This window comes from Cytobacillus kochii, from assembly GCF_044790165.1.
Classification (GTDB): Bacteria; Bacillota; Bacilli; order Bacillales; family Cytobacillaceae; genus Cytobacillus; species Cytobacillus kochii.
The window spans coordinates 4093411-4208753 of the sequence record NZ_CP085254.1 but is presented as its reverse complement, the minus strand read 5'-3'; the positions used below and the strand labels follow the sequence as shown (position 1 = coordinate 4208753).

119 protein-coding genes and 3 pseudogenes (2 of these 122 only partly in view) are annotated in these 115343 nt (G+C 37.2%); 81 read left to right on the top strand and 41 right to left on the bottom strand.

Annotation, left to right across the window (positions count from 1 at the left end; all coding sequences use genetic code 11):
• The 5 genes from LG276_RS21490 to LG276_RS21470 all read left to right on the top strand — a co-directional run.
• Window positions 1-939 carry the 3' portion of an ATP-binding protein gene (locus LG276_RS21490; protein WP_404292818.1) on the top strand. It extends 444 nt beyond the left edge of the window, so the window shows 939 of its 1383 coding nt (coding positions 445-1383); its start codon lies beyond the left edge, outside the window; it ends in the stop codon at window positions 937-939.
• A 77-nt stretch (window positions 940-1016) separates the two neighbouring features.
• On the top strand, window positions 1017-1757 hold the full coding sequence (locus LG276_RS21485) for a PepSY domain-containing protein (protein WP_224936699.1): 741 nt from the start codon (window positions 1017-1019) through the stop codon (window positions 1755-1757).
• A gap of 97 nt (window positions 1758-1854) precedes the next feature.
• Window positions 1855-2394, top strand: coding sequence for a PepSY domain-containing protein (locus LG276_RS21480; protein WP_404292816.1), 540 nt, complete (start codon window positions 1855-1857; stop codon window positions 2392-2394).
• 232 nt (window positions 2395-2626) lie between these two features.
• Complete coding sequence (locus LG276_RS21475; RefSeq protein WP_341057994.1) at window positions 2627-3805, top strand: glycerate kinase; 1179 nt, start codon at window positions 2627-2629, stop codon at window positions 3803-3805.
• Window positions 3802-5244 (top strand): SLC13 family permease, encoded by a 1443-nt coding sequence (locus LG276_RS21470; protein WP_404292814.1) that lies wholly within the window; start codon window positions 3802-3804, stop codon window positions 5242-5244. Before LG276_RS21475 ends, LG276_RS21470 begins: the two co-directional genes overlap by 4 nt.
• An 89-nt stretch (window positions 5245-5333) precedes the next feature.
• Here the strand turns inward: LG276_RS21470 and LG276_RS21465 are convergent, their stop codons facing one another.
• Window positions 5334-6101 (bottom strand): SGNH/GDSL hydrolase family protein, encoded by a 768-nt coding sequence (locus LG276_RS21465; protein ID WP_404292812.1) that lies wholly within the window; start codon window positions 6099-6101, stop codon window positions 5334-5336.
• Between the two features lie 222 nt (window positions 6102-6323).
• Here LG276_RS21465 and LG276_RS21460 point away from each other — a divergent pair, with 222 nt between their 5' ends.
• The 15 genes from LG276_RS21460 (at window position 6324) to LG276_RS21390 (ending at window position 22598) form a co-directional block, all read left to right on the top strand.
• Window positions 6324-7076, top strand: a complete 753-nt coding sequence (locus LG276_RS21460) for a YveK family protein (protein ID WP_224936694.1) — start codon at window positions 6324-6326, stop codon at window positions 7074-7076.
• A complete protein-coding gene (locus LG276_RS21455) occupies window positions 7051-7743 on the top strand; it encodes a CpsD/CapB family tyrosine-protein kinase (protein WP_404292810.1) in 693 nt (230 codons plus the stop codon). The genes LG276_RS21460 and LG276_RS21455 overlap by 26 nt, the downstream gene beginning before the upstream one ends.
• A gap of 98 nt (window positions 7744-7841) precedes the next feature.
• On the top strand, window positions 7842-8603 hold the full coding sequence (locus LG276_RS21450; protein ID WP_404292808.1) for a tyrosine-protein phosphatase: 762 nt from the start codon (window positions 7842-7844) through the stop codon (window positions 8601-8603).
• Window positions 8604-8798: 195 nt separating this feature from the next.
• Window positions 8799-10619, top strand: a complete 1821-nt coding sequence (locus LG276_RS21445) for a polysaccharide biosynthesis protein (RefSeq protein WP_404292806.1) — start codon at window positions 8799-8801, stop codon at window positions 10617-10619.
• A gap of 16 nt (window positions 10620-10635) precedes the next feature.
• Complete coding sequence (galU, locus tag LG276_RS21440; protein WP_404292804.1) at window positions 10636-11520, top strand: UTP--glucose-1-phosphate uridylyltransferase GalU; 885 nt, start codon at window positions 10636-10638, stop codon at window positions 11518-11520.
• Window positions 11521-11866: 346 nt separating this feature from the next.
• Window positions 11867-12979: a DegT/DnrJ/EryC1/StrS family aminotransferase gene (locus LG276_RS21435; RefSeq protein ID WP_404294469.1), complete on the top strand. Its 1113-nt coding sequence runs from the start codon at window positions 11867-11869 to the stop codon at window positions 12977-12979.
• A gap of 3 nt (window positions 12980-12982) precedes the next feature.
• Window positions 12983-13618: a sugar transferase gene (locus LG276_RS21430; protein ID WP_404292802.1), complete on the top strand. Its 636-nt coding sequence runs from the start codon at window positions 12983-12985 to the stop codon at window positions 13616-13618.
• 18 nt (window positions 13619-13636) lie between these two features.
• Entirely contained in the window at window positions 13637-14173 is a 537-nt protein-coding gene (locus tag LG276_RS21425; protein ID WP_404292800.1) for a GNAT family N-acetyltransferase, read from the top strand.
• Window positions 14160-15107, top strand: a complete 948-nt coding sequence (locus LG276_RS21420; RefSeq protein WP_404292798.1) for a 1-aminocyclopropane-1-carboxylate deaminase/D-cysteine desulfhydrase — start codon at window positions 14160-14162, stop codon at window positions 15105-15107. Before LG276_RS21425 ends, LG276_RS21420 begins: the two co-directional genes overlap by 14 nt.
• A complete protein-coding gene (locus tag LG276_RS21415; RefSeq protein WP_404292796.1) occupies window positions 15097-16065 on the top strand; it encodes an ATP-grasp domain-containing protein in 969 nt (322 codons plus the stop codon). Before LG276_RS21420 ends, LG276_RS21415 begins: the two co-directional genes overlap by 11 nt.
• A gap of 28 nt (window positions 16066-16093) precedes the next feature.
• Window positions 16094-17386 carry a glycosyltransferase family 4 protein gene (locus tag LG276_RS21410; RefSeq protein ID WP_404292794.1) on the top strand — a complete coding sequence of 431 codons (1293 nt, stop codon included), beginning with the start codon at window positions 16094-16096 and terminating at the stop codon, window positions 17384-17386.
• Window positions 17361-18680, top strand: coding sequence for a nucleotide sugar dehydrogenase (locus LG276_RS21405; RefSeq protein WP_404292792.1), 1320 nt, complete (start codon window positions 17361-17363; stop codon window positions 18678-18680). Before LG276_RS21410 ends, LG276_RS21405 begins: the two co-directional genes overlap by 26 nt.
• A gap of 23 nt (window positions 18681-18703) precedes the next feature.
• Window positions 18704-19816, top strand: coding sequence for a glycosyltransferase family 4 protein (locus LG276_RS21400; RefSeq protein ID WP_404292790.1), 1113 nt, complete (start codon window positions 18704-18706; stop codon window positions 19814-19816).
• Between the two features lie 169 nt (window positions 19817-19985).
• The gene (locus tag LG276_RS21395; RefSeq protein ID WP_404292788.1) at window positions 19986-21281 is read left to right on the top strand and encodes an O-antigen polymerase; all 1296 of its coding nucleotides are present in this window, start codon (window positions 19986-19988) and stop codon (window positions 21279-21281) included.
• A gap of 105 nt (window positions 21282-21386) precedes the next feature.
• Window positions 21387-22598, top strand: a complete 1212-nt coding sequence (locus LG276_RS21390; protein ID WP_404292786.1) for a hypothetical protein — start codon at window positions 21387-21389, stop codon at window positions 22596-22598.
• Between the two features lie 348 nt (window positions 22599-22946).
• Here the strand turns inward: LG276_RS21390 and LG276_RS21385 are convergent, their stop codons facing one another.
• The 3 genes from LG276_RS21385 to LG276_RS21375 form a co-directional block, all read right to left on the bottom strand.
• A complete protein-coding gene (locus tag LG276_RS21385) occupies window positions 22947-23267 on the bottom strand; it encodes a DUF4387 domain-containing protein (RefSeq protein ID WP_224936681.1) in 321 nt (106 codons plus the stop codon).
• 17 nt (window positions 23268-23284) lie between these two features.
• The gene (locus tag LG276_RS21380) at window positions 23285-24667 is read right to left on the bottom strand and encodes an acyclic terpene utilization AtuA family protein (RefSeq protein WP_224936680.1); all 1383 of its coding nucleotides are present in this window, start codon (window positions 24665-24667) and stop codon (window positions 23285-23287) included.
• Between the two features lie 129 nt (window positions 24668-24796).
• On the bottom strand, window positions 24797-25540 hold the full coding sequence (locus tag LG276_RS21375; protein WP_251162263.1) for a GntR family transcriptional regulator: 744 nt from the start codon (window positions 25538-25540) through the stop codon (window positions 24797-24799).
• A 181-nt stretch (window positions 25541-25721) separates the two neighbouring features.
• Between LG276_RS21375 and LG276_RS21370 the strand changes: the two genes are divergently transcribed.
• Both LG276_RS21370 and LG276_RS21365 read left to right on the top strand, forming a co-directional pair.
• Complete coding sequence (locus tag LG276_RS21370) at window positions 25722-27083, top strand: TRAP transporter large permease subunit (RefSeq protein WP_404292783.1); 1362 nt, start codon at window positions 25722-25724, stop codon at window positions 27081-27083.
• Window positions 27084-27093: 10 nt separating this feature from the next.
• On the top strand, window positions 27094-27363 hold the full coding sequence (locus LG276_RS21365) for a hypothetical protein (protein WP_224936677.1): 270 nt from the start codon (window positions 27094-27096) through the stop codon (window positions 27361-27363).
• Between the two features lie 373 nt (window positions 27364-27736).
• Here LG276_RS21365 and LG276_RS21360 read toward each other — a convergent pair whose 3' ends face one another.
• On the bottom strand, window positions 27737-28423 hold the full coding sequence (locus LG276_RS21360; RefSeq protein WP_224936676.1) for a helix-turn-helix transcriptional regulator: 687 nt from the start codon (window positions 28421-28423) through the stop codon (window positions 27737-27739).
• Window positions 28424-28541: 118 nt separating this feature from the next.
• On the opposite strand from LG276_RS21360, the gene LG276_RS21355 reads away from it, so the two are divergent.
• Complete coding sequence (locus LG276_RS21355) at window positions 28542-29447, top strand: DMT family transporter (protein ID WP_341105527.1); 906 nt, start codon at window positions 28542-28544, stop codon at window positions 29445-29447.
• Between the two features lie 44 nt (window positions 29448-29491).
• Here the strand turns inward: LG276_RS21355 and LG276_RS21350 are convergent, their stop codons facing one another.
• Both LG276_RS21350 and LG276_RS21345 read right to left on the bottom strand, forming a co-directional pair.
• Entirely contained in the window at window positions 29492-30313 is an 822-nt protein-coding gene (locus LG276_RS21350) for a hypothetical protein (RefSeq protein ID WP_341105529.1), read from the bottom strand.
• 335 nt (window positions 30314-30648) lie between these two features.
• A complete protein-coding gene (locus LG276_RS21345; protein WP_341098047.1) occupies window positions 30649-31095 on the bottom strand; it encodes a hypothetical protein in 447 nt (148 codons plus the stop codon).
• Between the two features lie 172 nt (window positions 31096-31267).
• Between LG276_RS21345 and LG276_RS21340 the strand changes: the two genes are divergently transcribed.
• From LG276_RS21340 to LG276_RS21280, 13 genes are all read left to right on the top strand, one after another.
• A complete protein-coding gene (locus LG276_RS21340; protein WP_224936672.1) occupies window positions 31268-31990 on the top strand; it encodes a GntR family transcriptional regulator in 723 nt (240 codons plus the stop codon).
• Between the two features lie 171 nt (window positions 31991-32161).
• Window positions 32162-33226, top strand: coding sequence for an ABC transporter substrate-binding protein (locus tag LG276_RS21335; RefSeq protein ID WP_251162487.1), 1065 nt, complete (start codon window positions 32162-32164; stop codon window positions 33224-33226).
• 15 nt (window positions 33227-33241) lie between these two features.
• Complete coding sequence (locus tag LG276_RS21330) at window positions 33242-34309, top strand: ABC transporter ATP-binding protein (protein ID WP_224936671.1); 1068 nt, start codon at window positions 33242-33244, stop codon at window positions 34307-34309.
• 4 nt (window positions 34310-34313) lie between these two features.
• Entirely contained in the window at window positions 34314-35228 is a 915-nt protein-coding gene (locus LG276_RS21325) for an ABC transporter permease (RefSeq protein ID WP_341105533.1), read from the top strand.
• A complete protein-coding gene (locus LG276_RS21320; protein WP_224936669.1) occupies window positions 35225-36025 on the top strand; it encodes an ABC transporter permease in 801 nt (266 codons plus the stop codon). Before LG276_RS21325 ends, LG276_RS21320 begins: the two co-directional genes overlap by 4 nt.
• Window positions 36026-36038: 13 nt before the next feature.
• Entirely contained in the window at window positions 36039-36362 is a 324-nt protein-coding gene (locus LG276_RS21315) for a (2Fe-2S)-binding protein (protein WP_224936668.1), read from the top strand.
• Window positions 36352-37410: an FAD-dependent oxidoreductase gene (locus LG276_RS21310; protein ID WP_341105535.1), complete on the top strand. Its 1059-nt coding sequence runs from the start codon at window positions 36352-36354 to the stop codon at window positions 37408-37410. The genes LG276_RS21315 and LG276_RS21310 overlap by 11 nt, the downstream gene beginning before the upstream one ends.
• A gap of 32 nt (window positions 37411-37442) precedes the next feature.
• Window positions 37443-37772 (top strand): (2Fe-2S)-binding protein, encoded by a 330-nt coding sequence (locus tag LG276_RS21305; RefSeq protein WP_251162254.1) that lies wholly within the window; start codon window positions 37443-37445, stop codon window positions 37770-37772.
• Window positions 37772-38845 (top strand): FAD-dependent oxidoreductase, encoded by a 1074-nt coding sequence (locus tag LG276_RS21300; protein ID WP_341105538.1) that lies wholly within the window; start codon window positions 37772-37774, stop codon window positions 38843-38845. The genes LG276_RS21305 and LG276_RS21300 overlap by 1 nt, the downstream gene beginning before the upstream one ends.
• A gap of 958 nt (window positions 38846-39803) precedes the next feature.
• Window positions 39804-40820 (top strand): LytTR family transcriptional regulator DNA-binding domain-containing protein, encoded by a 1017-nt coding sequence (locus LG276_RS21295; protein WP_404292779.1) that lies wholly within the window; start codon window positions 39804-39806, stop codon window positions 40818-40820.
• Between the two features lie 14 nt (window positions 40821-40834).
• The gene (locus LG276_RS21290) at window positions 40835-41560 is read left to right on the top strand and encodes a hypothetical protein (protein WP_404292777.1); all 726 of its coding nucleotides are present in this window, start codon (window positions 40835-40837) and stop codon (window positions 41558-41560) included.
• 106 nt (window positions 41561-41666) lie between these two features.
• The gene (locus LG276_RS21285; protein ID WP_224936662.1) at window positions 41667-42155 is read left to right on the top strand and encodes a small multi-drug export protein; all 489 of its coding nucleotides are present in this window, start codon (window positions 41667-41669) and stop codon (window positions 42153-42155) included.
• A 110-nt stretch (window positions 42156-42265) separates the two neighbouring features.
• A complete protein-coding gene (locus tag LG276_RS21280) occupies window positions 42266-42454 on the top strand; it encodes a DUF6440 family protein (RefSeq protein ID WP_095371690.1) in 189 nt (62 codons plus the stop codon).
• A 49-nt stretch (window positions 42455-42503) separates the two neighbouring features.
• Here the strand turns inward: LG276_RS21280 and LG276_RS21275 are convergent, their stop codons facing one another.
• The 4 genes and pseudogenes from LG276_RS21275 to LG276_RS21260 form a co-directional block, all read right to left on the bottom strand.
• Window positions 42504-42818, bottom strand: a complete 315-nt coding sequence (locus LG276_RS21275) for a hypothetical protein (protein WP_095371691.1) — start codon at window positions 42816-42818, stop codon at window positions 42504-42506.
• 4 nt (window positions 42819-42822) lie between these two features.
• On the bottom strand, window positions 42823-44139 hold the full coding sequence (locus LG276_RS21270; protein WP_404292776.1) for an acyclic terpene utilization AtuA family protein: 1317 nt from the start codon (window positions 44137-44139) through the stop codon (window positions 42823-42825).
• Window positions 44140-44155: 16 nt separating this feature from the next.
• Window positions 44156-45447 (bottom strand): annotated as a pseudogene (locus LG276_RS21265) (CitMHS family transporter).
• 220 nt (window positions 45448-45667) lie between these two features.
• Window positions 45668-47023 (bottom strand): sigma-54 interaction domain-containing protein, encoded by a 1356-nt coding sequence (locus LG276_RS21260; RefSeq protein ID WP_404292774.1) that lies wholly within the window; start codon window positions 47021-47023, stop codon window positions 45668-45670.
• A gap of 326 nt (window positions 47024-47349) precedes the next feature.
• Here LG276_RS21260 and LG276_RS21255 point away from each other — a divergent pair, with 326 nt between their 5' ends.
• The 3 genes from LG276_RS21255 (at window position 47350) to LG276_RS21245 (ending at window position 49132) form a co-directional block, all read left to right on the top strand.
• Window positions 47350-47808 carry a GNAT family N-acetyltransferase gene (locus tag LG276_RS21255; protein WP_251162246.1) on the top strand — a complete coding sequence of 153 codons (459 nt, stop codon included), beginning with the start codon at window positions 47350-47352 and terminating at the stop codon, window positions 47806-47808.
• A 146-nt stretch (window positions 47809-47954) separates the two neighbouring features.
• Complete coding sequence (locus LG276_RS21250) at window positions 47955-48284, top strand: transposase (RefSeq protein ID WP_251161713.1); 330 nt, start codon at window positions 47955-47957, stop codon at window positions 48282-48284.
• Entirely contained in the window at window positions 48281-49132 is an 852-nt protein-coding gene (locus tag LG276_RS21245; RefSeq protein ID WP_373370910.1) for an IS3 family transposase, read from the top strand. The genes LG276_RS21250 and LG276_RS21245 overlap by 4 nt, the downstream gene beginning before the upstream one ends.
• A gap of 110 nt (window positions 49133-49242) precedes the next feature.
• On the opposite strand, the gene LG276_RS21240 is transcribed toward LG276_RS21245, so the two are convergent.
• Genes LG276_RS21240 through LG276_RS21230 form a run of 3 tightly spaced genes read right to left on the bottom strand, consistent with a single transcriptional unit; the run spans window position 49243 to window position 51189 of the window.
• Window positions 49243-49638, bottom strand: a complete 396-nt coding sequence (locus tag LG276_RS21240; RefSeq protein WP_251162245.1) for a 5-carboxymethyl-2-hydroxymuconate Delta-isomerase — start codon at window positions 49636-49638, stop codon at window positions 49243-49245.
• Between the two features lie 13 nt (window positions 49639-49651).
• The gene (locus tag LG276_RS21235) at window positions 49652-50404 is read right to left on the bottom strand and encodes a fumarylacetoacetate hydrolase family protein (RefSeq protein ID WP_251162244.1); all 753 of its coding nucleotides are present in this window, start codon (window positions 50402-50404) and stop codon (window positions 49652-49654) included.
• A complete protein-coding gene (locus LG276_RS21230) occupies window positions 50401-51189 on the bottom strand; it encodes a fumarylacetoacetate hydrolase family protein (RefSeq protein ID WP_306470042.1) in 789 nt (262 codons plus the stop codon). The genes LG276_RS21235 and LG276_RS21230 overlap by 4 nt, the downstream gene beginning before the upstream one ends.
• 307 nt (window positions 51190-51496) lie before the next feature.
• Here LG276_RS21230 and LG276_RS21225 point away from each other — a divergent pair, with 307 nt between their 5' ends.
• Window positions 51497-51823 carry a DUF485 domain-containing protein gene (locus LG276_RS21225; RefSeq protein ID WP_251162242.1) on the top strand — a complete coding sequence of 109 codons (327 nt, stop codon included), beginning with the start codon at window positions 51497-51499 and terminating at the stop codon, window positions 51821-51823.
• Between the two features lies 1 nt (window position 51824).
• Window positions 51825-53381 (top strand): cation acetate symporter, encoded by a 1557-nt coding sequence (locus LG276_RS21220; RefSeq protein WP_251162241.1) that lies wholly within the window; start codon window positions 51825-51827, stop codon window positions 53379-53381.
• 232 nt (window positions 53382-53613) lie between these two features.
• Here LG276_RS21220 and LG276_RS21215 read toward each other — a convergent pair whose 3' ends face one another.
• Window positions 53614-54501, bottom strand: a complete 888-nt coding sequence (locus tag LG276_RS21215; protein WP_224937288.1) for a LysR family transcriptional regulator — start codon at window positions 54499-54501, stop codon at window positions 53614-53616.
• 156 nt (window positions 54502-54657) lie between these two features.
• Between LG276_RS21215 and hpaI the strand changes: the two genes are divergently transcribed.
• From hpaI to LG276_RS21185, 6 genes are all read left to right on the top strand, one after another.
• Complete coding sequence (hpaI, locus tag LG276_RS21210; protein ID WP_251162240.1) at window positions 54658-55587, top strand: 2,4-dihydroxyhept-2-ene-1,7-dioic acid aldolase; 930 nt, start codon at window positions 54658-54660, stop codon at window positions 55585-55587.
• Window positions 55588-55614: 27 nt separating this feature from the next.
• Window positions 55615-57135 (top strand): 5-carboxymethyl-2-hydroxymuconate semialdehyde dehydrogenase, encoded by a 1521-nt coding sequence (gene hpaE / locus LG276_RS21205; protein WP_224937287.1) that lies wholly within the window; start codon window positions 55615-55617, stop codon window positions 57133-57135.
• Window positions 57136-57147: 12 nt separating this feature from the next.
• The gene (hpaB, locus tag LG276_RS21200) at window positions 57148-58620 is read left to right on the top strand and encodes a 4-hydroxyphenylacetate 3-monooxygenase, oxygenase component (RefSeq protein WP_224937286.1); all 1473 of its coding nucleotides are present in this window, start codon (window positions 57148-57150) and stop codon (window positions 58618-58620) included.
• A 13-nt stretch (window positions 58621-58633) separates the two neighbouring features.
• Window positions 58634-59623 (top strand): 3,4-dihydroxyphenylacetate 2,3-dioxygenase, encoded by a 990-nt coding sequence (hpaD, locus tag LG276_RS21195; protein ID WP_224937285.1) that lies wholly within the window; start codon window positions 58634-58636, stop codon window positions 59621-59623.
• A gap of 127 nt (window positions 59624-59750) precedes the next feature.
• Entirely contained in the window at window positions 59751-60068 is a 318-nt protein-coding gene (locus LG276_RS21190) for a hypothetical protein (RefSeq protein WP_224937284.1), read from the top strand.
• Between the two features lie 35 nt (window positions 60069-60103).
• Window positions 60104-60844 carry a hypothetical protein gene (locus LG276_RS21185; RefSeq protein WP_404292770.1) on the top strand — a complete coding sequence of 247 codons (741 nt, stop codon included), beginning with the start codon at window positions 60104-60106 and terminating at the stop codon, window positions 60842-60844.
• Between the two features lie 12 nt (window positions 60845-60856).
• Here LG276_RS21185 and LG276_RS21180 read toward each other — a convergent pair whose 3' ends face one another.
• The gene (locus LG276_RS21180) at window positions 60857-61774 is read right to left on the bottom strand and encodes a nuclease-related domain-containing protein (protein ID WP_251162486.1); all 918 of its coding nucleotides are present in this window, start codon (window positions 61772-61774) and stop codon (window positions 60857-60859) included.
• A gap of 277 nt (window positions 61775-62051) precedes the next feature.
• On the opposite strand from LG276_RS21180, the gene LG276_RS21175 reads away from it, so the two are divergent.
• Window positions 62052-63362: a short-chain fatty acid transporter gene (locus LG276_RS21175; protein WP_251162237.1), complete on the top strand. Its 1311-nt coding sequence runs from the start codon at window positions 62052-62054 to the stop codon at window positions 63360-63362.
• A gap of 45 nt (window positions 63363-63407) precedes the next feature.
• Here LG276_RS21175 and LG276_RS21170 read toward each other — a convergent pair whose 3' ends face one another.
• Window positions 63408-65165 (bottom strand): ABC transporter ATP-binding protein, encoded by a 1758-nt coding sequence (locus LG276_RS21170; RefSeq protein WP_281202734.1) that lies wholly within the window; start codon window positions 65163-65165, stop codon window positions 63408-63410.
• 120 nt (window positions 65166-65285) lie between these two features.
• On the opposite strand from LG276_RS21170, the gene LG276_RS21165 reads away from it, so the two are divergent.
• From LG276_RS21165 to LG276_RS21155, 3 genes are read left to right on the top strand one after another with little or no spacing between them, the layout of a single operon-like run.
• Window positions 65286-66746, top strand: a complete 1461-nt coding sequence (locus tag LG276_RS21165) for an ABC transporter permease subunit (RefSeq protein WP_251162236.1) — start codon at window positions 65286-65288, stop codon at window positions 66744-66746.
• Window positions 66747-66759: 13 nt separating this feature from the next.
• Entirely contained in the window at window positions 66760-68259 is a 1500-nt protein-coding gene (locus LG276_RS21160; protein ID WP_251162235.1) for an ABC transporter permease, read from the top strand.
• 30 nt (window positions 68260-68289) lie between these two features.
• On the top strand, window positions 68290-70089 hold the full coding sequence (locus LG276_RS21155; RefSeq protein ID WP_095371709.1) for an ABC transporter substrate-binding protein: 1800 nt from the start codon (window positions 68290-68292) through the stop codon (window positions 70087-70089).
• Window positions 70090-70337: 248 nt separating this feature from the next.
• Here the strand turns inward: LG276_RS21155 and LG276_RS21150 are convergent, their stop codons facing one another.
• From LG276_RS21150 to LG276_RS21135, 4 genes are all read right to left on the bottom strand, one after another.
• A complete protein-coding gene (locus LG276_RS21150; protein ID WP_251162234.1) occupies window positions 70338-71006 on the bottom strand; it encodes a DNA alkylation repair protein in 669 nt (222 codons plus the stop codon).
• A gap of 683 nt (window positions 71007-71689) precedes the next feature.
• On the bottom strand, window positions 71690-72220 hold the full coding sequence (locus LG276_RS21145; protein WP_251162233.1) for a ClbS/DfsB family four-helix bundle protein: 531 nt from the start codon (window positions 72218-72220) through the stop codon (window positions 71690-71692).
• Between the two features lie 27 nt (window positions 72221-72247).
• Complete coding sequence (locus LG276_RS21140; RefSeq protein WP_251162232.1) at window positions 72248-72403, bottom strand: hypothetical protein; 156 nt, start codon at window positions 72401-72403, stop codon at window positions 72248-72250.
• A complete protein-coding gene (locus LG276_RS21135; protein WP_251162231.1) occupies window positions 72394-72642 on the bottom strand; it encodes a hypothetical protein in 249 nt (82 codons plus the stop codon). The genes LG276_RS21140 and LG276_RS21135 overlap by 10 nt, the downstream gene beginning before the upstream one ends.
• Before the next feature lie 216 nt (window positions 72643-72858).
• On the opposite strand from LG276_RS21135, the gene LG276_RS21130 reads away from it, so the two are divergent.
• The 7 genes from LG276_RS21130 to LG276_RS21100 all read left to right on the top strand — a co-directional run bounded on the left by LG276_RS21130 (window position 72859) and on the right by LG276_RS21100 (window position 75973).
• Window positions 72859-73221 (top strand): PadR family transcriptional regulator, encoded by a 363-nt coding sequence (locus tag LG276_RS21130; RefSeq protein ID WP_224937277.1) that lies wholly within the window; start codon window positions 72859-72861, stop codon window positions 73219-73221.
• Window positions 73182-73958: a VanZ family protein gene (locus tag LG276_RS21125; RefSeq protein ID WP_251162230.1), complete on the top strand. Its 777-nt coding sequence runs from the start codon at window positions 73182-73184 to the stop codon at window positions 73956-73958. The genes LG276_RS21130 and LG276_RS21125 overlap by 40 nt, the downstream gene beginning before the upstream one ends.
• A 138-nt stretch (window positions 73959-74096) precedes the next feature.
• Window positions 74097-74384 carry a hypothetical protein gene (locus tag LG276_RS21120; protein WP_251162229.1) on the top strand — a complete coding sequence of 96 codons (288 nt, stop codon included), beginning with the start codon at window positions 74097-74099 and terminating at the stop codon, window positions 74382-74384.
• A 38-nt stretch (window positions 74385-74422) separates the two neighbouring features.
• Complete coding sequence (gene yiaA / locus LG276_RS21115; protein ID WP_373370931.1) at window positions 74423-74872, top strand: inner membrane protein YiaA; 450 nt, start codon at window positions 74423-74425, stop codon at window positions 74870-74872.
• Window positions 74873-74950: 78 nt separating this feature from the next.
• The gene (locus LG276_RS21110; protein ID WP_251162228.1) at window positions 74951-75127 is read left to right on the top strand and encodes a DUF6366 family protein; all 177 of its coding nucleotides are present in this window, start codon (window positions 74951-74953) and stop codon (window positions 75125-75127) included.
• 137 nt (window positions 75128-75264) lie between these two features.
• Window positions 75265-75567, top strand: a complete 303-nt coding sequence (locus tag LG276_RS21105; protein WP_251162227.1) for a YxiJ-like family protein — start codon at window positions 75265-75267, stop codon at window positions 75565-75567.
• Between the two features lie 172 nt (window positions 75568-75739).
• Window positions 75740-75973, top strand: a complete 234-nt coding sequence (locus LG276_RS21100; protein ID WP_251162226.1) for a hypothetical protein — start codon at window positions 75740-75742, stop codon at window positions 75971-75973.
• A 37-nt stretch (window positions 75974-76010) separates the two neighbouring features.
• Here the strand turns inward: LG276_RS21100 and chrA are convergent, their stop codons facing one another.
• The 6 genes from chrA to LG276_RS21070 all read right to left on the bottom strand — a co-directional run bounded on the left by chrA (window position 76011) and on the right by LG276_RS21070 (window position 80049).
• Entirely contained in the window at window positions 76011-77186 is a 1176-nt protein-coding gene (chrA, locus tag LG276_RS21095; protein ID WP_251162225.1) for a chromate efflux transporter, read from the bottom strand.
• An 11-nt stretch (window positions 77187-77197) separates the two neighbouring features.
• Window positions 77198-77509 carry a PadR family transcriptional regulator gene (locus LG276_RS21090; RefSeq protein ID WP_251162224.1) on the bottom strand — a complete coding sequence of 104 codons (312 nt, stop codon included), beginning with the start codon at window positions 77507-77509 and terminating at the stop codon, window positions 77198-77200.
• A 176-nt stretch (window positions 77510-77685) separates the two neighbouring features.
• On the bottom strand, window positions 77686-78372 hold the full coding sequence (locus LG276_RS21085) for an N-acetylmuramoyl-L-alanine amidase (RefSeq protein ID WP_251162223.1): 687 nt from the start codon (window positions 78370-78372) through the stop codon (window positions 77686-77688).
• Between the two features lie 272 nt (window positions 78373-78644).
• Window positions 78645-79508 carry a GAF domain-containing protein gene (locus LG276_RS21080; protein WP_251162222.1) on the bottom strand — a complete coding sequence of 288 codons (864 nt, stop codon included), beginning with the start codon at window positions 79506-79508 and terminating at the stop codon, window positions 78645-78647.
• Window positions 79509-79583: 75 nt separating this feature from the next.
• Window positions 79584-79760: a hypothetical protein gene (locus LG276_RS21075; protein WP_224937267.1), complete on the bottom strand. Its 177-nt coding sequence runs from the start codon at window positions 79758-79760 to the stop codon at window positions 79584-79586.
• A gap of 88 nt (window positions 79761-79848) precedes the next feature.
• On the bottom strand, window positions 79849-80049 hold the full coding sequence (locus tag LG276_RS21070; RefSeq protein ID WP_095371726.1) for a cold-shock protein: 201 nt from the start codon (window positions 80047-80049) through the stop codon (window positions 79849-79851).
• A 395-nt stretch (window positions 80050-80444) separates the two neighbouring features.
• Between LG276_RS21070 and LG276_RS21065 the strand changes: the two genes are divergently transcribed.
• The 3 genes and pseudogenes from LG276_RS21065 to LG276_RS21055 all read left to right on the top strand — a co-directional run bounded on the left by LG276_RS21065 (window position 80445) and on the right by LG276_RS21055 (window position 82445).
• Complete coding sequence (locus LG276_RS21065; protein WP_251162221.1) at window positions 80445-80888, top strand: SRPBCC family protein; 444 nt, start codon at window positions 80445-80447, stop codon at window positions 80886-80888.
• A gap of 436 nt (window positions 80889-81324) precedes the next feature.
• A pseudogene (locus tag LG276_RS21060) lies at window positions 81325-81606 on the top strand (DUF6262 family protein); the annotation flags it as partial.
• A gap of 149 nt (window positions 81607-81755) precedes the next feature.
• Entirely contained in the window at window positions 81756-82445 is a 690-nt protein-coding gene (locus tag LG276_RS21055; RefSeq protein ID WP_251162220.1) for an alpha/beta fold hydrolase, read from the top strand.
• A 304-nt stretch (window positions 82446-82749) separates the two neighbouring features.
• Here LG276_RS21055 and LG276_RS21050 read toward each other — a convergent pair whose 3' ends face one another.
• Entirely contained in the window at window positions 82750-83325 is a 576-nt protein-coding gene (locus LG276_RS21050) for a cysteine hydrolase family protein (protein WP_251162219.1), read from the bottom strand.
• Window positions 83326-83443: 118 nt separating this feature from the next.
• Here LG276_RS21050 and LG276_RS21045 point away from each other — a divergent pair, with 118 nt between their 5' ends.
• The 3 genes from LG276_RS21045 (at window position 83444) to LG276_RS21035 (ending at window position 85496) form a co-directional block, all read left to right on the top strand.
• Complete coding sequence (locus LG276_RS21045; protein ID WP_251162218.1) at window positions 83444-83890, top strand: Lrp/AsnC family transcriptional regulator; 447 nt, start codon at window positions 83444-83446, stop codon at window positions 83888-83890.
• Between the two features lie 542 nt (window positions 83891-84432).
• Entirely contained in the window at window positions 84433-84741 is a 309-nt protein-coding gene (locus LG276_RS21040; protein ID WP_251162217.1) for a hypothetical protein, read from the top strand.
• A 230-nt stretch (window positions 84742-84971) separates the two neighbouring features.
• Complete coding sequence (locus tag LG276_RS21035; RefSeq protein WP_224937262.1) at window positions 84972-85496, top strand: DinB family protein; 525 nt, start codon at window positions 84972-84974, stop codon at window positions 85494-85496.
• A gap of 186 nt (window positions 85497-85682) precedes the next feature.
• Here the strand turns inward: LG276_RS21035 and LG276_RS21030 are convergent.
• A pseudogene (locus LG276_RS21030) lies at window positions 85683-86147 on the bottom strand (transposase); the annotation flags it as partial.
• 230 nt (window positions 86148-86377) lie between these two features.
• Between LG276_RS21030 and LG276_RS21025 the strand changes: the two are divergent.
• The 9 genes from LG276_RS21025 (at window position 86378) to LG276_RS20985 (ending at window position 95827) form a co-directional block, all read left to right on the top strand.
• Complete coding sequence (locus LG276_RS21025; RefSeq protein WP_251162216.1) at window positions 86378-86545, top strand: metal-sensing transcriptional repressor; 168 nt, start codon at window positions 86378-86380, stop codon at window positions 86543-86545.
• A 150-nt stretch (window positions 86546-86695) separates the two neighbouring features.
• Entirely contained in the window at window positions 86696-86932 is a 237-nt protein-coding gene (locus tag LG276_RS21020; RefSeq protein WP_373370925.1) for a copper ion binding protein, read from the top strand.
• Window positions 86933-86978: 46 nt separating this feature from the next.
• Window positions 86979-89405: a heavy metal translocating P-type ATPase gene (locus LG276_RS21015; RefSeq protein ID WP_251162484.1), complete on the top strand. Its 2427-nt coding sequence runs from the start codon at window positions 86979-86981 to the stop codon at window positions 89403-89405.
• 4 nt (window positions 89406-89409) lie between these two features.
• Window positions 89410-90234, top strand: coding sequence for a hypothetical protein (locus tag LG276_RS21010; protein ID WP_251162215.1), 825 nt, complete (start codon window positions 89410-89412; stop codon window positions 90232-90234).
• Between the two features lie 33 nt (window positions 90235-90267).
• Window positions 90268-90540, top strand: coding sequence for a glutaredoxin domain-containing protein (locus LG276_RS21005; protein ID WP_224937258.1), 273 nt, complete (start codon window positions 90268-90270; stop codon window positions 90538-90540).
• Between the two features lie 122 nt (window positions 90541-90662).
• Window positions 90663-91280: a nitrite reductase gene (locus LG276_RS21000; RefSeq protein WP_251162483.1), complete on the top strand. Its 618-nt coding sequence runs from the start codon at window positions 90663-90665 to the stop codon at window positions 91278-91280.
• Between the two features lie 122 nt (window positions 91281-91402).
• Complete coding sequence (locus LG276_RS20995) at window positions 91403-92830, top strand: DHA2 family efflux MFS transporter permease subunit (protein WP_251162214.1); 1428 nt, start codon at window positions 91403-91405, stop codon at window positions 92828-92830.
• A 201-nt stretch (window positions 92831-93031) separates the two neighbouring features.
• Window positions 93032-94420: a PLP-dependent aminotransferase family protein gene (locus tag LG276_RS20990; protein WP_251162213.1), complete on the top strand. Its 1389-nt coding sequence runs from the start codon at window positions 93032-93034 to the stop codon at window positions 94418-94420.
• Between the two features lie 111 nt (window positions 94421-94531).
• On the top strand, window positions 94532-95827 hold the full coding sequence (locus tag LG276_RS20985) for an MFS transporter (RefSeq protein WP_251162212.1): 1296 nt from the start codon (window positions 94532-94534) through the stop codon (window positions 95825-95827).
• Window positions 95828-96362: 535 nt separating this feature from the next.
• On the opposite strand, the gene LG276_RS20980 is transcribed toward LG276_RS20985, so the two are convergent.
• The 4 genes from LG276_RS20980 to LG276_RS20965 are packed head-to-tail and all read right to left on the bottom strand — an operon-like array spanning window position 96363 to window position 100297.
• Window positions 96363-97178, bottom strand: coding sequence for an ABC transporter ATP-binding protein (locus tag LG276_RS20980; protein ID WP_251162211.1), 816 nt, complete (start codon window positions 97176-97178; stop codon window positions 96363-96365).
• On the bottom strand, window positions 97178-98209 hold the full coding sequence (locus LG276_RS20975) for an iron chelate uptake ABC transporter family permease subunit (protein ID WP_251162210.1): 1032 nt from the start codon (window positions 98207-98209) through the stop codon (window positions 97178-97180). Before LG276_RS20975 ends, LG276_RS20980 begins: the two co-directional genes overlap by 1 nt.
• On the bottom strand, window positions 98206-99240 hold the full coding sequence (locus LG276_RS20970) for an iron ABC transporter permease (protein ID WP_224937252.1): 1035 nt from the start codon (window positions 99238-99240) through the stop codon (window positions 98206-98208). The genes LG276_RS20975 and LG276_RS20970 overlap by 4 nt, the downstream gene beginning before the upstream one ends.
• Complete coding sequence (locus LG276_RS20965) at window positions 99233-100297, bottom strand: ABC transporter substrate-binding protein (protein WP_224937251.1); 1065 nt, start codon at window positions 100295-100297, stop codon at window positions 99233-99235. The genes LG276_RS20970 and LG276_RS20965 overlap by 8 nt, the downstream gene beginning before the upstream one ends.
• A 300-nt stretch (window positions 100298-100597) precedes the next feature.
• Here LG276_RS20965 and LG276_RS20960 point away from each other — a divergent pair, with 300 nt between their 5' ends.
• Window positions 100598-101137 carry a hypothetical protein gene (locus LG276_RS20960; RefSeq protein ID WP_251162209.1) on the top strand — a complete coding sequence of 180 codons (540 nt, stop codon included), beginning with the start codon at window positions 100598-100600 and terminating at the stop codon, window positions 101135-101137.
• Between the two features lie 356 nt (window positions 101138-101493).
• Complete coding sequence (locus tag LG276_RS20955; RefSeq protein WP_251162208.1) at window positions 101494-102054, top strand: hypothetical protein; 561 nt, start codon at window positions 101494-101496, stop codon at window positions 102052-102054.
• 161 nt (window positions 102055-102215) lie between these two features.
• On the opposite strand, the gene LG276_RS20950 is transcribed toward LG276_RS20955, so the two are convergent.
• The 4 genes from LG276_RS20950 to LG276_RS20935 all read right to left on the bottom strand — a co-directional run bounded on the left by LG276_RS20950 (window position 102216) and on the right by LG276_RS20935 (window position 107407).
• Complete coding sequence (locus tag LG276_RS20950) at window positions 102216-103406, bottom strand: iron-containing alcohol dehydrogenase (protein WP_251162207.1); 1191 nt, start codon at window positions 103404-103406, stop codon at window positions 102216-102218.
• A 17-nt stretch (window positions 103407-103423) separates the two neighbouring features.
• On the bottom strand, window positions 103424-104845 hold the full coding sequence (locus LG276_RS20945; RefSeq protein ID WP_251162206.1) for an aldehyde dehydrogenase family protein: 1422 nt from the start codon (window positions 104843-104845) through the stop codon (window positions 103424-103426).
• Between the two features lies 1 nt (window position 104846).
• Window positions 104847-106244: a hypothetical protein gene (locus LG276_RS20940; protein WP_224937245.1), complete on the bottom strand. Its 1398-nt coding sequence runs from the start codon at window positions 106242-106244 to the stop codon at window positions 104847-104849.
• A 173-nt stretch (window positions 106245-106417) separates the two neighbouring features.
• The gene (locus LG276_RS20935; RefSeq protein ID WP_404292758.1) at window positions 106418-107407 is read right to left on the bottom strand and encodes a LacI family DNA-binding transcriptional regulator; all 990 of its coding nucleotides are present in this window, start codon (window positions 107405-107407) and stop codon (window positions 106418-106420) included.
• 132 nt (window positions 107408-107539) lie between these two features.
• Between LG276_RS20935 and LG276_RS20930 the strand changes: the two genes are divergently transcribed.
• From LG276_RS20930 to LG276_RS20920, 3 genes are all read left to right on the top strand, one after another.
• Window positions 107540-108298, top strand: coding sequence for an SGNH/GDSL hydrolase family protein (locus LG276_RS20930; protein WP_404292756.1), 759 nt, complete (start codon window positions 107540-107542; stop codon window positions 108296-108298).
• A 27-nt stretch (window positions 108299-108325) separates the two neighbouring features.
• Window positions 108326-108742 carry a hypothetical protein gene (locus LG276_RS20925; protein ID WP_404292754.1) on the top strand — a complete coding sequence of 139 codons (417 nt, stop codon included), beginning with the start codon at window positions 108326-108328 and terminating at the stop codon, window positions 108740-108742.
• Window positions 108743-108992: 250 nt separating this feature from the next.
• Complete coding sequence (locus LG276_RS20920) at window positions 108993-109646, top strand: hypothetical protein (RefSeq protein ID WP_307316013.1); 654 nt, start codon at window positions 108993-108995, stop codon at window positions 109644-109646.
• Between the two features lie 35 nt (window positions 109647-109681).
• Here the strand turns inward: LG276_RS20920 and LG276_RS20915 are convergent, their stop codons facing one another.
• The 4 genes from LG276_RS20915 to LG276_RS20900 all read right to left on the bottom strand — a co-directional run bounded on the left by LG276_RS20915 (window position 109682) and on the right by LG276_RS20900 (window position 112186).
• Complete coding sequence (locus tag LG276_RS20915) at window positions 109682-110410, bottom strand: alpha/beta family hydrolase (protein ID WP_341052308.1); 729 nt, start codon at window positions 110408-110410, stop codon at window positions 109682-109684.
• 21 nt (window positions 110411-110431) lie between these two features.
• Complete coding sequence (locus LG276_RS20910) at window positions 110432-111145, bottom strand: tryptophan-rich sensory protein (protein ID WP_224937239.1); 714 nt, start codon at window positions 111143-111145, stop codon at window positions 110432-110434.
• A gap of 109 nt (window positions 111146-111254) precedes the next feature.
• On the bottom strand, window positions 111255-111731 hold the full coding sequence (locus tag LG276_RS20905) for a glutathione peroxidase (protein ID WP_404292752.1): 477 nt from the start codon (window positions 111729-111731) through the stop codon (window positions 111255-111257).
• A complete protein-coding gene (locus tag LG276_RS20900; protein WP_404292750.1) occupies window positions 111728-112186 on the bottom strand; it encodes a MarR family winged helix-turn-helix transcriptional regulator in 459 nt (152 codons plus the stop codon). Before LG276_RS20900 ends, LG276_RS20905 begins: the two co-directional genes overlap by 4 nt.
• Before the next feature lie 172 nt (window positions 112187-112358).
• Here LG276_RS20900 and LG276_RS20895 point away from each other — a divergent pair, with 172 nt between their 5' ends.
• The 3 genes from LG276_RS20895 to rsgA form a co-directional block, all read left to right on the top strand.
• On the top strand, window positions 112359-112982 hold the full coding sequence (locus tag LG276_RS20895; protein WP_281202723.1) for an acyltransferase: 624 nt from the start codon (window positions 112359-112361) through the stop codon (window positions 112980-112982).
• Between the two features lie 731 nt (window positions 112983-113713).
• A complete protein-coding gene (locus LG276_RS20890) occupies window positions 113714-114886 on the top strand; it encodes a bis-aminopropyl spermidine synthase family protein (protein WP_251162200.1) in 1173 nt (390 codons plus the stop codon).
• A gap of 2 nt (window positions 114887-114888) precedes the next feature.
• Window positions 114889-115343, top strand: the beginning of a protein-coding gene (rsgA, locus tag LG276_RS20885; RefSeq protein ID WP_251162199.1) for a ribosome small subunit-dependent GTPase A. It continues 640 nt past the right edge of the window; the window shows 455 of its 1095 coding nt (coding positions 1-455); it begins with the start codon at window positions 114889-114891; its stop codon lies off the right edge, out of view.

Genomic DNA, 115343 nt, shown 5'->3' with positions numbered 1-115343 from the left:
GAAAATTTAAAAGTATTACGGTTGGTTTTAATCATTGTAACCTTAGTTGCAATGATTCCAGTTATTATTTCTAGTAGGTTATTAGGCAACCTTATTATTGCGCCGATTACTTCAATGATTAAGACGATGAGTGAAATTAGAGAAAGTGGGAAATTTAAACGGCTGCCATTAAATAAAGGTTCCAATGACGAATTGCATGAAATGGGTACGACTTTTAATCATATGATTGATTTACTCGAAGTCAACTTTGATAAGCAAAAACAATTTGCTTCAAGTGCTTCCCATGAACTAAAAACACCACTAACTGTAATTGAAAGCTATACCAGTCTTTTAAAAAGACGAGGATTGCATGATGAGGAACTTTTTAAAGAATCAATTGAAGCGATACATTCTGAAGCCATTAGAATGAAAAATTTGACAGAACAACTATTACTCCTAGCACAACATAATCAACAATGGAATATAGAAACAACCAAAATTAGCCTAAGCGACTTTTTGGTAGATTCAGCAAAAGCTTTCCAGAACGGCTACAATCGAAGGATTATTTTTGAAAGTGAAATTGATGGCAATGCGTCCATTTACTCAGATGAACAAAAGTTAAAGCAATTACTTTTTATATTCCTTGATAACGCAAGAAAGTATAGTAATGATGAAATTACAATCACTTTGAGTGAGAATAGTAACGAAGAAATACTTATTCATGTTTCTGACCGTGGAATAGGTATAGATGAGAATGAGCTTCCCAAAATATTTGAACGTTTTTACCGTATTGATAAAGCAAGGTCCAGAAAAACAGGAGGAGTCGGACTTGGGCTTTCTTTAGCGAAGGAAATTGCCGACGCTTTAGCCATTGAGATAAAATTACAAAGTGTTGAAAATCTAGGAACAACGGTTACTATGGTGTTTAATAACGAACATAGGAAAACAAAAATTAATTAATCGATCAGTGCTTTCTCATTTTCTTTTAATTTTTTTATTAGATAATAAAGGAAAGGGATATAGAATGGAGGATAATAATGAGAAGAAAAGGGTTATGGATTACTCTTGGGTTAGTTGTCATTGCAACCTTTATTATTATTGTTACATGGCAAGGAGTAACTACTTCTGCGAAAACAATTACTAAAGATGACGCCCTTTCCTTAATTGAGGAAAGGTATAAAGGCAGCAAAGTAACAAATATCGAATTACAACAAAGTGCTTATCACATAAAAATGACGAGAGAAAGCGGAATATATGAAGTTTCTTTAAATGCAGAAAATGGAGATATAATATCTTTAAAGAAACTTGGAGATAACTCAAGTGGCGGTGATGATCGTAATAAAACGATAAAGAATGAAAAGGAAATAGAAAGTATCTTATTACTGTCAAGCGATGATATTTTATCTATTAGTAAAAAAACCGAAAATCAGAAAGATGTTTATGTAGCTAAAGTTCTGGAGAATAAAGAGGAGTATATTGTTAAAGTAGATGCAGTAACAGGTTCAATTGTTTCAAAAGATAAAGCTGAAAAACCTAAAGAAGAAAACCCGGAAGAAGGCAAACAAAAAGAAGAAGATCGTCCAGTGGCTATTTCTAAAGATGAAGCAATTAAAATCGCGTTGGAACATGTAAAAGGGGCAGTCGATGATGATATCGAAATTGAAAATATTGGAGGCCAAACTTATTATCTCATTGAAATTGAAACCGATGATGATAATGAGGCAACCGTACAAGTTCATACTTTAACAGGGAAAGCTACTATTTCATTTGATGATTAATCTTACTTTTTAGCAAATTCTAATGTTACTCACCTCATTCCTTAATCTTACGCGATTATATTATAAGTAATCAGAAGATTAAAGGAGGATATTAATCATGAAAAATAAAATTTTTGTTGGTTTAATCATAACTGGTGTAATTATGGGTGGAGCGGTTGCTGTTGGGGCTACAAATAATGATGAAACAAATGCTACTTCTATCAATACAGAATTAGATGAAAAAGTATCTCAGGCCGGAGAGGCGGATGTCATTGCCATCAGTAAACAAGATGATGGGGAGAATCAATCTGACGATAGGGGATACGATGACGATAACGATGATGTACAGGACATAAAAGTAGATGCCTCTTCAGGTGATTCTATCCAAAGGGATCAAGATAATGAAGATGATGATATCGAAAGAGATAGAGACGACGCTAACGATGATGATAAGCAATTAATCAAGCAACGGATCATACAAGAAAAAGATGCGATAGCAATTGCAGAAAAGGCTTCTAACGGTAAAGTGAATGAAATTGAACTGGATGAAGAAGATGGTCTCATTGTTTATGAAATTGAAGCTGATTCCAAAAAAGGCGAAGTGGAAATAGAGATGAATGCAAAAACTGGAGAGATAATAAAAAAAGATTTGGATTAATGAGGCCTGGCATGTATTTGGTGAGAACCATTTACATGTCTTTTTTATTTCGGTTGATTATTTGGGTTCATTCTTATTGATTTCTAATCTAACTATCATGGTTCTTACATAGAGTTCTCATCTTCAAAAACTAGTATAGAAGATAACAAGGAAAGTGAAAAAGCTTAGAAGTGACGGATTTAAATGGAAATGGCTCATTTTCCTAAAAAAAAAATGACTTGGAGGCAGTAAAATGAAAATAGTGATTATCCCATCTGGTTTTAAGGAGTGTTTGGAAGCTGAGGAAGTAGCGAGTGCGATTGATAAAGGGATCAGGCGTTTTGATTCCGCTGTGGATACGCATGTTATTCCCATGGTTGATGGTGGAGAAGGTTTTGTCAAAACAATTATTAAAATTAAGAAAGGTGAACTTAAATTTATTGACGCCACAAATCCTGTAGGTGAAAAAGTACAGACATACTTTGGGTTGTATGAGGAAAACAACGTAAAAACAGCCGTAATTGAAATGGCCGCTATTGCTGGGCTTAGAATGGTTCCTCTTCACAAACGTAACCCTTTAAATACTCATACTTATGGTGTAGGAGAATTAATTTTAGCTGCCTTAGATTCAGGAGCGACTCATATTTTATTTGGCTGTGGTGATTCGGGTACATCCGATGGTGGAGCGGGTATGGCACAAGCGTTGGGCGCTAAATTTTATTCTCAAAATCATCAACCAATAGAAATAACGGGAGGGGGCTGCTTAAGTGATATTGCATATATGGATTTAACCAATATAGACCCAAGATTATCTCAAGTACAAATGCATGTCGCGTGTAATTGGCATAATGTACTTTGTGGTCCAAAGGGGGTGGCGCACGTATTTGCACCCCAAAAAGGAGCTTCCTTACTAGAGGTAGAGATATTGGCTAATGGTTTATCGCACTTTGCTAATTTAATAGAGAAGGCTACGGGGCATGATGTGAAAACGCTACCAGGTAGTGGCGCATCTGGGGGGTTAGGGGCAGGTTTAGTGGCATTTGCAGGTGCAAAACTATTTCCACGTTATGAAATTATTATGAAATATATTCAAATTGAAGAACATCTAGAAGGTGCTGACCTTGTATTAACAGCGGAAGGGTGTATAGATAGACAGACTCCAAACGGGAAGATTCCTGCGGAAGTTGCTAGATTAGCAAAACAATTGGGCATACCGGTGATTGCAATTACTGGGTCCATTGGAAAGGATGCATGGGTAAACTATACAAGTGGGATTGATGCTTATATGAGCATTATTCAGAAACCAACTTCATTAGAAAAGGCGATGGAAGACGCAGCAAATTTAATTGCTGATTGTGCAGAGGCAGCTGTACGTCAAATTCAGGTTGGCTATCGTATTGCTGAAAGGAAATTGGGTAAAGGTATCATATGAAATCTAATCGTTTACTAGAAACCAAGCAACAATCTACTAAAACATACTTAACTAAGCTGCCAAATGTAACACAAATCATCGTCATTCTTCTCTCATTTGTGTGTTCATTTATTGTTTTTACAGACAATATAGCTTATGATGCAAAGGTTTCTATGATTGTTTTCATTATTACACTAGCTTTATGGGTATGTACAAAACTTCCTGCCGCCTATGTTGCTTTAGGTGCATTACTATTACTCATTTTATTAAATGGGGCAAATACAGATGTGCTCTATTCATCTTTTTCTTCGGAAATCATTTGGTTGATGATTGGCGCTTTTATTATTGGAGAAGCATTTAGTTCTTCTGGTCTATCTCTTCGAATGACGCGAGTGATCATTCATAAAGCTAAAAACACAAACCAACTATTATTGTATTTGATGTTGTCTCTGTTTCCATTGGCTATCTTTATTCCTTCCACATCCGGCAGGGCGGTACTCATGTTGCCAATTGTAAGAGAAATAGCGAATCTTGTTAAGAATAAGCAACAAAGAGAAATCATTGCATTGTTTGTACCAGTCATCATTTTAATGACGACCTCTTCGACATTATTAGGAGCAGGTTCACATTTAATCGGGATAGAAATATTAGAGAAGACGACAGGAGATAGTATCTCTTATATAAATTGGTTGATATGGGGGCTCCCTTTTGCCTTCATCATCAGTTTCATCACTTATTTTGTTTTTAAACTATTTTTTTCAAAGGAATTAACTGCAGCCCCTTTTGAAGCGAGCAATGTCAACAATATATTTGAAGTAAAGCCTGTTTCCAAAAAGGAGAAGCAAACACTTATCCTTTTAACTGTCTTGATTTTGTTGTGGCTAACAGAAGCACTTCATGGCTATGAAATAGGTTTAATCACAATTGTGGGTGCCTTTGTTTTTATGCTGCCTAAGTATGGCGTCATTACCTGGAAAAAAGGCTTACAGGCTGTTTCGTGGAATTTGATTTTATTTGTCGCTGCTGCAACAGCATTAGGTAAGAACTTAGTGGAAACTGGTGCGGTAAGCTGGATAGAGCAGGAAGTATTCAAGCTAATTGGTGCTTTTCCACCTATCCCTGCATGGGGTCTTGTGAGTCTTATCATCCTTATCGCTATTACCAGTCACATTTATATTACCTCTCATACGACAAGGGCTGTAGTGATGGTGCCAGGTATATTAATGCTTAGTATGACACTTAATTTAGAGCCATCCTCCATGCTCTTTTTAAGCTTAGTAGGGATGAACTATTGCTTAACTTTCCCGGTCAGTTCGAAGGCACTATTAGTATACTATGAGCATGACACGATGAGTTATCGTGCCAATATTTTATTAAAGTTAAATATGTTCTTAATGCCGATTTATTTTATATTGATGATTTTGTTTTACTTTACTTATTGGAACTGGACAGGGTTATAAGTGTAAAAAAAGGAGCCTTCATTCGGCTCCTTTTGCATTATATTAGTAAAGCTATAATCATTGAGCGTGAGATGTATGTACAGTTTTAATCACTCTTCTGCTATAAAATATTCTCGTAAATATTCTACCCATAGATGATGACCTTGTTCATTCGGGTAGTAATCTTCCTCCAAGTACTCTCGTATGAATGGATCATTAGTATTTGGCCAAGCTTCCCAATGGTTAATATAAGTTAATCCTTGTACAGAAGCATACGTTTCTAACGCATCCACTTGCTGCATATATTTTTGCGGTAAATAAAATGGATTGGCAGGCTGCAACATCACGGTTACTTCTGGATTCATTTCTGAAAGTGTTTCTCTCCAGTTGTCGATATTCTCAAGCGGTGCAGTCACGTCCTCATACCAATCATTATCTTTCATTAAGAACGGTTCAATTAATACTAGATCAGGTGATAACCGGACTACTTCATCAATATTAAAGTCACCTGAAAAACGATCAAAATGAACGGTTTCTACCTTCATTGTGTCTTGATAATGTTCGTGTAATGAAGCTGATAACTGCGCAGCCCAACTGTCTTCTTCGCCAGTAGTAGAAGTAGAACCAACGAGCACAACGATATATGGGACGTTGTTTTCTAATGTATTTGCATAAGAATGGATGGCATCTTCTGGCCAATTAGCAGCCATGGCTATATAGTTTGAATGGTTTGCTTTATCCTCGTTTTGTCTCTCTTTTTCTCCCGTACTTACATTCGTATTTCCATTGACGCTTGTTCTTTCCACCCAAGTAACGTGGCTCACCACGATAATGACTAGACTGAGTATTCCAGTTAATATGATGGATATTATTTTCATATAATCACTCCTTTCAACCTATTTAGTCAGAAAAATCAACAAAACATGACAATTTCGAAATAATATACCTAAAAACCTACTTTTTTATTGGTTAATAATAGAGTATATAGACAATAGTACCAAAAAAATATAAATTTTTTCCTTAAAAATAACATAATGTAACAAATGTTGCATTTTATATGATATAATCAATTTTGCTTAGTTCTTAACTGGGAGGGTCAAATGGAAGAAACTATTAGTCTAAAAGAACTGTATGATACATTAAAAAAGAGAATTGTCTTAATCCTGTCAATTACTATTGCGGCGGCCCTTATTAGTGGGGTGGTCAGTTACTTTGTATTAACTCCTGTCTATCAATCGTCTACACAAATTTTAGTGAACCAAGCAAAAGATAATCAAGAAATAACAAAAAATGATTTAGATGGTAATTTACAATTAATTAATACATATAACGTCATCATCAAGAGCCCGGCGATACTAGATATCGTTAAGGAAGAGCTCAATTTAAGTGTTTCAACAAGTGCATTAAATGAAAAAATATCCGTCCAAAGTGAACAAAACTCTCAAGTTGTAAAGATCACAGTGGAGGATGAAAGTGCTGAACAAGCGGCGCTCATTGCAAATAAAACAGCTGAAGTGTTCAGAAGTGAGATACCAGACATTATGAATATAGATAATGTTTCCATTTTAGCCAGTGCAGAGATAACGGAGAATCAATCACCAATCAAACCCAACCCGCTATTGAATATTGCCATTGCATTTGTAGTAGGGTTAATGGCTGGTGTTGGTCTAGCGTTTTTACTTGAATATATGGATAACACAGTAAAAAATGAAGAAGATATTGAAAAAGCCGTTGGTTTACCGGTCCTTGGATTAGTGGCAAACATTGAAGAAGGAAATGAAAAAGGGAAAGACAATCAAAAAAATCCAAAGACGAGGAGGAGTAACGTTGGCTCTAAAACGGAACAAGCTTAATAATCAGCTGAAACGAAATATCATTACGAGACATCAACCAAAGTCACCGATATCAGAGCAATACCGTACGATTCGAACAAATATTGAATTCTCCTCGCTCGACGAAGATGTTCGTACAATGATGATCACCTCAGCAGGACCAGGGGAAGGAAAGTCGACAACTACTGCTAATCTTGCTGTTGTTTTTGCTCAGCAAGGTAAAAGAGTACTTCTTATTGATGCGGATTTAAGAAAACCAACTGTGCAATACACCTTTAATGTCCTGAATACGAGAGGTTTAGCTAATGTTATCTCTCAACAGGCGGTACTTACAGATGCTGTTCAAGAATCAGAAGTAGAGAATCTCTTTATTCTAACAAGCGGGCCCATTCCACCGAACCCATCGGAGATGCTTGGCTCACGGGCGATGGATCGCGTGATTGCAGAAGCGACAACGCTATTCGACATCGTGATATTTGATACACCACCATTATTAGCTGTAACGGATGCGCAAATTCTTTCGAATAAATGTGATGGCACTGTGCTCGTTGCCCAGAATAAAAAGACTGAGAGAGAACAACTATTAAAAGCGAAGGAACTATTGCAGGCTGCAAAGGGGAAAATCCTCGGGGTTGTTCTAAATAAGATGAATATGAAAAAAACAACTTACTATTACTATGGGTCGTAAAAACCACACCCTTTTTACGCGACTATAGAAACTATCATTTTGTCATTTTTAATAATCAGTCAATTTATAATATTTAAATTATTAAAAGGAGGAAAGTAATGATTGATATCCATTGCCACATCCTACCCCATTTAGATGATGGCGCACAAACATTCGAAGAATCATACAACATGGCAAAGCAGGCAATAAATGAAGGAATCACTGCAATCATTGCCACACCTCACTATCAAGAGAAGTATAGAAATGACAAACAAAAGATTGTTAGAGAGGCATATCGTCTAAACGAAAGATTGCAAGCAGAAGATTTCCCGCTGTCTATCCATCCAGGACAAGAAGTGCGGATATTTGGGGAAGTATTGCAGGAATGGCAAGAAGGGAAAATTCAAACATTAGCAGACACCAACTATATGTTTATTGAATTTCCTTCAAATCATGTACCGAAATACACAGAAAGATTGTTTTATGACATGCAGCTAGAAGGGCTTATACCCATTATCGTCCACCCAGAACGAAACCAGCAGCTGATTGAACAACCGGAACTATTATATCGCCTTGTTAAAAAGGGCGCACTCACCCAAGTGACCGCCGGAAGTCTCGTCGGCCACTTTGGCAAAAATGTAAAAAAGTTTACACAGCAAATCATCGAAGCGAATCTCACCCATTTCATCGCTTCTGATGCACACAATATAACAACCAGACCTTTCCATTTCAACAAAGCAATCGACACCCTCGACAAGCTTTACGGAACAGAAATCGTCTACCTCTTCACAGAAAATGCCGAGCTACTCCTTAACGGGGAAAACGTTATGAAGGAAATGCCCGAAAAAATCAAGCGTAAGAGGGTATTTGGGTTGTTTTAGATTGAAAATAGGACGGACCTATCTTCTTATTGTGTTTTGCTATGTCTATTATCGGTGAAGCTGTTTGGTTTTTATATAGGTATATAATCCTAAAACTTTTACCTTATTAAGAACGGTGTTCACAGATAAATGATTTACATAATAAGTAGGCCCGATCCTAAAGAAGAAATCATTTAGGTAAGAGGGAGATGGCTAATGACTTATCAAAAAAGGATGACTTTTTGGGTGGCACTTGATTCTATCATTGTGCTATCAGCTATATATATAAGTTATTTTACTTTGCATCCTAGTTTGCAGTTATTAAGTTCTAAATTATTACTCGTAACGTCTATTAGCCTACTCGTGAGTCATCACGTATTTGCTTTTATTTATAAGTTATATGATAAAGCTTGGGAGTACGCTAGTATCGGAGAGCTACTTGCTATTGTCAGAGCAGTAACTTTCTCCATCGTCGTTACGATTATTCTTCAACAACTGCTAGTAGGTCATGTGGGCTATCGTGCCATGATTATGACTTGGATGTTACATGTCCTCCTGATTGGTGGATCAAGATTTTCTTGGCGTATTTATCGTGATCGATACATTAAGCCACAAAACCAAATGGAACGAGCACTAATTATTGGCGCAGGTGCTGCTGGTACAATGCTTGTTAAACAGTTAAAGAATCACCCAGAAACCGGAATATTGCCGGTTGCCTTTATCGATGATAATCGAACGAAATATAAGCTGCAAATACATAATGTGCCTGTCGTTGGTCAGTCTCATCAAATCATCGAAAAGGTAGACACCTTGCTGATTGATAAGATTATAATCGCAATCCCTTCTTTAAAAAAAGAAGAAATGCAAGTAATCTTTGAAGCTTGTGCACAAACGAGTGCCAAGACCGTTATCATGCCAAGAATTGAAGACATTATGGTCGGTAATCTATCTGTTAATCAATTCCGTGATGTACAAGTGGAGGATTTACTAGGCAGAGATCCAGTTCAATTAGATATGGAGAGCATTTCAAAAAAAATAACCAATAAAGTCGTGCTCGTTACGGGTGCAGGTGGTTCCATTGGCTCTGAAGTATCAAGGCAAATATGCAAATTTTCACCAAGTAAAATTCTTCTCCTTGGTCACGGGGAAAACTCGATTTACCAAATTGATATCGAGCTAAGAAAAATGTATGAACAAACAATCGAAATCGTGCCGATCATTGCTGATATTCAAGACCGCGATCGCATCTTTGAAATCATGGAGATCCATCAGCCTGACGTCATCTATCATGCAGCTGCACATAAACATGTGCCACTAATGGAATTCAACCCAAAAGAGGCAGTAAAAAACAACATTTTAGGAACACGAAATGTGGCTGAGGCCGCCGATACGTTTTCAGTTGGCACCTTCGTCATGATTTCATCAGACAAAGCAGTAAATCCAACGAATGTCATGGGGTCGACAAAACGAATCGCTGAGATGATCGTGCAACAGCTTGATCAACAGAGCCAAACGAAATTTGTTGCCGTACGATTCGGTAATGTCCTTGGTAGCCGAGGAAGTGTGATTCCTTTATTTAAGAAACAGATTCAACAAGGTGGTCCAGTAACGGTGACACACCCAGAAATGACCCGATATTTCATGACCATACCCGAAGCATCGAGATTGGTTTTACAAGCAGGTTCTTTGGCAAAAGGCGGAGAAATCTTCGTTCTTGATATGGGACAACCGGTAAAAATTGTAGACCTTGCCAAAAATTTAATCCAACTATCCGGATATAATATTGAGGATATAGGAATCAGTTATACAGGTATACGCCCTGGTGAAAAAATGTATGAAGAACTATTAGGCGAGAAAGAAGTGCATGATGAGGCCGTTTTCCCAAAAATCTTCATTGGCAAAGCCATCTTAGAACAAGAGAACGAAATACAATATCTAATCAGTGAATTTACAAAAATGAACCAGCAAGAAATCAGCGAGTTTGTCGTGAATCTAGCTAATCGTAGAAAGAATAAAATGTTATCTCTAGTCGAATAAATGAGGAGTGGTGGAAATGAAAAAAGTAAAAAAAGCGATTATCCCTGCAGCAGGCTTAGGTACAAGATTTCTACCTGTCACAAAAGCGATGCCAAAAGAGATGTTGCCGATCGTCGATAAACCAACGATACAATACATCGTCGAAGAAGCAGTGGCATCAGGTATTGAAGACATTATTATCGTCACTGGAAAAGGCAAAAGAGCGATCGAGGATCACTTCGACCATTCCTATGAACTAGAAGAAAACTTGTTACAGAAACAAAAATTCGACTTGCTCGAAAAAGTGAAAGAGCCTTCGAAAGTCGATATTCACTATATTCGCCAAAAAGAACCGAAAGGGCTAGGACATGCTGTTTGGTGTGCCCGCAAATTCATCGGCGACGAACCATTCGCTGTCCTTCTTGGTGACGATATTGTTGAAGCAGAAACACCATGTCTGAAACAGCTCATCAATGAATACGATCAAACCCTTTCCTCCATCATCGGTGTGCAAACTGTCCCAATGGAAGAAACGCATCGTTATGGCATTATTGACCCGGCGATACAAAGCAATCGTCGCTACCAAGTCAATCACTTTGTTGAAAAACCAGCAGAAGGAACGGCTCCTTCTAATCTAGCCATCATGGGAAGATATGTGCTCACGCCAGAAATCTTCCTGTTCCTTGAAAAACAACAACGAGGAGCAGGCGGTGAAATCCAACTAACCGACGCCATCCAGGAATTAAATCAAATCCAACGCGTCTTCGCCTACGACTTCGAAGGCAGGCGCCATGACGTCGGCGAAAAACTAGGATTCATCAAAACAACCATCGAAATGGCACTCAAAAACAAAGCACTACAACCAGAACTACTAACCTTCCTAGACGAAAAATTAAACGAACACAAAAACAGCACTTTATAATAGTAGATTCTCGGATTTTTTTAATAAAAAACGATCAAAGAAACGAAAAAGGTGATGTCTTCTAACCTTTATCAATGAAGGCACTCGGTTATGCTGTGGGTTGAGATCAACCTTAGACACTTGGTTGTCGGTAGTGTGGTGTGAGGTGGGGTTGGATGCCCGTTTATTCTATTTGTAAGAAATAGAGATTGATTGAATAGCTTTTCCAAGGTGTTTTTCGGATTAAATAATGTTTAGTGGGTTAGTAGTTGGTTGGAATGGAAAAATAGCTAATTCTAATTAAGTACTAATTTACTAATATTTAACTTAACAAGGGAAGGAAGTCTAGATGATGGAGTCGACAAAAGTGAAAGAAAGAATATTTCTCTCTTCACCACATATGAGTGAAGAAGGTTATGAAATGCAATATATAAAGGAAGCTTTTGATACAAACTGGATTGCTCCCCTTGGGGAAAATGTTAATGGATTTGAAAGAGAGCTTGCTCAGAAAGTTGGTTCTAAAGCTGCTGCAGCACTGTCTTCAGGAACAGCTGCTATTCACTTAGCTCTTAAAGCGGCAGGAGTTGGAGAAGGGGATATTGTTTTCTGTCCAACACTTACCTTCTCAGCTACTGCAAATCCAATCATCTATCAAAATGCAATTCCTGTTTTTATTGATAGTGATTACGAAACTTGGAATATGAGTCCGAAAGCTTTGGAAGAAGCATTTGAAAAGTATCCAGAAGTGAAGGCGGTAATTGTTGTTCATCTATATGGTTTGTCGGCAGATATGGACGAAATTATGGAGATTTGTAAGAAACATAACGTAGCTGTTATTGAAGATGCTGCTGAGTCTTTAGGTACTTACTATAAAGGTAAGCATACTGGAACTTTCGGTGACTATGGCATCTTCTCTTTTAATGGAAACAAGATTATCACAACTTCCGGGGGTGGAATGCTTGTTTCGAATAATGAAGAGAGAATTGCTAAGGCAAGATTTTGGGCCACTCAATCCCGTGATCAAGCGAGTCACTATCAACATAGTGAATTAGGATTTAATTATCGGATGAGTAATGTTGTTGCTGGGATTGGTAGAGGGCAGCTTAAGGTGTTGAATCAGAGGGTTGAGAAGAAAAAATATATTTTTGAATTTTATAAGAGAGAACTCGGTGGTCTTGAAGGTATTGAATTCATGCCTAGTAATGATTGGAATCAACCAAATTATTGGTTAAGCTCGATATCATTGTCTAGTAAAGTAAGGCCTATTGATATATTTGAGGCATTAGAAGCTGAAAACATCGAGTCAAGACCAGTATGGAAACCTATGCATATGCAGCCTTTCTTTGAGAAATTTAATTTTGTTGGTCATGGTGTATCGGAGAATTTGTTTGAGAATGGTGTATGTTTGCCATCTGATACGAAGATGACGGATGATGATATGGAAATAGTTGTAAGGGTTGTTAAGGGGTTGTGGAGATAAACAATGCGTGTATTAAATTTATTTGTCAAACGTATGATAGATTTCTTTGGAAGCTTAATAGGTGTAATCATTATTTCCCCAATTCTACTTATTATTACAATATCTATTAAGTTGACTTCCAAAGGTCCAGTGTTTTTTAAACAAGAACGACTCGGCAAAGATGGTAGAGTTTTTAAGATTTTAAAGTTCAGAACGATGGTTGTTAATGCTGAAAAAATTGGCTCAGGTTTATTTGTGAAAACTGAAAGTGATAACCGAATTACAAAAATCGGAAAATTACTTCGTGCCACAAGCTTGGATGAACTTCCTCAACTTTGGAATGTTGTTACTGGTGATATGAGTTTGGTTGGCCCGAGACCTCCCGTACTTCATCATCCATATAAATTTGTAGAATATAGTGATTTTCAACGAAGACGATTCGAAATGAAGCCTGGTATGACTGGTTTAACACAGGTCACTGTCAGAAATTCTGTATCATGGGATGAACGAATTCCGATCGATGTTAAGTATATTGAAGCGTTTAATATTTGGTTAGACATTAAGATTCTTTTTAAGACACTGCAGAAGCTATTCAAACGTGAAAGTATATATACTCATAACAATGTAAAAGGGACAGAGAAATCATCTAATATTAATTAAATTGTGAGGGGTTATAATATGGAGATTGCCATTCGGAAATTTCAAGAAGTGGATATACCATATAAGGTGAAATGGATAAATGATGATAACAATAATAAGTACCTGCATTATGATTTACCTCTAAGGGAAGATAAAACTCTTCAATGGTTCAAATCTCTTGAAGGTAGAAATGATAGGGTCGATTATACTATTACACATGCTGGAGAACCCGCTGGATTAATTGGGTTACTGAATATTGACTTGAATAGTAAAGAAGCTGAATTTTATATTTGTCTTGGAGGAGAGAAATTTAAAGGTAAGGGTATAGCTAAAGTTGCAACGGATCTTATAATTAAAAAGGCTTATAAAGAAATTGGACTTTATATGATATATCTTTATACAGAAGTAGATAATGTTCGTGCTCAAAAACTCTTTGAAAAAAGTGGCTTTGGAAAAGATAGATTACTAAGAAATCATCTATCTTATGACGGAAAATATATAGATAGATATGTATATAACTTGGATATAGAAAACTATATTCGTAATGTAGGTGGATCAAAAATTGGATTTAGTTAACTATCAAGCAACACCAATTCAAAGTTTAAGTGAAAATCTTAATAACAATGCATTTTATATTAAGCGAGACGACCTTCTCCCCATTTCATTTGGAGGAAATAAGGCAAGAAAAGCAGTTCTATTTTTCGAAGATTTAATCTTAGAAAGGTCAGATTGTGTAGTTACGTATGGTAGCAGCAGTTCAAATCATTGTAGAGTGATAGCAAATATCGCAGCTGCAAAAGGTATTCCATGCCATATCATTGCACCAACTGAATCAAGTTATCCAACCTCTAATAGTAAAATGATTAAATTGTTTGGTGCCTTTGTTACGAAGTGTCCAGTATCTCAAGTAAGTAACATGATTGAAAGCAAAATGGACGAATTAAAAGCAAAAGGCTACAAACCATATTTTATTCAAGGGGGAGGCCATGGGGATATTGGGACACAGTCTTATATTAATGCATATGAAGAAATTCTAGATTATGAAAAGTTAACAAGCATGTATTTTGATTATATTTTTCACACAACTGGAACAGGAACGACACAAGCCGGACTTGTATGTGGGAAAATTCTACATGGTGATGAAAGAGAAATTATTGGAATTAGCAATGCACGAAAAAATCCTTATGGTAGTAAATTTGTTCTGGATAGTGTGAATAGTTATTTGTTGTGCCAGGATAAAGATCTAATCAAATCTGAGGCTATAGCATTTATAGACGATTATGTGCTTGATGGATATGGTTCTTATAACGACAAAATATTACAAACTGTTAGGGATGTTCTAATTAATGATGGTATCCCAATGGATACAACTTACACTGGTAAAGCTTTTTGGGGCATGAAAGAGTATATCAAAAAGAATTATATTACGGATAAGAAGATACTATTTATTCATACGGGTGGGACACCATTGTTTTTTGATAAATTGGAGGATTTAAATGATGAGCGATGATTTAAACATACTTTTATTAAGCTGTGGTACTAGAAACAAAATTGTGCAGTATTTTAAAAAGGAGTTAGATGGTAGAGGACTTGTAATAGCCACGGATTGCAGTGATTTAGCACCAGCCTTATATGAGGCTGATAAACACTTTATAGTTCCTAAAATGAATGATGAAGGATATTTAGATGCGATTCTCTCTATCTGCAGAGAGAATAAGATTAAAGCAGTCCTATCATTAATTGATCCTGAACTATGTCTTCTTGCAGAACACAAACAGTCTTTTCTGGATAATGGTACAGTTCCTATCGTCTCAGAATCTGATGTGGTTGAAATGTGTTTTGACAAATATAAGATGTTTCAATTCTTAGTTCAGAATGGATTAGCAACTGTAAAGAGTTATATAGATAAAGAGCAGTTCTACAGTGACGTGGAAGCAGGAATTATTAACTATCCAGTTTTTGTTAAGCCAGTGCGAGGTAGTGCAAGTATTAATATAAGTAAAGTAACGTCGAAAGAAGAAATCGAATTGCTATTTAGTAGATTTGATAATCTAATGATTCAAGAGTTCATGAATGGTATTGAATACGGTGCTGATGTTTATATCGATATGATTTCTAGTGAACCAGTTGCGATATTTATAAAAGAAAAAATTAAGATGAGGGCTGGTGAAACTGACAAATCAGTTTCAATTAAGGATGAGCAGCTATTAGAATTAATTAGGAAGTTCGTAAAAGAGTATGGATTTAAAGGCATTATTGATATTGATATTTTTAAAGTTGATGGAGAATATTATATCTCTGAAGTAAACCCTCGTTTTGGTGGAGGCTACCCTCATGCATATGGATGTGGAGTAAATGTGCCAAAGATGATTATTAATAATATGTGTGGAAATGTAAATGTAGATACAATTGATAATTATGAAGAAGGTATTCATATGTTGAAGTTTAATGAAGTAATAATTTCATAAAAATAGTAAAAGGATAGGAAATTGTATTATGAAAAAGAATGTTTGGATAATGAATCATTATGCTAATAATCATTTCTATAATAAAGGTGGGCGGCATTATTGGCTTGCAGAAAATCTTATTAAAAGGGGTTATAAGCCTACCGTTTTTTGTGCTAATACAAGGCATAATAGTGATGAAATTATAGAACTAGAGAGTAGTAAATACGCAATTAAAGAGTCTGATGGCATTCCTTTTGTATTTGTAAAAACTTCACCCTATAAAAAAAATGGTATTCATCGTGTTAATAATATGATTTCTTTCTACAGAAATCTCTTTCCAGTTGTAAAGGAATATATAAAAACATATGGAAAACCAGATGTTATTTTAGCTTCTAGTGTTCACCCTCTTACCCTTGTAGCGGGTATAAAAATAGCCAAAAGTCTTAATATTCCATGTATTTGTGAAGTGAGAGATTTATGGCCAGAAAGTATTGTAGCGTACGGTGCTTTAAAAAGAAATAGTCTTATTGCCAAAATGTTATATCAAGGTGAAAAATGGATATATATAAAAGCTGACTCTATTATTATGACATGGGAGGGTGGCATTGAATATATAACTGATCAAGGATGGGAAAATCAGATAGAATTAGAAAAGGTTAATCATATAAGTAATGGTGTGGTTATTGATACCTTTGACAAAAATAGTAAATTTTATAAAATCACTGACTCAGATCTAGATTGCCACGACTATAAAAATGTTGTTTATGCTGGTTCTATAAGGAAAGTTAATAATATCGGAATGCTAATAGACACTGCTAAGATAATTCAAAATGAAGGAAGAAAGGATATTAGATTTCTAATATTTGGTTCTGGTGATGAAAGTGAAGCACTTAAAAAGCGATGTGAAGAAGAAAATATACATAACGTTATATTTAAAGGAAGAGTTGAAAAGAAATATGTACCGTCAATACTTAAGAAGTCTTATATAAATATACTTCATAATTCAAGTACTTCGCTTGATAAGTATGGCCAAAGCCAGAATAAATTTTTCGAGTATTTAGCAGCTGGGAAGTGTATTGTTCAAACATATACGACTGGTTATAGTATTTGTAGTAAATTTAATTGTGGAATTAGTGCACCTGTACAAAGTGCAGAAGAGATTGCAAAGGTAATAATTGAAGCCTGTAGTGATGATGAAAAAAATATTTTGATGGGGAAAAATGCTCGTGAAGCTGCCTATCAATTTGACTTTAATAGATTAACAGAAAAACTGATTAATATTATTGAAGATGTAAATGGAAGAGAGGAATATTCAAATGAGTTTATACGAAAAAATAGTTAATAAAGAGGAAAAAATTGCAGTCGTTGGATTGGGTTATGTAGGTATGCCAATTGCCGTCGCATTTGCAAATAAGGTTAATGTTATAGGATTTGACTTGAATACTAATAAAATTGAACAGTACAAGAATGGAATAGATCCTACGAAGGAAGTTGGTGATGAGGTTATTAGGCAGACAACAGTTGAATTCACATCTGATTCAACTAAGCTGCAAGAGGCAAAGTTTCATGTTGTGGCTGTTCCCACTCCAATAAATGCTGATAAGACGCCTGATTTGAGTCCAATAGAAGGTGTGAGTATAACAATAGGAAAAAATCTTACAAAAGGCTCAATTGTAGTATATGAGTCCACAGTGTATCCGGGAGTTACTGAGGACATATGTATTCCTATTTTAGAAAGAGAGTCCGGTCTTAAGTGTGGTGTTGACTTTAAAGTAGGGTATTCTCCAGAGCGTATTAACCCTGGTGATAAAGTACATCGGTTAGATAATATTACAAAGATTGTTTCGGGGATGGATTATGAGTCTTTAGAGGAAATTGCTAAAGTTTATGAGCTAGTTGTAGAGGTTGGAGTACATCGTGCCGGTTCTATTAAAGTGGCTGAAGCAGCAAAGGTTGTTGAGAATAGTCAACGTGATATAAATATTGCATTTATGAATGAGCTAGCTATTGTTTTTGATCGTATGGGTATAGATACGCAAGAGGTTGTAGAAGCAATGAATACTAAATGGAATGCTCTAAAATTCCAACCCGGATTAGTTGGAGGGCATTGTATTGGAGTAGATCCTTACTATTTTATTTACGAAGCAGAAAGACTTGGTTATCACTCACAGATTATTTTATCAGGTCGACAAATAAATGATGGTATGGGTTCATTTGTTGCGGATGTAATAATAAAAAAATTAATTCAAACTAATAAAGTTGTTAAACAATCCAAGGTAGTAATTCTTGGTGTTACATTTAAAGAGAACTGTCCAGATACTAGAAATTCCAAAGTTGAGGATATTATAAATAGACTAAATGAATATGAAATCGATCCAGTTATTGTTGATCCTTATGCTGATCCTACAGAAGCAAAACGAGAATACGGAGTAGATTTAGTTCCATTTGATATGATAAATGATGCTGATTGTGTTGTATTTGCTGTTGGTCACGATTATTTTAAAGATATGACTGCAGGGCAGATTGACGGAATGTTTATGGATTTACCAAATAAAGAAAAAATAATTATTGATGTTAAGAGTATTTTAGATAAAGCGGAATTACAAGAAAAAGATTATTCTTACTGGAGTTTATAATTCTTAATTATAAGGAGCTCAATATGAAGGTACTGCATATTAATTCATATTTTAATGGAAGTAGATTTTATAAAAATTTATATAATAAGCAGGTTGAAAAAGGAATTGACGTAAAAGTATATGTACCCGTTAATTATTCTACGAATGTATCTAATTTAGATCTAGGTGAATATACAACTATTAGTTCTAATCACGGAAGGAATGATAGGTATATATTTCGGTTGAAACATTCTAAGATATATAAGGATATTATTCGAAAATTAGATGTAGATAATTATGAGTTAATTCATGCACATTCTTTATTTTCCAATGGATATATAGCTAAAAAAATATATGAAAATTATAAAATACCATATGTTGTAGCAGTTAGAAATACAGATGTATATACTTTTTTTAAATATATGGTTCATTTAAGAAAACTAGGTATAGATATTTTAAGAAAAGCTGAAAAAGTAATATTCCTTTCTATAGGATATCGAAATTATATTATTGATAACTATATTCCTGAAGATCTCAAAGAGCAGCTCAAAAGTAGGTCTATTGTAATTCCAAATGGAATTGAAGACTTCTGGTTTGACAATAAAACAGGAAATAAAATGCTTTTAAATAATAAAAAAATAAATTTGATTTATGTCGGAAAAATCAATAAAAATAAAAATATTTCCGCAACTATTAAATCAATTGAGATTTTAATCAGAGAAGGTTTTGAAGTTTCTTTTACAATTGTTGGTAAGGTTGAGGATGAAACAATTTATAAAGAGATTAAAGACTTACCTTTTGTTAAGTATTTGGGGGCTATGTCAAGAGAAGATTTATTAAAAATATATAGGAATAACGATATTTTTGTTATGCCGTCAATACATGAAAGTTTTGGTTTAGTATATGCAGAAGCAATAAGTCAGGGACTGCCTGTAGTATATTCCAAGGGCCAAGGGTTTGATGGTCAATTTGAAGAAGGTCTAGTTGGTAATTCAGTAAACCCTAGTTCTCCAGAAGACATAGCTCAGAAGATTACTTCAATTATAAATAAATATGATGTAATCTCTAAGAACTGTTTAAATTTATCGCATAAATTTAAATGGGAATTTATTGAGCAGGAATACAATAATGTTTATTCAAATATTATTAACAATTAAAGTTATATTAGGTAACAAATTTAGGTTAGAAAATCAACCTAATTTATTGGTGTAGATCAGCTCAGATTAATATTAGTTATGTTTTGAAAATATATAAAGTGTATAAAATATAACATCCCTAATAATTCTCTTCGGGTAATAAATTTTTAGTAACGGATTGAGGAAAAATATGTTTAGTCAAGGTTCAAAGTCAAATCCTTATATCTTTAATAGAAGTATTAAATCGGTTATTTTATTAAGCTTTATCTATATATTTCTATTACTTAATTATTATTATGTAATAGCTGATGTTTTTAGTTATCTAGGCTATACTGATAACTATTTTTCTTTTAATAAACTATTTATTAGTCTTTTACTAACAATAATATTAATAAATTTATCAATCTTTATAAAGCGAGATTACTATAAGATAATTTATAGTGTAACTATTATTCTTTATTATTTTGGACAATCAATTAATTATATTTATAATGATTCTGCATTTGTAGTTCTTCTGTGTATGACGGTTCCTTTAATCGTTATTTTTATTGCAGATAAGATTGATGGCAATCGAACTATTAAAAGAACGGTAATCGATTTAAATGATAAAATCACTAGGATTTTTATAGTTGCATTGATAATAATTACTGTAGTTCCCTTTTTTAGATATATAAGTACGGTCAATCTAAGTAATCTATTATTAATTGACATATATTCGACGCGGGAAGAAATGCGCCAATATGATAGAGGGATATTAGGTTATCTATTCTCACCTTTATCTAGAGTAGTACTACCATTTTTATTCGTGTATGGGATTATAAAAAAGCGAAAGTTATTAATCACTATTTCTTTACTTTGTTTGATTTCAATGTTTTTACTTAATGGTGCAGTTAAAAGTATTTTTTTTGGTATACTTTGCGCAGCTTTCTTTATTAAAGGAACCTATCAAGCGAAGGAAAGAAGATTCCTTCATTTAATTCTTTGGATTAATGTTGTAGGTTTTGTGTCTTTCTATATTTTTAATTCCACTATAATTAATGATTATATTAGGAGATTATTTATTTCGCCTGCGAGTCTATTTGACATATACTATAAATACTTTAATGGTAATTATACCTATTACACTCATTCAGATATTTACTCTATTTTAACTGGAACTCATAATAATATGTCTATTAGTCGTTATATTGGTGAATATGTAATGGGTAGAGAGGGGCTAAATGCTAATACTGGTATATTCGTAGAAGGGTTTATTAGCTTTGGAATACTTGGTGTGATAATATTCTCTTTAATTTTTATGATGATTTTAATTTTCCTTAGGAAGTTGAATTTCACAAATAGTTATTTTGGGATAATATTCGTTTATATTTATATTATTAATACCTCATTCTTTGAAACTTTATTAATAACACATGGTTTAATGTTCTTTTTTATCTTCTCCTTTCTATTTTTCCAAAAGAATGGTAAAGGGATCCAAAAGGAATAATTTAGGGGGGGTTAAAGTCTATTGGTTGGTATTATACAGTATTTTATGATCATTGTTAAATGAAATTAATTTAACAATTGTGTATATTTTAAGGAGTATCCCTCTATGAAAAAAAAGATAATTTATGATTCTATACTGAATATAATTGCAACTTCACTACCATTAATAATTCTTCAATTAATAATATTGCCTATTATAGGAACAATATTAGGAGATACTAAGTATGGTTTAATGGTAACACTGGTCAGTTTAACAACTCTACTAAGCCATCCACTTGGTAATGTGCTAAATAATGTAAGATTACTCGTAAATGAGGACTATCAAAAGAATAGACTCAGCGGTGATTTTAATATTTTACTAGTTAATAGCATTATTATAAATTCAATTTTAGTTATTTTTGGAACAATATATTATGAGGCACACTCTTCTTTTATAAATATAGTACTAATTTGGGGAATTTCTTGTTTGAATTTAGTTAGGGAATACCTCATAGTAAGTTTTAGATTAACTCTAAATTATAAAGGAATTTTGGTAAATAATATTATTTTAGGTATAGGTTATTTATTTGGTTTGCTTCTTTTCTATATATATGAGTACTGGCAATTTATTTATATTGTAGGAGCTCTTTTTAGTCTTTTATATATTATTTTGAAATCAAACCTGTTAAAGGAAGGCTTTACTACTACGATCTTATTTAAAAAGACTTCATACAAAGCTGTGATTTTGTTTTTATCGACTTTTATGAAAACTGTTCTTTCATATGCTGATAAGCTTATATTATTTCCATTACTCGGTCCTGCTGCTGTATCTGTTTATTATACTGCGACTGTTCTCAGTAAATTAATTACAAGGCTAATAACACCTGTAACTAGCGTAATGTTAAGTTATCTTGCTAAAATGCAAGGATTTAAAATAAAACACTTTGCCTTACTTATAAGTGTAATGACAGGTATAGGCATCGTAAGTTATTTTATTATTGTGGTAATCAGTGAACCAATGTTAAATTTACTATATCCGCAGTGGGCATCTGAATCGATGCGATTAATATATATTACAGCTGCAACTACTGTAGTTGGTTTAATAAGTTCTGTAATTAATCCAATTATATTAAGGTTTAAGAATATTAATTGGCAATTAGGAATTAGCGGGGCAAATTTAATAATTACCGTTTTAGCAGTATTTATATTTTATAATTTGTATGGATTATTAGGCTTTTGTATTGGTATGTTGATATCAAACATTTTAAAACTAATAATGATGGTTTTGGTATTTTTTTTGAATAATGGAGATATTAAGAAAAGGTCATTGGATATCTGATAATGTAGCTTTCTTAGATATAGTATAAGGGAATTTAAAAAGAGGATAATATAACCAACTTTTAGAACTAGGATGAGAGGAGGGTTTACTTATCTTGGTTAAAATAATTTATCAAAGAAAGTAACTTCTCTTGATGAAAAAATTGTTTAAAAAGGGTTATATCTTTGAACAGTTATGCTGAATCTAATCTAGGAGAATAATCGTTACTTTCATTCTCTTAATATTCTGTACCGGTATAGTAGCAAATTTTATTATTAAAAGTATGTATGATACCTCATTACAGAGTGGATAGGTGCTTAGAAACAGGAGGATTTCTCCTCCCTTTTTGATAAGGTTTAGATAAGAGTTTTACACCGGCACCTCTACCCCCAACAAAGGAGGATACTGCTGACACCCAAATATATCTCCTTCACCTGGACTACCACTCGGGGCGGTTCTGCTGATTGTAAATTTAATGGCGTAGGCAGGGTCAAACTCTACTAAATCAGTGATGCGATCTTTGTTGATATGGAAGAGTGCGGCAATGCTTTCTTTGTTTATGACACCGCTTTTTTTGACTAAATCATAGTTTTCTTGTTCTCGAAAAATAATGTCAAATGTGATGCGGTCGGTTCCTGCGTTTTTACTTCGAATGGTCTTGGCTAATTCGCCTAAGGGTATTGTGTTCATGCTATTCTCACTCCTCATTAAACTTTAATGGTTTCTTGTATTGTTTCAATGTTTAGTTTGAAAAGGGACATAGGGTCTTTAACTGGTAAAGTATGATTAATGGTCCACGAATAAGAAGCGGTGGAAGGAAGGACCTCGTCTACAATAAATGCAGCTGTACCAGCCGTTCCCTTTACTTCTGGTAAGCGTGCGTAGAAGATTTGTCTTGTGCCCATGAGTGTAATCGCTTCGGCTAGTTCTTTTGTGTCTGCGATCCCTTCGACTACAATGCCGAGTTCGTGTGATTGAATATCTCGAATAGGTTCCATTTCACCCATCACCCCATTTTTGCCGAATATACGGTAGTTCAGATGATAGTTTGTAGTTGGGAATTCTTCTTTTACTTGTTCTTTGCTTAACTGTATGACTTTATCAATATGTTGAATGGTATAGGGGTCACGAACTCCTGCGATGCCAATATATTTTTCGCCGACTTTACCAGAGCCTTCTATTTTTATTTTTGTGTCTCCCTGAATAGGTATATATTTTTGCCCTGTAATTCTTGTTGTCTTTTCATCGTATTGTTCGTACTTGCAATGGGTCATGTCAAGCATACCCCCGGCAAAGTATTCAAAATAAGGATTTGACCTCTCATACATTGCATGGCCCGCAACGCTAGCAATGGTACATTTTTGATGTGGTGCCATTGCAGTGACCTTTACATCATTATGTGTAATCGTACCAATTACACTTTCTTTAGCCCCGTAAGGTTCTGCACAAAATGAGGCACATTCGAGAACTTTACCTAAATAATAGGCATGTTCCTCTGGAAATCCTTCAAAAATAGCTGGGGCTGCGAAAACAGCGCAATCGCTTGAGCGGCCACCAATAATAACATCTGCCCCCATTTCTAAAGCTTTTATATAAGGGTGGATGCCTGCTACCGCTACCGCCCTAGTTGTCTTTTCAACATCTACTTTTGTTAAATCCTCTCGATTATCTAAACCTTCTATTCTAGTACCTTCTTTGATTCTATCGGCTAGATATACAGTGTCCACATCAGAGTAGAAATAGGCAATCTTGAAAGGTGGGAGTTGATGTTCCTTAGCTAAATCCTTTATAATCTCTACATATAAATCTACTCTGCTTTTCGTGCCGCAATCACCCGCAGAACCGACAATCATTGGTACATTTTGTTCACGTGAGGCGAGCAACATTAGTTCAAGATCATGCTTTTGCCATTGGTACATACTTACTGATCGGTCTGCACCTAAAGCGGCAGCTCCAATATCGTCGCTTCCTGAATCGCAACAATAATAATCAGGTTTTGTAGCAGCTGCAATACGAAAGCTCTCCTCTTTTGTTGGGGCAAATCCTAAATGTCCATTCGGACTAACGATTCTTAATTGTTCTTTTGTCATAAAGATTCCTCCTTGTGCTAAGTTGTTATAACCACTTAATACAATATAATACACTGATAAAATTATTTGTCAATTCAGAATTTAATTAACAAATAAAAAAAGCCAACAAAAAAGTTGGCTAGGCAGGTTTCACAGTTTTCTTTTTATAAAAAAGCGATATTGGTCACCACGATAGAAGGCTTCCCTATATTCTAAAGGATAAGCATCTTTATACATGATAGAAGTTACTTGGAAAATGGGCCAACCTTCTTCAATTTGCATTGTAGATGCAAGTTCCTTATTTGCTGTATGTGCTTCAAATGTTTGTTCTAAGTGAGTTGGCTGATATGTATTTGTTAAAGGGTAGAGATCCAATGTTGAAAAAGGTTTACCTTGTGTTTCCATTGCTTGTGCATTTGGCATGATGGATTGCCCGACAGGTATAGAAAAATAACTATTATAATAGACCATTGGTTGTTCATCACCGTATCCGATGAGCTGAAGATTACTTACATAATCGGTCGGTTGAAGATTAAGTATTTTAGCCATTTGGACAGAACTGAGTACTTGTTTGTTTGCTAATATTTTGGTTGAAGCAATGACCCCTTGTTGTTCTAACATTTGTTGAAAACTATTGATTTGCTCTAAAGGTTGTTGTAACTTGGTTTTTCGTGAAATAAAAGTGCCCACTCCATGTGTTCTATAAAGAATACCTTGGTCTTCTAATTGTTTAATAGCTTGACGAATGGTAATGCGGCTTACAGCAAAAAGATCGCAAAGTTCCCTTTCGGAAGGGAGTTTTTTACCGGCCTGCCAAGTTTCTTCATTTACTTTTTCTTGAATAAGCTGTGCAACTTGTTCGTAGAGTGGTGTAGAACTATGACGATTAAGCATTTTTAACACCTTCCTGATCCAACTTAGTTTATGTGATTATAACATCTAAAGGGAAATAACTACCATATTTTAATAAGATTTAGAAACTTCTGAATACTTATTGAAAAAATAAAAATACCTGCTATAATATCAAATAAATTGATATAACCACTTATGACAAATTGGGGAAAGAGGGATGTTAATGCCTGCTGCTTTATGGATACTATTAGCATTATTAGTCTTTGTAGCTGTATTTTTTGTGGTTTTTAAGCGACCTATGTATGAAATAATGGCTCTTACCTTTGTTTTTATCATTGCGATTACAGGACAGTGGAATAAGTTTTTAGAGTATTTATTGTATCCTTCCACAAGTAGTTTATTTTATGTGATCTTTGCTTTTATGGTCATTGCTGTACTTTTCGATGCAACAAATGTTGTTAATAGAATTGTGCAGATTATGATTTCCTTAGTTGGAAGATTTAGAGGAGGAGCAGGCTATGTTGCCTTATTAGGGAGTACATTTATGGCATCATTGTCGGGGACAGGTCCAGGTAATGTTGCAACAACCGGTGTATTTACGATTCCGATGATGAAAAGGACAGGGTTTCCTCCGCATTTTGCAGCAACAACAGAGATGTCAGCAAGTATGTTAGGTAATATTATCCCTCCAGCTGGAATTATTGTTTTGACATATGGTGTGCTTGAAAAAGTCTCACCTGGTAGTATCACATTAAGTGGATGGATGGTGGCAGCATACAGTATAGGTGTTTGGTTCTTTGTCCAAAGATGGTTAACGTTGTATGTGCTTTGTCGCGTTTATAAAGTACAGCCGATTCCTGCTACAGAAATTCCTTCTTTCAAAAAAAGTTTGAAGTCGGGTTGGGCTACTTTATTCATTCCAATCATCATATTCCTCCCTCTATTCTTAGATGCACAGGCAAAAGATTGGTTATTAGGTAGAATTGGGGAAAGTGGTAGTGGGGCCTATTCTAGTTCGGTATTAATGTTTACCCCTGGTTTAGCTGGAGCTTATGCTGTTTTTATCGGTAGAAAGTCGTTTGCTAAAAGAAAAGAGTTTCTATCAAAAATGTTGTCAACTTTTTCAGGCTCACTTCAACAAGTAGTACCTATTGCGGTTACCATTTATTTTGCTTATGCCACTTCACAGGCTTTCTCTGGAATTGGTGCAGAAAAAGCAATCGAAGAATGGTTTGTTTCATTAGGTTTAAGCATAACGCTCCTTATTATTATTATTCCAATTTTCTTTATGGCTCTTGGTATGGTATTACCTGGAACTGCGCAAGTAGCTATTCTTGGTGGTGCAGTAATTGCTGCCGCCAGTGCACTTGGGGGCGACCCTATTCTATTTGCAGCTTTATTACCAGCTATGACAGGTGCGCTAGAGGGAATGACCCCTCCACTCGCATTAGGCATGTACGTGGCGATGGGGATAGCAAATTCTGATTTTACAAAAACGGTCAAACTCTCAGTAATATGGGTTATTCTTCATTTAATATTGTGTATGATCTTACTAACTGGCATACTACCAATTTTAGGGTTATAGGGGTGATGATATGAGTCTATTTAAAAAGATATATGGAATGATTGCATTGATTACATTAACTTTGGGGTTCATTGTGGCAATCCTTTTTCTAATAGCTATCGTTATGGGTGGGAATCAAGGAGAATTAATAGCCATTTTTGCTGGTATAGTGATGAATTGGTGCATTAAGTTAGCGGCGATAGCAGTATTGTTCGGCATTATTGATATATATATACGAAAAGAACACTCATTAACGATGAAGAGTGAAGGGAAGAAGGAGGAGGAAAAGTTATATATGTGAGGTTTATGGATAATAAGCCTATTAGCAGAGCCAACAAACCATAGGAGATTTTGTCTTTCTTACCTTGATAGTGTAGTAGGAAAGGAATGTTCAAGAATATTTTACAAAAGGCTGCCAACCAGCAGCCTCTTTCACTTTATTCTCCGCAACTGGTATTGTGATGTTTAGATGTTTACCGTAATTTCCTTTACAACTAACACTTTTTTTGTTGCTGAAGCTGCGCTTAGTTGTAATAGTTATTAGTTATAAAAATGGGAGCTGTGTTTGACAAATTTTTTCCTTATTTCCCGAGAAATGATTAATGATGTCGGAATTTGTTTAGAGGTTATTGGCTATTTAGAACATAATATGAGAAATAGTACTTGAAAAGAAGTCATATGGATAGTCCAAAAAATTCTTTAAATCCAGATTTCCCCTCGGTAGTTATAACAATTTCCCTCGAGTTTTCTCTAGATTCTAACCACCCCAATTCGATATATCTTTCAAATAGACCATTCCCTAAAGCGCCGCCTAAATGGTGTGTACGTTCACTCCAGTCCAGACAAGCATGGCAGAAGGAGCGGCGTTTTCTAGATAGAGCAATTAAATCTATTCCTAATTCTTTGAAAAAGTGCTCGCCTTTTGTTGTTATGATAAACCTCTTATTGGATTTCTCAATATATCCTTCTTCTTGCATGATATTGGTTAATGTCACACTCAGACGTCCAGCTAAATGGTCGTAACAAGTTCGGGCGTTTTCTAATCTTTTTAGTTGGCTTGATTGTTTTAAAGAGCGAACTTCAGGTGGAGGGGAGATGGACATAAATATTTCTAGTGTGTTGGCCACTTCCTCGTTTGCTAAGCGGAAATAGCGAAATCGGCCATTTTTTTCACTGATCACGAGATTGTTTTCTACTAGTTTGGCAAGATGAAAGCTGGCTGTCTGGGGTTTAATGGTGGCCATATAGGCTAGTTCGCTTGCTGTATGGAATTTTCCATCCATTAAAGCTGCCAGTATCGTGGCTCTAGATTTTTCAGCAAGTAGGGCTGTTAGTGCCGTAATATTCGGATGTATACTCATTTTTTCACACCTCTGTATTCCATACTTCGATAAGTATCGTATGATATAGGTTTTATAATAATACGAAGAAAACCTATTTACAAGGTAGGTGGGGGTATTGTTTGGGAGGATAATATACATGAAGAAATTCAACTTTTTTACTTTAATTATGTTGACTACAGCACTAATGGGTTCATCTTTTGCGATAGGGAAAATAGGGTTAGGTTACTCATCCCCTTTGTTATTGGCAGGTTTACGCTTTTTTCTAGCTGGTTTAATCATGATGGTGATTGTGTTGATACAGAAGAGAGAGCACCCTCGTAGCATGAAAAATTGGGGGAGAGTGCTATTAATAGGTTCTTTTCAAACAGCTGGGGTCATGGGATGCATATTTATCAGTTTAAGAACGATAACAGCAAGTGAATCTTCTATTTTAACTTTTATGAATCCGCTATTAGTCATTGTTTTTGGCACTATTTTATTGGGTCACCGTTATAAATGGTATCAGTGGAGTGGTGTTGTCTTAGGTTTCGTAGGCGTAGGAATTACATTAGGGGGCATTAATGATTTTAGGGTTGGTCTAGTGTTTGGCGCTTTTTCTGCTGTTTTTTGGGCTATTTCTACTTTATTAGTTAATCGCTGGAGTGGGCGTTTCGATACGTGGGTGCTTTCTGCTTATCAGATGTTGTTTGGTGGCGGCATTCTCCTATTTTTTAGTAGCGTATTTGAAGAACCATACTTTCATGTGACGAAGCATTCAGTGCTTATTTTGGTATGGCTAAGTATCATGTCCTCTATTGTGCAATTTGCGGTTTGGTATTTCCTTTTACAAAAAGGCAATCCAGGGAGGACGAGTTCCTATTTATTTTTAGCACCATTCTTTGGTGTTTTGACTGGATACGTCTTGCTTGATGAACCTATTTCTTTTTCACTTTTAGTTGGGGGTTCATTTATTTTATTAGGCATTTATCTGGTAAATAATAGCTTCAAAAAAGAAGTTGTAGGCGAAACTTCTTTCGTACAAAATAAAACAAAAAGTGGATAATAGATAAACAAAAAGGCCGCCATCCCGAGGCGACCTTTATTCACTCATTCTCTGCAACTATACCCTGAAATATCACTACTTCCAAATGCACCATACCGGCCAGATGGCCAAAATATGCCTTGTGTTTGCCCGTTTGCGTCGTGCCCTGTAATATGCATTAATAGGATTTGCCCATCCGTTAGTTGGATGATGCTCCATTTGTTTACACAGGCGGAACCTTTGCTTTGTAGAATGTTTTTGGCGGTTTGTGGATTTTTTAGTAGAGAGTGATATTTGTTGACGGTATAGTGTGATGGTGGTGCGGGTAAGGCAGGTGCTGTTGATCCTTCCTCACCAGCGTTTTCACCTGATTGTCCGTTGCCATTTGTCCCACTACTGCCTTCTGATTGCCCGTTTTGTCCGTTTGACTCGTTCGGTTGCGGGATAAGTTCGGTTAGATCCTCTAAGCTTGGCATACCGCCATTTGATCCAGACCCTCCCTGTCCAGGGAGGATGTCTTGTAAGTTTGGTAAACCTCCACCATTACTGTTGGATCCGTTTTGTCCTGGTAATAATTCTTGTAAGTTTGGCATGCCGCTTCCATTTCCATTTTGTCCTGGTAGGAAATCAGCTGGATTGGGTATACTACCACCATTATTTTGTCCGGGCATAAAGTCCCCTAAGTTTGGCATACCGCCGCCGTTATTTGGTGAGCCTTGGCCAGGCATGAAATCATCTAAGTTTGGTGCACCTCCTGATGGGGGCCCATCTCCTCCTATAAAGCCGCCAGCGCCAGGAAATCCTCCCGGTAAGCCGCGAACGTTATGGGTATAGCTCTGAGGTTGATAATAAGGTTGTGGCCCGAATGGACCGTAATAAAAATACATACTGTGCCTCCTCATGCAAATCTCCGTATAGTGTCTTCATAATTTATGATGAAATCACCCAATTGTGCTTCGCCAAATAAAAAAATTTTCTATTATAGTCATACAAATCATATATTTTCCTTGGATGGTATTCTTTTGAGCATTTATTTTATACAAAGGATGCGTTATTCGTGGATAGAAGTTTAAAAACGGGGTGGTAATAGCGAAAACCACTTTATATTCTGAGTAACGGATTCTTCAAAAAGAAAATAAGGTCCCAAAAGGAGAGAAAAATGGCAGGCAAGTAAAAAACACGACCAGCCCTTAATGTTAAAGGGATGGTCGCATGTTGTATCTTATTGACAATAAGGGTGCCACGGCATATATGCACACCAAGGTGGTTTTCCACCAGGTGTTCCGCCGCCTGGATTAGGCATCCCGCCACCGCCGCCAGGTGCACCGCCTCCCGGTTGTCCGGTTGGTCCTCCAGGTGTTCCGCCACCGCCGCCTGCACCACCAGTAACTTCAGGTGGTGGGGTAAATCCAAGTGGTGTTAACCCAGTTAGTTCTGCGCGATTAATCCTCATAAATTCTGGCACATGACTACCAGGGCGATAGACATTTAACGTCACCACTCCTGTAGCTGCATCAAAACCTAATAATTGAGCAACAACCCATCCAAGCCCGGTGATGTGCACTCGAATATATTGATTTTGAAATTGATTAAGATTCTGAGTGGCTTCACCTGGTGACCAAAGAGTGGGTTGTGTTCTATACACATGATAATAATTATATGGATACATACCTAATCTCTCCATTCCATTTTTCTTCAGCATAGTGTATGCCTAGATAGCTAGCATGGTGAAGGGAGATTTTGTAAGGATAAATTATCAGAAAACATTGACAAATAAAACAAGTCAGCTTAAACTTATGATTTATAAAGTTATAATATTATAATCTGAGGAGTATACATATATGGAAATTAATAAAGATTCACATCTCCCATTATATCGCCAAGTGGAGCAGGTGTTGGAGTATAAAATAAGTTCAGGTCAGTGGGATGAGGGTTTTCAATTGCCCACTGAACAGGAGTTGGCTACATTATTTAATATTAGTACGATAACAGTAAAGAGGGCAATTATTGAGCTGGTCAATAAAGGCTTTTTGATGAGACAACGAGGGAAAGGGACATTTGTTTTAGGAAAAAGAAAAGAACAAGATATTAATCAATTAATCTCGTTAACAACTGACCAATCGGAATCGCACCCCCATGAATTGTTACACTTTGCTATAGAGATTGCTTCTAGTGAAATGGTTGAGAAGATGAAGTTGAACCATGGCGATCAGGTGGTAAGAATTGAACGTTTAAAGCTTGTTGATGGTGAACCGATATCGCTGGAATATACATATTTACCATATGTTCATTGTCATGGAATAACAAGTGAAGATATTAATAATGATTTAATTTACAACATGCTACGCCATAAGTTTCATATCAATTTAGGAAAAGCTAAGCTTTTTATAAAGCCTTATATAGCTACAGGTAAACAAGCAGAGGTATTAGGTATTTCTGAGAATACAGCCGTATTTGAGTGGGAACGATTTACATACTCTAAGGAAAAGGAAATCGTGGAATACTCAATGTTTTATGTGAGACCGGACAAAGAAACTTATTTTACAGAAGTTGATTTTAATTAATGGAGAGAGACGTTTGCTTGTTTCTTCTCCTTTACCCTATAAAAGTTATAATATCATATTATTATATTTTTATTATTAAATTACTGAATATTTAAAATTAAAAATCTATTATAGGTAATTAGGCAATCTAATTATAAATGAAGTCAATCTAATGATGGGGGTATGGAAGTGATGAAGAAATGGATGGTTATCGTAATCGTTGGACTGTTACTTTTGGTTGCAGGATGTGGTGGTTCGACTGAGTCAAGTGGTGAGGAGAAACAACAGACACTTGTATTAGCTGCATATGGTGGTAGCTATGAACAAAAGATGAAGGAAGTGTTGATTCCTAAATTTGAAAAGGAAAATAATGTGAAAGTGACTTACATTACAGGTAGCTCTGTTGATACGCTATCCAAAATTCAGGCACAAAAGGATAATCCACAAATTGATGTTGTTTTTCTTGATGATGGACCACAGGCACAAGCAAAATCATTCGGGTTATTAGCTCCTTTAGATGAAGAGATCGTTACGAATTTAGCTCATTTATATGATATTGCTAAGGACAAAGATAATATTGGGGTTGGGTTTGGATTTATTACTACAGGTCTTGCATATAACAAAAAGTATTTTGATGAAAATGGCTGGGAACCCCCAACTTCATGGAATGATTTAGCTGATCCTAAGTATAAAGGCAAGTTAGTATTGCCTTCAATTGCGAATACTTATGGCGTTCACACATTATTAATGGCTTCACTTGCCAATGGCGGAAGTATAGAAGACATGGAGCCAGGTTTTGAGAAGATGAAAGAAATCGCGCAAAACACTATTACTTTTGACAAAACAGCCGATGTTTCTAATTACTTCTTACAAGGGCAAGCGGTAGCAAGTGCCTGGGGGAGTAGTCGTGTCCTAACATTACAAGATTCGGGTTTTCCAATTGAATATGTTACCCCGGAAGAAGGGGCGCCAGCCTTAATGGCAACTGTTAGTGTTGTGAAAGATGCCCCAAATCAAGAGTTAGCACAGAAGTTTGTTAATTTCGTTTTAGATGAGGATGCGCAGCAATTATTTGCAGCTGAGTTATTCGATGGCCCAGCTAATAAAGAAGTTGAGTTAGATGAAGAGGTAGCAAGTAAAGTCGTGTACGGCGAAGAAGAGATTGCTAAGCTCATTAAAGTTGATTGGGAAGTAGTGAATAGTAAGCGTGCTGAATGGACAGAGCGTGCGAATAAGGAAATTGAAGTATCACATTAAGGAGGTGAATCAATTATGGGTTACTTGCGGATAAACAATTTAGTGAAAACATTCAATCGTACAGAAGTAGTGAAGGATCTAACCTTAGAAATTAGTAAGGGGGAGTTAATTTCTTTTCTTGGTCCATCTGGATGTGGGAAAACAACGACATTAAATATGATTGCTGGCTTTCTGGATGTCGATGGAGGACGAATAGAGGTAGATGGACAAGCCGTTCATCTGCTTCCTGCTAACAAAAGAGAAATGGGGATGGTATTTCAGAATTATGCGTTATTCCCACATATGACTGTGTTTGACAATATTGCATATGGGCTCAAATTGAGAAAAGTATCAAAGGTAGAAGCAAAAAAAAGAGTGTTAGAAGCATTAGACATGGTTCGGTTAGCTGGCTATGAGAAAAGGTATCCAAAGGAATTATCAGGTGGGCAACAGCAACGGGTATCATTAGCGCGCGCATTAGTAATCAAGCCAAAAGTTTTGTTGCTTGATGAACCTTTAAGTAATCTGGATGCGAAGCTAAGACAAGAAATGCGTGAAGAGATAGTGGATATTCAAAAGCAAGTAGGTATCACGACTATTTTTGTTACACATGACCAAGAAGAGGCCTTAGCCATATCTGATCGGATTGCCGTGATGTATGAAGGGCGAATTGAACAAGTCGATGATCCAATAACCATCTATAATCAACCTAAAACGGACTTTGTCTCTCAATTTATTGGAGAAGTTAATAAAATACAAGGCGTAGTAGTAGGCGGGGAGAATGGGAATGAAAGTAGAGTTAATTTCTATGGAGATGAACAGTTACTTCCTTTCCAACTCCGAACGAATGAGAAACTTGATTTTTTTGTTCGACCAGAAAAAATTGTCATTACTCAAAAACATGAGGGAGAGGGATTTCAATCGATCGTAATGAAGAAAATGTTCTTAGGTGCTAAAACAAGGTATTTCCTTAAAGTAGAAGATAAAGATTTAATTGCAGACATTCCGAATACAGCTTTAAATCCACACTCAATTATAGAAGGCAGTAAAGTGCAAACCTTCTGGCAAGCAGAGGATATCCTGCCTTCTAGGAATGTGAGGTGAGGAAATGGAGTTAAATACACGCGTAGATAATGAAATCTTCCTTATGCAAAAGAAAAAGAACTTTAAAAAACGGAGAGATACATGGTTATTGCTCATTCCTACACTAGCTATCTTTCTTTTCTTTTTCTTGCTCCCCTTGTTCTTTTTATTTGTTACTAGCTTTAAAACGTTTGATGCTGGTACTGGGATTGGCAATCAGTGGACGCTAGCGAATTATATTCAATTTTTGTCTGATCCTTTTTATATAAGTGTGCTTTGGCGAACAATAAAAATTGGTTTTATTACGACAATCATTACAATTATTATTTCTTATCCTGTTGCCTACCAAATAACGAAGGCCAAGCCTCGGATGAAAAATTATTTAACATTGCTGGTTCTGTCTCCTTTGTTAATTAGTATGGTTATTCGTTGTTATGGTTGGGTCATCTTACTATCGAATAATGGGGTGATTAATCAAACCCTAATGACAACGGGATTGATTAATGAACCGGCTCCCTTACTTTATAGTGAATTTAGTGTAATTGTCGGAATGGTACATGTGCTGTTTCCTTATATGGTGTTAAGTATTATGGGGGCTTTAGAGAGAATTGATCCTTCTATTATTCGCGCTTCAAAAAACTTAGGGGCAAGTAACTTGAGAACGTTTGTGTCGATTGTATTGCCATTAACTTTACCCGGCATTTTCGCAGGCTCGGTAATGGTCTTTAGTTTAAGCGTTAGTTCCTTCGTTACTCCATCTATTCTAGGGGGACCACAAGTGAAAGTGATGTCCTATATTACTTATGAACAGGTGGCTGTTATGATGAACTGGCCTTATGGTGGAGCGATTGGCTTCTTATTGATCTTAGTTGCTACCATCACCATCCTTATATACAGTAAAGTCCTTAGCAAATCGGAAAAAGGGGTGGCGATCCAATGAAGAAAAAGTTACCGAGCATATTACTAAGTCTTTCTTGTTTAATAGTGTATTTATTCTTATTGGCACCCATTGTCGTCGTTTTATTATCATCTTTAACCACGACAGAATATATCGTTTTTCCACCTGAAGGCGTTACTTTGAGATGGTATATAGAGTTAATCGAACATCCGGAATTTATCGATTCCTTCATCTTAAGTATCAGTGTAGCTTTTGGCACAGCAATCATTGCAACAATCATTGGTACCATGTCTGCTTTAGCAGTTGTTCGAAGGGAGTTTAAGGGGAAAAATGCGATTGTACAATTAATTGGTTCACCCTTACTTATACCTTCAGTTGTCTTTGGTGTGGCGCTATTACAATTTTACTCATGGATTGGACTAGCAACAAGCCCACTGTCATTAATCCTTGGACATATTATATTAACTGTTCCATTTGTAATGAGATTAGTTGTTGCTAGTTTAGTAGGGTTTGACCGAGTGATTGAACAGGCTGCAATGAATCTAGGCGCCAGTTCTATTCGAGTGTTTTTTGAAATCACTTTACCGGTGATTAAGTCCGGGGTTATTGCGGGAGCCATCTTTGCATTCATTACATCGTTTGACGACTTAACCGTAGCCCTCTTTATCGTAAGTACGGATGTAGTGACATTACCGGTACGAATCTATACGTATATGCAATATCAATATGATCCCATTATCGCCTCGGTGTCTAGCATCATGATCATTATGACGGTCGTTCTAATGATTATAATTGAGCGGGTGATGGGAGTAGGGAAAATATTCTCTTCTAAAAATTAGAGAGGTGAAAGTCGTGCATATAAAAGAGCATCCAATATTAGGTGAGCAATTGAACAAACCCATTACTATTTATTTGAATGAGCAACCTCTTGAAGCCTATGATAACCAATCGATTGCTGGTGCATTAATGGCCAATAATGTGAAGAAGCTAGGGCAAAGTAGGAAGCTCGTTCAAGCAAGGGGAATGTTTTGTTCAAAGGGTAGATGTTGTAGTTGTTATATGACTGTGGACGGAGAAGATCACGTGAAAACCTGTATGAGGAAAGTAAGAGATGGGATGAAAATAAGTGAAGGGCTAGAAGACCCCGAATTAAGGAGAGATATTGATGAAGGCTGACGTATTAATTATTGGAGCTGGTCCCGCCGGTTTAACGGCAGCCTATGAAGTAGCCAAGACAGGTCTATGTGTTCTAATCATCGATGAACATCAACAAGCAGGCGGGCAATTATGGCAACAAAGCCAAATATTAGCTTTACCCGATATATTCCCAAACATGAGAGGTTTTGAGCTTGCTCAATTTTTAGTGGAACGGTTAGAAGGACTGGCAGTGGAGTGGTTGTTAGGTCATCGTGTCATTGGTGTATATGAAGATGGACAGATTGGTGTGACAAATGATAAAGATGTTTTCCCGGTATTTGCTGAAAAAATCATCATCGCAACAGGGGCAGCTGAAAATGCGATACCTTTTCCTAAATGGACCTTACCAGGTGTGATGACGATAGGAGCAGCACAAAGTGTAGTGAATCGGGATCGAGTAAAACCAGGATCTTCAGCAGTGATTTATGGTGATAACTCCTTTGCCAGCGATGTTTGTGAACTTCTGCTTAGTGTAGAAGTAAATATCGTCGCTATAGTAAAACAAAACAAACAGTTAGGAAACTCCACTTTCGGGGATATGAATATACCGTTGTATGAAAATAGCTCAATTATTGAGGCTAGAGGCAATGGGAAGCTAGAAGAAATTGACATACAAACTCCTCATGGGATGATCACCTTAAAGCCTGACATCGTTCTAATAGATGGGGGACAATCTCCTATATTAGATATCGTGTATCAATTGGACTGTGCTCTTAGATATCAAGCAGAACTCGGGGGCTGGCTTCCTGTTTACAATCATCAACTTCAAACAAGTAAGGATCATGTATATGTCACAGGAAATGCAGCTGGAGTCAGTAATCATTCCGCTCTTATTCTAACGGGAATGTTAGCGGCTGCTAGCGTGTGTGAAGCGCTTCAATCATTACCGCCAGAAGAAACTGAAGTAGTAAGGAATTCGCTATATAGTAAGTTAGAGAATGAAGAAGAGAGCGATACATTTTCAGCAAGAAAAGAGCATATTAAACAATTTTCCACACCACAATTAAAAGATCAATTTATTTCTTAGATTATTAAAATTGAAGATAAGAAGGGGATTGAATGGATAAGTCAGTAATTGTCTGCAGATGTGAAGAAATAAGCTATGAAGAAATAGAAGAAGTAATCACTCAGGGCGGAAGAACATTCGATGATATTAAAAGAATAACCCGTTGTGGAATGGGTGCATGTCAGTCAAAAATATGCAGTAAATTAGTAGCTGAAGTGATACACAAGCAAACAGGGTTGTCGATGGAACAAATTTATCCACCTCGTTTTCGGATGCCCATTTCGCCTGTCAGTTTGGAGGCATTAGCGACAGATAGCCAACAGTTTTCTACAGTCAAGTCTGTACTTGATGAAATAGAGCTGACAGATGGGAAGGTGAAGTGATGAACACTCAATTCGATACAATTGTGATAGGTGGAGGAGTCGTGGGTAGCGGGATTGCCTATCATCTTTCAGAAAGAAGCCAAGAAAGTATATTAGTCATTGATCGAAAATACCCTTTAGCAGGTACTTCTGGCTCTACTCAGGCATGGGTATGGGTGCATAATAAAACACCTTCATGGTATGCAGAATTGAATTATTATAGTGCTGAGTTATATCCTTATCTATCGAAAAAAATTGGTGATGTCGAATATAAACGAACAGGCGGACTATCACCATTTTTTCATGAAAAGGATAGAGTGAAGGCAATGAAACTAGCAGAAGCATATAAAGAAATTGGCATAGATATTAAAGTATTATCAAAAGAAGAGGTATTGGAAAAAGAGCCATTCATGAATCCGGATGTCGAAGGAGCCACCTATAGCTCCATAGATGGAAATGTAAATCCTTTTCGACTCATAGATATGTATATGAGAGCAGCTAAAAGAAAAGGAGTGCAATACTCAACATATAACCCTGTTCATGGCCTTCAGAAAATCAATGGCGGGTTTATCGTAGCTACAACGAAGGACACTTATCGATGTAAAAGGCTTATTCTAGCTGGGGGAACATGGTCCAGAGAGTTGGGGAAAATGATTGATGTTCATATTCCAATGAATCAAGTAAGAGGACAAATTTTAGTTTCCGAACCGCTTAAACCTTTTCTGAATCATACAGTGAGCGGTCTTAGACAAGCAAATAATGGTGAGGTTTTGATGGGGTATTCCATGGAAAATAAAGGGTTTAATCGCTCCACCACACTTAATGTAATGCAAGAAACAGCCAATATGGCCATCCGTTATGTGCCAGCCATTAAAAAAGCAAAAATTGTTCGTGCTTTCTCTGGCATACGTGCCATGCCGGAAGATGGATTTCCTATCATTGGTGCCGTGCCTAATATTGAGAACCTATATGTAGCAGCTACCCACAGTGGTGTAACCCTATCACCGCTTATAGGCACATTAATTACGGAGTTAATAATTGATAAGGAAACCTCAATTCCGATTGAGAGGTATGGGATTAGTCGGTTTGCCTGAAGAGAAGAAACGGAACAACAACGGTTATTTTTGTCGTAATCAAAGTTGTAATTACCATATTTCTCCTGATTCCCTAAGGCGTTTTTCCTTTTTTGCACATGATGTGTGAAATATATTTAATTTCTTGCTTCTTACCTTACGGAAAATAATTGTTTCTAGTCGAATGCTTATCTTATTTCCCGGAAAATGATTGGAAATGTAGAATTTTGTTGAAGAGAGGAGGAAGACGCGACTAAATAGGGGGAATGTGATTGAGGTAGTCGCGCATATCGCAATATTCCTCTTAAAATATAATGAAATGATTCTTAATCATTGGATTTTCTTACGTAATATTTCCCCGGCGCAGGCTGTTAGAAAAGTAACCATGTTTCTCTTGCTAATCCATAGCCACTAGCAGGTTTTAATTTGGATATATATAGGGAGTCAGTGTTCGTGAAGCTGAGACTTGGGAGCAATTAACGGTTATTTTTCAATATTGTTTATTTCCTTAAAGAAATGTGGTGAGATAGTAAATCGATCTTGCCACATGGTATCTCAAAATGTCCTTTTCTCTATGCCATTATCTATACTTGATCGTTATAATATGAGCCATCTTCTGCACCCCCTTTTTTATTCTTTACCGGAAGGAGTCAAAATTTCCCCACTTCTCCAATCATATTATGATGAAATTTCGGCTAACTGATCGCGTACGCCCCTTTAGACGACCAGTATGTCTCACAGCTTTCATCAAGATGAAAAAACAGTTCATTCCTTATAATTTCCTTCAACACAATAAAGTATATGTTTTATACACCGGGATAAAATGAATGACCACTCGGTGAGGCGTAAATAATAAAAGAATGAGTTTAACCAAGATTTGCTCCCTTTTCGTTTGCTTTTTCCTCTTTTTCGTTCATTATGAAGGTACCACTTCTAGAAATCCGTCATAATAAATAGGTTCAGAAGGAGAAGAGTGTATATGTCATTCATTTTTGAAGGTTTTGGGAAGGTCGTTGGCAATACAGTTGTCTTGCCTTCTATACAATTGACCATTGAAAAAAAAGATGTGGTTGCGATTCAAGCAGACATGGAATATATGCATGCATTTTTATCCTTAATGGAGGAAGATAGAAGTTATATGACAAATGAAATCCGTCTCTCAGACGGTGTTCTCCGTGGGGTGGAGGATTTATTCTTTTACCGGACGAATATGGGCGAATATAAACGGTTAACCCCCGAGCAAACGATTCGTTTTTGGTGTGACTTGTATGGTGTAAGAGTAGATATAGAGAGGATTTTAGCGCTTGCTGAATTAAATGAAGTCCGTAATAAGAAAAACAAAGGACTAACATTCTCAGAGAAAAAACGATTACAATTTGCACGCAGTTTGATTCAACCTACGACCATTTATATTTTTCAAGAACCTACTTATCACATTGATCTCCAATCGAAGCAGGTATTGAATCGTATTCTTAATGAATTGTTGAAAAAGGATAGTTTCATTATTATTCTTACCTCTTCTTTAGAAGAGAGCATTCGTATAGGGACAAAAGTATTCCGTTTGACCGATAGAGGACTACAGCGGCTTGAATATAATGAGGAAGCCGAAGAAGAAGTAGAGGAAAAAGAGGCTAGTGACACAGAAGACGAAACGATATACCAACAAAGATTCGAGAAAATATCAGCTAAATCAGACGATAAATTTATTCTATTTGATCCATTAGAGATTGATTTTGTGGAAACGAGAGATAGACAAACGATTCTCCATGTGAATAATGAAGAGTTTATATCAACTGTTTCAATGAAGGACATTGAAACGAGATTACATATTTACGGTTTTTTTCGCTGTCATCGCTCTTACTTAGTTAATTTGCAGCGTGTTAGGGAAGTTGTGGTATGGAGTAAGAATAGTTATAGCCTAACATTGGAAAATGAAAAGACGGTTCCTTTATCCAAATCACGATATGGGGAGTTAAAAGAACTGTTGAACTGGTAAAAGGGGTGATTCGGATGAATGTACAGCAAATTAAGGTCTTAATGATAAGGGAACTAAAAGATTTGCGCTTTAATGGGCAAGTATTATTACTCTTTTTCACTGCCTTCGCGATGATTTTTTTCATTTATGTATTAAATAATTTGACCATCACCTTTTCAAATGAACAGATTACCTTTTTCAAAGGCATGACCTCACTACTTAGTTTTATTAGTATTTTGGTGACAATGTATACACAAGGGAACTTAATGGTTGAAGAAAAAGAGCAGGGGACAGGCATATTATATCGTTTGATGAAGATAAGGCGAATAAATATTTTCTTAGCTAAATCCATCGTTACCTATAGTATGTCTTATCTTTTGTTCACTATTGGTATGATTATTTATGGTTATAGTTTAGTGCAAATACTGATGGCCAGTATATTTACCATCCCATTTTTTTGTATGTGGCTTTTAATTGGGACTGCTATCGCTGAATATGCAAAAAATACAATTGATGTAAGTTTATATGGATGGCCAATTATGATTGTTTATTTCTTAATAGAAGGATTGGTTTATTCTTCGATCCTGAATAAGTTAACCATTCTTTTTCCCAATTATCACATCGAACGTGGTCTTACTCTGATTGAAAATGATGACTTTACCTCTGGATTGAAGTTTATGATTGTGCCATTCATTTGGGGTGGCATTGCTTTGCTCTTTCTCATAAAGAGAAGGCAAAAAAAGGTCTCCATTGAGGCATAAATCGTCTCCACTCGGAATGAATTTCCCTCCTTTCATGCAGAAGTTGCTGATATAGAAGGGATTATCCTTCATACTAAAAGTAGGCAAACATGAGAGGGGAGAAAATATGCAAGACATACAAGAATTCTATTTAAATTTAATGCCAGCACTAGAAGATAATTTATTTCTACAGTTACTGAGTATTTTTGTTTTATCGCTCATCCCGTTTTTTGAATCATACGGTGCCATTCCATTTGGGTTTCTTTTAGGATTTCCTGGAGTCCCTGTTATTTTAGTAGCGATATTAGGTAACTGGGTATCAGTCATGGCTTTTATATGGGTCATCAATGCGCTGAGGTCAAAGTTGATGAAAGGAAAGGAAAAGGAGAAAGAACCAAGTAAACGCATGATGAAAGCAAAGAAATATTTTGAAAAGTATGGTGTACCTGGCGTTTCTTTAGCAGGACTTCTATGGGGATTTCATATTTCGGCAGCAATCGGATTAGCAGGAGGGGCAAGAAAAAGCTATGTCAGTTTATGGGCAACCATTGCTATCATAGCACAGGCACTTGTTATTGGAATTTTAATCATGTCTGGTATTAATTTGTTCTCCTAAAATGAAATACTTCCACTTACTATTACAAATACTTTTATCAGTATGCTTTGTATTATGGTCAATCATCTTACTAAATACGATGATAATGAATTTTTGTAAGGAGTGTTGATGTGTTTAAAAAAAGAGAGACCCGTTTTGTAGAAATATTGAAAGAAAGTTACTCATCAGGGCTGCTTTCTATCCTCGTTGATCGTGAAACCGGGGTCCATTATGTTCATACATGGGCAAGTACAGGCGGAAGTGGACTTACACCGTTGTTAGATGAAAACGGGAAGGTTGTTGTAAAGAAACCAGAGTAATCTCTAATGCGAAAAAAGAGTTAGAAACAGTCGTTTCTAACTCTTTCATTTAAATATTTATTTCCATTTCTAATAGGGCACTACTGATACTTTTTCCGTGAGCATCCCATGCGATGGAAGTCGTCACACCACCGAGAAGGGCATTTGTGCAAACGAAATTAAAAGCATGTAAGTTGGGGAGGTCATATCTGATTACTTCGCCCTTGATGATTGCTTGTAAATGGTCTTTCACTTTCTCACTTGTCACCTGTTCGGCGATAGAAGCGTAATCTTTTTCGTTATAGGGGATGAGGGAGAAGTTCAATGTATCCCCTTTATCCCCTGTTCGACTATGTGCAATGTGCAATAATTTAACTGTTGCCATCTTATCACTCCATTATTTCAGTATGAATTGTTATTGCTGAGCGATCAATAAAGGTAGAAACGATTCCTATCACTTCTTCTGTTTTTTTCCGTGCCCCGCCTCCTCCAGCAGGTCCGTTTGTATAGAGTGCTTCAACTTCATGTCCAATCATTTTGGCTGTCTGCTCTTCTTTACATAAAGCGGCTGCTCTCACAGTGACTTCGTAAGGTGTTGTGTGAGTATAAGTTGTATGATGGAGAGCCGTTAAGCCGATTAGGTCTGTTCGTAATTGAGGTACATTGGCACGTAATCTCTCGTTTATCACCCATTCTGCCAGTTTGGCGCGATTGACGGCAGTTGATCCGGCATAGGAAATCATACCTTCTCCAAGATAACCTGCATGGTAACCAATAGATACTTTCAGTGTATCTGGTTTTCTTTTACCTGTAGCTCCCCAAACAAGCACTTCGTTTGGCTTTATTTCTTCCATTTGTGCTGTACTAAAATTCGCAATACAATCAGGGGTATAGTACTGACTTGGGTCATGCACCTCATAAAGTAATTGCTCTTTTACTGTTTGAGTATTGACGACACCACCACTATTAGGGAGTTTTGTAATTATCGCCTTGCCATCTTCAGCTACGATGGCGAAGGGGAATCCAAGATCTGCTAGGTTATTTACTTCTTTCAGGCCAGGATCAGCAAAATATCCACCTGTCACTTGTCCAGCACATTCAAGTAAATGTCCAATTAAAGTGCCTTGCCCCATCAAGTCAAAGTCATCTTGATTCCATTGAAAGTGATGGATGAGTGGCGCTAAAAAAAGCGAAGGGTCAGCCACTCTACCTGTAATAATCACATCTACATCTGCTTCTAAAGCAGGTAAGATCGCTTCAATGCCAAGGTAGGCATTAGCCGAAACAATGGGTTCAAATGTCATTAAATTTTCTCCGTCTTCTGTTTCGAACTGATGAAAGTTTAAATCGTTTAAGACATCGTCGCCTGAAACCGCTGCAACTTTACATGTAAGGTTTAAATCTCGAGCCATTTGTAAAATAGTCTTTGCTGCGGCAATTGGATTAGCCGCCCCCATATTTGTGATAAGTTTGACTTTATTTTTTAAAAGAGAAGGGAGTAGTGGGCGAACTCTGTCTTCGAGATATTCGTTATACCCTTTGTTGGCATCCTTCTGTTTCTGTTTTTGAGATAGCGCAATGGTTCGTTCTGCTAATCCTTCCAGTACTAGGTAGTCAAGTTGTGCATTTTCTATTAAAGAGATGGCAGGATCAATACGGTCACCCGCGAATCCTGCTCCTGATCCAATTCGAAGCAAGTCGAACACTCCTTTTCCTATAAAATTAGATGGCAATTGCACCAGTAATAAGAGCAACAATTGTCATTACAATGGTTGTGCCAAAAGCCCAGATGAAAATAAATCGTTGATGATCAGCTAACTCTACTCTGGCTAATCCTAGTAGCAAAAAGGTAGCTGCCGTTAATGGACTGAGAGGAAATCCAGTTGTCATCTGCCCTAATATAGCTGCACGACCAATATTTTCAGCGGCTACCCCGTAGTTGGCGGCTGTTTCACTTAGAACGGGTAGGATACCGAAATAATAGGCGTCTGGTGTAAATACGAGACTGAGGGGCATGCTTGTAATGGCAACAATGAGGCCCATAAAGGAACCAGTACTTTCAGGTATTATGGATACAAGTGTATTTGCCATTGCTTCAATCATGCCTGTGCCTGAGAGAACACCAGTGAAGATACCCGCAGCGAATATAATGGATACCACTGTGACCATGCCTGTAGCTTGTTCAGTTATTCGTTCTTGTTGGTCTTTAGGGTTCGGATAATTTAGAATTAGAGCTAGAGCAAAGGCAACCATAAAAATCACGGGTAGAGGGAGCCATACCTTTACTAATGCAACAATGGTTAAAATAGTAAGAAGGAAGTTGAGCCAAAGAAGTTTAGGTCTTCTTGCCTTTTTTTCCTCTGCGCTTAATTCCTGATTAAAATCATATTGAAAGTTCTGAATACCGATGCGATTCCTTTCCTTCTTACCAAAGTAATAACTAACAAATAGCACCCAAATAAGCCCAGCGATCATAGCGGGAATCAGGGGATTGAATAATGTTGCCGTATCTATACCAAGTGCACTTGATGCGCGTGCAGTTGGACCGCCCCATGGAACGATATTCATTGTCCCAGCACTAAGGGCCACTACACCTGCGAGCACAAGTCGGCTCATTCCTAAACGTTCATATAAAGGAAGTAAAGCAGGAATCGTGATGAGGAATGTAGAGGCACCCGAGCCATCTAAATGTGTGACCATTCCAATAATGGCTGTACCGATGACTATTTTTAACGGATCCCCTTTCACAAGTTTTAATATTCTAGAAATAATTGGATCGAAAAGACCTGCTTTACTCATGAGACCAAAGAAAAGAATGGCAAAAGCAAGCATAATCCCTGTTGGGGCCACAGAAGTAACTCCTTCAAGAATCATCGCGCCGAGACTGTTCAAGTCAGTTGTGAAAAGCCCAAAGAAAACTGGGACTAATATTAAAGCGACAATCACAGACACTTTTTTGATAAAATTAAATATAGAAAAATTGCGATGGTTAAGAACCCCATGATGGATAACAAATAAAAACCTCCTTAACTGTATTAAGCGCTTACATTTCGTTATGCATGATTTATGCCAAAAAATAAGCCTTGATAGGAAAGGGATTTTTTAAAATGATGGATTGTCATTTCTAAAGAATTAGAAACATGAAGGTTTAAAAGAGCCCTTCATATCAGTGATAGTGTAATTTCTAGAATATTAGAAAAGGGTTTATAATTTCTAATTCCTTAGAAAGCAGGCTTAAATATGATATTTCGTTAATTTGTTATATAAGGAAGCAAGTGATATACCTAAGATTTGTGCCGCTTTCTTTTTTCCTTTCACTGTCGTCCCTGTTTGATTAAGTACACTTTGTATGGCTGTTCTCTCTGTATCATTCAGTATCTTTTCTAGCGGCTGGAGCGTTATTGATTGTTGTTGCGTTGCATTAAACGCTTTCTTGATTGTGTCAGGTAGATGTTCCTGGCGAATGACTTGATGATCACACATGCTAATGGCGTATTGAATCGCATTCTTCAATTCTCTGATATTCCCTGGCCAATGGTAGTGTTGAAGGATAAAAATGGTTTCTGGATCAAAAGTAATGTGTGCTTCATTTTTTAATAAAAAGGCGATGATTTCTGTAATATCATTTCTTCTTTCCCTAAGAGGCGGTATGGTTAAATGAACCGTATTAATTCGATAAAAAAGGTCTTCGCGGAATCGTTCTTTTTCTACCATGCTTTGCAATTCTTTATTCGTTGCTGCAATTACTCGAACATCAACCGTTTGTTCCTCGAGACCACCAATTTTTCTAAAAGAGCCCTCTTGTAAGACCCGCAAAAGCTTGGCCTGAAGCTCAAATGACATATCACCGATTTCATCGAGAAACAGCGTGCCGTGATTGGCAAGCTCAAAGAGCCCAATCTTTCCGTCGCGGTTAGAGTCAGTAAAAGCTCCCTCCTCATAGCCAAAAAGCTCGCTTTCTAATAAGGAGCTTGGGATAGCAGCGCAATTAACTGGAACAAAGGGTGCTACACGTCTCTTACTTTCATTATGGATGGCCTGTGCGAAAAGCTCTTTGCCAGTACCAGATTCACCGGATAATAAAATATTCATATCTGTTTGTGCGGTTCTTTTGGCTTGTTCTATCGTCTGCTTTAATTGGACATCACTACCGATAATATTTGCAAAGGTGTATTTTGCCTGATGAATTCTACCAACAGCTCTCTCAAGCATAGTGACTCGTTTACGACTTTTTTTCAGCTCTTTATTTAATCGATAAACTTCAGGAATACTTTTACAAACAGAAACGGCACCAATGATTTTCCCTTGATCCCAAATGGGAGCCATATCCACAACATATTCCATTGTCATTTCTTTTCGGAATACACCTTCTCGTGCCAAGCCGTCTTTTAAAACAGTGGGCAGAAGTGCTCCTGGTCGTACCTCTTGTAATAGCTTTCCTACTATCTGTTCTGCACTGACACCTGTAATATGTGTATACTCCTCATTTATTAATTGCACCACACCAACGTGATCGATTACCAGAATTCCATCATGAATGGCCTCAATAATCCCTTCAAGCCAGCCAATCTTATTATTTTGTAATTGCATGATTCTCAACTCCTTAAAAAATACGGAATATTTAAATTATATGGTAATTGGAGAATTTGTACTACCTACGAATCTAGTTGTTTAAAACACCATAGAAAATTCCCTGAGAATGGGATGAAGTCAACGCAATTGTTTTAATGGGATGCTTTTCTGCTAAGAGATATTTGCAGACTTAAGGTAGCAACCTGCAAATGATGGTACTATTTGAATAGAGATGGGTTTGTCAGATGAGAAAACACAAAGGTTTGTGATACTTATGGTAAGATTTCAACATACGTAAGAAAATTTTAAATATAAGATTGAAGTGTTGGAGGATTAATTTATATATGAGTAAACTGCATTTTAAAGATATAGATGTTACGAATGAGTTCAACGTTAGAAATATAAAATTAAAGTCTGGACAAGAAAAGTTCATTGAAACCGTAGATGAATGTTTAAATGAAGCGAATGCACATCGAGAGTGGCATCCAGTAGCTATATATTTGGATGAAGAAATGATCGGCTTTGCTATGTACGGTTCTTTTGGTCCTAATAAAGAGACTTGGATTGATAGAATAATGATCGATGAAAACTATCAAGGCAAAGGCTATGGGAAAACTGCGATGAAGAAACTTATTGATATCGTTTCAAAAGAATATGGGGTAAACGTGATATATTTAAGTATCATTGATGAAAATAAAACGGCCTATCGCTTATACGAAAGTATTGGGTTCGAATGTATGAATGAAAGGGACCCTGACAATGGGGAACTCTTATTTAAGTACACAGTAAATGAGAGCAAATAAAATCTAAACCCTTTGCTTTAAATGTAGAACAACCTATTAAAGACACAAAAAAGCTTTGAAATTGTTAATGTCCCCTTTAAGTAGACATTCAAAAAAACCTTCATGTTACCATGAAGGAAAGAATACTACTTGGAGGGGATTTTTCTATGGCAAAGAAAGGACAAACTTTTAATAGTTATTCGGAAGAGTTTAAACATAATGCCGTCATGAAATATGTGAATGGGTCTAAAAGTTATAAAGCATTGGCAGAGGAACTGGGAATCCGTCACTGTAGCCAGCTTAAAGTGTGGGTTAAGAAATGGAAAGAAGGAGCCCCGTTTGATGAGCGTAAAGGAGTTTCTAATCCTTTAAAAGGCAGGCCTAGGACTAAATTTAAGTCGGTTGAAGAGGAAAGGGATTATTTGAAAGCACAAGTTGAATTTCTAAAAAAGCAGTATCCAAATCTGGTAAAGGAGGAGAAAACCCCAGACGAATGAAATATGAATTGGTGGATGAGTTAAGGGTTACCTATCCGGTCTCCTGGCTGTTGGAGATTGCCTATATCAAACCGGCAAGCTACTACAAATGGAGAAAAAACAATCATAAACGAGAAGAAAAAGTTAGGGATGAACAAGAGATTCGAGAGCACATTTTGGGCATACATTTCATGCATCCCGAATATGGACGACCCCGTATTACAGACGAATTAAATGAAAACGGGTATTTAATTAATCACAAAAAGGTCTACCGATTGATGGCGGCAATGAACATCCAATCAGTCATCCGAAAAAAGAGAAAACGACATGGTCATATTCCTTCTAACCTCTTTCCTAACCGTCTGAAAAGGAAGTTCAAGGCGGTAGGACCTAATCAAAAAATGGTAACGGATATCACATTTGTGTCTGTTGGCGAAGAATATTATTATTTATCGGTCATACAGGATCTCTTTAATAACGAAATAGTAAGTTGGGAGCTAGCCCAAAGAAATGATTTGGAACTTGTGTTAAAAACGGTAGAGAAATGGACAAAGAAAAAAGACGTGGCTGGAGCCGTTCTCCATTCGGATCAAGGCTTCCAGTACACGTCAAAAATATACAGCAACCGATTAAAGGATTATGGCATCGAAGGCAGCCACTCTCGCAAAGGAAACTGCCTGGACAATGCCTGTATAGAATCATTCTTTTCACACCTCAAAACCGAGAAGCTGTATATAAGTAAGTGTAAGGGAGAAGAAGAGCTAGAGCAAGCTCTTGAGGATTACATTTACCATTACAATTACAAACGAAGACAAAAGAAACTAAAGAAACGCGCGCCGATTGAATATCGACACGCGCTCACTGCTTAGCTTTTTATGTTGTCTACTTGACAGGGGCAAGACCAAATCCAAAGCTTTTTTGTGTACTAAATATTTTGTTGTTTTAATTAATATTTTTTTCTTTGTCCTCATAATAATGCCTATCTCGGTTGCTGTTTAAACCGACCATGAATATTATTCCACTTATACGTACCAGCTTCGCTAAATTCATACAGTTCCATTGATAAAGCAAAATAGCGTTGATCATATAGTTCCTTGAAGTGATCCTTCATCATAGTAAAGAGTTCGTCACATACAGCTGCCTTTACCTGCTCACTTCGTCCGGAGCCGATTTTGAGTGTTGCATGAACGAAGGCATCGTCTGCCTGACCATCTGCAATATAATAGTCTTCTATCTCAATGGCTCTTGAACGGATTCCGCCTATCGGAAAAGTAGGCGATTTACTGATGAGGATTTTGTTCGCTTTCTCTAATAAGGCGGGAATATGTGCAGCGCTTTTGATGTTGCTCGTATATTCAATAATGAAATGTGGCATAAAAATCCTCCTTTCACTGATAGACAGGTTCGCTTATAATGGTATTCTTGAGTCGGCCGATGCCTTCGATTTCAGTGATGACCGTGTCTCCCACTTTCGTATCGACTGAACCTTTTGGTGTCCCAGTGAGAATGATATCGTTTTTGTTGAGTGTCATGAAACTGCTTAAATAGGCGATGAGCTTTGGAATACTAAAAATCATATCTTTCGTTGTTCCTTCTTGGACGACACTGTCATTTACATAGGTGCGTAAAGTGAGATTCATTGGATTTTTTATCTCATCTGCACTGACAAACCAGGGGCCGATGGGTGTCAATGTATCACGATTTTTCACACGTAGGTTTGGGCGATAGTAGTTTTCTAAATAATCGCGGATGGCGTAATCATTGGCCACGGTATATCCAGCGACATAGTTATAAGCATCCTTTTCTTGAATATTTTTACCAGATTGACCAATGACTACTGCTAATTCACATTCATAATGCATATAGGTAACATCGGCAGGGCGGAAAGTTTCCCCATTATGACCGATAAGTGTATTAGGTCCTTTTAAAAAAACGAGGGGCTCTTTCGGTGCGTTAAAAGAAAGCTCTGCCGCATGATCGGCGTAGTTGAGTCCTAATGCAAAAATCGTTTGTGGCACAATAGGAGGGAGCCAAACGACATCATCTTCTGAAACGATGGCGCCAGTATCTAATTGTAGCTTACCGTACCATTCTATTGCCTCGTGGATATTCCCTTTATAGGCGACACGTGCGGTTTTCATATCGTATTCTCCTTTACTGGTTGTTTTGTGATAATAACTTGGTTTTCAAGTGAGCCGATGCCAGCAATCGTTATTTTGACAACATCCCCATTACGAGCAAGCGGAGGGTTTTCTGGTACACCGACTAGTAATGTATCGCCTTCAAATAAGGTCATAAAGGAAGTAACCTCTGCGATCAGCTCAGCGACGGGGCGGATTAAGTTTCTAGTTGTTTGCTGTTGCTTTAACTCTCCGTTGATATGGACGGTAATATCTAAGTCGTCAGGGTTCGCCAGCTCTTTTCGATCAACAATCCATGGACCGATTGGACAGAATCCGTCTTGCGCTTTTTCCTTGATGGCAGGACGGTAAACACTGCTATGTGGAATACTGACATCATTAGCAATTGTGTAGCCCAAAATATAATTTTGTACTTCTTCTTTTGATACGTTGCTTGCTTTTTTACCGATGACTACTGCAAGGGCAGCGCCTATTTGTAAGGTATCTTCTTCTTTTGGCATAGGAATGCTCGCTTGATGGTAATTGATTGTATTGACTGGTTTGATATAAAGAATGGGTGCTTTCGGTGGTTGTTGGTAAGGGCTTTCATAAACAGCTGAACCAAGTGCTTCTAACTCACCTTTGTAATTAAGTAATGTTCCGTAAATCGTTCCAGATACTGGGGGATGGACGACAAGCTGTTCAATTGGGGTTGTCTCTTCTCCTCGGGTTATTAGTTGTTTAGTAGAATCGACATAAACCTCTTGTAAAAAGAATTGTCCATTATATCTCATCATTGCTTTCATCAATGTGATCAACACTCCTTTAACAAAATGGGTGATTAAATCATAATAGATTACAAGTTATTTTTCAAATTGTTAAAATAGTCAATTATTTTTTGTTAATGTAATGATTTAACGTAAAAAATAGAGAAAGTAAGGAGCTGAGTGGGTTTTCACAAGATAATCTGGGAGATCTATACTTTTTTTATATTTAAAACTAATGAAATTGGTATTTTTCTATATTTGGATGGTCATGATAGAGTGATTTTTGAAAAGTCTCTAGAAAAGACTGAATTTTTAGATAAATAATTAAATAAGGATGTGATCGTCCATGCAAAATGAAGTGCGTAATCATCAATCCCATGTAAGTAAATATGATCGAATAGCAGGGATGGATGAATTTCGAGGGTTAATGGCAGAAAAGAAAAAGTTTATTATCTCGTTTACGCTGTTTTATGTTGGTTACTCATTACTCTTGCCCTTTCTAGCGTTGTATACGGATATATTAAATGTCCATGTTTTTGGAGAAGTGACACTTGCTTGGTTATATGGTGTTTCTTTTATCCCTGTTTCCCTTTGGGTGTGCAATGTTTATGTGAAACGGGCCGCTCATTTTGATGAAGTGGTGAAAAGTATGTTAGAAAAGGAGAATGTATAACATGGATATTCAGGTTATTATCCTTTTTTCAATTATTACCATTGGTACCTTGCTAATCACGTATTTTGCTTCGAAGAAAACAAAGACAGCTGGTTCTTTTTATACAGCAGGGGGTGGATTAACTGCTAGGCAAAATGGTTTGGCTTTAGCAGGTGACTTTATGTCTGCCTCGACCTTTTTAGGGTTAATTGGCGCCTTTGCTCTGTCAGGTTTCGATGGATTCTTCCTTATGTATCCTGCATTACTATCCTTCTTAGTGATTTTATTTTTAGTAGCTGAACCTTTACGAAATTTAGGTAAGTACACATTAGGTGACATGATTACTGCACGTTACCGTTTCAAACAGGTGCGCGCGGTCACTGCGATTAACACAATTGTTATATCCATTTTTTATATGCTTGGACAATTGGTAGCTGCTGGTGCTTTGTTCAAATTGTTATTAGGTATTCCATTTCATATCTCAATCATTATTGTTGGTATTGGTATGCTCACATTTGTACTCTTCGGTGGAATGACGGCAACGAGCTGGGTTCAGATAATTAAGGCGATTTTACTCGTGGGCGGAACCTTTATTTTGTTTATCATGGTGATGTGGCAATTTAGTTTTAACTTCATTGGGATGTTTGCTGAGATGAAAACTGCTACACCAGTTGGAGCCGATTTCTTAAACCCTGGGGTAAAGTATTTAAGTGGATTGGATGCAGCTTCATTGGTGTTAGGATTGTTGCTTGGGGCTGCAGGCTTACCGCATATTTTAGTCAGATTCTTGACAGTTCCCAATGCCCAAGTAGCGCGTAAGTCCGTTGTTTGGGTCATGTGGATTATGGGGTGTTTTCATTTTATGGTGATCTTCTTAGGGTTTGGTGCAGCGAAGTTAGTAGGAATGCCATCCATTATTGAAGCCAATCCAGCTGGTAATATGGCGGCACCATTATTGGCGCAACTTGTTGGTGGGGATTTGATGTTTGCCTTCATTTCAGCGGTTTCATTTGCAACGATTCTAGCAGTTGTAGCGGGGATTGTTGTGACAGGGGCAGCTGCCTTTTCTCATGATTTGTATAATGAAATTTTCAAAAATGGACAAGCGACAGAGAAGCAGCAGATGAACATGGTTCGCTTAGCTTCAATAGTGATTACGGCGGTATCCATCGTACTCTCTCTTTCTTTACAAAGCTTCAATGTTGCCTTCTTAGCTTCCCTTGCTTTTACTTTGGCAGCAAGCTCGAATCTTCCAGTTATTTTATTTACGGTATTCTGGCGAAAATTTAATAAAACGGGGGCGGTTTTCGGCATGTTAGTCGGTTTGCTAGGGACGCTTACACTCGTTGCCTTAAGCCCGAATGTGTGGAATCCTGTACCAGGTGCGGCGCTCTTAACAGGCGAAGCTATTTTCCCGCTTTCTTCACCAGGTATCGTTTCTATCCCACTTGGTTTCTTAGCTTGTTACATTGGGACGAAAATTGGTGCCAAGAAAGCAGCTTTGGAAGAGGATCGCTATACAGAAATATTAGTAAAATCACATACAGGTAGCGATGTGAAAGGTGTAATTAAACATTAAATATTGGTGAACGAGATACCTGGTTGTTGGCGGGTATCTTGTTTTTTTATGAGGAGAGATGTTACGGCTATTGTAGGAAGAGGGGGAAATGAGAGTGACACCAAAAGAGAAATTGCGGCTCTCAGTTCATCAAGCGCACCAAAAAAAATCACTGTCTCTCCCGGTAAAAAGGAACTGTGAAAATCGCCTCTCCCCAGTTCGAAACCAGATATACCCATTTAACCAAATCCAATCAAACGTTTGTTTGAAAGGTCTCTATCATTCGACGGGCACTTTTCGATAGGTAACGATTTTTCAACCAAATAATGGCCGATTCCGATTGAATGGTTGCATCTTCTAGCTCTATGACAATCGCTTTATCTGCATAATAGGATTGCAATGTAGACTTAGGTACTATTGTTGCACCAACCCCAGCAGTAACAAGAGATAAAAGCATAGAGGCATCGGGACATTCCAAAATCACTTTCGGTTCAAAGCCGTGACGACGGCATTCATTTGTGACGATTTCGAATTGACCTTTGCCATTGATGCGATGGAGTAAGAGTAATGGGAAGTTTTTGATATCTATCATTTTGATGGAGGTCTTGTTGTGGATATGTTGTTGCCATGATTCTGGAATGACTAGTACGTAAGGTTCTGTCGGAAAGCGAATCATCTCAATATCATCCATCTCTAGCGGAAGGCGAGTGACAGCTAGTTCGATTTCGCGATTTTTCAACAGCTCGCCAATGTAGTAAGTATCGCCTTCTCTTAACTGAAAGGTAACAAGAGGATATTTTTCACGAAACGCCCGTAAGCGGTCTGGTAAAAAGGCGAAACAAGATTTGCTCGCACCAATAGAAAGCTTTCCTTTCACGCCTTCATTTGTTTCTTTGACTTCGTTTTTAGCTTCATCTAACTCAGATAATATTTGTAAGGCACGTTCATAAAGGACGCTACCTGATTTGGTCAGTTCCATTTTCCTACCAATGCGATCGAATAATTTAACGTCGAGTTCTTCTTCTAGTTGTTTCAGTTGGTGGCTAAGTGGTGGTTGTGCCATATGTAACTTCTTTGCTGCGCGTGTGATTTGCCCTTCCTGAACAATTGTACAAAAGTATTGCAGCTGCTTTATGTCCATCTTGCTCCTCCTTGAAACGATACTTTTTTTATATCCAAAACAAACAAAAACAATATTTTTTATATAATCTAACACATGTTAAACTGCAAATGAAAGAGCTTACAATAAAAATATTCAAAAATTTCAGAAATAAACTTAAAGAAGGAGTGTTTGTAAATGACGAAGTTTGCTGAAGTAAAACAAAGATTAAGAGGTTCGATTGCACCGATTATTACACCATTTCATGAAGATGAATCGATAGACTTTGACTCATTTAAAAAGCTCATCCATTGGCACATTGAAAGCGGAAGTCATGGTATTTCTGTTACAGGAACAACTGGAGAACCAAGTTCATTAACAATCGATGAACGATTGAAAGTGATGGAAGTGGCGAAAGTAACAATTAACGGAAGAGTACCATTTGTACCAGGTACAGGCTCAACAAACCATCAAGAAACATTGTACTTAACGAAAAAAGCAGCGGAGATGGGTGCAGATGCTGCCCTTATCATCGTTCCTTATTATAATAAACCTTCGCAACATGCGCTATATAAGCACTTTAAACTTGTCGCTGAATCCGTACCAGATCTCCCCCTCATCGTTTATAACATTCCAGGTCGAACAGGCACAAATATGCATGTGGAAACACTTGCGAAGTTGAGTAAAGATTGCCCGAATATTATTGGTGTAAAAGAATCGAATAAGGACTTCGAACATGTGAACCGTGTACTACTGAATTGCGGTCGTGATTTCCTACTTTATTCAGGAATTGAACTGTTATGTTATCCGATGCTAGCCATTGGTGGCGCAGGACATATTAGCGCAACAGCAAATATTGTCCCAGATAAAGTGGCAGCGATTTATGATGCATGGAAAGCTGGCGATGTAGAACAATCGCAAAACTTGCATTACGAACTCATGCAGTTGAATGATGTTTTGTTCAAAGATACGAATCCTGCACCATTAAAAGCAGCACTTGGTCAAATGGGCAAAATTAAGCCGGTACTTAGACTGCCGATGGATTTACCTACGCAGAGCTTGCAAGATGAAATTGCAGAAGTCTTAAAACATTATGTGGACCTTCCTGGCGGTGTCGTGCAGAAGTAAAGTGATTTAAACAAGGAGTGAAACAATATGACTAATCATGTGACCGAGACGAATCAATCAAAGCAAAATTTTGCAGTTGAGGATGTATCCCTATTTATCAATGGTGAATTTGTTGATAGTGTTTCAAAGAAAACATTTGCCAATCTAAGTCCCTTTTCAAATGAAACGATTAATCTTGTAGCTGAAGGCGATAAGGAAGATATTAATGTTGCAGTGGAGAGTGCGAAAACAGCTTTCGAGACAATTTGGAAAACGATGAAAATTTCAGAGCGGATGGTATATATTAACCGCATTGCTGACCTTATTGATGAAGAAGCGGAAGAGATTGCGAGATTAGAAGCGATTGATACAGGGTTGCCTATCAGCCAAACGAAAAAACAAGCGGCACGTGCAGCGATGAACTTCCGATTTTACGCGAAAATGGTTGAATCGACCTTGCATGGTGAAGCCTACCAAGTGGACGATGAATTTATCAATTATACGATCTATAAACCGCTTGGGGTTGTGGGGTTAATTACGCCATGGAATGCCCCATTTATGTTAGAGACATGGAAGGTGGCGCCGGCATTAGCGACTGGGAATACGGTCGTCCTTAAACCTGCGGAGCTATCTCCATTAACGGCGAATAAACTGGCTGAAGTGATTCAAAAAGCAGGTTTACCTAAAGGGGTATTCAATATTGTCCATGGCTTCGGGGAAACAGCAGGTGATGCCCTTGTTCGTCATCCTGATGTGGAAGCGATTTCATTTACGGGTGAAACAACGACTGGTTCAACCATTATTAAAAATGCTGCCGATACGTTGAAGAAAACCTCAATGGAATTAGGGGGGAAATCACCGTTGATTGTTTTTGAGGATGCCGATTTAGATCGCGCCCTTGATGCAGCTGTTTGGGGGATATTCTCTTTTAACGGTGAACGCTGTACATCGAACTCCCGCGTGTTTTTGCACAAAAATATTAAAGAAAAGTTCGTTGCAGCACTTAAAGATCGGGTGAAGAATATCGTCGTTGGTGATCCCATGGATAAGGCCACAGAACTTGGCCCGCTGATTGAAACAGCCCATTATAACAAAGTGAAAAAATATATTGAAATCGCGGGAGAAGAAGGCTGTGACGTTTTCCAAGGGGATGTGCCAGCAGCATTCTCTGCCGGTAATTATGTTCCACCAACTTTATTATTAAACGCGACGAATGATATGAAAGTTTGCCAGGAAGAAATCTTCGGACCAGTGATGGCAGTGATTGAATTTGAAACAGAAGAAGAGGTCATCCAAGTGGCAAACGACGTAAAATACGGCTTAGCTGGCTTCGTTTGGACGAATGATATTAAGCGTGGTCATCGTGTGGCCCAAGCTGTAGAGGCAGGAATGATTTGGATTAATTCGCAAAACACACGGGATTTACGAATTCCGTTTGGTGGAACGAAGGCGAGTGGTATCGGACGAGAAGGTGGACATTATGCCATTTTCGAATTTTATACAGAACCTAAGGTCATTCATGTCGCCATCAGTGATCACCATATTCCACAATTCGGTAAGAAAAAATAAGGAGGGGAATAGATGGGGGCAAAGAATGGAAAGCAATATATCGAGCGGCTAAAAAAGGCGAGCAATAACATTTATTTGCACGGCGAAAGAGTGCAAGACGTAACAGCACATCCTGGTTTAAAAGGTGTCGTGAAATCAATGGCAGATCTATATGATTTGCAGTTTGAAAAACCGGAAAAAATGCTTTACACGTCACCAACAACAGGTGAACAAGTAGGAATGACATGGCTGCAACCAAAAACGATTGAAGATGTAATAAAAAGACGAGAAGCCATTCAAGAGTGGGCCCTTACATCAGGTGGTATGATGGGCCGCTCACCCGATTACTTGAATGCAGAAGTGATGGCTATGGGTGTATCAAATGAATTATTTGCTGAAGCAGATCCGATGTTCGCAGAAAACGCACGTAAGTATTACGAATTTGCTAGGGAAAATGATATTAGTTTGACACATACATTGATTCATCCACAAGTGAACAGGGCTAAGGCACAACATGAACAGAAGGATGCCAATGTCGCTCTCCATTTAGTGAAGAAAACAGATGAAGGAATATATGTGGATGGTATCCGTTTATTAGCAACGCAAGGCGGTATCACTGATGAAATTCTTGTATTTCCATCGACTGTGAAAAAAGCAGGTGAATTGGATGATCCGTATTCTTTAGCGTTTGCCATTCCGAATAATACCCCAGGATTGAAGTTCATTAGTAGGGAATCATTCGATTATGGGAGGAATAGTTATGACCATCCACTTAGCTCCCGTTTTGAAGAAGGAGATGCAATTGTATCATTTGAAAATGTATTTGTTCCGTGGGAGCGTGTATTTGTGTGCGGGAATTCATCAATTTGTAACCGCACCTTCCGCGAAACAAATGCGGTCGTGCATATGTCGCACCAAGTCGTTTCAAAAAATATCATTAAGACAGAATTTATACTCGGAGTAGCTTTGTCGATGATGGATGCCATTGGTATTGATAGTTTCCAACATGTGAAGGACAAAGGAACAGAAATCATGTTGGCACTTGAAACGATGAAATCTCATATGTACCGTGCTGAACATAATGCAAAGCTCGATAAGTGGGGGACCATGACACCTGATTACGAGGCACTCGATGCTGCACGCAACTGGTACCCAAGAGTTTATCCTCGTCTCATAGAAATTCTACGTGTACTAGGTGCATCTGGATTAATGGGAATTCCGACACAAGCTGATTTTCAAAATGAAGAAATTGGTGATATTATTCACCGTGGTTTACAAGGGAAGAATCTAGAAGGTTACGAGAGAGTTCAACTATTTAGGTTGGCTTGGGATATCACGATGAGTGCATTTGGCAGCAGGCAAATGCATTATGAATACTACTTCTTCGGCGATCCTATCCGTATGGGGATGACCTACTTTGATCATTATCAAGCAAAGGATGAGCTAAAGGCCAGAGTACAAGACTTTTTAGGCAAAGCGTCCAATTCAAAGTTTTTAAACGTATAAGGGGGAGCGCGTGATGAGTGTAGATTTTGATATTATTCGCACGGCTAGAGCGATTTTACATGTGACCGATTTAGAGCGTTCTCGTGATTTTTATATCAAAGGACTTGGTTTAGTAGAAACCGAATCGGATGAAAATACGATTTATTTAAGAGGCTTAGAGGAACATGTTCATCATAGTCTAGTGTTGAAGAAAGCAGACGCACCACATGTTGAAGTCACTAGCTATAAAGTAAGGTCAGATGCCGATTTAGATGCATTGGCAGCTATGTTTGAAAAGCACGGTATGAAGACAAAGTGGTTAGAAGAGGGTAGCCAGCATGCCATTGGCAGGGCTTTACGGGTACAGGATGTCTCAGGAATCCCGTTAGAATTTTTTGCGAAAATGGATACAGTTGAGCGCCTATTACAACGCTACGATTTATATCAAGGAGCAAAGGCCCAACGGATTGACCATTTCAATAATATGGTCTCTGATGTGGAAGCCGCTTATGGTTTTTATACAAAAGAACTCGGTTTCTCTTGTTCAGAATACACGGCAACTGAAGAGGATAAAATCTGGGCAGCCTGGATTCATCGAAAACCATCCGTCCATGATGTCGCCTTTATGAATGGAGAAGGCCCACGTGTACACCACGTCGCTTATTGGCTCAGCGATCCGATGAGTTTAATTCATGGTTGTGATGTGCTAGCAGCACTGGGTTATGCAGAAAATATTGAACGTGGCCCAGCAAGACACGGCTTATCCAATGCCTTTTTCCTCTATTTAAGAGACCCAGATGGCCACCGTATCGAGCTATATAATGGCGATTATTTAACGAGCGATCCCGACTTCAAACCAATCCGTTGGGAGCTCAACGACAAACGCCGCCAAACATTCTGGGGTGCAGCAGCACCGGACTGTTGGTTTAATGAAGCATCAACCGTTCTAGATGTACACACTGGCAAACCACTTGAAACTGTGGCAGCGAAATTGAAGCAGGCTAAACCGATATTTATTGTGTAATGGGAGAGAGGGAGTGAGTCTTCATTGGAAGCACTCCCTCTATTTCTAGTAAGAAAGCTAATTTTTTTGAAAATAGAATGACTGCGAGTCGTTTCATCTAAAAAAGGGATAGTCGCGACTGATCTGGATGGGAAAGAAAAGTAGAGGAAAAGAGAGAATCGCGACTAATCTAGTTGTGAAGGAAAAGATAAGTAGAGAAAAAGAGAAGGTCGCGATTAATCTCGTTGTGAAAGAAAAGATAAGTGGGGCAAAGGGAAGAATCGCGACTAATCTCGTTGTGAAAGAAAAGATAAGTAGGGTAAAAGGAAGAATCGCGACTAATCTGGCAGTGAAAGAAAAGATAAGTAGGGCAAAGGGAAGAATCGCGACTAATCTCGTTGTGAAAGAAAAGATAAGTAGGGTAAAAGGAAGAATCGCGACTAATCTGGCAGTGAAGAAAAGATAAGTAGGGAAAAAGAAAGAACCGCGACTAATCTCGTTGTGAAGGAAAAGATAAGTAGGGAAAAAGAAAGAATCGCGACTAATCTCGTTGTGAAAGAAAAGATAAGTAGGGTAAAGGGAAGAATCGCGACTAATCTCGTTGGGAAGGAAAAGATAAGTAGGGTAAAAGGAAGAATCGCGACTAATCTGGCAGTGAAAGAAAAGATAAGTAGGGCAAAAGGAAGAATCGCGACTAATCTGGCAGTGAAAGAAAAGATAAGTAGGGAAAAAGAAAGAATCGCGACTAATCTGGAAGAGAAGGAAAAGATAAGTAGGGCAAAGGGAAGAATCGCGACTAATCTCGTTGTGAAAGAAAAGATAAGTAGGGAAAAAGAAAGAATCGCGACTAATCTCGTTGTGAAAGAAAAGATAAGTAGGGCAAAAGGAAGAATCACGACTAATCTCGTTGGGAAAGAAAAGATAAGTAGGGTAAAGGGAAGAATCGCGACTAATCTGGCAGTGAAAGAAAAGATAAGTAGGGCAAAGGGAAGAATCGCGACTAATCTAGTTGGGAAGGAAAAGATAAGTAGGGTAAAAGGAAGAATCACGACTAATCTGGCAGTGAAAGAAAAGATAAGTAGGGTAAAAGAAAGAATCGCGACTAATCTCGTTGTGAAAGAAAAGATAAGTAGGGAAAAAGGTAAAGCCACGACTTTTCCTCCTTCCGGTCATTTGTTTATGGCTTTGCCCCAAATCGTCAAAAAAGTGTTTAGCCTCTTGTTTAATCAAGGACTTTCATGACCTGAGGTACGGTTAAAAATTGCTATTTATGAGTTCATAATAGGTTGCTCGGCCATTTCCGAGTCTTTTAGCGTTTTTCTGCAATATTCTATGAATAATGGCAGTGCTTACTTGCTTCCCAATCCAATCGTATATATCTAATGTTTTAATTTTCCTTTCAGGAAATAGGATTGAATAGTCTTTAATATTGTTGAAGATGATGTCATTTACAAATCCCGAATGGGAGCATTTCTTGCATTTAAACCTTTTTTTACTCAATCGCTCCATCCTCCCACAACACTTACTACAAAACACGCCCTTCGCTAATTCTTCATAATGATATTCTGGTTTGACAAGCATGTTTAGTTTGTCTTTGTGGTTGTCTAATAATGTCTCGATGATTTTAGTGTGAAGTAATGTTGGAGAGACAGTTTGTTTTTTTAATGAGTCAAGGTATTGTGGAATTTGTCCAGGAAAAATGATATTTTCATTTGGTTTTGCACCATATAAAATAAATTTGGGATTAACGAATATGAGGTGGTATTCAAAGGGAATGGGGAGCTGGTACCTCTTGAGAAACTGGTGAATGAGCGGTTCATTTCGTTTGATTTGGATCAGTGGACTTTTCATTTCTTTTTTTGAAGGACTAAGCCATTGGTCACCAACCAGTGTATAATTACCACTGTAATTTTTGATTTCAAAAATAACTATTTTATTCTGCAGAATACAAAGAGCATCTAATTGAATAATGGATTGGTTAATCTCAAAATTGAGATCATAAAGAATGGGAATGTCATCTGGCAGTTCGCTTAAGAGGGTTGTCCAACGTATTTCACCATCTGCTCCTTTTTTCATTGCTTGTAGGTGATGAAGGTGGTCTGAAGATAATTCCTTTCGAGCATGGAGTGCAAGAAGAAAACGGAGTTGTTGGGGAGGGTATAGCGGTTTCATAATGGGCAATCAAAATCATCCTTTCCTACTTTTTCTTATATTATAAAGGAGAAAGTTCGCCATGTTAACTATTACATTGGAGCAAGTGAGAGATTCTTAAGTGCTATATGATTTAGATTTTACTATAGGTAGTAATGAACTTTTGTATTGATGACCACTCAATTACTTTCTTTATTCCGGACAAACTTTTTGAGAAAATAAAGCGTATATCCCTTTTCCCTCGTTCATACCATGTACTACAGCCTAGTGCTGACGAGCATGTTAGGGGGAGTAGGGAATGAATCGATTAGCACACCGTTTTTCAAAAATGGTTGAGAGATTTTTACCGGATGCCTTTGTCATTGCTGTTATCCTGATGTTACTCATGATGGGCCTTGCTTTAATCATGAATCCAAGTGAGCCATTGATGATTGTGGAGTCTTTCGGTGATGGCTTTTGGACTTATTTAACCTTTACGATGCAAATGGTTTTATTATTAATGACGGGAATGGCATTAGCTAAAGTCCCTTTTATCCAACGTTTTCTCAGCCGTGTAGCATCATTAGCCAAAAGTGCAAATCAAGCTTATATTCTCACCTTTCTCGTATCCTCATTTGCCTATTATATTAACTGGGGATTGGCGGTCATTGTCGGTGCAATCATCGCCCGAGAGGTTGGTAAAAGAAATCAGCAGGCGCATTTTCCATTACTGGTAGCAGCTGCATATGCACCCACGGTATTGTACACAGCTGGTTTATCGAGTTCAATTGGATTATCAGTGGCAACAGAAGGTCATTTTCTTCAAAGTGCTATTGGTGTCATTCCTACTTCCGAGACAATATTCCATTCAGGTACAATGACGATTCTTATTGCCTTAGTCATAACGATGCCACTATTCATCATATTAATGGCACCAAAAAAAGACATTATTCCTTTTGTAGAAAAAGAAAAAAAGGTAACTTCTCGACAAAAGGAACAGAAAATAGATAGTCCGGCTATGAAGTTAGAGCGATCGAAGGTTTGGGGAACGGTAACAGGTTTGATTGGACTTATTTATTTACTGGTTTCATTTTGGAATGGTAGAGATTTAGATTTAAATATTATTAATCTTGCGTTTCTATCTTTAGGTTTATTATTTCATCAGTCTCTTACTCAATATGCTGAAGCTTTTAAGGATGCGGCCTCATCGATATCACCGATTATTTTGCAATTTCCGTTCTATGCTGGCATTATTGCGGTACTCGGTAGCTCAGGGATAGCCGAGTCTATTATCAATTGGATAACCAATGTGGCCACATCAGATACTTTTGGTGTTTTCACCTATTGGACTGCAGGCGCGGTGAACCTACTCGCCCCGTCTGGTGGAGGACAATGGGCATTACAAGGTCCATTACAAGTAGCGGCAGGAGCACAGCTAGGAGTAAATCATGCCATCACGGCAATGGCTGTCGGTTGGGGAGATGGTTGGACGAATCTCATTCAACCCTTTTGGGCTTTACCTATTTTAAGTGTTGTTGGTCTGCATATTCGTCATATAATGGGTTATTGCATTTTGTTGAGTGTTTGGGTCGGCGTGATTACTACTATTCTTATCTATTTTGTCTACTAGAGAATTTATAAAAGAAAAGCCGACCGAAAATGGCCGGCTTTTCTTTTATATTTCCACTGTTACCTTCGGCTGAGCAACCCAATGCCCAGGCGTTACTTCCACAAGTTCAGCATTATCGAGTTGATATTCCTCACGTCGCTCTTCTTGTGCGGACAAAGTTTCGCGTTTTTTCTTCCGTTCAATCGCTGGGTCAGGGATTGGGATGGCAGCGAGTAGTGATTTTGTATATGGGTGCTGCGGGTTAGCATAGAGTTCTTCACTTTCTGCGAGTTCGACGATTTTTCCCCCGAACATAACGGCTACACGGTCACTAATATGTTTAACCATGGAGAGGTCGTGGGCAATAAATAGGTAGGTCAATCCAAGCTTTTGCTGTAAGTCTTCAAGTAATTTAACGATTTGCGCTTGGATGGATACGTCTAGTGCAGAGAGTGGCTCATCACAGACGATGAATTTTGGCTCGACGGCAAGTGCGCGGGCAATCCCAATTCGCTGTCTTTGTCCCCCAGAAAATTCATGGGGATAACGCATTGCATGTTCCTTCTCCAAACCCACCATTTCAAGTAATTCTTCTACGCGTTTCCGGCGTTCTTGCTTATTTTTTACGAGCTTATGAATATCTAGTGCTTGACCGATAATATCAATTACTTTAAAGCGCGGGTTTAATGAAGCATAAGGATCTTGAAAAATCATTTGCATATGTCTGCGCATCATCTTCATTTCCTTTGCTGTTAGTTGATTCACAGGAATACCCTGGTACAACACTTCACCAGCAGTTGGTTCATTTAATCTTAAAATCGCACGCCCGGTGGTGGACTTTCCTGAACCAGACTCCCCGACAAGACCAAGTGTTTCACCAGGTTTAATAAAGAAGCTAATATCATCAACAGCCTTCAACACTTGGCCTTTGCCTAAATCGAAGTGTTGTTTCAATGCTTTTACTTCGAGAAGGGGTTCTTTTGCATTGATATCTTCACTAATACGCGGTGCTGGTTTTGCTTTCTTTTTTTCATGAAGCTTTGGTAAAGCGTTGAGTAATCGTAATGTATAAGGGTGAGTGGCATGCTCAAAGATTTCTTCGGTTGTGCCTTTTTCAACGATTTCCCCGTCCTTCATTACGACAACACGGTCACACATGCCAGCAACAACGCCAAGGTCATGGGTGATTAAAATGATCGCAGTACCGAATTTTTCCTGCATATGCTTCATTAGGTTCAGTATTTGCGCTTGTATGGTTACATCAAGTGCTGTTGTTGGTTCGTCAGCGATGAGTAGCTTAGGACGACAAGCAAGAGCGATAGCAATCATTGCCCGTTGCCGCATCCCGCCAGAAAACTCATGTGGGTATTGGGCAAAACGAACTTCTGGCTTTGGAATCCCTACTAATCTTAAAAGCTCAATGGCTTCAGCCTTTGCTTGAGTTTTACCTAATCCTTTTGTATGTTTTAGCATTGTTTCAGTTAATTGTTGACCAATACGCATCGTCGGATTCAACGAGGTCATTGGATCTTGGAAGATCATGCTCATATCTTTCCCTCTGATCGCTTCCATTTCTTGATCACTTGCATTGACCAGATCTTTACCGAGAAACATAATCTCGCCGTCTTTTAAAAGGGAAGGAGGAGACGGGAGCAGTCTCATAATCGAGCGGGCAGTGACACTCTTGCCACTGCCTGATTCACCGACAATGCCTAATGTTTCTCCTTTATTGACAGTAAAGCTGACACCTTTGACAGCTTCAAATTCCTTCTCTCGAGACATAAAGGATACTTGTAAATTTTCTATTTTTAATAACGGTTCCACATTCTCCACCTACCAAACTTTGATGTTTACTCTCGAACAATATTGACAGTCATATTATACTAGAATTAAAATATAGTATACAACTAGGAATTATCGGGACTAAAGGGGGTGAACGGATGAATGAATACAGTCAATAATGCGCCACAGATACATTCATCTAGCGTTCCTAATGTGCTTTCGACACTCAGTCAAACCTTTGGGAAAATGAACCAATACCCATTTTTAAAATGGGTGATGTTGATTATTGGGTTACCAGTTTATGTGATTAGCTTCATTATTTACCTCATAAAGAGAAAAGATGACGCTTATCAGCGGTTATGGCGTGAGCTCCATCAAGCATGCACAGAAGCCGGTTTAAAGGAAAAATTAATTACGAAGCATATAGAACAGCAAAGGCGAAAGCAAACGTTCTTTCAGCAAAAGATAGATGAGTTGAAAATGAAACAAGTGGCTGAAAAGAGAGCAGAGGATGAGTTTCTTCAGGTAGTAGAGGGTAAAGTTCAGGAGGAATTAGCACAGCGAGGAGAAGATCAATTAACTTTTGCAAGTATCATGCGATCATTATTAGAACATCCAGTATTTGTTGTTCTAACGTTCATACCTGGATTATTGTTCTATATTCTCCTTTTCTTGTATATGAATCCGTATATAAAGTATATTTTTGAAAGGCTTGTTTCCACCCTATTTGTTATTGTTGGGGTCGCTTTTTTTGTGTTTACGATTTTGTATATTTCACCGTTTGATCCAGCTGCCAATATTTTGGGAGTAACGGCTACAAAGGAACAGATCGCGACATTTAACCAAATTTATGGGTTAGATCAACCGTATTGGGTTCAATTATGGCAAGCAATTCAAGGTATTTTCACATTTGATTTAGGTGCTTCTTTTGCCGGAAATGAAAATGTTGTGGATGCCATCGCCAGAAAAATTCCAATTACATTATTACTAACGTTTATTGCCTTAATTTTAGCGATTGTTATTGCCATTCCTATTGGAATCATTTCTGCTACAAGGTCTAATACCTTTTTAGATTATACCCTTATGTTCGTAGCTTTAATTGGGTTATCGATTCCGAATTTTTGGCAAGGTTTAATCTTTATTTTAACATTTTCGATTGAGCTACAGTGGCTGCCGGCTACTTTTACACCAGGTAATTTGCTTTCGATTATCATGCCAGCGGTTGTCCTGGGAACCGGTTTAATGGCTTCCATTGCTCGGATGACTCGCTCATCTACGCTAGAAGTCATTCATGAAGATTATATTATTACTGCAAGAGCAAAAGGTCTTAATGAACGCCGCATACTTTGGCGCCATGCTTTTGGAAATGCTTTGATACCAATTATTACTGTCATTGGTTTAATGTTTGGCGGTATGCTCGGTGGAGCTGCTGTTACAGAAAAAGTTTTTAATATTAGTGGAATTGGAAGTTATATTGTTGATAAACAATTTATCCCTGATATTCCCGCTATTATGGGCGGTGTTGTATATATTGCCATTACAATCTCATTAGTGAACTTATTGATTGATATTTTATATGCATTTATCGATCCAAGAATTCGTTCAAAAATGAAACAATATTAAAAGTAGGTGCAGCATGTCTACTCATAAAGATAGCTTGTTAAAAAAATTCGCCTTAAAGGCGACATCTGAATATGCGCAGGCCAACTTTGCCCTTGTTGTCTCTATTGCCTTAACGCTGATCTTTTTGCTTGCAGGTATTGATTTTTCAACAGGGGCAATCAAGCCAGTTTTCTTTTCATTATTTATTGCTTATGCCGTTTTCTCTATCATTCAATCTTTTATTGCTTATCAAGTGAAGCGGGATTTGAAAAGAGATGGCGTTATACGCTCGTCGACAAGAATGTGGGGTTATTTCCAACTATTAAGTGTTTTGGTCGGTAATATTTTCACAACCGCTTTTGCATTTGGTCTTATTAAAAAGAAAAAAACCCCACAATACTTATTTACTATGTTTATGTTGATGACGCAATTCTACGTGATTGCGGTATCTTCATTAAACTTGTTTAAACCTTACGTAGCGAATACATTCCTCATGGGTATGTTTTTGTTACTGGCCATTTTCGTTTTTCAGTTGGTTGTACTCCTTTTAGTAATAAAAGATAACGGACAATTATCGAAATGGAAGTTGTATGTAGGAATCCTATTAATACTTACTTCTTTAACCGGTAATTTATTTGCCCTTGCCTTAGGTTTATTTATGCTATTGGAAGTGCTCAGCAAAACGCCATCTACTGTTGCTAAATGGTATGCGATGTGGGAGAAAATTGCGAGTAATATGACAGCGATGCTAGGATTATTTTTCATTCTGTTTATTTTTTCTTTATCGATTTGCAGTTATTGGACCTTCGATTATGGTATGGCGGTTGATAATAATTATGGTGCTACATTACAAATGCCAAGTCTTACCTATCCTTTAGGTACAGATAATTTTGGTCGCGATGTGTTCTCACGCATTGTCTTTGGGGCCAGGATCTCTCTGATTGTAGGGGTTTTATCGACCTTCATTCCGTTTGTGGTTGGTGGGATTCTAGGTGCTATTTCTGGTTATTATGGGAAACGCACGGATAATATTTTAATGCGATTACTCGATGTATTATATGCTATTCCAGGTATTTTACTTGCGATCGTCATCATCGCAGCTTTCGGGGCAAGCACAACGACACTAGTGATTGCCTTAAGTGTTGGTTCAATTCCAACGTATGCAAGAACGATGCGAGCAAATGTGCTGATGATTTCCAATATGGAATATGTTATGTCGGCTCGTGCGCTCGGAGCAAGTAATCTATCGATTATTTTTAAACAAATTGTCCCAAATAGTATGGCGCCAATGATTGTAAAGGCTACGTTAACAATCGGAGGAGCAGTAATTGCCACAAGTAGTTTAAGTTACTTAGGATTAGGAATTGAGCCGCATATACCGGAATGGGGTAATATCTTAAAAGTAGGTAGTGCTTATCTAGAATCACATTCCTACTTAGCTATTTATCCTGGTATTGCTATTATTGCACTTGTATTATCGTTTAACTTTCTTGGGGACGGGTTGCGTGATGCACTTGACCCTAAGCTTGATTAATAAATAAAAGACTTTCAGGGGGGAAAGCAGATGAAAAAGGCGGTACTATCATTCTTGTTAATATTTACATTGATTCTAACAGGATGTGTGAATACAAAATCTGATGTTGAGAATGAAGGTTCAGGTAGTGGTGATGGCTCTAAGCCATCAATAGAGATTCTTGGCATGAGCAGTAGTGAAGAGGACATGAACATTGTTCGTGACCAATTAACGAAGAACGGTTTTGATGTAAAATTAAACATCCAACCTGACTATGGTAGCTTTAAAGCACAACAAGATGCAGGAAACTATGATGTTGCTTTATCAAGTTGGACGACTGTAACAGGAAATCCAGATTACGCTGTGCGTTCATTGTTTATTAGCGGTGGAGATTACAGCATTATGGCTGATAAAGAGATTGATGAGTTGATAGATAAAGCAAGTACTGAAACACCAGAAGAATACGCAAAAACCTATAAGGAATTCGAGGAAAAACTTGTATTTGATAAAGCTTATATTGCACCATTATATAGCTCTTACAAAACACAAGCATTGAATAAAGATGTGTTAGTACCAGATTCTGTTCGCCTTTCTAAATCGCGCTCTTTAGCATGGGAAACGATTGATTTCCAAGATGAAGCGAAGAGAGAATCAGATCCACTCGTATTATCGCAAACACTTTCAACACTGACTTCCCTTGACCCAATTAAAGGGAACGATGGTTCTATTAATATGTTGAATTCGAATATGTATATTCGCCTTGTAAACTTAACAGATGATGATGTTGTGACGGCTGATGGTTCCCTATCTCGTAATTTTAGTATTGCAGATGGCAATTCTGAGTATTATTTCTTATTAAGAGATGACGTTAATTTTGCCAAAGTTACTGATAAAAAAGCAGAAGAAACAGATGACCTTGTTGGTGCAGAGGATGTTGTCTTCTCACTAGAACGTGCGAAGGATAAAAATTCTGTACCAGATCACCGCACATATAGCTTACATGAGCATATTGAGACAGCTGAAGTTGTGACAGATGTTTCAGAATTAGAGAAAGTACAAACTTCAGGTGGCGAGGGTACGGTTAAAGCAGCACTTGAAGAAGGATTAGATACAGAGATTGCCGAGTTAGTTGCTGAAGATGATGCAGCAGATAACGCAGCAGGTAAATACCAAGTGGTGAAAGTAACAACTACAGAACCATTCCCACAAGTATTAAACTACCTTGCGCACCAATCTGCAGGTATTGTATCAAAAGAACAAGTCGAATCAATCAACACGTATAAAGTGGAAGACTTTGATGTAAACAAGGACATCGCTTATGGTGACCAAAACACAGTAACTGAAGGCGATAGCTATGACAATACGTTATATGCTAGTGGCCCATACATCTTATCTCATAAAAATGATTATGAAGCTGTATTCTACAAAAACCCAGGTTATATGACGGATACTGAAAATGAACCAAATATTAATCAAGTAAATGTTCGTTTCATTGCCGATATTGATAGCTCACTTTCTGCCTTACGTAACGGAGAAACACATATTCAATACAGCGTACCAGAAAATAAATATGAGACGGTAGAAGGCGATAGCAAACTACAATTACAAAGCATTCCAAGTAATGCTGTATCATACCTTCTATTTAATACAGAAGGTCGTGCCGTTTCTGAAAGTGCCGATCTAAGAAGAGCCGTACTTTACTCTATCAACCAAGAGGAAATCATCGACTACTACCAAGGTAATAAAATCAAAGCCTCATCTACAGTAAGTCCACTAGTAGATACTGGCAATGAACTAAAAGCCGATGCTGATAAAGTGAAGGAATTCTTAGGTAAGTATCAAGCTGAATAAAGGATAGAAATGAAAGATACCCCTCACAGGAATTTGTGGGGGGTTGTTGTATGGAGCTATCGTTCTAGTTGAGTGATGGGGTCAGTAAAAGGAGGAGAACAATTTTCAGTGTGGCATTTCGCACTAGCAAGGAGTAATCATTGCTTTCGATATAAAATGCTGATTGGTTACGTGATAATAAAGTGATTTAATATTGAAGCAACAAATTTGTATTACACCGTGCACAAATACAGTAACCCCTGAGGTAACTAGTTATTTTGCCGTTTGTCCACTTCAATCGCAATGAACTCTGGCAAATAGCTGGGAGTACAACCTTTTGCTACTTTTTCATCTTTGTAAAGACCCGTTTTCTCACCAAGATTCATACAACGTGTACGATTCTTTTCATCATAAACGCCTATCCAGCCTGCGGTGAAATTCATAGCCCATTGAACTTCCGGTTCCTCCTGCATAATATTAGCTTCTAATCTAGATAGCAAGTCTGCGGTGTTATCAGGCGGTGTTTGTCCAGTCCATCTCAATCGCCCTTGATAATACCAGAAAGCTCGCCTTTGAAGAGCAGAAGGACTATTTTCCCATGACTCCATCAATGCAATTTTCTTCTTGTCTTTGGTGAGTTGATTAGCCATTAACCAATCCATTAAGTTATTTCGCTCATCAAAAGTGTGAGTCTGCATATCCTTATCAAGCTTATTTAGCACATCTTGAGAAAGAAGTTTTTTGTCCATAATTAAGATTGCTAATAGTCTAGGCAAAAACTCTTCAGTTGACCAAAGTTCCATAGCTAGTTCGTGATCTTTTTTAATATCCTTCGCGATTTTTCGTAAGTCGCCTAGCTTCGTTTTACTATTGATCTGAAGTAGAATATGTTCTGCTTTTGAAGATCGCTTTATTTCTGTATCTTCCTTTTTATCCATTTTATCCAACTCCCCTTTATAAAAGCACTGTTTCACAAAATGTCCTTGATGGGCTATATAATTTTAATCCGTGGTGGTGTGCCTCCAAAGTTCCTCGTATTTATATTGTAGCATATATCGTATTAAAGCTTTCTCTACATAATAATAGAAGAAAAACCATCTCTAATATAATACAAACATTCAATTCCTTTTAATTGGATACGTCTTTTTAAAGAAATGCCTCGTTTGTTTAAGAACATCTATTCACAAAATAATTTATTAAGTAAGCTCACTTTTATTTAGTTTGCCGCCATACTCATCATTTCAATCCCCTGACATTGAGAAGGCGTCCCTTTTATGAGTGTAAAGGAATTTTGAAATAAACTAATTGTATAAAATAATATTATTTCACATCCTTAGAGGACCTTATTCAACAGTAATAGTGGGTCATAACAGAAACAATAGCTAATTAAATAAAAATGGTTTACGGCTAAGAATGTACCCTATAGGTAAAAGTCTACCTATAGGGTACTTTTTTTGAAGTTATGGTCTCATTGATGGAGAAGAAGAACAGTACTTCTAACTTAGGAAACCAACATTGTCTATCAAAAAGTGGAGATGAGAGCAATTCACAAGCAATCCCTGAATCCGAGAAAGAAACAAGAACCGCAAGCGGGGATACTCAGAGTTATCCGCCTCCAAAACTATTTGTTCCTATCACTAACCAAATTCATTGCATTGATTTCATAAACAATCTTTTCGCATTTCCCCATTGCCCACAAGTAGTGCTTGGATGTATTCGCAGCAAAATAGCTATATAGATTGCTTGTTTTTGTCCATTTGTAATGCTTTTTGGTTATGATTTCTTCAGTGGTATGGGCCCTGATAGTGTTCATGATACGCTCATGGCTTAATTTACATTTTTTGATTGCTTGGTTGAGTTTCATATCTTGGTAGTTTTCCCAAATTTGTTGATTAAGCTGTTGAATCTCTCGCCACTTATACCCGGGTGCCGGCATGGATGGTGTATCTCCGGCCATGCCTTCTCTATACCAGCGTTCCAACATCGCATGCCATTCATATAGGTGCATAAGAATATCACGAAAATTCTTATCCCGATCATCTGTCTCGATGGAAAGGCTTCTTTTTCTTACAGGAACAGATTCAATTAGTTTCATTAATGAGTGGAAATGTTGTTCACTCTCCAGTAAGAGGCGTTCCTTTGTATCATCCATTTCGGCCATATCCCTCCATTTTCAAATCTATTGTTGCACTCCGTAAATAATAATGCTTAAAAAAACACTAATAAATAAAGTAATCAGCCAGTCTCTTTTTCTTGTCATTTTCAACAGAACATTAAGCACAGCACTAATGAGAAATAGAATAAGAAAAGTGATAAAAACGTATATTAATTCCATAGTATACCCCTATAAGCGATATTTTGTATGAAAACAATCATATGTATGAACATCACAATGGCGCAAAATAAAGCGATCCCTTTATGACCTTGTTGAAATAGAGTAATAGTCATAATAAGTAACATCAACCCTAATAGCAGTAACGACAATGGCTGCAATGTGAAATCTTCCGTTATGAAAATATATGTGATGGTAATTAAAGCGAGAATAGATAAGATCATTTGTAGGATTTTAAGCACACTTTCTCTCCATTCTTAAATTCTTATTGAGGCAGAATAAAATATTCTTCTACTACAAAAATAATAACAAATATTTCCTTGTTTTACATGGGGATATTCTTAAATTTGGAAAAAAACCGTGTATGTTCATTCGTATAAAGACAACAAATACCTTGTAATACGATGTACATCGCATTACAATATAGTTAGCGACTTTCCAAATAAAGGAGAAACAGAATGGATAAAGAAATCATGAAGGGTAGTATTGATATTTTATTGCTTTCATTATTATCTAAAAAAGATATGTACGGATATGAGATGGTGAAAAGCTTAAAGGAAAACAGTCATGAGTTGTATAACATGAGTGAAGGGACATTGTATCCGGCTTTAAAGAGGTTGGAGAAGAATGGCTGGATTGAAGCGTATTGGGAAGATTCACAGTTTGGTGGTCGAAGGAAGTATTATCAATTAACAAACGGTGGAAAAACAGAATTAAGTAGGAAACTAGGCGAGTGGCAAAAAGTGAATGATTTGATTAACGTAACAACGGAGGGGCTCAAGTGGACAAAGAGATTGAATCCTATATCAAACAAATTGTAAATACAATTGATTGTGACCATGTTGAAAAGCAAGAGATCATTGATGAAATGACAGACCATATTTTACTACTGAAACAAGAACATAGGCAAAATGGCAAGAGTGAAAAAGAGGCCGTACAGCTGGCTCTAGCTGATTTTGGCAATCAGAAAAGCATTGCACATGGTTATAATCAATCTATCTCCCCATTCTATCAGCTCTATAAGGTGAGTAGCTGGTTGCTGTTTTCATTGTTTGCACTAGTCGTCTTATGGCAGTTAATTATTGGTCGGCTCTTGGAGAGAATAATGAATTATGCTAATGGTTATACAGGTAATTTTTATTTTTTATCAAGAGAAGAACAAATGAGCTTTTTTAACTTTAATTTATCTGAATGGGGCATGAATGTAAATATTATCCCTTTTAAAACGACAATCACCTATCTTTTAGGTGCTGATCGCTTTAATTTGGATATTATTATCACTAACACAATTGGAAATATCCTTATTTTTCTGCCATTAGGAATATTACTTCCGGTGCTTTTTAAACATTGTCGACTTTTTTCAGTCGTAACCATCACTGCCATTACTGCGAGTTTTTCTATTGAGCTTCTACAGTTTTTCTTGCAGATTGGGCAGTTTGATATTGATGATATTATCCTTAATACGATGGGTGCAATGGTAGGTTACTTGATGTATAAAACGATCTTTAAGGTGAATTTGTTTATAAAGAAAGCTCATTTAAAATTGAATAAAGGATAAAAGAAGAGTTGGTTCGAGTTTTCGAACTAACTCTTTTTAGGTATTTATTCTCAAAAATTACATTTTTCATAAATAAACGTTTCTAAACGAATTTACAAAGTGTATAATTACACTAAATTAAACAAAATGAGGTATAAGATGATTGTGATCATTTGTTTACTCCTTGGCTCGGTATTTGCCATTTTTGGTCAAGATTTTGCTTATTACCTTCATGCTATTTTGCCTAATGTTTATCCAATCACTTTTTTAACCATTGTAACGATAAGCAGTTATTTATTTTATATGCTAGCGATTGCGATAACATTTTACAGAGTAATTAAACATAGAATGAAGGTAAAATACTTGGAAACCCTTGTAGTGGTAGTTATGATAAGCTTCATCATGTCAAGCTGGTCAACTTTTGTATTAGCCATGTGGTGGGGTTGAGAAAGGTGGAGGTTATATTGTCGAGTGATGAAGAGTTGATGGTAGAGAAGGCGAAAAAGACTAGTAATAAAGTGAAAGAAGAAAGAAAAGAAGGGGAACCATCAGCAGCTTTTAAAGGTGCTTCATGGGCAGCCCTATTAGTAGGTGTGACTGCTTATATCATCGGTCTATTTAATGCTGCGATGGAACTCAATGAGAAGGGGTATTATTTTGCTGTTCTAATATTTGGATTGTATGCCGCTGTTTCTTTACAAAAGGCGGTAAGAGACAAGGAAGATGGTATTTCTGTGACGGGTATTTATTACGGGATCAGTTGGTTCGCTTTAATTGTCGCCGTTTCATTAATGGCCATTGGGTTATATAACGCTGGTAGTATTATTCTAAGTGAAAAGGGATTTTATGCGATGGCTTTTGTCCTTAGCTTATTTGCAAGTGTCGCAGTGCAAAAGAATATTCGTGATACGCAAGCTGCGAGGGAACGAGAATAATAGAGGAGAAAGGGAAAATGCAGTAAATATAGCTATCTATTGCTTTTCCCTAAAGTGTGAAACAAAAGGGGTGTAGGAATGCCATCAGAAGATAGAAAGAAGCAGGAGGAGAATCAACCCACAGTTACGCTAAATGATAGCATTAATAAAAGTCAGAGTCCGTCACCTGATATAAGTGGGATGGGCTGGAAGGATTTACTCTTACTCGTAATTATTGTTATTGGGGGTTTTTTCTTTTATCAGTGGTTCTTTTGATACTGGGAAAAGTAGCTCTCGATAGAAACCTTTATTATCCCTGTGTTAACAAATAGCGTCTAATCGGTGGTGGGCATATCAATAAACAAACAATATTCGAACAGTTAATGGAAAAAAGGGAAAATCTATATCATCCCATGCCATTTGAAGACTTAACAAAGATCGATAATGATTTTGGTGATTCGTATCCATTAGAGGATTTAACTGTAGATTTACATACATACTGGATGAATATAGCAGGTAGTCTAAGTTACGTTGCCAATAACCGCCAAGATCAGCTTTCACAAAGGCAAGTATCATTATTGACATCCAACTTTTTTGAGCAGTTCCCTACATATGAGTTTTTAAAACGGGTAATGAGAGATTATCCTCATTTTTTAGATGAATATATGCTGTACGATGAGGTGCGTGTGTTACTGTTAACGTATTTGGTGGAATAGAAGTTAATGAATATGGTAACAAATTTTTATTAGCTGAAGTTTCAGTTTATGCTATTAGTTGTTTCTAATATATTTAGGAAAACCTTTGTGGAAAATAAAGAGTGGCTATATGAAAAGGTGTCCTATATACTAATTAAGCAATAAGATTTTCATTTAGTTGGGAGTAGAAGCCATGGGGTTTGGGGATATGTTTTCATTGGTTAATGGAATCATAATATTGACATTTGTTCTTATCATTCCTACCTTACTTATCATTGTATTTGTAGCAGCGAGTAAGGTCATAAAAAGGTATTTAAAAAACGGAAAATTGATAGAGGAAAAATTAAGAATGGAGCTTGATGAAAGGCAGAAACTAGAGCATCGTGTAACGGAGCTAGAAAATCAATTGAAGATAAAGCAAAAATAAAGTAAACCGTTATTTTATAATAACGGCTTAAAGGTGTTCAAGTCATTTCTATCAATACGCCCCCTAGTGCGCCAGCTAAAACAATGAGCCACGGGGGGAGTTTCCAATAAACCAACATAAAGAATAATATGGCTGCTAAGGAAAAATCTAATGGCGTAATAATAGCACTCGTCCATATGGGCATATAAAAGGCTGATATTAGTATTCCAACAACAGCAGCGTTAATGGCAATAAATGCTCCTCTTATGTGATGATTCTTCCTTAATGCATGCCAAAAGGGTAAGACACCAAAGATAAGCAGTATGGCAGGTAAAAAGATAGAAAATGTTGCAATCATGCCTCCTAACCAACCATTCATATCAGCGCCAATAAATGCTGCAAAGGTAAATAGTGGACCAGGCACAGCCTGCGCAGCGGCATAACCAGATAAAAAGGCTTCTTCACTAATAAATCCAGTAGGAACAAATTCTCTTTCTAATAAGGGAAGAACTACATGTCCTCCTCCAAATACCAATGCACCAGCTCGGTAGAAACTGTCAACCATACTTAGCCAAGTACTTGAAATTAAACTGCTTAAAATCGGAAGGATGGTTAAAAGCCCGAAAAATAAACTTAAACAAACCAATCCTATCTTCTTTGATAACGGTACTTGTAATGATAAACCGTCATGCTCCTCTTTTTTACTAAACATAAAATAACCAAGCAATCCAGCTACCAGAATGACCCCAATCTGCGATAGGTTATGGGGAATCAGTAAGGTGATCAAAAGCGCGAATAAAGCGATTGATTTTCTAGTCAAGTCAGGGGTTAAACTCTTAGCCATCCCTAAAATGGCATGAGCAACAATGACTACAGCAACTATTTTCAACCCTTGGATGATGCCAAATTCCATTAGACCAAGCTGTTGAGCAAAATAAGCGAATAAAATAAGAGCAATAACTGAGGGCATTGTAAAGCCAATAAAAGATACAATCCCACCTAAAACGCCACCTCTCATGACACCAATGCCAATTCCGACTTGACTGCTTGCTGGACCAGGTAGAAATTGACTTAATGCTACGAGATCAGCATAACTTTTTTCGTCCATCCATTTTCTTTTTCGAACATATTCCTGATGAAAATAACCTAAATGTGCGACTGGTCCTCCAAAGGATGTGAAACCAAGTCTTGTTGATACAATGAAAATCTCAAGTAGTTTTTTAAAGTATTGCATGCAGGACTCCTTTACTCTTTAATTTCTTTGAATAATTCATAGGCTTTTGCTCTTGCTTCAATTAAAATAGCTTCACCTTTTTCAGTAATGCGATAATATTTTCTTATTTTTCCATCTACCAATTGGTCCTCTTTTAACAATAAACCATCAGCTTCCATTCCGTGGAATATAGGGTATAGTGTACCTGCGCTAATGGTATAACCATGTTCTCTTAATTCGTCTAACATCCAGCTTCCATATATGGGATGCTCTTTGGCATGATGTAAAACATGAATGTGGATAAAGCCTAAAAATAACTTCCTTAATATCTTATTGTTTTCCAACCATAAGGACTCCCTTTGTTTTCTAATAACGATATCGGTTTTCGTTAACAATATTAATATAAATCATTTTATATGTAAAGTGTAGGTTTTTAAATGTTCACTTAAAAAGGCATCTAGTTTGAAAGTATAAAAAGAATGGTCCCCTTTGAATGGGGGCCCAACTTCCATTCTGTCTTTTATTTCACCCGCAAGACTTGCCCAGGATAAATCGTATAATTAGCGTCTAATCCATTCCAGTTTCGGATTTGTGCAATTGTGCTTCCATACCTTTGTGATAAGGCGTATACAGTATCTCCGCTGACAACTGTATGATAGATAGCTCCTCCTGATGGAACCAGGTTGAAGGCACGTACGAGTCCATTTACATGTCCTTGGGCAATGGCTTGAATAAATGATGCTTGTTTTAATTTGTTAGCATCAGCAACTGTGTCAATAAATCCGTTCTCTGTTAAAATGGCGGGCATATTGCTTTCTCTTAAAACATGAAAATTGGCTTGCTTTCTGCCACGATCGGCGAAGGTAACGACTTTCATTATTTCTTCATGGATGATATTTTGATAGGTTGTTGTAGGTGTGCCGGATCCAGGGTAGATATAATCCTCATAGCCAGTACCACCACCGGCATTAATATGAATGGATAAGAAGTAATTGGCTCCCCAAGCGTTGGCATCGTTTGTTCTTTGGACAAGAGAAACGGTTTGGTCACCTGTTCGGCTCATTCGTACCTCAGCATTACTATATCCTAGTAATAAATCTCTTACCTTTGTAGCTATTTGTAGTGTAAGGTTCTTTTCCTGTAAACCATTACCTACTGCTCCAGGGTCAGTACCACCATGACCAGGATCGATATATATTTTTACCATATGAAAATACCTCCTTTTCTAATAGTTTTATGCAAAGGATGCATTTAGTGCTTGTACACTTAAACTACTTTTTAACCATTTAATTGATACGCACAAGGAAGGTTAGTAGGAAGAGGTAGATTCTAAACAAGGTCATTAAAGAGGTATGGAGATATTTAGCTTATAAAAGTGGGAAGGACTATGATGGTCTTGCTGTCAAAGAGGGGAGCGGAGGCTTTCTTCTAATAATAGGAAGGTTAAGACATGGGGAACGTGAAGAAGAGCAGTAGGAGTTACTGCTCTTCTTCACGTTCCACAATTTGATAACCTAATTTTTTTAGTCCGTCTTCAATACTTCTGACAAATCTCACTTCTAAATCTTGGAATTGGTCTCTCATTCTTGTTGAGCTAGCAAGTGCGGTTGGAATACCCGAAAGCATTACCTTCACGCCCATAAGTTTAAGAGCAGAGACTAATCGATTAAGTGCGTCGGAAAATTCATAATTAGAGATTTGCATTTCAGATAAGTCGATGAGAAAAGAAGAAATTTTATGGCTTAATGTATAATTTAATGTATCCTCAAGAATTTTTCTTTCCCTTTTATCGTTGACGTTGCCTTGTAGTGCCAAGATAGCAATCCCTTTTGATATCGGAATGATGGGTACGCTGAGTAAATCAATATCTTCATAAAGGTCATCGAGTTCAATAATATAGGAGAGGACATCGGCAATGGACTGGACCATTTCCACTTGTTCATTGGTAAAGGTTTTCTCATCTTTATCCATTAAACAGAGCGTGCCGAAGTTTGATCCATCTGTGCGATTTAACGGAACACCAATAAAGGCTTTCACACCAAGCTCATCGGTGATTTTTCGCTTTTTTGTTTCTTCATCAGCCATTAAATTCATCACGGTTTTCGCAGGTTCATTATTTTCTAATACAAGTTTGCAATTCGATTCTTGATAATCAACAGCAATATCGTCTGGTATGATAAATTCCACTTTATTATAGGAATTAATAACAGTCATTTTATTGCCTACTTTTTTGGCTATATATGCAGAATTGACATCTAAGTTTTTAGTTAACAACTCAAATAATTTAGTAGACGTATCCACTAGTGATTGGTAAACTGTTTTATCCTTTACTTTACTGATCATCGAACATCTCTCCAAAATTGATTGATACTATAATTTTAGCATAAAAATAGAATCACTGATTACAGATGCAAGAACTTAATTCTTTTCGCGCTTCATCAATTCTTCTTCAAAGAAAAATGTACCAGGATATTTATTAACGACATAAGAGTATCTTTTCATATTTTTTACATACTGGCTTTTTGATATAATCACTTGCTCTTTCGTCCTTTTTATATTTACCATTTCCCCGATACGAAACATTTCTACGCTCATAATCTCAATCCCTTTCATTAGTGAAGATAATGTGTCCTTACCGTTAATGAAAAAAAGACTCCTAGATGGAGTCTTTTTTCTATAGTAATTATGCTTTGTTAACGTTAGCTGCTTGAAGACCACGTTGACCTTGTTCGATGTCAAATGTTACTTTTTGACCTTCGTCTAAAGATTTGAAGCCTTCGCTTTGAATTGCGCTGAAATGTACGAATACATCTTCTCCGCCTTCTTGCTCGATAAATCCAAAACCTTTTTCTGCGTTAAACCATTTTACTGTACCTGTTTCCATGTTATCGTCTCCTGTTGTGGGGTTACCACAAATGTATTACTACCCTTGTTCAAACATACGATTTTAAGACAAAAAATTCCTTAGAAGAGATTTCCTCTCTCTCAATTTTACACCGAACAAAAATAATTATATTCATCATACCATTTTTCAATGATATTAGCAAATACAGGAAGGTGTTATTTAATGTAAAAAAAGATAAGACTAGCAAGGGGCTGGATTTCAAAAGTCAGTTTAATGTTTTAGGTATGCAGGATTTAAAGAATAGGACTTTGCTTGATGATATACTTAAAGTAAAGATGCAGTTTAGTTAAATAAGAAGCATTAATGTAAAGAAAGAGTACCGTAGGATATAATAGAACAAGTATTAAATATTCTGAAAGAGAGTTGATTTTGTTATGGATACCCAAGTAACTACGAAATTTAAAATATATAAGCAAGCAAATGAGGTTTTTGAAGCCATAGTAGACCCTTTCAAAATCGGAAACTTTTGGTTCTCATCGAGTTCTGAAAGATGGGAACAGGGCAAGACCATTACATTAAGATATGATGAATACGAAGCAGAAGGTATTATACATGTATTAGAAGTCGAAAAAAATAAGAAAATCGTGTTTTCATGGGGCGGAGAATCTGATGAAGAAACAGTTGTTATAATTACACTGAAAGAGTTGGATAATGCGAGAACAATTATTGAGGTGAACGAATCAGGTCTTAATGAAGATGACCCTGAAATAGTAAACAAAATGCTAGGACAAAAAGAAGGTTGGGTTTATATGCTAACTTGTTTAAAGTGCTATTTGGAAAATGGTGTTAGTGATTTGAGAGCTTCATTAATCCATTAATAAAAAACCGACTATTATTATTTTGTGCATTCTTATTGAACTAAACCAGCTTATAGTTTGTCAACATTTTTCATTAAAATATTTCAAACAACAATGACATATTAAAATAGATCATGCCAAATAACCTTCCACTTTCTCACTTTTGGAGGGTTTTGTTGTATTTAGATAGATATAGTTCCTAATCTATATCCTTGAAAGTAGTTCTGTTTTTTAGTAAGGAGTAACCAATTTAAAAGCTTATTAACACAGGCAATAATTGCTACTCTGAAGGGTTTTCCTACTTCACGTTTTTTATCATATGACTTATCTAAAAAGGTCAACCAGAAAAATCTGGCTAACCTTATATTACGATCGGATGCTTTACTTTAAGAAGAGTATTTTTTTAGCATGTTTTGAGATTAAATCAAAACATACTTCAATAAAACGCCTTATATAGGCCAAAGAAAGCTTGAATTTTAACAGTGTTGCTCAAGAGGCAGGAGTTAGTAAAGCGGCACTATACAATAACACAGAAATTAGAGAGCGAATCGAAATCTTTATGTATGCAACAAGCACAAGTCCCAACTGCAAAGCAAATCAAACGTGAAATGGATAAAAAAACACCAAAGAAGCTATGATTGCTTCATTAAAAACGTAAGGTTAAGAAGTTAGAGGAAGAAAAAAAGGAATTACGTGAGCAGTTAAAATTTCCTATGAAGAAGTTTATAAAAAAATCTGAGGGAACTCCGTTTCCTACCTTGTTCAATTAAAGGACCATATTGTTGAAGATGAGCAGGGAATATTCACACACTCGCTGAAATATATAGGTATGGACATTAAATAAATCGGGTTTCAAATGACGAAACCCACCATAGGAGATGATCGGAGATGGAAACCCTAGTAAATCAAATTGAATTGAATGGGCTCACTTTTCAATATCGCGAGAGTGGAGAACCTTCCGCACCACCGCTTGTTGCACTTCACGCGCTGGGAAAAAGTGCAGAATCATGGGATCAAGTGGCTGCTGTATTAGGAGAAAAATATCGCGTTTTAGCTTTAGATCAACGGGGTCACGGTGGGAGTGCGAGAACTAGTACATATTCTTTTGAACTGATGTCCGATGACTTGCTTCATTTTGCGAATGCTATGAATTTAGAACGATTTACGCTAATTGGTCATTCCATGGGGGGAACAGTATCCTATCTTTTCTCGGAAACATTTCCGTCAAGGATAGAACGGTTGATTATTGAAGACACTCCTCCTCCTTTTCCGGATAAGCCGATCGAAGTTCCTTCCAAACCTTCTGATCCCCTACCGTTTGATTGGCTTGTTGTGTCTTCGATTCTACAGCAACTTAATGAACCCAATCCCGAATGGTGGGCGCGTCTTACCGACATTATCATGCCGACTCTAATTATAGGCGGTGAGTCCAGTCATATTCCTCAAAACAAATTACAGGAAGTTTCTGAGCGCATCCCGAATTGCGAATTGGTGACGATAGAAGATGCTGGGCACTTTGTGCATGATGCTAATTTACCAGCCTTCTTAGCTGCTGTAAAAAGTTTTCTTAATTCATGAGTTTCAGTACACTTTTACTGTTATCCTAATTTTTATTAAACAATCGACGCTTATCTGAAATAAGGTAAACGTCCTTTTTTACAGAAAAAAGATTGAGTTGAGCGAATGATTTTGAAATAATTGGTATTGATCAATAGGGCCATATTGTTGAGGAATTAAGGACAGTAGATATCCTGATTAAAGATTATTTGTGGGAAGTTACACTTAAGCTAACGGTTGCAGTTGAAGAAGGATACCTTATTAATTAGTTTAAACAACAGCAAAAAGGGAGATTCTTTTTAAACAACCCCCCATTTGTATTGAATTATTTGTTCTTCAAGATTGTGTTAGCTTCTTGTTGCAGGAAATCCTCAGTTGATATTACGTTGGCATACATACCATTAAGTGCACTGACAAACGCAAAATGAACCTGTTCAGCTGGCACGACCTTATCTTGATAAGATAATCCCCTTGTCGCACATGCATCTTCAATAAGAGTAGTTTCAAAGCCTAGCTCTACAGCACCTCTGACTGTGGCATCAATACACATATGCGTCATCATACCTACAATCACTAGCTTGGTCACTCTTTTTTCTCTTAATTTGCGCTCTAGTTCGGTTTTAAAAAAGCTGTTAGGTGCATGTTTTATGATAATACTTTCGTGTTCTAATGGTAAAACAGTTTCATTTAGTTGAACTCCCTCCGTATTTGGAAGAAAGAATCCTAAACCTGGATTACTTGCAATATGTTGGACATGAAAAATATTATCTTTGTTATTCTGTCTAAACCATTCAAGAACTTTAGCAGCATTAGAGGCTGCTTTTACGGGGTTGCTTAATTCCATCTTTCCATTTGGAAAATAGTCATTTTGAATATCGACAATGATTAAAGCTGTGCTCATTTTTTTCACCTCATTAAAAAATTTATTATAATAAAATGATAAATAATATCTTGGTTTTTATCGATACTTTGATGAAAAACTTTTATATCAAATAATTTCACGGTGAAAGGAATTTATTATGGAAATTGATCAAATTGATTTTCAGATTCTACGGTTACTAACCGAAAATTCACGTATTCAATGGAAGGACTTGGGAGGACAAATTCATATGACTGGACAAGCAGTAGGGAATCGTATTAAAAAACTTGAGGAAAGTGGTGTAATTAAAGCCTACTCCCTAATAATCGATGAAATGAAACTCGGGCTTTTTTATACAGCGTTTGTCATTGTTCATATTAAAACAGCTAATCATGCTGCTTTTATTCGTTTTATTAAAGATCGAAAAGAGGTAGTTGAAGCTCACCGAGTATCTGGAGAAGGCTGTTACCATTTAAAAATAAAAGTTAAATCCCAAAATCAATTGAATCTTCTTCTTAATCAACTTCTCGATCATGGGAACTATAGTTTAAACCTATCAATACAAGAGATTAAACAACGTAATCCGTTGACTGCCATATTACAATAAACATTTGTTTCAAAGAAGTTTTGTGAAGTATTCTGCTTAAACAAAAGGGGGCTTATCTGTAATAGTTAAGTGACTAGAAGGCTCTTAATACTGTTGAACGATCTTCCATTAAAGGGCGCTTATCTTGAAAATAAAGGTAAGTGCTTTTTGATGTTAAGGGCCAGATTGTTGCATAGTATATATTAAAATTAATGGTAATTGGGGGGCGATATATTTTGACAAATGAACGAAGAAATATGGGATTATTTCTTTCATAAGTTTGATTGTGAGCATTATTTCCATGGCTGTTTTTTTTTGGTCGGAGGTACATTGGTTAACGATAATGTCACAATGATAACTGGCTTAATATTTTTAGTTATTACTTTGATTTTATATTTGTTTAGCAAAAGGAATCTATTCGGAAAGATTTTATTATACGTTTCTGCAACATTATATTAATTGTTTTGGTGATTTTTTTCGTAGGTAGGATTTTTATTTTGGAGCACACCGGAATAAAAAGGGGCAACTGGCACGAGTGTGACATAAGATTAAAGGTGGTAGGTATGGATATACTTTTGTTTCTTATTTCTTATATTCTGTTAGATATCATAGGGTCTGCTCTTTATGTTGCTGTACTTTTGTTTTTTTTTTCGCGACCCCTTGGAAGGGTTTTTAATAAAGATGAGAATAAATGGAACTCATTTTTCCAATTTGGAAAAGGTATAGGATTTTATTTTATAATGATTTTTCCATATTTAGTAATGCTTGTTGTGATGTTTTTGGTAAGCAAAGGTTGGTTTGAGTTTATTAACTTTGAATATAGTGTTTTGGGTTCTTTAAGTGTGGTTACATACACTTATTATGATTTCTGAATTCCCTAAGCTCAGAGGTATTGTAAATAACAAGTTACAGTAAAACGATTAAATTGTGTGTAAGAACTGAGATATTGTTTTAAACAATCGGGCGCAATTCTTGAAAAGAATTGTGCCTTCTTTCAGCTAAAGGGGGAGTTTGTGAAGTACGGAAAGAATTTTCTTTATTTAAAAGAAGGAAACATCCATTTTTAATAGAATGTAAGTATTTTAATTAGAGGAGGTTGATCTTGTTGGAGAGAAGAGCTTTACTGGTATCCTCATTACCAGAATATGAAGAAGAGATTGGCCGATGGATATGGTGTTTAGCGGATGTTCGACGTACTCTTATTACTGAATTAACTGGAATCAGCCAAAGCTTAATTGACAGAAAAATAGTCGGAAGGCAATCAATTGGGACTCTTTTGTATCACATTGCATTGATCGAGGCAGATTGGTTATATGTAGAAGTACTTGGAACCGATTGGGATCCTGAAATTAGCTCATTATTTCCTTTAGAACATCGAACTGAAGGCAATTTAACTCACTTTGAGGGAGAAAGTATAGAGGACCATTTTTACCGGCTCAATAAGGTACGTGAAGTATTTCTTTCTCACTTTCGTTCAATGGACCTAACCGATTGGCGTAAACCGAGAGCACTTGAACATTATGACGTCACACCTGAGTGGGTTGTTTACCATTTGATTGAACATGAATCACATCATAGAGGTCAAATTTTTCAAATGCTTCGGGAATTACAATATGGTAAGTGTTAAAGAAAGGGAACTTATAATCCCTCTTGACTAACTGACTGGCTTTAGATAATTATAAAATCAATAAATGTGTTTAAGAAACATTTGCTAATTATTCACACTAATAGATAAATCAAGTCGAGTAGTTATTTCATTAAAGGGCGCTTATACCAAATGAAGTGACCCCAAAAAGTTAGACATTATATTAAGTTAAGCAGCTATGGAAGATTGAATTCGGTATTGCCCCGAGCTCAATCCTTTTAATTTTTCCCTTTCATACGTTTGTGATTGTAGTATTCGATATAGAGTTCAAGCTCACGCTTGAATTGAGCCATACTCTCAAATTCTTACATAAAAATAATTCCGATTTTAATAGACCAAAGACGTTCTCAATTACTGCGTTATCTAAACAATTGCCTTTACGAGACATACTTTGAGTAATACCATTTTGTTTTAATGCATAAGAGTATTCTTTCATTTGATAATGCCAATATTAATCTGAATGTAAGATAGGCGCATCTACTTCGGATAAGCATTAAAAGCTCTGACTAACATATCTGAAACAAGTCCATATGAGGACAGCTTTGAATATTATAGGCTACGATTTTTTCACCATTAAATAAATCTAGTATGGGGGAAAAGGTATAATTTCTCACCAAATAAATGAAAAGCGGTTTGTAAGCCAGTAATTATTTGCTGGCATTTTATTTAAAAGTTGACATACCCTACGAGGGTATAGTAATATTGGTTTTATCAAGCCGGTATATCGGCAGTTAATTCTATATCTAAAGGAGGTATAAGAATGGACGAATTGATCCTGATTTCTAATGAAACATGTTGCAGCAATCAAGAAAAAGAAAGTGGAAACTATTCAAGTGATTTACAAGATAAACTTCATTAAGAGGATGAACAGAATTGAGGGTCATATTAAAGGAATAAAAAATATGATGACGAGAAAAACTTATTGTGATGATATATTACATCAAATATCAGCAGCCCAAACAGCATTAGATTTTGTTTCCCACGTTTTGTTAGAGAGTTATATTAACACTTGTGTGATTGTGAACGGTTAAGACAAGTTGATTCAGATATTTTGAAAGAGTTTTAACGACCTTTTCAAAAATCACCAAATTTAATCAAAAATTTACCATTTATTATACCTAACATAGGTATGGTAATGTGAATATATTAAAACTAGTAAAGTCATTTAAGGAGGAATTATTATGCAACAAGTTACACTTAATGTACAAGGAATGTCTTGTGGACATTGCGTTAATTCAATTGAGGGAAATGTAGGAGAACTGAAGGGTGTGGAAACTGTAAAAGTGCATCTGCAAGATGGAAAAGTAGACGTAGCCTTTGACCCGGAAAAGGTAGACTTGAAAGATATTACCGAAGTGAAGGCTATGATGTTGCCTAAGAAGAGCGGTCGTGCTTCTGTAGCACGATTTTCTTTTTAAAAAATATATACCCTTATGGGGTACTTGTTTAGGAGGGAAAACAATGATGAGAGCAAACAAAGAAGTAAGTTTGCAAATTCAAGGCATGACTTGTGCAGCATGTGCCAACAAAATTGAAAAAGGTCTAAACAAGATAGACGGTGTGGTAGATGCCAATGTCAATTTTGCGATAGAAAAAACAAAGGTTGTTTACGATCCTGAGAAAACAAATGTACAAGATTTTGAAGACAAAATCGAGAAATTAGGTTATCGCGTGGCACATAATAAGCAAACATTTGATATATCTGGGATGACTTGTGCAGCATGTGCGAATAAAATTGAAAAACGATTAGCTAAAATGGATGGAGTTTCTAATGCTACGGTTAACTTTGCCCTGGAGAATGTCATGGTTGAATATAATCAAGACCAAGTGACAACTGGAGATATGATTGAAGCAGTAAAAAAGCTGGGGTATACGCTTAAGGCTCAAACATCCAAAGAAGAAACGGCCAACAGTAAGGATGAAGAAGTACGAAATCAGACTGGGAAATTCATTTTCTCCGCTATTCTGACGTTTCCTTTGTTATGGACTATGGTCACGCATTTTAAGTTTACTTCTTTTATCTATTCACCAGTTATGTTAATGAATCCATGGGTACAATTGGCATTAGCTACTCCAGTTCAATTTATTGTTGGCGCACAATTCTATCGAGGTGCGTATAAAGCATTACGAAATAAAAGTGCAAATATGGACGTTCTCGTTGCACTCGGTACATCTGTCGCATACTTCTATAGCATTTTTCTCGGTATTGAATGGCAAATGAATGGTCAAGAGGGGATGCCAGTACTCTATTTCGAAGCAGCGTCAGTTATTATTACATTAGTTATCCTTGGGAAGCTTTTTGAAGTGCGTGCCAAAGGACGCACAGGTCAGGCTATTCAGAAATTGCTTGGCATGCAAGCTAAAACAGCACGAGTGATACGTGATGCTGTCGAACAAGAAATAGCAATTGAAGAAGTAATTGTTGGAGATACCATTATTGTTCGTCCAGGTGAAAAAATTCCAGTTGATGGGCAAATTATAAAAGGTGAATCTGCTGTAGATGAATCTATGATTACAGGAGAAAGTATTCCTGTCGATAAAAAAATAGGCGACATTGCCATTGGCTCAACGATTAATAAAAATGGAATGTTAACCATTGAGGCTACCAAAGTTGGAAAAGATACTGCGCTATCCCAAATTGTAAAAGTGGTAGAGGAAGCACAAGGAAGTAAAGCAGATATTCAGCGAGTGGCTGACCATGTATCAGGTATCTTTGTTCCTATTGTTGTAGGGATTGCAATCGTGACTTTTCTTGTTTGGTACTTCATCGTCGAACCTGGTGAATTACGATCAGCACTTGTTCCTGCCATTACAGTTCTTGTCATTGCTTGTCCATGTGCGCTTGGTTTAGCGACACCAACATCTGTTATGGCTGGTTCTGGACGGGCTGCAGAACTAGGTGTTTTATTTAAAGGTGGAGAATATTTAGAGAACACACGCTTATTAAATACAATTGTTTTAGATAAAACTGGAACAGTAACCAAAGGTGAGCCAGATTTAACAGACGTTCTTCCTCAACAAGGATTCACGGAGGAAGAAGTACTATCCTTAGTGGCATCTGCTGAAAATAGTTCTGAACACCCTCTTGCTGAAGCGATTGTTAAAGGTGCAAAAGCAATGGGTACTATGGTTAAAGAACCAGATTCATTTGAGGCGATACCTGGCTTTGGTATTCGTGCTGTAATAGAAGGTAAAACAGTTTTTGTTGGTACAAGAAAATTGATGCAACAACAAGCTATCGATATCACTTCTATAGAAGAAGTGATGTCAAAACTAGAATTAGATGGTAAAACAGCAATGTTAATCGGTGTTGATCAACAATTAGCAGGAGTGATTGCCGTAGCTGATACTGTGAAAGAAACATCAAAAGCAGCTATTGAAAGAATGCACGCGCTTGGCTTAGAAGTCATTATGCTTACAGGTGATAATGAACGGACAGCACAAGCAATTGGTAAACAGGTCGGTATTGACCGTGTTATTGCAGAAGTGATTCCTGAACAAAAAGCAGATGAAATTAAGAAATTACAAAAAATGAATAAAAAAGTAGCCATGGTAGGTGATGGCGTGAATGATGCGCCTGCTCTAGCTGTTGCGGATATTGGAATGGCGATTGGTACAGGAACAGATGTAGCCATTGAGGCAGCTGATATTACACTTATGCGAGGAGATTTGCACAGTGTGGCAGATAGTGTAGAACTGAGCGACAAAACGATGCGAAATATTAAGCAAAACCTGTTCTTTGCGTTTATCTATAATTCTGCCTCTATCCCAATTGCTGCTATTGGTTTACTGGCTCCATGGGTTGCCGGAGCTGCAATGGCGTTTAGCTCCGTATCTGTTGTACTAAATGCCTTGAGGTTACAACGTTTAAAGCTAAAGGGAGGGCAGTAAAGCTATGTCAATCAAAAAGTGGGTTTCTCTAGGTAGTGTATATTTAATATTGGTTATCCTAGCATATAGCTTAATTACTGGAAATAACCCTTTTCAAAGCGGAGAATTAGACCATAATCATGAAACTTCAGAAGTTCAAAAGGAGGAAGAAACAATGGAACATAGGCAGCATAATCATCATCATGACCATCAGGTTGAATCAGAGCTTAATACAAATGTTACGTACAATGATGGAAGAGTTTTTATTAAATTGGAAGCTGATAATGGAAACCCACCTAAACTTGCTAAAGAGCATGAAAAAGAAATGCATTTTATCATTGTTTCTAATGACTTAGAGGCGTATTATCATTTACATCCAGATAAGGAACAACAAGGTTCATATGTAGTAAATCAAGAGTTGAGTGAAGGCACTTACCAAGCATTCGTTGATATTACTCCAGAAAATAAGGCGTACCAGGTCGTCCCAAACCCAGTGCAGATTGGAACAAACGAAACAGATAAAGCAAGCCTAGAGAGTGAGGATAAATGGACAAAAGAAATTGATGGGAAGACCGTCACCTTAGAGGATGTTAATGCTGCGGTTGAAGAAGAAGTTCCTTTGGTATTTGATACGCATGGGGAAAAGCCAGATCCACATCTAGGTGCCTTAGGGCATGTGGTGATTGTTGACGAGGAGGTTGAACAATATATTCATGTTCATCCAGCTTCAGACGATACAACCACGTTCAATGCGCATTTTTCTAAACCTGGTAAGTACAAAATTTGGGCGGAATTTAAGTTTGGTGATAATGTAAACGTCTATCCGTTTATTTTAGAAGTAAAGGAATAAAACAAAGTTAAAATAAAGGAGTGGGGTTTTGAGATGAAAAGCTATCAACTTGAAGTTTACACTAGACCTACTTGCTCTGATTGCCAAGATTTGAAAAAATTCTTGCAAAGTCATCATATTCCTCACAAGGAATACGATTTAGCAAAACAACCATCAAAAGAAAAAGATCTAATTAAGATAACCGGAAGCAGAATTGTTCCAGCACTTGTGTTTTCTCATCCGTCCCTCTTAGGATGGATGAGAAAACCAAAAAGCATGATAGGGTTCGAAAGGAATAAAGAAGAGATAAAGAAGTTATTAATATAGCATAGATAACATTATGTACCTGCTTTTTGTGCATAGATATATTTTCACTAATTTTATACCCTACCATGGTAAAGTATTTGTAATTAATGAAAAAATAATTGGATTTAAAAGGGAGAAATGATATGGAGAGCGATGTTAAAAAAATTAAAATAGCCGTAAATGGAGGAATAGGGTTTGGTGCAAAGCTAAACTCAAAACAACTTACGATGATCTCAAAATATATGAATGAAGATGAGGAACTGGAGTTGACAACCTTCCAACAACTCTATGTAGATATCCCAGAAGATAAAAAAGAAGAAATCATAAAAAATTTTGAAAATGTCGGGTTAGCATGTTACCCAGTTGGAAACTTTGTGAAAAGTTTGAGAACCTGCAATTTTTGCAAAGGAGAAGAAGAGGAAGGAATGTCGGTAGCAAAGGAATTAAATAAACGCTTTGCGGGAAAACCTGTACCGTTTACCCTGAAGTTTGCTTATACAGGTTGCCCTATAGGGTGCGGTGAACCAATGTTAAGCGACATAGGCGTTATGAAGTTTAAGGATCATTACAATTTATATGTTGGTGGAAAAGCAAAAGGAAGAGATGCGGAAGTTGGTTATCTACTGAAAGAGAATCTAACTCCAGAAGAATTGTACGATACTGTAGAAAAGATTATTGCTACCTATTCGCAAATGGGTAAAAAACGGGAGACATTCTGTAAATTCTGGAAGAGGGTAGGTAAGGACCAATTGATAAGTTAATATAAATGCTTTTTTCGTTGTGGATTAATAAAAAGGTAAAGGGAATTAATTTACTTTTTCAATGATGGACTATCATTTAATATCGAAACTAATTAAACTGTAATTCTGGAGGTAATATCATTATGCCTACACATGCACAGGCAATTTCGCAACCTGATTCAAAGCGTTGGAAAGCACTAGCTTTGTTGTGCTTTGCAAATTTCCTTGTGATGATGGATTCTGCGATTATTCAGATTGCCCTGCCATCTATCAAAAAAACGCTTGGTTATAGTCAAGAAAGCTTACAATGGGTAATGAGTGCTTTTCTTATTATATTTGGAGGATTTCTACTATTGGGTGGAAGGTTAGCGGATTTATTCGGAAATCGACGCATATTTAATTTAGGCGTTATTATTCTAGTTGTATCATCCTTGTTTGCAGGTATAGCTTGGAGTGAAATGAGTCTAAACGTGTGGCGTGGAGTTCAAGGATTGGGCTCTGCTTTCATTGCACCAGCTGCACTGTCCCTGATTATGCTCCTGTTTTCTTCTAATGGTAAAGAAATGGGTAAAGCACTTGCTTTCTGGGGACTGTCTGGGGCAGCAGGTGGAGCTTTGGGTATCGTTTTAGGTGGCGTTATTACAGAAGTTCTTGGTTGGCGCTGGACATTATTGATCTATGTTCCACTTGGTATTATCGTGCTTACCTTGTCTCCGAAGCTTTTACAAGAGGCAGGGCGTAAAGCAACTGGTCGTGTCGATTATATCGGTGCCATTTTAGTTACTGTTTCTTCTATGTTAATTGTTTATGGAATTGTAACAGCAGAGCAAAGTGGCTGGCAGTCATCCAATACAATATTCTCCTTGGCTGTCGGTGCTATCTTGTTTCTTATTTTCCTTTTGGTACAGTCCAAGAAAAGAGAACCACTTTTACCACTCAATATATTTAAGACGCCTTATTTAGCTATAGGAAATATTTCCGTTTTCTTAATAGCAGCATCATGGTTCCCGATGATATATATACTTGTTTTATACTTGCAACAGGTTTTACAGCTTTCTCCATTTGTTGGAGCAATGGCAATGCTGCCTATGCCTGTATTTATGGCGCTTTTCATGATATTTATAGCCGAAAAAGTGATGGACAAATTCGGAATGAAAAAGACCATGATTACTGGATTTATCTTACTTGGGGCCGGATCTGTTTTATTTTCACAAACAGCTACAGTAGACGGGAACTATTGGACCAATGTGTTGCTCGCTTCGTTAATAGCATCTCTAGGTAATGCACTTGCTTATTTACCTGCGACTACGGCATCTGTATCAGAGGTCGAATCAGAAAGGTCAGGTATTGCATCTGGTTTATACAATACCTTTTACCAAATTGGATCAGCGGTTGGTCTAGCTTTAATAGTAGCTATTGCAGGCGCAACAACTGCTTCTAGTACAGCCGGGTCACAGGTAGTTGCCTTGAATGATGGGTTTCAACAGGCATTTTTCTGGGGCGGTATAATAGCATTTCTGGGTGCTTTACTGGCATTACTGTTTACACACTCACCAAAGCAAGGAAAATAGAATAGTCCAAAGTGATATAAATTTAAAAAGGGTTTAAACAACTATGCGAATCACAAAATAATCATGAATATTAAAAAAAGAATGGTGGCCTTACTTATAGATAATTACTCAGGTATTCATTGATAGGGATAAAGAAAAAAAGAATTTTATTTTTTATAGAAATGGTACAATCATATAAAATTGTAAAAAGGGATGCATATTATGCCAATTAATTCTTTTGAAAACTACCCGATGAGCTGGAAGCCTTCGGTTGATAAAACTGAAAAACCTATATATAAAGCACTTGCAAGGCAATTGGAGAAGGACATACTTAACGGAGTTTTGTTACCAGGAACAAAACTTCCTCCACAAAGAGAATTGGCTGATTATCTAGATTTAAATCTGAGTACCATTTCAAAAGCTTTTAAAGTTTGTGAGTTGAAGGGCTTGTTAAGCGCTTCAGTTGGAAGTGGGACGTTTGTATCATATGACGCGTTATCGAATGCCTATTTACTTGAAGATACAAAGCCGCAGCATTTAATTGAAATGGGAGCAACACTTCCAGATAATGCCTCCTACGAGCCATTGTTAATCCAACTGAAAAGTATGCTGCAAGAGACTGATTACGAAAAATGGTTTGGATATGGTCGGACAGGCGAAAGTCTATGGCAAAAGGATGCAGCTATAAAGTTACTCCGAAGAGGTGGATTTGAAACAACTGTTGAACACATTTTATTTGCAAATGGAGCTCAAAATGCAATTGCTGCTACACTAGCAAGTCTTTGTAAGCCTGGTGAACGCATTGGGGTTGACCAGCATACGTACCCCGGCCTAAAAACAGTTGCAGCGATGCTTAATGTACAAATAGTGCCGATAAAGTCAGAGAACTATGAAATGAGTCCAACGTCTTTTGATTATGCATGTAAAAATGAAAATATTAAAGGCATATACTTGATGCCAGATTATCATAATCCCACAGCTTCCTTAATGTCGGTTGAGAATCGGAAAAATATTGCTAGCATTGCCAAAAAGTATAATCAGTTCATTATTGAGGATGGATCTTACCATCTTCTTAATAAAAACCCACTACCAGCAGTTGCATCATTCGCCCCGGAACAGGTTGTCTATATTGCAGGTTTATCTAAAGCATTAGCACCAGGATTACGACTAGCCTATGTAGCAGTGCCGAGTCAATATAAGGAGCCCATTTCAAAGGCACTTTATAATTTAAACATAACTGTTTCCCCGTTATTAGCGGAATTGACAGCACGTACGATTGTATCCAACCAATTTGAACTCTTAATTGAGGGGCATCGAAAACAGACCATTCAAAGAAACCAAATAGTAGATCGATATTTGAGTGACTATAAGTGCCTAGGTGTTGAAACGGGTATCTTTCGTTGGTTGCTATTACCAGGCGAGATTACTGGTGCAGAATTTGAAACGTTAGCTGAGCAAGAGGGAGTACAAGTATATGCAGCTGAACGTTTTGTAGTTGGAAATAGTTGTCCAGAAAGGGCAGTAAGAATCTCTGTTTGCGCACCTAATACCACACAAGAGCTTGAACAAGGATTGATTATCCTTAAACGTTTATTAAAGGCTCATACCTAATATTGTTTGCCATACAATTATGATATTGTATGGTTTTTTTGTGCGTGTTATGATATTTCAAATCATGTTGGAAGATTAATAGAATGAGTTTTTGGAAAGGTAGGTAGGAACATGGTACAAAAAGATCGTGTAGAATTGTTAGAAGTACAAACAACTACGCTGAAAAGCTACATTCTTTCTCCAGAAAAACAAAAAGCGTTATATAAGCGTACATTATTCGTGGTAAGTGTTTCACAAATTTTTGGTGGTGCAGGGTTAGCAGCAGGAGTTACGGTGGGTGCACTTCTTGCACAGCAAATGCTTGGTACAGAAGCCTTTGCCGGACTTCCATCAGCTTTATTTACTTTAGGGTCAGCAGGAGCAGCCTTACTCGTTGGGAGACTTTCGCAAGCTTCTGGACGTCGTATAGGTCTGGGAACAGGTTTTATGATAGGTGGACTGGGAGCAATAGGGGTCATCATTGCAGCAATTATAAATAGCGTTTTGCTGTTATTTCTTTCATTACTTGTTTATGGCTCAGGAACTGCAACAAATTTACAAGCTCGTTATGCAGGTACAGATTTAGCAAATAGTAAACAGAGAGCGACTGCTATTAGTCTTACTATGGTATTTACAACATTTGGTGCAGTTGCTGGTCCGAACTTAGTAAATGTAATGGGCAATATTGCTCTTTCTATTGGCGTTCCAGCACTTGCTGGTCCATTCATTTTGGCGGCAGCAGCATATATCTTAGCAGGTATTGTTCTTTTCATTATGCTTCGCCCAGATCCGTTACTAATAGCAAGAACAATAGAAGCATCGAACAAAGAAAAGAATGAGAAAAAACCTTCAGTCAATACTGAGCAATTAGAGAACAAAAGAGGCATAATTGTAGGTGCGACAATTATGGTTCTGACTCAAATTGTAATGGTAGCTATTATGACTATGACACCAGTTCATATGCGGCATCATGGACATAGCGTGGGTGAAGTAGGTATGGTTATTGGTTTTCATATAGGTGCCATGTATCTCCCCTCACTGGTTACTGGTATCCTTGTTGACAAATTGGGCCGTACTGTTATGGCGATTGCTTCTGGAACTACGTTACTTCTGGCGGGTTTAACAGCAGCATTTGCTCCAGCAGATTCCATGGTTTTCCTCGTAATTGCACTTTCTTTACTTGGATTAGGATGGAATTTTGGTTTGATAAGTGGGACTGCACTTATTGTTGATTCAACTACAACTTCTACAAGGGCTAAAACACAAGGTACGTTGGATGTTTTCGTTGCGTTATCAGGAGCTGCTGGTGGAGCCTTGTCTGGAGTGATTATGGCAGGTTCAAGTTATCTAACTTTATCATTTATTGGAGGGATTCTCTCCTTATTATTAATTCCGATTATCATATGGTCTCGTAGAGGTGGTAATTAGAAAGAAAGGTTATATTACTAACACTATATTTTGGGCATATCTTTATGTAGATTCCTTTAATATCAAAATCAAAATGAAAGATACGACCTAATTCATATTTCACAATCGGGGGATACATCTTAGTCATATCTAATATGTATCTCCCTTTATTTTTTTATGACTTTTTACGATTTAAGTCTTGATAAGAAAATTTCTAGCGGGTCTTTAATGTTAATATCTTAATTCGATGGGTATGACGTTTCTACCTAGCTCGTCTACATTTCTAACAATTCCAGTGCTTTTCAAATGGTTCACCTCTATTCGTTTTTCTAGATAAATAGAAAACTGCCTTATCAAAGGCAGCTTCCAGAAGAAACTATGCAGAAATTATACAAGGGAATTTACTATATTTTACATAAATGATATAAAAGAACAGCTCTAAGGCTAAACCTTGGGCCTTGCCCAAACCCACCGGGGAAACCTTCCCCCAGACCCCATTTAATCGAACTCCCTATCCCCTCAACTCGCTCATTTTACAGAAGCGAGTTTCTTGTTCTTATAACGATTCATTTACTTGTACATGGTATCTGCCCCTAGGTACAACCATAGGTGAGAGGGACACAGGGTCATTGATGACAGTGCAATCTAGACCAAAAACTTTTTTCACAAGATCAGTTGTGATGACTTGAGAAGGTTCACCTTCTGCGATGAGCTGCCCTTTTTCTAATGCAAAAATGTAATCTGCGTAACGTGCAGATAAGTTAATGTCATGCAAAACCATGACGATAGTTGTCCCGTATTTACGATTGAGATCGGTTAATAAATCTAAAATTTCTACTTGATAGGCAATGTCCAAGAACGTAGTCGGCTCGTCTAAAAATAAAATATCTGTTTGTTGTGTCAGTGCCATGGCGATCCATACTCGTTGTCTCTGACCACCAGATAGTTCGTCAATATTACGATTGGCAAGTTCTGCGATATTCATAATTTCCATTGCTTCAGCTACCGCTTCATAATCCTTTTTAGACCAACCACTGAACATTTTCTGGTGAGGATAACGCCCTCTACCAACGAGGTCAGTTACTGTAATTCCCTCTGGAACAATAGGGGACTGTGGTAAAATACCGAGTACCCGAGCGAGTTGCTTTGGTGGAATTTGATCAATTGATTTCCCATCAAGAATAACCTGACCGGACTGTGGTTTGATGAGTCTCGCCATCGTTTTTAACAAAGTTGATTTTCCACAAGCATTTGCCCCGATAATAACATTTATTTTATTGCTTGGAATCTCCACATCCAACCCATGAAGAATCGTTTTCTGATCATAACCGGCTACGACTTCCTTCGTTTCAAATTGGTGAATTGTTTTCATTATAAACTACCCTTTCGATTCATACGGATAAGTAAGTAAATTAGATATGGTGCCCCGAGTAAACCAGTAATAATACCAACAGGATATCTAGTTGTAAAAGCAAACTGACCAATCAAGTCAGCTGCTAAAACAAGATTCACACCAACGAGACCTGCAGGAATGACATTAGAATACCCGACACCAACTAGTCTTTTGGCAATCGGTCCAGCTAAAAAGGCAACGAAAGCAATTGGTCCGGTCGTTGCGGTGGCAATGGCTAGCATGGCGACCGAAGTTAGTACAAGGAGTATTCTTGTTTGATTCGTATTGAGTCCGAGCGATGTCGCGGATTCTTCACCTAATTCAAGAATGCCGAGCTGTCTACCCAAAATGGCAACAATAGGCGCGCATAGGATGACAGTAATCATTAATGGAATCGTTGAATCTAGCTGAGCACCATTCAAGCTGCCGTTTAACCATCGTAAGGCAGTAGGTATATCTTCTTGCGCACCTCGCATTAATAGAAAAGAAATGGCCGCACTCAACATAGCTTGAATACCAATACCGACTAGTATTAATCGTCCGATGGAAAAAGATTTTCCTTTAGATAAAATAAAAATAAGAAAAACCGTTAATAATCCGGCAATGACAGATGCAATAGATACGACCGTGTTACTTGTATGGAAAATAAGAATACAAATTAAAGCTGCCACACTTGAACCAGCAGTAATACCCAGAATATCGGGGTTAGCAAGCGGGTTCCTTAGCATCGTTTGAAATGTATTCCCAGCTATGCCGAAAGCAATACCAGCAAAAAAACCAGCTAACATTCTCGGGAAGCGGATTGTATTGACGGCAAAGGAAGCACCGCCAGCAGCATTCCCTGTTAGTGCACTCCAAATCTCTTGTGGCGGATAATAGGAGTTACCAAACATAAGCATGGCACAGCATAATGCTAAGGCTGTAGCAAAGAGTATGCTATTAATCAGTAACCAGCGCTGTCTTCTTTTTATTCGTCCTTGTTTAATAACGGTTAATAATGGATGTCTCATAGTGAACGCACCTTCATTCTAATCGCTAAAAATATTAATAAAGGCGCTCCAATAAAGGCTGTAACAACTCCAGCTTCTAACTCCCCTGGGCTACCGATGATACGACCAGCGATATCTGCGATTGTTAAAATGACTGCACCTGATATTGCCGACATGGGAATGGTGAATCTAAGATCAGCACCTAGAATGAGTCTCATCAGGTGCATCGCTAATAAACCGACAAAGCCAATTGGACCGGCTAGCGCAGTTGCGGCACCACATAAAATAACCCCTGCAAATGCAGCGATTAAACGAATCATACCGGTTCTGACACCTTGTCCGGTAGCCACTTCGTCACCGAGTGCTAATGCATTCAAAGCAGAAGCAGTCATGATCGCAAGCAAAATACCTACAACTAAAAAAGGTAAAAAAGTGAGGATTAAGTTCCAGTTAGCAGATCCTACACTACCTACTTGCCAAAATCTAAATTGATCCATGACATATGTACGAGATAGCATAATGGCACTAACGAGGGAAGAGAGAGCGGCACTTGTTGCTGCCCCAGCTAAGACGAGCTTAAGTGGGGTCGCACCTGAACTCCCCATTGAACCAATTCCATATACAAAAATCGCTGTTAGCATAGCTCCAACAATCGCAAACCAAATATATTCAGCTGCACTGCTAATTTGAAAAAAAGCTATCCCACAGACGACAAAAAGCGCTGCCCCTGTATTTACGCCAAGAATACTAGGGTCAGCAATTGGATTTCTTGTTACAGATTGCATGAGTGCACCGGAAACACCAAGAGCAGCACCGCATAATAAACTAAAAATCGTACGAGGGATGCGTTCTTGCACAACACTTGAACTAAATGATTCTATTTCTGGGTGAAATAGACCGGTAAGTAACTCATTCCATGATACAAACCTTGCGCCAAATGCCAAAGAGGCAACAACACATAAGCATAGTAGAATGATAGATGCGACGAGCACAATTATCAAATGCTTTGGTAGATGCCTTTTTGGGACTTGCTTTTCAATTAAATTATTCATCAACTTTCTCAACCGCATCTGCGATTAATTCTAAGTATTCATCGATTGTATATTCGATAGAAAGCGGGTTAGGGTTCCCGGAAGCTGCAAGTGGTGTGTTGTTACCAATAAAGACAACCGATCCTCTTTCTATAGCTTTAATTTTGCCAAGACGAGCGTCTGCTTTTACTGCATCATATGTGCTTTCATCATTATAACCGATGATAATATCAGCATCATTAAGTACATCAGCATTTTCAGCACTCAAAGATAAAGAGAATGCATTTTCATCTTCGATTAGATTGGTAATACTCTCAGGTGTTTCTAATCCCATTTCCATAAGGAAAGACACACGTGGATCAGCAGGTGTATAGAGGTGGAACTGAGACAAATCGTTTGCTGAGAAGTTAGCCCAAACTACTTTTTTTCCCTTTAATTCAGGATACTCTGCAACTTTTTCCGCAACTAAATCCTCTGTATCTTTAATGAGTTGTTCTCCTTCTTTCTCCATACCCATCCCTTTGGCATTAAGAAGCACTTGTTCACGCCATGTTGTTGTCCAAGGAGTAGTTGGATATGCGACAACTGGTGCAATTTGTGTTAATAAATCGTAATCTTCTTGTGTAATTCCAGAGTAACCAGCAAGTATAACATCTGGATTGGAGTCTGCAATCGCTTCAAAATCAAGACCATCTGTATCTTGATAAATATTAGGATCTTTAATATCAAGTTCTTCAAGTTTCTTCGTAGTCCATGGAAGTAAGCCACTACCATCTTCTACACCATAGTTTGCTGCAGAAAAACCGACAGGCTCAACGCCTAGGGCTAGTACAACATCATGGTTCGCCCACTGAATTGTTGCCACTCTTTCAGGTTTTTCTTCAATCACTGTTTCCCCAAAAGCATGTTCAATTGTAATTGGATATTCTGTTTCGGATGGTTGATCTGTAGTTGTTTCCACCTCTTTATCTTTTTCATCTTCAGAAGCAGTTGATTCATTATTTGAGCAACCAATTAAGGCAAACATGGCGGTAGATACCAGTAATAGTAGTAATAAGAACGACTTCTTTGCTTTCATTTTTTTCCCCTTCTCTTCTATTAAACTGTGACAATCGTATGTAGTAATTTAATAACGATAATCATTCTCATTCAGTGTATAATTACCTAGAGTAGAAGTCAATCATTTTCGGAAATTTATAATAACTTTATAGGTGAATGATCAAGCTATTTTTGATAGGATCCTGTCATGTGGAAAATTACAAAAGAAGAAATCATTGTTTAAAGGAACTCTATGAATGGGGGATGGGGGGAGCATAGAAACGAGAATCACCTGACATAATCATGGAAGAGTATAAACTTTCATGAGGTAACTGCCAAGATGTATAGTCAAAAAGAAAATGCACATACAAGTGATGAGAAATATGTTGGCAAAAAGAAAATGCACACACAACAGATGAAAACCCGGCTAAGATGTGTTGGCAAAAGGAAAATACGCACACAAGAGATGAAAAACCCGCCAAGGTGTGTTGGCGAAAGGAAAATGCGCACACAAGAGATGAAAAACCCGGCTAAGATGTGTTGGCAAAAAGAAAATGCGCACACAAGTGATGAGAAAACAGTCAAGATGTGTTGGCAAAAGGAAAATGCGCACACAAGAAATGAAAAACCGTCTAAGATGTGTTGGCAAAAAGAAAATGCGCACACAAGAAATGAAAAACCGTCTAAGATGTGTTGGCAAAAGGAAAATGCGCACACAAGAGATGAGAAAACAGTCAAGATGTGTTGGCAAAAGGAAAATGCGCACACAAGAAATGAAAAACCGTCTAAGATGTGTTGGCAAAAAGAAAATGCGCACACAAGAGATGAAAAACCGGCTAAGATGTGTTGGCAAAAAAGAAAATGCGCACACAAGAGATGAAAAACCAGCTAAGATGTGTTGGCAAAAAGAAAATGCGCATACAAGAGATGTAAAACCTTCTAAGATGTGTTGGCAACCCCCATAAAACCCCACATCATTTATTTCATTTTGCACTTACTGAAATAATCAAATACGTACATCTCTAGCATGACACTGACAGTTGGTATGTAATTAGAGAGCACCGCAAAGGAGCAGCCACTGCCTTTACCTTTTATCTAGGAGAATAACTAATAGCCACCATAATGCCGTGGTCGCCTCCCATGACCGTGTGAAAACATCACTCTAGATGACTACCAATATCATTATGAGTGAATGTATAATAATACCAAATAAATATAAGGAGGTTATTCAAATTTATGAAGTTCACTCAAGCAGTTTTTCCTCTTCTAGTTATCGTAACGATATTGTACTTGATGGTTAATCTTCTACTGTTCATTTTGTTTTCGGTTGCTGATGCTCATATGAATCTTCATACGATGCTATATGTCATTTTACCAAGTGTATTGTATTTTTTATGCGTGTGGTTAGCGATAAAACGCTTACGTCCAAATAGGAGGGAGAAGCCCAAACAACTTTGGTTGTTTTCTTTAGCATGGGTATGGCCAATCGCTTTGATTAGCCTACTAGTATTTAATGGCGTTCATGCCAAATTTAATGAAATGGATTGGAGAAATAATCCACACGAACGAGTGGGAATGATAGACGATTTATTAAATACGTATGATTTAAAAAATAGACATTATAACGAAGTAATTGAAAAACTAGGAACACCAACAGAAAACACGTATTTTAAGAGTGACAATAACATCGTTTATTATTTGGGTAATGAAAGGAGTATCATTAGTATTGATAGTGAATGGCTAATCATTACATTTAAAGAGAATCGAGTAGCTCATTATGAATTGAAAACAGATTAATAAGAAAAGCGCAAGGCGCCTGCCTATCGGCGACAAGCATAAGACGAGCCGGCGGAAAGGTTGTTCTTTAACCTTTTTGACGGATTGGCTTATGACCTCGAGCCGATGGCGCCTGGAGCTAGACATGAAAACTCATTGAAAAATTTTATACTTTTTTATCATCATGCTTTTACTAGCGTTTGATCAACTACTTTACCCTCAAAGGCGGCTTCATAAATTGTATATATATCCTCTTTACACAATTCCATTGGACTTCGAGCAAGTAAACGAGTTTGTTTTGTCGCATCTTCTGTTAAAGAATCAAGTGCATCATGGCCAATGTTAAACCCTTTTAAAGAAGACGGGATGCCAACATCTTCGACTAAGCGTTTTAATTCTTCTACACAGCGGTGGGAAGCTTCTTCTTGTGAAAGATGTGTAGAGCTAAAGCCCATTGTATCGAGAATATCCTTCATCCTTTTTTCACATGCTGAACGAATATAGCCCATCACATATGGCAGAAGAACAGCGTTTGAATCACCATGGGCAATATGGAATTGACCGCCTAGTGGATAAGCAAGTGCATGAACCCCAGCTACACCTGCGTTAAAGAAGGCAATACCAGCTAAATAACTCCCATAGCTCAAGTCAATGCGTGCTTGTTTATTGTCGCCATGATGAACAGCTGTGCGGATGGATTGACTGATTAGGCGAATGGCCTGTAGTGCTAAAGCGTCCGTGACTGGGCTCGCATTTTTAGACACATATGCTTCAATCGCATGTGTAAGGGCATCGATACCAGTAGCAGCTGTTACCTTTGCAGGAAGAGACATTGTGAGTGCTGGGTCAACAATAGCTACATCTGCTAGTAAATAATCATGCGTGACGACATCTTTTGTTGTTTCCAATGAAAGGACGGAGATATTTGTTACTTCTGATCCTGTTCCAGATGTAGTTGGAATTAAGATACTCGGTAATCCTTTTTTTGTAATCGATTTTGTGCCGGTTAGATTTAAATAATCAGCTACATCACCTTCATGAACAGCGATAACGCCAGCTAATTTTGTTAAGTCAAGTGCACTTCCGCCACCGATGCCGATGACCATATCAAAAGCGTGTTCGCGCGTATAGGAGACCAGTTTTTCCCCAACAGCAAGTGGTGGTTCAGGAACAACATCAGTGTAAACATCAGTGATATATCCTGCCTCATTAAGTGGGTGTGTCACTTTATCCGTTAAGCCAATTTCTTTTAAAAAAGGGTCAGTAATCACAAGGATTTTTTTGACGTTAAACTTTTCTACTTCTTCAACGAGGTGGGAAAGGGCATCCCAGCCCGTGTAGCTTATAGGGGTAAAGGTGATTTTTTCAGACATGATGGTCACTCCTCTAATTAATTTTGGTTCCAAACAATTAATTTTGTTTCTGTCATTTCGTGAATCGCGTATTTTAAACCTTCTTTGCCCGTACCGCTTTCTTTCACTCCGCCATATGGCATTTGGTCTACACGATAGGTTGGAATATCATTAATCATCACGCCGCCCACTTCAAGTGCTTTAGAAGCATGGAAGGCAGTTTGAATATCATTAGTGAAAATCCCAGCCTGCAAACCATAGTCAGAATCATTGATTGCAATAATACCATCTTCAATTGAAGAGATACGGTTAACAATAACAATAGGGGCAAACACTTCTTGGCAAGAAACCTTTGCAGTCGCATCGACATTCGTTAAGATGGTTGGTAAAAATACGCCATTTTCAATTTTTCCGCCTGTAATAATCTCTGCTCCTAAGGAGACTGCTTCATCAACCCAACTCAATGCGCGCTCCTGTTCAGCTGGATGAATCATCGCTGATAGGTCAGTTGTTGCATGCATGGGATCACCGATTGTTAATGCCTGAGTAGCTTCGGCAAACTTTTCAATGAACGCAGGGAAAATTTCTTCTAGTACGTACGTACGTTGCAGAGAAATACAGACTTGCCCTTGGTTAGAAAAGGCACCTGTTAAACATTTAGCTACGATTTCTTCTAAGTCTACGTTTCTATCAATAATCAGTCCTGCATTAGAGCCGAGTTCTAGTGCAACTTTCTTTAGTCCTGCTTTATTGCGAATACCAATACCAACGGCTGGGCTACCAGTGAAAGTAATCATTTTCACAAGCGGATTCTCGACAAGGGCATCTCCGACAATACGACCACTGCCAGTAACTACGTTAAATGCACCCTTGGGTAAAGAAGTTTGGTCAAGGAGTTCAGCAAGAAATAGAGCAGATAATGGTGTTTGCGATGCTGGTTTTAATACAATCGGGTTTCCAGAGGCAATCGCTGGTCCCACTTTATGTGCTACTAAATTTTGTGGAAAATTAAATGGTGTAATGGCACCAATTACGCCAATCGGTTCCTCGATTGTATAGCCGAATCGGTTAGCTCCGTTTTTGGCTGCGTCCATCGGAATCATTTCTCCTGTTAAGCGTTTTGCTTCCTCAGCTGCGAATTTATATGTCTCAATCGTACGGTCAATTTCACCTAGTGAGAATTTCAATGGTTTCGCTGATTCTAAAGAAATGATTTCAGCAGCTTTTTGTCGATTTTCCTTAAATAATAGAACAAGCTCTTCTAATATTTCTGCACGCTCGTAGGCAGTCAAACGAGCCATCTCTTTTCTTTTTTGATGCGCCATCTCAATGGTTTCTTCCACTTCCTCCTTTGAAGCTTGTGGAATTTGCGCAATCACTTTATTTGTATAGGGAGAGAGGAGGTCAGCATAGTTTGCTGAGTCTCTCCATTCACCATTGATATATAATTGTTTCTTCATATTAACTCACCTGCTTTTCTTGATTTTTGAGATCTTCACTATCTTTATTAAACGTTTTGTCTATTTCTCCTTTAAAGAAATCTTTTCCGTATAATAATAGACAAAGAATAATACCTACCGCAAACGCCCAAGCAGCGCCTTTAATACATAGAACAGCTGCGACAATCCCAGCTACACCAAGATCTTTTTGACTTCGTGCTTCTAAAATACCAACTTTCACACTTACATATCCTTGAATAAGAAGAGTTAATGCCATCGCAACCCCTAGTATAGGCTCAACGAAACTTACGATTGGCAGTAGCCATAATCCAGTGTTTGTTCCCCAACGGAAAGAGCCTACGCCACCATATAATGAATCCATTGCTTTTCTGCCTTTTTTAAAGCGTTCAACCATAACAACTTGCATCGCACTCCAAGCTGGTCCGGCCATTGTGACATCAGGTCCAATGATACTCATTGCCCCGTTTCGAATACCAAATATCCAGTGAGAACGGTTTGGATTATATTCAACCTTTTCATCTGGACGTTTAGATTGTCCATCCTCTACTAATGCTTTTACTTGTAATACATCACCAAACAACACAATATATGCAGCCAAAACTGTAGGAATCGCGGTAATAAACATCATTAAAGGCGGTAAACCAATACCAAATACTGTGTATTCATTCCATAGAGTAATAAAGTCTGGGGAAGAAAAGCCCCATTCTATTGCAGGTAATTTAGCTTCACTAAAGATTGGAGCGATAAAAACAGCTAATAATATTACTGGGAATATCCCTAATTTAGCGACCGTTTTCCAAAAGACATTCTTATTTTGGAAGTGAATAAAATGTTTTGAAAATAAAAGATAAAACCCAATTCCAATAGCAATCGAGATGGTCCAAGGGAACAATTCAAAACGGCCACCAACTTGGAAAACAGAGATGACAGCTGCTAAACCAGCTCCTAGGATAACACCAGCTTTTAATGCGGGCGGAATAAAGCGAACAACCTTTGATGCCAATCCAGTAGCCCCGAGTAATAATGATAGAATACCGAGTGTTAATTGGAAGGCGATCAGTGAGTGAACACGTTCAGGTCCTTCAGGGAATTGCTGACAGTACAGCATGATTAAAGGAATGGCTGGTGTTATCCAACCAGGTACAGCCGGATCACCTAGTAAATGATGTAATAAGTAAAAAAGTCCATTTAAAACAACAATAGCGAGTGCTACTTCAAAAGGCATACCGAGTAATTCCATTAAAAGCGGGATGGCTGATAAATCAACAGCACACATTAATAGTCCTTGCACATAATCGGGCCATTCAAAACGGTAATGGATAAAAGGTAAGCGAACCTTAAAAGGTCCTGCTGGGATATACGGTGATTCTTCGCCGTATTTTCTGTTTTTCCATTTCATGACGGTTTCTCTCCTCCTTAATTGTAAACCCTTACAAGTTAGAATATTAAATTATGAATACGTAACCATTTTTTTGTAAAGCGATTCCACATGAGTCGTTCAAGCTCATATGGAAGAGGGTAAGGGATTATGCTTTCAAAATGGTTACGTATTCATTTTTGCAAAAATAAAAACTATTGATATGCCTTTGTTGTTTTCCTATTAAATACTTTAACAGATTCAGTGATTTTCACGCAACTGTTTTTTTTATTTTCAATCATTTCAATCAGTTCATTGATGGCTAGAAAACCTAAATTTTGCTCAGAGATACTTCCGACGGTTGTTAACTCGATACTACCGTGTTTACTTAAGTCAACATTATCGATACCCACTACGCTAATATCGGCGGGGACACGATAACCGGCTTTTGTTGCTTCATCGATGGTTTGTAGAGCGATTGCATCTGTGGCAGCACAAATAGCTGTTGGTGGAGTTGGTAATTGCATCAGTTTTTCAAATGCTTCTTTTACCGCTTGTTTTGATGTATTCGTTTGAATCACGTATTGCGATGCAAGGTCTTGATTGTTCATCCCTTCCACGAAGCCATCGTATCTATTTTTAAATGTACTAACGGTAGAGGGACCTCCAATCCAAGCAATTTGTTTATGACCTAACTCTAGCATATGACGAGCTGAAAGTATGCCAGCCTGAAAATTATCGATTTCAACGAAATGTTTATTATTAATATGTTTTCGATTATATGTAATAAATGGTATATCCATTTTCTCAAACTTCTCGAAAATAGGATCATCAAGTAAGATACAGGACATCACGACCCCATCTACCTTATTTTCAACTACTGAAGTATATGCCTCATTTAATTTCTCATCATTCACAAATTGAACATGCACACGATAACCTTTGCTATTAGCGTAATTAACAATTGCTGCTGTTGTATCGACAAAAAAAGGATTATGAAGGGGTCCAGAAAGTAACGCAATCGTGTTTGTTTTATTTTGTACAAGAGAACGCGCATGGGCATTCGGAATGTAATGAAGTTCTTCAATCGCAGCCATCACTTTATCTACTGTTGGTTTTTTGACTAGGTTTGGAGTATTAAGTACACGTGATACGGTCGTTTGAGAAACGCCAGCATGTTTGGCAACATCCTTAGAAGAGACCATCTAGTTTCCTCCTTTCATAAAAAACTGTGCTTCCTTATTTTATCAGATTCCCATGGGTGAGAGAAGTCAAAATGACCTAGATTAAGTGCCAGTGAAAAGGGTAAGCAGAGAGTATGAAAGGAAGCGAATAAAATGAAAAAAACGATGATCTTAGTGTTTACAAGTATTTTATTGTTTTCTGGCTCTGCTGTGTCGGCTAAAACAATCCATTCAGTTAGCGAGCAGACAACAATTTATGATTATATTGTCTCTGAAAGCTACAGTAAGAACGGTGCAAAAGTAGCCGTTATTGGCAGTAGTGTTGCTCGTGGAAAAGGAGCATCTCATCCGATGTTTTCTTGGTTTCGTTTATTAGAAAAGGAAGTGCGAGAACGCCATTTGCCACATAAAAAAAAGCTGTCATTTCATAACTTTGCTAAAAGCGGTTACACCTTAAATATGCTACTTAAGGATGGAACGGTTGATCACTTGGTAAAATCAGAGCCTGATTTGGTAATGATTGAAACAGGTGTCGTTAATAGTTATCAATATCATCAAAGCATAAAAGAAACGGAGCAAGCGATTGAAAAAACCGTTGATAAAATTAAAAAGGCCACTCCTGATACGAAAATTCTTTTTCTTTCTCCCAATCCGACAACTGTTCTTTATAACGGAAAAATTGATAATAAGCGCAATCATTCTTATCAAGACTATTTAAAAGCAACAGATCAGTATATTAAAGAAAACGAGTGGCCATATATAGATATTTATCGACCGATGGCAAAAAGAATGGCGGACAGTTCCATTGATTTACAAGACACATTGGCAGATGGGGTGCATCCGAATAATATTGGTTACTATATTTGGTTTCAAGTAATGAATGAGTACTTCAATCAGCCAATCCCGTGGTAAAATGAAAGAAAACCTCGGAGCTGATGAATGTTGAAACAACAATTAACTTTAATGGAAGCATATATGATTGAGCTGTTACGTAATCAAGGTGTAACGGATGAAGAAATTATAAGAAAATCTTTGTCAAAGGAAGTGACAGAGTGGAGGAAGTATAACGAGCAGTTCGATTTTGAACAATTAGCTCATCTGGCCCAAAAAGATGAGGCAAACTTTGTTTCAATGATTAACAATGGTTACCGCATCAAATTCCTTACTTTTCCTGGATTGCAACGCATGTTAAGTATGAAGTTCGGATTAGAGAAAGACCAAGATTACAAGCTCGTAGAAAACGGAGTAACTAATGTAAAAGTAAGTGAGAGTCAATTAAAAGAGATAGAAAAAGTTTTATCGCTCAACTGGAAAATAAAGAGAGAAGAAACTTCGGTTTCTATCCAAAATGGCTAAAGAAAGATAGCATTCGTTTCTTCATTAGGCGAATGCTTTTATCATTTTTCTTTACTAGAAGACCATAAATAATAGAATATAGAAAAGAATAAAGAAGCTCCTATTGCGTATGGTATGGGAGAACGAAAAAGAATTAATAGACAAAAGGGCATGGTAATCAGAATGGTTTTTTTCCAAAACAAGCAATGATCTTCCTTTCCAAAAAAGGTTGAATATGTGAAAGAGAAAACTTAGGAGGAAATATCACTTGATGAATTATAAATTTTCACCTGAATTAAGTCAGGCGATTGTTGATGGGATATTAAAAGGATATAGGCATTACATTCATGAGCGTGAACAGAAGAAACGTGAAATGCTTATTAGTACAGGTTATGCATGGGTAAAAGGCAATCATATTGAAGATGCCGTAGCACAAGAATGCCGCAAACTTGGGATTCAATTTGAATTTTCTAAAGCCGGTTATGCATGGGGTTATCTTAAATTCGAAAATAAGGCAACAAACTCTTTATTTATCATTAAAAGTGGAGGACCTTCACCACAATCATCACCGAGTCGAAAAGAGGAGCACTATTTAGTTGAACTCTCCAAGATTAATCGTCATATTGATTGGCAGCAATTAGAACAAATGAATGAAGTAGGAGAACAGTTAATGTTAGAAGACGTCACTTCTCAGAATTTTGAACAATTAAGCTTCGGTGAATTCGATTCTCTTAAACAAACGTTTGATCAATTTTATATTGTCTCCTATGAAATGGATGAAACAAAACTATTATCAAAAATTCAACTGCTTATGCCAACTCCGGGCATGAAGAAAATTCATTTAGTTGAAGACTGGTTACCTCTGGCATTTCATTCATCTTATCATATTACAGAGATTGAAGTAGAAGGAATTAGAGGAGAATAACAGGAGGGCTATCTATAGGAGATAGCCCTTCTTAATTATTGTTTTTGTTCTTTTATCCAGTGAGTAATGGTATCGATGATCGTTTCTTGTTGTTTCTTAATAGAAATGTCGGCTGGGTTGTCACCAGATTGTTCTCCGTATACACCAAAATAGGCATGGTTTCCTCCTTCGATTTCTACGAAGTCTGCTTCATCTGGAAGAAAAACCTTCTTCTCGTCAACTTTAGCGGGCGTACTTAGTCCATCATTTGAGCCACTTATGGATAAGACAGGTAGTTTCGAATTTGTCAGTGTATCATTATCAGAGGCATAGGCACCCAGTAGTATTAAACCATGTACTTGATCTATGTTTTTATCGGCGTACATGGCTGCTGCTGCACCACCCATTGAATGGCCTCCAACAAACCAATCTACATCTTTATACGTACTAATGATTTCGTTAGCTTTAGAAACATCAAGTATGGCGATGTTTAGTGTTACATGTGGTATAGCGATAAATAGATTTTCTTTAGCTAATTCTTGACCGATATAAGCATAAGCTTCGGGTTCTACTTTTGCACCCGGATAAAGAATCAGACCTATTTGACTATTAGGGTCACCGAATAAGAGCCAATCATCTTCAACGCTTATTTGGTTGTCTACGGGGATCGTTGGCTCATTCACTGAATGATAAGTGAGCTGAGTCCAGATGAAAAATCCACCGATTGCTGTAACTACTAGAGCTGATAGGATAAGGAATACTTTTGATTTGATTATTTTCTTCATAATTTGCCTCTTAAGTTGTATTTACTTTTTGAAAAATTTGTAGAGCGTATAGATAAAAATAACGATTAATAAAAGGATGAGGATCATCACAAAGGTTTTCACAGCATCATTAGGTGTTTCTGCATATATACCAATGTATGCCCAGATGAAAACAAGTGTATATATAAAGTCTTTAAATCGAATAGAGAAAACAATCGCTAATATTGTAGCAACTGCTAACATAATAAAGGTCCAAGTCACTTCATTCAATCCGAGAAAAACAGTCTGTTCCATCCCTACAAACCAAACAAATACATTTAAAATACTTGCTACAGAAACCCAACCAATATAAATGGAAAATGGTAGTTTTTCAAAGAAAGTATGAGTGGTATCGTTTATTCTGCCATAGATCAGAATTAAGGTGACAAGTAAAGCAAAAATGATGATTACTGATGTAAGTAGTGCTTGAGCAGTAAAAGCTAGAATCCAACAGCCATTTAATAAAAAGTTAAGAGCTGGTAGGTAGCTAGTTTTTACATAAACAGCATCACCTTTCACGAAAAAAGCTCTGATAATCCAAATAAATAAAAGGAAATAAATGAACCCCCAAATGGAAAATGCAAAACCAGCAGGTTGTAATAAAGGTTGATTAGCATCAGCAACATTGCCAACATTTGTAGCGGACCAATAATTTAAGAAAATCATTATAGCGAAAGTAATAAGGTAGACAATACCTAGTTTCTTTGACTGATTCATGAATGAGCCTCCCCTTGATAAATATAATGATGGTATTAATTGTAATACCCTAAAGTGAACGGTAATAATCATAGTTATCTACCATAGGGAAGGCGAAGTGACATATGTCTTAATTTGATAGTAGTTGTTTTATTTTTTCCTCAAAATCACTTGGTTTGTCTGTAGGACCGAAGCGCTCTACCACATTACCATTTTGATCAATGAGAAACTTAGTAAAGTTCCATTTAATGCTTTTGCTCAGAAAACCTTTTGCTTCTGTCGTTAAATAATTGAATAAAGGGTGTGCTTCTTTTCCATTCACTTTAATGATTTCATGCATAGGAAATGAAACACCATAGATCATCCGACAAGCTTCACTCGCTTCCTCAGCAGAGTCGAGTTCTTGTTTAAATTGATCCGAAGGAAATCCTAATATAACCAGTCCCGCATCTTTATATTTTTGATATAGGTTCTCAAGTTCTGCAAATTGTGGGGCCAAACCACATTTTGTTGCGGTATTGACAATTAGTAATACCTTGCCTTCATATTGCTCCAATTGATAATTGGTACCGTTTTCGAGTTTTACGTTTATATCATATAAATTCATTTTTTCTCCTCCCCGTCATTTAATTGAGATAACTGTGTATTCAATTCTTGTAATTTTAATTTGAATTGGTCATCAAATATAGCAAATGAATCCCATTTTGTAGCCTTAGTTGCAATCATTTCTGATATCGTACTTTCGGAGTTTCTTCCTTTTGTGGTCAATGAAATGACTATAGATCTTTTGTCCATTGGTGAGGGTGTTTTCGTTATATAATCTTTTGTTACTAGTTTAGAAATAATGGGGTTTAAGGTACCAATCCCTAACGATAACTTTTCACTTAATTGTTTAATAATCATATGATCATTTTCCCACAGAGCGAGTAAGACAATATATTGAGGGTAAGTGAGGTCAAACGGTTCCAGTGCTTTCCGGTATAACTTAGTATATTGATTTGTTGCTTTATAAATAGCAAAACATAATTGATTCTCTAAGGTCTGTGCTTTTACTTTGGCCACCTCCTTATTTACATCGTACACGATACATTATATATCGGGTACGATGTAAATGCAAAAATAAGATGACAATTAAATCATATGTAACAGTTGTTTTCAGTTTCTGTAAATTCCTCCTTTACAATAACTCAGTGATGTTATAATACGAGCAATAATTGTAAGGAGGTCCATTTTCATGATACTTCAAGAAGAAATTAAAGGACTAACGACGAAAGTATTTGGAAAAAACAATCAACTAATATACGATGAAGAATCGTTTATTTTTAAAAATGCTGAATTAAAAATCACTGGTTCAAATAATAAAATCCATATTGGAAAAGGGACAAAACTATCCAATATATTAATTCACATACGAGGTTCAAATAATGAAATTATGATAGGGGAAAATACCGACTTAATTGGTCATATATTATTAAAAGGCAAAAAACAATCAATTAAAGTGGGTGACCGAACGACCTTTAAGAATGTCTATCTATTATCACAAGAAGGAAAGAATATTTCCATTGGAGCGGACTGTATGTTTTCTTATGATATAGCCGTGAGAACAACAGATGCTCATTCCGTTCTTGACCTTGAAACAAATGAAAGATTGAACGGTGCAAAGGATGTGGTCATTGGTAATCATGTTTGGGTTGCTGCTAGTTGCTTGATCTCCAAAGGCGCGGTGATTCCCGACGATACGATCATCGGAGCAAGATCAGTTGTTACTAAACCTTTCTCCGAAGCACATACAACCATTGCAGGCTCTCCAGCTAAGATAATCAAAACAGGGACAACTTGGAGTCGAGAGCGGTTATAGGAGTGGAGTGATAATTATGATGAATTTCATTTCAATAATGAAGAGCCTTATTATATTTCAAATGTAATAAGGCTTAAAATTTATAAATTAAATGGAATAGTGCTTATTGGTCAAGCTTAAGTGAGTAGTATGATAATCTTATAATCTCTTGAGTTATCAGTTGAGTTTGTATTATTCATACTTTACCAAGTTTTGCAGGAGTACAATTAAAGGAGTTAGAAATGCGTGGAAGGTCGTAAGAAAAATAGAATAACTTTTACTCTTGATTATTTAATATATCCAAGTTACAATTGGATATATTTTTCAATATAGGAGTTTTGCCTCGATGTTGGTATTTGTTCTTAACTAATCAACCAATTTTATATGGTTCTTTCTATTACATGGAAAAATCCACTTTTTGAAGTGGTTTGTTTGTCTTGGACAAAAATAGATGAATCAATATAGGTTAAGAACACAACGGCCATCCTTAATTTATAATTGACTACAAAAGCCGTGCTCGTTTGCACGGTTATATTTTTTACTCTCACGTTAGAAATAGGTTTTTTTAACGACCGGTATCATTCTGACAAAAAAGTCATTTGGTAGTCAATATCCTAAAAAGGACAGAAGATGGACTATATGTTCATTTTCTGTCCTTTTTTATTTGGGATTAAGTATCTGTTTGGATGACGTGTGTGTTTATCCACAATGAATAAAGCACATTAAAATATCGACAATAAGCGAGTGATTCCATGAATAATTATATTGAACAAGTTAATGCAAAGGTATGTCTTCAAGAGGGTCCTTTGGTAATTGAACAACTTTTGGTTGAATGTTTTATACAACCTGGGATATCAACAAAAGAACTAGCACGAAAAGTCCTTCTTCCAGTTCCAGTGGCTACTGCGGTTAAGAAGGAACTTATAAAGGCAGGTGCATTAATCCAGGATCGTGGGGTGCGTTGTACCTATAAAGGGCTTTCATATATCGAAAATGAATTAGGATATGATGGATTAGACAAAGCCTTATATCAAAGGCTTATGACTAATGAGACAGATTGGAAGGTAGAGCTTGAAGGTATATTATCGTTACTAACAAGGTTATTTCAATTACGCCCACAAGTTAATGTGCAAATTGATCAATCAAAATGCACACCCGAAACAAGTTTGCGTCGGGCAATACTTTGCCTAAGAGAGCATGCGTTGATAGGAAAAAAAATCTTGTGTGTTGGTGATGACGACCTAGTCAGTGTGTCGCTCGGCCTTCTTCTTAACCGGTTATTTCCGGATAAGAGGAATAAAAACACCATGATTACCGTCATAGATAATGATTACCGATTCTTACAATATATTCTTCATATAAATGAACGAGAAGGCCTATCTATTAATGACCTTCATATGGATTTGCGACAATTACTACCAGAGTATTTTCACGAACAATACGATTGCTTTTTTACAGATCCGCCTTATACGTTACAAGGAATGTCTTTGTTCCTTTCTCGCGGAATAAGCGCTTTAAAGAAAGAAAAAGGCTTCCCAATCTTTTTGTCATTTGCCCATAAATCACCAGACTTTATGCTGGCATTGCAGCATGAGCTAATACACATGAGTCTCTCAATTAAAGAGATTATAGTAAATTTTAATGAATACGAAGGGGCACAAATGAATGGAAATAAAGGACAAATGATCGTTCTTCAAACAACAGAATCAACGAAGCCTAATATTATAGGTCGATTCGAAGATGCAATCTATACAGGTGAGGTAAGGCAAACAATCCGTACTTACCAATGTAAGTCGTGTAATAGAGCAACCCTTGTTGGCATCCAGGGAGACTTTCCTACAATAGAAGCGTTGAAAAATCAAGGATGTCCGGTGTGCAATCAAAATAAATTTGTGTTAGTAAAAAAACAAGTTAGGAGGAAATGAAGTTGAATAATATTGATATGAAAAATTTAGGACTTACTGAAGAATTTATACAGGAGTCTAAAAAATATAAAGCCCTTTTTATTGGTAGAGTTTCATCACAATCTAAAAACTTATATAAGGTAATCACAGAAAAAAGTGAGATAGTTGCTGAGATCTCTGGTAAATATCACTATAATGTAAAAGGAATTTCTGAATATCCTGCTGTGGGAGATTTTGTAATGATTGATAGAACAAATAATTCACAGGGGAACGGAATTATTCATCACATACTTTCACGAAAAAGCGCATTTGCACGTAAAATGGCAGGAACTAAAGAAGATATACAGATGGTAGCTACAAATATTGATACGGTTTTTATTTGTATGTCATTGAACGATGATTATAATCTACGTAGACTAGAGCGTTACCTTTCTATCGCATGGGATAGTGGTGCAACACCGGTTATTGTACTTACAAA

Coding starts and splice junctions, on each gene's coding strand:
- LG276_RS20945 (WP_251162206.1), bottom strand. CDS start 104,845: ATGAAGAAACAATTATATATCAATGGTGAATGGAGAGACTCAGCAAAC.
- LG276_RS21365 (WP_224936677.1), top strand. CDS start 27,094: ATGAGTCTATTTAAAAAGATATATGGAATGATTGCATTGATTACATTA.
- LG276_RS21230 (WP_306470042.1), bottom strand. CDS start 51,189: ATGAAAGCAATGATGAGATATAATGGACAATTCTTTTTACAAGAGGTT.
- LG276_RS21070 (WP_095371726.1), bottom strand. CDS start 80,049: ATGGAAACAGGTACAGTAAAATGGTTTAACGCAGAAAAAGGTTTTGGA.
- LG276_RS21460 (WP_224936694.1), top strand. CDS start 6,324: ATGGAAGAAACTATTAGTCTAAAAGAACTGTATGATACATTAAAAAAG.
- LG276_RS21220 (WP_251162241.1), top strand. CDS start 51,825: ATGGATATTCAGGTTATTATCCTTTTTTCAATTATTACCATTGGTACC.
- LG276_RS20925 (WP_404292754.1), top strand. CDS start 108,326: ATGTTGAAACAACAATTAACTTTAATGGAAGCATATATGATTGAGCTG.
- LG276_RS21355 (WP_341105527.1), top strand. CDS start 28,542: ATGAAGAAATTCAACTTTTTTACTTTAATTATGTTGACTACAGCACTA.
- LG276_RS21165 (WP_251162236.1), top strand. CDS start 65,286: ATGAATACAGTCAATAATGCGCCACAGATACATTCATCTAGCGTTCCT.
- LG276_RS21340 (WP_224936672.1), top strand. CDS start 31,268: ATGGAAATTAATAAAGATTCACATCTCCCATTATATCGCCAAGTGGAG.
- LG276_RS21290 (WP_404292777.1), top strand. CDS start 40,835: ATGAATGTACAGCAAATTAAGGTCTTAATGATAAGGGAACTAAAAGAT.
- LG276_RS21445 (WP_404292806.1), top strand. CDS start 8,799: ATGACTTATCAAAAAAGGATGACTTTTTGGGTGGCACTTGATTCTATC.
- LG276_RS21485 (WP_224936699.1), top strand. CDS start 1,017: ATGAGAAGAAAAGGGTTATGGATTACTCTTGGGTTAGTTGTCATTGCA.
- LG276_RS20975 (WP_251162210.1), bottom strand. CDS start 98,209: ATGAGACATCCATTATTAACCGTTATTAAACAAGGACGAATAAAAAGA.
- LG276_RS21180 (WP_251162486.1), bottom strand. CDS start 61,774: ATGAAACCGCTATACCCTCCCCAACAACTCCGTTTTCTTCTTGCACTC.
- galU (WP_404292804.1), top strand. CDS start 10,636: ATGAAAAAAGTAAAAAAAGCGATTATCCCTGCAGCAGGCTTAGGTACA.
- LG276_RS21085 (WP_251162223.1), bottom strand. CDS start 78,372: ATGGTAAAAATATATATCGATCCTGGTCATGGTGGTACTGACCCTGGA.
- chrA (WP_251162225.1), bottom strand. CDS start 77,186: ATGCAATACTTTAAAAAACTACTTGAGATTTTCATTGTATCAACAAGA.
- LG276_RS20985 (WP_251162212.1), top strand. CDS start 94,532: ATGGTACAAAAAGATCGTGTAGAATTGTTAGAAGTACAAACAACTACG.
- LG276_RS21150 (WP_251162234.1), bottom strand. CDS start 71,006: ATGGATAAAAAGGAAGATACAGAAATAAAGCGATCTTCAAAAGCAGAA.
- LG276_RS20990 (WP_251162213.1), top strand. CDS start 93,032: ATGCCAATTAATTCTTTTGAAAACTACCCGATGAGCTGGAAGCCTTCG.
- LG276_RS21285 (WP_224936662.1), top strand. CDS start 41,667: ATGCAAGACATACAAGAATTCTATTTAAATTTAATGCCAGCACTAGAA.
- LG276_RS21020 (WP_373370925.1), top strand. CDS start 86,696: ATGCAACAAGTTACACTTAATGTACAAGGAATGTCTTGTGGACATTGC.
- LG276_RS21005 (WP_224937258.1), top strand. CDS start 90,268: ATGAAAAGCTATCAACTTGAAGTTTACACTAGACCTACTTGCTCTGAT.
- LG276_RS21055 (WP_251162220.1), top strand. CDS start 81,756: ATGGAAACCCTAGTAAATCAAATTGAATTGAATGGGCTCACTTTTCAA.
- LG276_RS21175 (WP_251162237.1), top strand. CDS start 62,052: ATGAATCGATTAGCACACCGTTTTTCAAAAATGGTTGAGAGATTTTTA.
- LG276_RS21395 (WP_404292788.1), top strand. CDS start 19,986: ATGTTTAGTCAAGGTTCAAAGTCAAATCCTTATATCTTTAATAGAAGT.
- LG276_RS21370 (WP_404292783.1), top strand. CDS start 25,722: ATGCCTGCTGCTTTATGGATACTATTAGCATTATTAGTCTTTGTAGCT.
- LG276_RS21410 (WP_404292794.1), top strand. CDS start 16,094: ATGAAAAAGAATGTTTGGATAATGAATCATTATGCTAATAATCATTTC.
- LG276_RS21275 (WP_095371691.1), bottom strand. CDS start 42,818: ATGGCAACAGTTAAATTATTGCACATTGCACATAGTCGAACAGGGGAT.
- LG276_RS21480 (WP_404292816.1), top strand. CDS start 1,855: ATGAAAAATAAAATTTTTGTTGGTTTAATCATAACTGGTGTAATTATG.
- LG276_RS20995 (WP_251162214.1), top strand. CDS start 91,403: ATGCCTACACATGCACAGGCAATTTCGCAACCTGATTCAAAGCGTTGG.
- LG276_RS21375 (WP_251162263.1), bottom strand. CDS start 25,540: ATGCTTAATCGTCATAGTTCTACACCACTCTACGAACAAGTTGCACAG.
- LG276_RS21045 (WP_251162218.1), top strand. CDS start 83,444: ATGGAAATTGATCAAATTGATTTTCAGATTCTACGGTTACTAACCGAA.
- LG276_RS21215 (WP_224937288.1), bottom strand. CDS start 54,501: ATGGACATAAAGCAGCTGCAATACTTTTGTACAATTGTTCAGGAAGGG.
- LG276_RS21015 (WP_251162484.1), top strand. CDS start 86,979: ATGAGAGCAAACAAAGAAGTAAGTTTGCAAATTCAAGGCATGACTTGT.
- LG276_RS21140 (WP_251162232.1), bottom strand. CDS start 72,403: ATGGAATTAATATACGTTTTTATCACTTTTCTTATTCTATTTCTCATT.
- LG276_RS21475 (WP_341057994.1), top strand. CDS start 2,627: ATGAAAATAGTGATTATCCCATCTGGTTTTAAGGAGTGTTTGGAAGCT.
- LG276_RS21040 (WP_251162217.1), top strand. CDS start 84,433: ATGGATATACTTTTGTTTCTTATTTCTTATATTCTGTTAGATATCATA.
- LG276_RS21405 (WP_404292792.1), top strand. CDS start 17,361: ATGAGTTTATACGAAAAAATAGTTAATAAAGAGGAAAAAATTGCAGTC.
- LG276_RS21300 (WP_341105538.1), top strand. CDS start 37,772: ATGAACACTCAATTCGATACAATTGTGATAGGTGGAGGAGTCGTGGGT.
- LG276_RS20920 (WP_307316013.1), top strand. CDS start 108,993: ATGAATTATAAATTTTCACCTGAATTAAGTCAGGCGATTGTTGATGGG.
- LG276_RS20915 (WP_341052308.1), bottom strand. CDS start 110,410: ATGAAGAAAATAATCAAATCAAAAGTATTCCTTATCCTATCAGCTCTA.
- LG276_RS21345 (WP_341098047.1), bottom strand. CDS start 31,095: ATGTATCCATATAATTATTATCATGTGTATAGAACACAACCCACTCTT.
- LG276_RS21465 (WP_404292812.1), bottom strand. CDS start 6,101: ATGAAAATAATATCCATCATATTAACTGGAATACTCAGTCTAGTCATT.
- LG276_RS21360 (WP_224936676.1), bottom strand. CDS start 28,423: ATGAGTATACATCCGAATATTACGGCACTAACAGCCCTACTTGCTGAA.
- LG276_RS21255 (WP_251162246.1), top strand. CDS start 47,350: ATGAGTAAACTGCATTTTAAAGATATAGATGTTACGAATGAGTTCAAC.
- LG276_RS21260 (WP_404292774.1), bottom strand. CDS start 47,023: ATGCAATTACAAAATAATAAGATTGGCTGGCTTGAAGGGATTATTGAG.
- LG276_RS21330 (WP_224936671.1), top strand. CDS start 33,242: ATGGGTTACTTGCGGATAAACAATTTAGTGAAAACATTCAATCGTACA.
- LG276_RS20935 (WP_404292758.1), bottom strand. CDS start 107,407: ATGGTCTCTTCTAAGGATGTTGCCAAACATGCTGGCGTTTCTCAAACG.
- yiaA (WP_373370931.1), top strand. CDS start 74,423: ATGGTAGAGAAGGCGAAAAAGACTAGTAATAAAGTGAAAGAAGAAAGA.
- LG276_RS21430 (WP_404292802.1), top strand. CDS start 12,983: ATGCGTGTATTAAATTTATTTGTCAAACGTATGATAGATTTCTTTGGA.
- LG276_RS21235 (WP_251162244.1), bottom strand. CDS start 50,404: ATGAAAACCGCACGTGTCGCCTATAAAGGGAATATCCACGAGGCAATA.
- LG276_RS21160 (WP_251162235.1), top strand. CDS start 66,760: ATGTCTACTCATAAAGATAGCTTGTTAAAAAAATTCGCCTTAAAGGCG.
- LG276_RS20970 (WP_224937252.1), bottom strand. CDS start 99,240: ATGAATAATTTAATTGAAAAGCAAGTCCCAAAAAGGCATCTACCAAAG.
- LG276_RS21010 (WP_251162215.1), top strand. CDS start 89,410: ATGTCAATCAAAAAGTGGGTTTCTCTAGGTAGTGTATATTTAATATTG.
- LG276_RS21075 (WP_224937267.1), bottom strand. CDS start 79,760: ATGAGCGTAGAAATGTTTCGTATCGGGGAAATGGTAAATATAAAAAGG.
- LG276_RS21310 (WP_341105535.1), top strand. CDS start 36,352: ATGAAGGCTGACGTATTAATTATTGGAGCTGGTCCCGCCGGTTTAACG.
- LG276_RS21225 (WP_251162242.1), top strand. CDS start 51,497: ATGCAAAATGAAGTGCGTAATCATCAATCCCATGTAAGTAAATATGAT.
- LG276_RS21305 (WP_251162254.1), top strand. CDS start 37,443: ATGGATAAGTCAGTAATTGTCTGCAGATGTGAAGAAATAAGCTATGAA.
- LG276_RS20940 (WP_224937245.1), bottom strand. CDS start 106,244: ATGAAATGGAAAAACAGAAAATACGGCGAAGAATCACCGTATATCCCA.
- LG276_RS21100 (WP_251162226.1), top strand. CDS start 75,740: ATGGGGTTTGGGGATATGTTTTCATTGGTTAATGGAATCATAATATTG.
- LG276_RS21450 (WP_404292808.1), top strand. CDS start 7,842: ATGATTGATATCCATTGCCACATCCTACCCCATTTAGATGATGGCGCA.
- LG276_RS21190 (WP_224937284.1), top strand. CDS start 59,751: ATGGGAAAGAAAAGTAGAGGAAAAGAGAGAATCGCGACTAATCTAGTT.
- LG276_RS21250 (WP_251161713.1), top strand. CDS start 47,955: ATGGCAAAGAAAGGACAAACTTTTAATAGTTATTCGGAAGAGTTTAAA.
- hpaD (WP_224937285.1), top strand. CDS start 58,634: ATGAGTGTAGATTTTGATATTATTCGCACGGCTAGAGCGATTTTACAT.
- LG276_RS21335 (WP_251162487.1), top strand. CDS start 32,162: ATGAAGAAATGGATGGTTATCGTAATCGTTGGACTGTTACTTTTGGTT.
- LG276_RS21155 (WP_095371709.1), top strand. CDS start 68,290: ATGAAAAAGGCGGTACTATCATTCTTGTTAATATTTACATTGATTCTA.
- LG276_RS21320 (WP_224936669.1), top strand. CDS start 35,225: ATGAAGAAAAAGTTACCGAGCATATTACTAAGTCTTTCTTGTTTAATA.
- LG276_RS21415 (WP_404292796.1), top strand. CDS start 15,097: ATGAGCGATGATTTAAACATACTTTTATTAAGCTGTGGTACTAGAAAC.
- LG276_RS21425 (WP_404292800.1), top strand. CDS start 13,637: ATGGAGATTGCCATTCGGAAATTTCAAGAAGTGGATATACCATATAAG.
- LG276_RS21295 (WP_404292779.1), top strand. CDS start 39,804: ATGTCATTCATTTTTGAAGGTTTTGGGAAGGTCGTTGGCAATACAGTT.
- LG276_RS20955 (WP_251162208.1), top strand. CDS start 101,494: ATGAAGTTCACTCAAGCAGTTTTTCCTCTTCTAGTTATCGTAACGATA.
- LG276_RS21000 (WP_251162483.1), top strand. CDS start 90,663: ATGGAGAGCGATGTTAAAAAAATTAAAATAGCCGTAAATGGAGGAATA.
- LG276_RS21390 (WP_404292786.1), top strand. CDS start 21,387: ATGAAAAAAAAGATAATTTATGATTCTATACTGAATATAATTGCAACT.
- LG276_RS21110 (WP_251162228.1), top strand. CDS start 74,951: ATGCCATCAGAAGATAGAAAGAAGCAGGAGGAGAATCAACCCACAGTT.
- LG276_RS21145 (WP_251162233.1), bottom strand. CDS start 72,220: ATGGATGATACAAAGGAACGCCTCTTACTGGAGAGTGAACAACATTTC.
- hpaI (WP_251162240.1), top strand. CDS start 54,658: ATGACGAAGTTTGCTGAAGTAAAACAAAGATTAAGAGGTTCGATTGCA.
- LG276_RS21470 (WP_404292814.1), top strand. CDS start 3,802: ATGAAATCTAATCGTTTACTAGAAACCAAGCAACAATCTACTAAAACA.
- LG276_RS21080 (WP_251162222.1), bottom strand. CDS start 79,508: ATGATCAGTAAAGTAAAGGATAAAACAGTTTACCAATCACTAGTGGAT.
- hpaE (WP_224937287.1), top strand. CDS start 55,615: ATGACTAATCATGTGACCGAGACGAATCAATCAAAGCAAAATTTTGCA.
- LG276_RS21050 (WP_251162219.1), bottom strand. CDS start 83,325: ATGAGCACAGCTTTAATCATTGTCGATATTCAAAATGACTATTTTCCA.
- LG276_RS21380 (WP_224936680.1), bottom strand. CDS start 24,667: ATGACAAAAGAACAATTAAGAATCGTTAGTCCGAATGGACATTTAGGA.
- LG276_RS20895 (WP_281202723.1), top strand. CDS start 112,359: ATGATACTTCAAGAAGAAATTAAAGGACTAACGACGAAAGTATTTGGA.
- LG276_RS21385 (WP_224936681.1), bottom strand. CDS start 23,267: ATGAACACAATACCCTTAGGCGAATTAGCCAAGACCATTCGAAGTAAA.
- LG276_RS20930 (WP_404292756.1), top strand. CDS start 107,540: ATGAAAAAAACGATGATCTTAGTGTTTACAAGTATTTTATTGTTTTCT.
- LG276_RS20910 (WP_224937239.1), bottom strand. CDS start 111,145: ATGAATCAGTCAAAGAAACTAGGTATTGTCTACCTTATTACTTTCGCT.
- LG276_RS21105 (WP_251162227.1), top strand. CDS start 75,265: ATGCCATTTGAAGACTTAACAAAGATCGATAATGATTTTGGTGATTCG.
- hpaB (WP_224937286.1), top strand. CDS start 57,148: ATGGGGGCAAAGAATGGAAAGCAATATATCGAGCGGCTAAAAAAGGCG.
- LG276_RS21065 (WP_251162221.1), top strand. CDS start 80,445: ATGGATACCCAAGTAACTACGAAATTTAAAATATATAAGCAAGCAAAT.
- LG276_RS20905 (WP_404292752.1), bottom strand. CDS start 111,731: ATGAATTTATATGATATAAACGTAAAACTCGAAAACGGTACCAATTAT.
- LG276_RS20965 (WP_224937251.1), bottom strand. CDS start 100,297: ATGAAAGCAAAGAAGTCGTTCTTATTACTACTATTACTGGTATCTACC.
- LG276_RS20960 (WP_251162209.1), top strand. CDS start 100,598: ATGTATAGTCAAAAAGAAAATGCACATACAAGTGATGAGAAATATGTT.
- LG276_RS21245 (WP_373370910.1), top strand. CDS start 48,281: ATGAAATATGAATTGGTGGATGAGTTAAGGGTTACCTATCCGGTCTCC.
- LG276_RS20980 (WP_251162211.1), bottom strand. CDS start 97,178: ATGAAAACAATTCACCAATTTGAAACGAAGGAAGTCGTAGCCGGTTAT.
- LG276_RS21325 (WP_341105533.1), top strand. CDS start 34,314: ATGGAGTTAAATACACGCGTAGATAATGAAATCTTCCTTATGCAAAAG.
- LG276_RS21350 (WP_341105529.1), bottom strand. CDS start 30,313: ATGTATTTTTATTACGGTCCATTCGGGCCACAACCTTATTATCAACCT.
- LG276_RS21130 (WP_224937277.1), top strand. CDS start 72,859: ATGGATAAAGAAATCATGAAGGGTAGTATTGATATTTTATTGCTTTCA.
- LG276_RS20890 (WP_251162200.1), top strand. CDS start 113,714: ATGAATAATTATATTGAACAAGTTAATGCAAAGGTATGTCTTCAAGAG.
- LG276_RS21025 (WP_251162216.1), top strand. CDS start 86,378: ATGAACAGAATTGAGGGTCATATTAAAGGAATAAAAAATATGATGACG.
- LG276_RS20950 (WP_251162207.1), bottom strand. CDS start 103,406: ATGTCTGAAAAAATCACCTTTACCCCTATAAGCTACACGGGCTGGGAT.
- LG276_RS21400 (WP_404292790.1), top strand. CDS start 18,704: ATGAAGGTACTGCATATTAATTCATATTTTAATGGAAGTAGATTTTAT.
- LG276_RS21120 (WP_251162229.1), top strand. CDS start 74,097: ATGATTGTGATCATTTGTTTACTCCTTGGCTCGGTATTTGCCATTTTT.
- LG276_RS21240 (WP_251162245.1), bottom strand. CDS start 49,638: ATGCCACATTTCATTATTGAATATACGAGCAACATCAAAAGCGCTGCA.